Consider the following 84,765-nt stretch of genomic DNA (forward strand, 5'->3'; position numbering starts at 1 on the left):
AGGGTTTGAATCATATAAGGAAATAAAAATATATCCTGTTGACTTTGCAAGATATTTTTATTTAAAAAACATGGTTAAGGCATCCGCTGAAGCTGGATTTTTAGAAAATGCGGTAAAATATTATGAAGAAGCAGCTAAAATAAATCCCAATGATACAGAACTCCATAAGCTTATGGGCCAGGAGTTTTCAGAATATGGTGATTCAGCATGGGATGAAGAATATGAAAAATTATATTATACTCAAGCTGTTAAATACTATGAGAAAGCAAAACATTTGCCTGGTTCATTGATAGGAATTGCTTATTGCCACTATTCCCTCGGTTTACTTGCACGCTATGGGAATCATTTAAGAAAAGCAATGGAATATATTGAACAAGCAGAAACAATGGATCCTTTAACACCTAATACTGCTTACGAAATCTTTAAAAATGTAGTACAGCAGGAGTTAGATAAGCTTGACGGCAATACTCCTGAAATATCGGAAATAAGATCCGGAGATATTAAAGCCAGGTTGAAAAAACTTGAAACAATCTGGACCCCGTCCAAAAGAAGTTTTGAAAGAACATCAAGTAAAAATATCATCGGGGATACTTTTGAAAACCGGACGGATACGATACGGCCGATGATAATTCAAGAAGTGAGCCGGGATATTATTAAAGCACGGGCGGAAGATAGGCATGAATTGGTGTATGTTCTCTCAGCCGGCCAGCGTTTAGACGTAGAGTTTATCTATAAAGCAATAGAATCGCAACTTTCCGAACAAGAACGCTCTAAATGGAGTATCACTATTTTAGTTTTAAATGCGAACGATGTTTCACTGCGTCAAGCAAAAAGAACAATAAACCGGCAAATAATAGATTCAATAAAGCAAAAAAGGCAACCGCTTCAAATAAATACATGTTGTTTACAGATAGATTTTAATAATAAAAACCAAGCAGATAAAATCACAGAATACATTTCCCCGGATGCATTAAATCTCGCCGGTTTAATTGACGGTGTGCTACATAATATTGGCGGGGCTCCAACTAAAAAAGAAGCACTGCATTACTTTAAACTGCTTCATTTATTTGGGCGGGAAGATTCCTGGTTTGAGACCGATCAATATTATACGTTGATAATAGATTTACTACGTAGTGTCGGATACAAATTTACGCGGTTGCGGAATATATATTATAAATCTGAAACAAATGAAAGTGGTGTTAATACTATAGTATCTCAAGGAGAAACAGTCGGTCAGGCAGCGATTCTGCCGAAAAACCTTGGCAAGGTAAACCGTTGGGCGAACGAAGGGAAGAGTGCCTTAGGGATAGCGCTTCGGATAGGTTTTATAGAGTTCATAGATTCATTTAATCCGATTAATGCGATGAATTTCATATATAGCCATAAGAAGAAAGGAGGAGCAATATTTGTAGTGAGTATGGGCATAGGGGCGAGCATATTGACGATGGTAACACTTGGTTTTGCAATGCCTTTAGTAACGATAATGATAGGGTTTTTAGTTGGGGCGTTTGCGAATATAACGACGCATGTGCTATTGGACTTTCATTATATAAACTCGATAGGTTTGGTAGAGAAAGCAAAAGAAGGCGCAGTTGAATTAGATAAGAACGGTAAAGTTCACACCACAGAGTTAAGGGAAGCGATAGATGAATTCGGGGCGGCGAGCGTAGATGAGAACGGGAACGTGCACACGAATGTATATCTGATGGACAAGCTGCCTGATGACCCGGATAAGTGGGGCCTAAAACCTACGATAATGGTAGATGGGGAACGGGTCTGGGCCAGTGTACGGGAAGGGGCGCTGGTCTTGTTTGCAGAAGGTCAGGATTTGAGCCAGGTAGCAGGGACAATAAGCGAGACAGTGAGCCCGAAAGGCAGGTTATCCGGGTCTAAGAGGCTGAGCAGGCAGTTGAAGAGTTTGTTTGGCAAGTTGAATGTGGAGTTAAAGGACAGCGTGTTTAAGCCCGGGATAACGATAGACCATAGTTCAGAAGTATTATATGATGAACAGGGCAAGAAGGTCCTACCCAAAGTATACTATAATGAGCAGGGGAATATGGTAGTACATGTAGAATGGTTTAGGGAAAAACAGGGAGCTATAAACAGCAAATCTATTGCATCCGTGCTTGGAGATATGATGACGATAAGGAATGCGGAGAGTGTAGCGATGCCGCAAAACATATATATAAATCTTAACGGGTTGACAAACAAAAAAGAGCTGATATCTAACCTTGAAGTGTTCAATAAGGCAGGGAACGGGCAGATGATAATAGATGCAAAGATATTTGAGGATTTGGGTTTAAATGAAACACAGATACATGGGATAGCAGTGCTGGCGCGGAAAAACGGGGTGAAGGTATGTGTGGACCTTACCGGGAAGTCGAAGGAGCAGGGGTTTAGCGAGAAAGTGGAGGCAGCTAAGTATATGAAACTGGGGTTTTCGGGGTATGCCTTGAGTGTAGGCAAGGAAATGAGCATACATGACTATATATCTGCAGAAGCTTGGATGAAGGCTGAAGTAATAAGCGGGTATGAGAATTCCGAGCAATTAAAGGCAAAGCTGAGCAGTTCACAAGGTGGGTGCAAGATACTGAACCTGAGCGATTTGGAAGGGTTGTTGAAAGGCGGGGAAAGGTCAATAATAGCCAGGCTAACTATCACTTCGTTAAGTCGAATATCATACGACACTCTTTCTTCTTCGGTGTCTTTGCGAGGAGCGAAGCGACGTGGCAATCTCCAAAACGTCGAGATTGCTTCGCCTCTGGCTCGCAATGACAAACCTCACTTAACGAAGTAGTGCTAGGGGGCACCTAAAAACTCATCAGCCCCTCATTACGGTGATTAACTTCAAGATTACAATTATCCAAATTTATAAATTTATAATTAAGAACTCAACAGTTGAAGAAAGCATATTTAAAAGCGATAACGGAAAAGATGCTGGCGAAAGCGAAGCTGGAAGACCCGGCTCTTGGAGTGGACAGGAAACCGAACGGCCTTGCTGATGCAGAGTTGGAGAAGCTGCTGGGCCAGGCGCTGTTTGAAGAGAAGAAGAGAGGCGGGGTGCCTATAGCAGGACACATTACGAAAGAAGCGTTTGAAGCTCAGTATTTACAGGATGGAATGAATGCCGGGCAGGTGTATCTTGCGCTACGTGTTGAGATGTCGAAGTTATGGGAAAACGGGAAAGGGAGCTCCGAAGCTATAAGTGCGATGATAGACCTGATCCCGTACTTTGGAGAAGCCAGGTTTACCAAAATGACGGAAAAAGAACCTGCTGTCCTGGATGTGAAATCAATAGCCAAACTATTAGGCGCAGCATAAAATTGGGGTCAGACCTCAACTGTTGAGTTCTTAATTATAAATTTATAAATTTGGATAATTGTAATCTTGAAGTTAATCACCGTAATGAGGGGCTGATGAGTTTTTAGGTGCCCCCTAGCACTACTTCGTTAAGTGAGGTTTGTCATTGCGAGCCAGAGGCGAAGCAATCTCGACGTTTTGGAGATTGCCACGTCGCTTCGCTCCTCGCAAAGACACCGAAGAAGAAAGAGTGTCGTATGATATTCGACTTAACGAAGTGATAGTTAGCCTGGCTTACTCTGCTTGATGAGTTCTGCGGCGTGTTTGCGGGTAGTCTGTGTTATTTCTTCTCCGGACACCATTCTTGAGATTTCTTCTAACCGTTCTTTTTCCTGCAAGGGTTTTACAGTAACCATAGTTTGTTTATTTTGTTCGATCTTTTCTACTGAAAAATGTTTGCCTGCAAATGAGGCAATCTGGGGAAGGTGTGTTATACATAATATCTGGTGATGTTTTGAAAGGTCCTTGAGTTTCTTTCCTATAGTCTGCCCCATTGGCCCGCCGATGCCGGCATCTATCTCGTCAAATACAAGGACAGGAACCCTATCTGCTTTGGCAAGGACTGTTTTTAAGGCAAGCATGACCCTTGATGTTTCACCTCCTGAAGCTATGCTCTTAAGGGGTTTCAGGTCTTCTCCGGGGTTTGCGCAAAACATAAACTCTATCCTGTCCCAGCCATTCGATGAAGGTTCAGGTTCTCTTGAAATGCTGATATCAAAACGGGCTTTTTTCATCCCGAGGTCTTGTATTTCTTTTTCAACCTGTGCGCTTAGTTTTTTTGCGGTTATTTTTCTTTTGCCGGTAAGGTCTTCACAGAGTTTTATCAGGCCTTTAAGTTCTTTTTCAAGTTTTTTCTCAAGTTCAAGTTTATTCTGCCCGCTTTGAAGTATAGAAGATAATTCCTGAGAAACCTTGTTCTTATACCCGATTATTTCACTGATGTTTTGGCCGTATTTTTTCTTTAACTTGTCTATCAAATACTGCCTTTCAAGCGTGTCATTTAACTTTTTGGGATCGGATTCAAGGCTTTTGGAAAAATCTTCTATCTCTTTTTCGCATTCCTCAAGCAGGTAGTAGGCGGATTTTACATTTTCCGCTGTCTGTGACAATGACTGGCAAGTATTGTTTATATTTTCCATTATTTTCTGGAGTTTTAATATTCTTTGCATGCAGGAACCTTCGCTATAGTAAAGGATGTCTTTTGCTTCCTGGCTTAAGTTTTGTAGTTTGTCGACATTCTTTAATTTCGGAAGTGTCTGCTCTATCTCTTCTTCTTCGCCCGGATGCAGGTTCGCATCCTCTATTTCTTTTACCTGAAAACTATAAAGGTCTATCAGCCTTTGCTTTTCCTGTTCTGACATAGTCTGAGATTGTGATTGAAGAAGTATTTCCTTGTAAGACTCGTATTTTTTGCTCAAAATACATGCAGTTTCTTCAAGGCCGCCAAAGGTATCTAAAATATTTTGCTGATATACACTTTGGATCAAAGTCTGATGCTCATGCTGGCCATGAATATCCACAAGGAATTTGCCGATGTTATTTAAGGCTGCAAGGCTTATAGGAAGGTCGTTAGCAAATGCCCTGCTTTTTCCGGAAACATCCATTTCACGCCGCAGGATAAGAGATTCATTTTCCTGGCTGTCCATACCTATTTCTTCTAAATAGTTTTTAAGGCCTTTCATTTCTGCGATGTCGAATTCTGCTGTTATCATACAGCTTGAAGCACCCTTTTTTATCATCTGCAAAGACGCCCTATCACCAAGTATCAATCCCAGGGATTCGATAATTATGGATTTCCCTGCCCCTGTTTCACCTGTAAAGATATTCAGCCCTTCCGGAAACTCCAGGTGCAAGTCCGATATCAAAGCATAGTTTTTAATGTGCAGGTTTAATAGCATAGTTTATTCTGAAGTTTTAGTATGAAGCCTGTAATCGTTTGGATCGATACAATTGTCATAAGTGTTCCTATCAATTTTAATCCAATCTGTTTTATTGATACCGCGTTTGTTTTGTGAAGTAGGGCTAATTGGAAAGGCACTTGCGATTTTAACCCATCGGTTTTGTTCGTTTGCTATTGACCGGATTTCATCAGCTACTTCAGATAAATCCTGGTCTTGACTGAAAACAACAACTATATCACATTCGTTTCTATGAACAGCTCTAATTATATCTAATGCAATTCTTACATCAATACCCTTTTCTTGTCCTACTAAAACTGTTTGAGATTTCCCGTCCGGCAATACTACTGTCTGGTTGCGATAACGCAACGTGCGCGTGAATATCTTAGCATATCTCCCCATAGAGGCAAGTTTGGCAACCCAAAATTCATTCCATTTAGGATTGTCCGTATGATCGGGAATTCCGGTATAGAAATTAATTTTACTTATTTGCCAGTTGTTTTGTGTACATATATATTGCGCAAGTTTTAAAATATTATAGTTAGGATAACTATAGCCAAAAGCCTCTTTAACTGCATGAAAAATATTTTGACCATCTACAAAAATAAATGTTCGTTTGATATGGGGTTCAATAATCATAGAATTCTCAAAAAAATAACCCCACCCGAGTCCTTATTCAGAAGTCGAGTGGGGGGCAAATAATAGTGTTAAATTCACTAATAATATAGCAACTTTTATAAAAATTGTCAATGCTTAGCTTAATGGGTAAGTTTAATAACATGTTTAGAAATCCTAATGAATAACTAATAAATATTAATTCGGCTGTTATGTTTTGATATCGCATTTTGCGGTAGCTGTATTGATTTGTTAGGCTATTGTTTGTGAACATATTCAAACTTATCAAGTCCAAGTTCTTTTCTCACATTCTCTCTAACAATTTTCGCAACCCGACGGACAGATTCTGCGTAATCTTTGGTATCTTTGTTTTTGATAGCCAACATAATCTTTTCAAATTCTTCAGTTTCCTCTTTATAGCAATAGAGTTGAAACTTAGTCCAACTTGAGGCTATATCGTTTGAAAATTTCTCGTCTTCTGTACGATTTTCGTTGATTGCAAATATTATCGGTAAGAAAGAGAGAAGAGCATCAAGACGATAGTCCATGCGTTTTTTTAATATTTCGTGGCGGCGATTCAAAAAACTATTCACAAACCAGCTTGCTACTATTATTACAACGGAGAAGATAGTAATCCAATCACGATTTTCCATTTATTTATCCTTTACTTGCTTTATTTATCTATGGATTCCCTATAGTTAATTTCGGGATGACACCATTTTAAGACTAATTAATTATTTGAATGATATAAACAAGTTGCTTATCAAATTTGTAATAAATGGTGTTCCCTATCTACTACATTCTAACTACTATCTACTGATTTTATCCTCTCTCGCCCCACTTCAGCTTGGTTCTTAGAACTTTAAGGTATTTGCTGTTTGGGTTAACTATCAGTTTTAACGGGTTTTTGGCTTCTTTGATAAATATCAGGTCGTTGATGCCTAATTCATAATTTATCTGCCCGTCAATTGATACGATGGATTCGCTTTGTTTGTTCTTTGGGTCCATTGAAAGGTTTATAGTGTATTTGCTAGATATTATAAGAGGTCTTTGCGTTAAGGTATGGGGGCAAATGGGGGTAAGTATGAATAAAGAGAGGTTTGGATGAACTATAGGCCCGTTTGCGGCAAGTGAATAAGCGGTTGAACCGGTAGGTGATGAAACAATAAGCCCGTCTCCGATATAATCGCCTATGAATTCATCGTTTACTTTGGCTGTTATAGTAATAACCCTTGCCTTACTTCCGGAATGTATGATTATATCATTTAGCGCCAGGTGTTTAATGGTTTTTTTCCCGGTTTTTATTGTAATATCAAGCATCATCCTTTTTTGTATTTTGTATGAGCCTTCTACTATAGCAGGAAGGAGTGAGTAGACCTCCCGTGAATCCGTTTCTGCCATAAACCCCAGTGCTCCAAGATTAATCCCCAGTACCGGTATTTTATGAATTGAGAGCATTCTTGATGCCTTAAGCATTGTCCCGTCGCCGCCCAGGGTAAGCGCAAAATCCAGGTTCTTAACATTTTGATTGGAAGAAGAAATAGGAATGACTTTACAGCCCATGTTTTCCAGTGCGCCGGTAAGTTTTTGCAGCTCTTCCTTAGCCTTCTTTTTCTCAGTATTAAAGATAATGCCGACTTTTTTCATAATATCCTCTTTAAGTTAAACTGCGTTTAACTATGATTACGATGATTAAAAATCTGATTATACAGATTAAAGCAAAAGCATTTATGATATTTGTGTAATCTTGACGTTAAATCGTACAATCAACGAGTTATCTTTTTGTAACTTATTACATTATAGCAAAATCCGAAAAAATAATTGAATTAGAGAGCTATTTTTTATAAGTGTCGATCTTGTATGTTTTGTTTTCATAAAATGTAATTCTAATAGCTCCATTATCAGTTGTAGAATAAATCTTTTTATCATTGAATTCATCCGGGTCGTAAAGCGGGTTTTTACCTTTTGAGGCTATAACAACTTCAGGGCTAACGGCAGACATGAATTCCTCGCCCAAGCCTTTCTTGCCGTGTTTGGGAAGCTCAAGCACTGTTGAACTTAAATCCATATCTGATACGGCAAGTTGTTTCTGAATCCTATAGGGCATATCGCTTGTAAAAAGTATTTTGTTGCCGTAATATTCAAACTGCAAGACAAGGGAATTATTCTCTCTGTGTTTTGAAACAGTTTTGGGTGACAGGACAGAAAGTTTGCTTTTGTCCGCTATAAAGCTGTCTCCTTCCGATACTTTGCTAAAGTATATCCTGCGGTCTCTTATAAAGCTCATAATATTTTTAAAATCATCATCCTGATAAATCGCTTCAGATGTAATAATTTGGCTTACCTCAAAATTGTCCGTTATAGCTTCAAGCCCGCCTGTCCTTGGAACTGTAAAATTTGTGATTATTATTTTATCGAGTTTTTTTACTCCCTGGCCCCAGAGATATGGGCATACTATCCTTTGCCCGACGTCAAAATAAGGGTTAAAGCTCCCACCTGTGTCTATGAGCCAGTTCTGGCCGTTTGGGAACCTTATATGTACGGCATCGCCGTAGCCCACGTCTAAGAAAGTTACACTTAACTGCTTTTTTAAACGATAATCATCAATGTAACTTTTACCGAAAGGCAAAATAAGTGCCGGTATCAGCAAGAATGCCATCCCGGGGTATTTTTTCAGCTTAAATATACCCCACACGAATACGTAGTAGCAGGACAAAAACAAAATCGAGGGTGTTGGAACTCTTGCCGTTGCAAATGATACATCTGCAAAATAAACTACCAGCCAATAAAGCAGTTTTACCGTAATATTTATCGCTAATGTAACAATTGGTGTTAAAAAGGACAATAATGAATTGACTAAATAAAATACAATGCCAAGGCTCGTTAATATCCCGCTAAGAGGGACTATCACCAGGTTGCTTATTATCCCTATTACGGATATTTTGTTGAAATATAGTGCGAGGAGCGGGTCAACGAATATTTGGGCGGAAATGGATACAAGAAAAAGTCCCATCAGCCATTTTACCCAGAAATAAGAATTTATAAAAGGCTTAAACAGGATAGGGTATAAATAAACTATGCCAAGCGTAGCTGCAAAGGAGAGCATAAAGCTTGCGGTAAAAAGGGATTGCGGGTCAAAGATGAGTATGGTAAGAGCTGCAAGCGAAAGCGACTGGTATATTCCCGATTCTCTTGCAAGCCCTAAAGAGATAATTATAAAAATAGCCATCACGCTTGCCCGCAGTATAGGCGGGTTTGCTCCTGTTAATAACATATATAAAATTATGAAAGGGATGGTTAAAAATGCCGCGTATCTTTGCCTCAAGCCCAACATCCGAAATAGAGTCAGGAAAATAATTACAACGTATGCAACATTGAGGCCACTTACGACTAAAACGTGTGTCCTCCCAACACAATGCAGGTAAAAAATTATGTATCAGCATGGAGATTACCATTCCTGAGAAGCAGAAGAGGGCTGAAAACAAACCCGGCAAGGACTTCGTTACCTTATATTTTGCCCTTCCCAAAAACCTGTCAGACAGGCTGGAAGGTCATGCCAAAGATCAGAAGACTACTGAATCAGCAGTCTTGAGGAATATGATTGATGAGTATTTTAGCAAAAACAAAGGAAAAAGTCTTGATTACAGCCCATTGAAGAAACTGTCAATCCTTGGCATGAAGACCACTCCACGGACTGTTCGCAGAGACCAGGATAAAATGTTAAGGGATTTTTCACAAAAGACCGGGAGAAATGTCAGCGAGATTGTGAGAAATGCGATTGAAAAATATTAATTTTGGTTGGTAGTCTTGACAAGGCAATTATCGTGTGGTATAATATTAGCAGTCTATCAATGTAAGTGCTAATTAAACGCTTTGATTGTTTCATGGTATGGCGGAACTGGCAGACGCGGCAGCCTATCAAGCTGTTGCACTTTAGTGTGCGTGAGGGTTCAAGTCCCTCTTCCAAAAATTCGCCGTTTTTAGCGGCTTTATTATATGTTATAAAAGGAATAATGAAACCATAATTTTCTATATCTAGACACCTTACCTCTGAAGTCGAGTCGCTATCGCTGTCCTGCACGTAGGATATTATGGCGCTCGATTTTTTTATTTGTAACAAAAGGAGGTGAGAAGGCAATGAGTCAAAAGAAACCAGAAACAAGACTTGAGTTTCGTTCAGCTGTATCCGGGCGTTTTGTCAAAGATACTTATGGTAAACAACACCCTAAAACAACCGAACGTGAAAGAGTCCCACTCCCAGGCAAAGGAAGAAAATAGTTAGTTCTCTATGAGGTGGTCATCTTGCATATAACTATTATTAGTGTTGAAAGGTCGCCACATCCTTTGTAGATCGTACCCTGTGTCCTTATACATTAGGCATGGGGTACGATTATCTAGGGATTGTTTGAAAAGGAGGTTGTAAAAGAGTATAATCAGCCTATGGGGAATCTAGGGGTGGAATACATATTTAATAGAAGACTATGCCGTTTTCCTGGTGTGGTCTTTTTTGTTTGTATGAGATGGAATTGGATAGTTGATACATTATGACTTAAAAAAGACTTAAAAAGTAGAAATCTGCGAAGGTTAATACAATAAAATCTACAAAAAAAGGGGTAATTAGATGAAAAAAATATCATTTTTAATTATTGTTTCTTTGTTATCATTTTTTGCTTGCAATAGAAACATCAATCCAGAAAAGATTCATAGTGATGAGAAAACATCTACTTATACATACAAAGATTCTGGCAAATTAGTAACCGGAACAGTATTATATTACGAAACAGACAAAGAGACAAGAAAAAGATATAAAGACGAAGTAGTAGCTATTAAAAATGGTTTGAGAGTTAGTGTATGTAAATACTTTCCTAATGGCAAAGTTTCAAATGAGTGGTCTTTTAAAGACGGATTAGTTGATGGTGTAGCTAAGGCATATTGGGAGGATGGGAAATTATCAGCTTTAACTGAATGGAAAAATGATGAACTAAATGGCGTGTCAAAATCATATAGACAGAATGGTGAACAAGAAAAAGAAGAAGTTTTTGCGAATGGAGAATTAATACAAGAATATTTGTTCGACGAAAACGGCAATAAAATCATACCACCTATCGAAAAAATAGAGTTGGTTGCCATTGCCACAGGTTTTTATCCCTATTATGGGCAGCTACCATACACTCCTATCGTTATTATGAAATTCAAAAATATTGATAAAATACCTTTTACTGAAAAGATTAAATTTACTGCAACATTCATTTCAAATGGTGAAGAACTGGGAAATGATGTGGAATATTTTGGTGGCGCTGCACCTCTTCAGCCAGGGATTATGAAACAGATTAGTTTGCAATGCAATAGAGGATATAATAACCATGCTGTAGTCCTAGAAGCAAATGTTGAGTGTTTAATATATGCTGACAATAAGAAATATAAATCAATAAAGATCGAAACAAAAGTGCTTAATTCAAGTCTCATACAATAAGTAATGATATTTACACGCTTGTAACTGAAGTTATTCTTAAAGCTTATGAATAAATATAGAACTATAATCATGATGCCTATTGTTTTTGTGTTGATTACAGGATGTGATTCATTTAATCAAGAGATTCGTTTCGCTGAAGAATGGAATGATAATCCTAAAATTATGTTAGAAAATGCGAAACGAACACTTGCACTAAATAGGATTACAAAAATAATTGAGGTTGGGGGTGTAAGTACTGATATGACTGCAATTGAATTTGGAATCATTATCCCTTATCCCAAAGAAACATTGGGCAGAATTAACGTCAATTTTGTTTACATTGACAAAAATAAGAATACAAGGACAACTTTGAGTGACGATGGAACCAGGTACTTTGTTGGGCCTGAGGGTGAATACTTCGATGTCAAAGACCCAGTTTCTGATATTGGATATTTTAGAGTAGTTTTCCCTATATATAATCCTCTCAAGAGAGGTGATTATTATGTGTGTGCAGAATTCAATGGCAAAGTACTATCCGAAGGCAATTTTACTATAAACTAAATTCAGTATTGACATATATACATATAATTTAGGAGAGCATTTTATGGAAATTAAGATAACTGAAATATTAGTAACTATAATAACAGGTATTATTGGGTTACTTATTGGAGTCAAACTCGAACGTAATAAAAGATTGCTAGAAATGAAAAAAGAACTATATACAGCATTCCTTGATATAAACGCAGAATATGTATATCATAAGGAAGACAATCTGCTGAATGAAAAATATACAAAAGTATGCGACAAATTGTGCATTTATGGAGCTAAGGAAGTCTTAGAACTTATATCATTAATTCATGAGAAGAATCATGAAAATACAGAATATCAAAATACAGAAAAAGGAAAACATGAATATGCAAAACTGGTAAATGTTATGCGAAAAGATGTGAATACTTCAGGAGTTGAGACAAGAACAATTTTAAACATTTTGGAATATTTCTCTACTAAAAGCAGTTAAAGCAATAGTTCGCGTCATATTCTATATTATGCCCTAATAGGATAAAACATGAAAAAACTGTTTATATTAATTAGTTTTAGTATTATTTTCTCAATAAATGCTTTTGCCGATATGACCGTCTATTTTATTGACGTTGGTCAAGGAGATTCCGAGTTTATTGTTCTACCAAATAGCAAAACAGTTCTTATTGACGGCGGCCCTTCCAGTTCAAACTCATCTAATTTAGCGACCTTTCTCAATTCAAAAAATATAACCACTATAGATTATATTGTTTTAACACACCCACATGACGATCATCATAAAGGGCTTCAATGGGTATTCGATAATTGCCAGGTAAACAATTTCTATGACACAAAGATGAACAATAGTGGGGCAACTGGTGATGAAACAACACGTGCAAAGGCAGCGAGTGAGCCTGGATGCACTATTGTCTATCCTACAGCTAATGATCTCCTTGTTTGGGATTCAAGCGTAACGGTTAAAGTTTTGTATGCCTGCCCTAATGCAACTTCCAGCTCGGATGGTACTACGATAAATCAAAACTCTATTGTCCTAAAAATGACTTATAATGGTGAATCAATATTATTTGCCGGAGATATAGACACAAATGTTGAGGCGACCCTTGTTTCTACTTATGGCAATAATCTATCTGCTAAGGTGCTCAAAGTTCCTCATCATGGCAGTGCTTATGGCTCAAGTACTGCATTCTTAGATAAGGTGAAGCCTACGCGAGCATATATTGAAGTAGGTGCAAATAATTCCTATGGACATCCAGATTCAGGAACAGTAGGTAGATTACAAACAGCAGGTGCAATTGTGTACAGGACAGATACTGCTGGAACAATGTCATATACAATTAGCTCTACTACCTCTGTTGATATAACAGCTCCAAGTATTCCGTCAGGATTGTCTGCCGTTGTCGTTTCATCTACAGTAATCAATCTCACCTGGACTGCTTCAACTGATAATATAGCTATTGCAGGATACCAAATAAGGCGAGGAGGAATTTTTCTGTCTTCTACAACCAGTATAAGTTATACCGACACAGGACTTTCACCTTCAACTTTGTATAGTTATATAGCTAAAGCCTATGATGGAGCAGGGAACATTAGCACGCAGTCAAACACTGCAACAGCAACTACAAATTCAGCACCTTCTGCAGGTGATACTACTCCCCCGAGTCTACCATCAAATCTTTCGGCTACTGTTATTTCGTCATGTACGATAAATCTTACATGGATAACCTCAACGGACAATGTAGGTGTTGTCGGATATCAGATTTTTAGAAATAATATGTTTATATCTTCAAGCACTGCTACAAGCTATTCAGATATAGGATTAAATTCGTCTACGCTATATTCCTATACTGTTGCTGCATATGATTCTGCCGGGAATCATAGCTCTAAGTCTACGAGTACAAGTGCAACGACAAACAGTGCTCCCACTGCTTCATCTCAAAATGTTGTAAAACCGCCTGATCCAGGGGATTTTGTAGGGTCTCCGCAAATAAACTTTGGAGGAACTTCTTCTATCAAGAAGAAAATAAAGGAATTAAAGAAATACAAAGATGCTCTCAAATAAAATAAAATTAATTTCAGTTTGTTTACTATTATTATTTGTTGCCATTAACCTAAACGCTGAACCTTCTAAAAAGTTTGGAGTAGTGTTAGGCGACCCATGGCTTGGCTTGAGATATGATATAAAAGACAATATTGGAACAGAAATAAGGTATACTCTTGACCCTGAAATTAAGGTGTTATATCTTCGTGGCGATATTAAACTATATAAACGAATATTCTGCGGTTTGGAATATGGGCTAATATCGTTTGACTATGAAGGCATTTCAGGAACTGGCTATACCTTAACTCCAATTTTTATCGGGTATAAGATGCCTATTAATAAAAGAATATCATTCTTGTTTGATTTAGGAATAAGTTATATAAAATTATCCTCTGATGGTGATTCATTGGGGGGATTTGAATTTCCAATAAATGCTTGGATAGCGATTAATTTATTCTAGATATAGGAAGCAAGGTATATAGGACTGATACTGGCGGGACTATGGAATACGTGATACCCTAGAGAATTTAGAAGAGGCAATGTGAGAGAGGAACTTCAGAAATTAATAGATTCGAGTAATTACTCGGATGATTACGATTTATATAGGACTCTTTGGATTGCAAAAAATTTACATAAAGGTAGATTTGAACTTGCGCTCAAACATCAAAAAGATGCAGAAAAAGAAGTGAAAACTGAAGAAGAGTTGTTAGAGTATTGTGATGATATACATTACTATGCTTACCAAGAAAGTCATTTTATTTGGCATTTTTGTCTTTGGCGACTACAAGCTGTTCTTGAAGGTATTATATCTGTAAAATATCTTCAATCAAAAAATGTAATACATGGTCTCACGAATAAATTAAAAACCATGTTGGAAATGGGTTATACAATTGACCCTGTTGATAATAATCAATTATTGGAATGGTCTAAATTAAGGAATCAATTGTCTCATTCTCCACCCTCATCTCATAGTCCAGGTCCGCTAGAGGAAAGCGATTTAGATGAATATTATGCACTTTGCAAAAGGCTATGTGAAAATTGGGATATCCAATTTACTAAAGTCCATAATAAGCGAAAAACATAGTTGGGGGATTCTAAGAACTGTAGTTTAGAACCCATTTGCATAAGCGCCAACTCTTGACCACACTCATAAAGAAGGAAAATATCTGAAAAAAAGTATATTTTGTTTAATGATATTGTGTTTATATTTAGGAATAGCACATGCTTCTGATAAACTATCATTGGAGTACGGCATAGTCTCAAGATATATGTGTCTTTATCAGCCGGTTTTGGTTTCAAACTCCGCTTTATTCCTGCGATCAGATACAAGCTCTTTCAGGGAAAACAACATCTTTAACCAGTTCAGGGTAAAATATAGAATTAGTGAAGATATTTTTATACAAGCAGGCATAATATCGCCTATTCAAATAAGTGATGACATATACACAGGAGATTTTAATTATAGCGTTCTCACATCTCCACAGGTAAATTATAGGCGCACTTATAAAAGAGTACTGTCTACTGACCTAAAAGGCTATCAGTTGTATGTTAAAGATGAGTTGGTGGAAAACGGGTTTTTATACGGCGGGATAAATTATTATGACATTAATTTTAAAGAAGCTGTGTCAAAAAGCCTTTTAAATCTAAATACAAACCAAAACCAGGTAATTTATGATATTAATAATACATATAATATATCAGGGGCAAATATTGTGATGGGGGTTGAATACAGGCAGTATGTTTATAAGGGATTGTATGCAGCCGGAGGACTTGAAATTAATACTGATTTAACAAGAATGTTTGATTTCACTAAATTTACAGGTGTAACATTAGGCGAAACTACAGACGGGTCCGATTTAACAACAGAGGCAGGAAGGGCAGGCATTGCAGCAAGTTTTAATATAAACTTGGTGATTGGCTATGAGTTCTAATTACCCTACGAGAACAGTAAAATGCTTAATATGTGGCAAACGGTTTAAAGGTGTAAATAGTGGCCATTTAATAAGTAAACACGGATATAACAGAGAACATCCAGTAGAAGATTATAAGAACGACTATGGCCTTAGAAAAGCTACTTCTGAATATACACGCGGGCTTATTGGGAAACTCAAAATTGGAAATAAATACTGGGTTGGAAGAAAGCATAAACGATCCACAAAATTAAAATTAAGATTAGTCCACTTAGGGGTTAAAGAAAAAGAAGGAATCGGAAAAATTATCAGTAGGGCAAGGATTGGCAATAAGAACGCATTAGGTTATAAGCATACTAAAGCGTTTAAGAAATGGATTTCTGCATTAAACAAAAAGCTTTGGGCTGAAAACAGGGGAAAATACGGGCAAATAGGGCAAGGTGGGAACAAAAAAGCTTTATTTGTGTCTGAATAATTGATAAGATTAAATTTATGAAAAGAATAGCCATTATTTTGTTAAGTTCTATCATATTAATAGGAAACTTAAATGCAGAAGAGAAAGGAGTTAAGCTTTATCTTATCAAGGACGTAAAACTGCATATTGATACATCCTGGGACGGGGATAGCGGTAAAATGGAAAAAGAGGTACAATCTATCTTAAAGAAAAGCATACCAGAACTAAAAATAAATAAAGACAGCAAATATACGCTTGATATCAATATAAAGCGGGCAAATGAGCTTCAAGGAATATTTGCTTGCCAATTCTTTCTACGGCTAATAGGTTTTGGTTTTGACAAAGACCTCGGTGATAGCCTTTACACGAAAGAATATTGGCAATACTCTTATTTTGGGATGTGTGATAATAAGGGCTGGGACGGCCTTATTAATGATATATTAACTGATGGCATTAAGGATTTGGCTGTTAAACGGTATAGCAGAGAGAAATAGAATAAGATGGAGGTTAAATCATGCCAAATGCAAATGATGCGAAAGACTATTTTAATAGGGGTATTGCATATCACGGCAAAGGAAACTACGATAAAGCAATTAAGATGTTTGAGAAAGCGGTAAGTATCAAACCAGAGTATGTGCCAGCCTATAGCATTATGGGCCTTGCTTATGATAAAAAAGGAAACTACGATAAAACAATTGAGATGTGTAAGAGAGCGGTAAGTATCGATCCAAAGCTTGCAGAAGGCTATAACCTTATGGGTGGAGCATATTACAAAAAAGGAAACTACGATAAAACAATTGAGATGTGTAAGAGAGCGGTAAGTATCAAACCAGACTATGCGGCAGCCTATAGCTTTATGGGTATTGCATATGATGAAAAAGGAAACCCTGACAAAGCAATTAAGATGTTTAAGAAAGCGTTAAGTATCAATCCAAAGGATGCGATAATCTATAAAAGTATGGGCATTGCATATGATAAAAAAGAAAACTACAAAAAAGCAATTAAGATGTTTGAGAAAGCGGTAAGTATCAATCCGGAGTTTGTGGAAGCCTATATCAATATGGGTGCTACATATGTTCACAAAGGAAACTACAAAAAAGCAATTAAGATGTTTGAGAAAGCGGTAAGTATCAAACCAGAGTATGCGGAAGCCTATAGCCTTATGGGGATTGTATATGATGAAAAAGGAAACCCCGACAAAGCAATTAAGATGTATAAGAAAGCTGCCAGACTTGGAAATAAGTTTTCACAAAAATATTTAAAAAAGCAGGGAATAGATTGGTAACTGGATTTAATATCTGTTGCTATTCCCCATTTGAAATTTACACCAGTTAATTGGTATAGCTCTGACAAACATTGATTCATTTGAAAACCATGCTAAAATTTAAAAATGCTAAATCAGCCTATTGGAACCAATACAGTGAAGATGAATCAGACTTCGATAATGAAGTCCGGAAAGGGATATGGTTCCGTTCAGATGGTTTTAACCCTCTCCCAGAAGCCCCAGAGGGGTACTTTTGGAATCGTGATAGTGGCGGTCTTCAATTAGGTGGTCTCCAGACAGGAAAAACAATTACCTACCGATTATGGCATAATAAGTTTGGATATATGCCAGGTTCAGAATAAAGTATAATGGGGTGAATAATGCCAGAAGATAAAAAGGTAGTATCTACAGAAGAAACCCTGATGACTTTAATGTATGTGCAGGAAGCGATTCTTAATATACTGGAACAGAAGGACATAGCAAAGCGTGAAGAGGTAATGAAAGAGGTCAATGAGTTGATGGCAGAGAACGCAAAACTGAATCAATAATAATTTTAAAATGGTTTTGATAAAATAATTATTGTAGTAAAAAGGGGTGTGATATGAAAGATTTTGGCGTGGCTTATTCTATTCATGTAAATAAGTTACTTTCAACACTGACAGTTCATAGGGATATTTGTGAAGATGTTTTAATGGATAAAACTGTTATTGATAAAATCTCTTTTATATTAGGGTCGAAATATGACCAAACATTTAACGACCGTTTATATCATCATGCGCTCTTATGTTTCCCTCTTCAAATTCAATGTCCTTCATACTGTGTGCTCGAAATTGGTTGTGCTGTATCTATTCCTCAATTTAAAAGTCATATAAATAGTCTTGAATTTGATTCCTATGGGGACTATGTTGACGATATAATTTCTGGAAAATGGTTAGCTGCATACCTGCAACTCTCGGGTGAGACTATGCCAGACGGAATTACAGATGAGAATATTAACAAATTCTTTTTTGGGCATTTTTTAGTGGCACTTGAAGAAAATATGATATTTTCAACTATTCTTTGGGTGAATAAACCGACAGGTATTGAACTATTTTCTCGGGAACTTATTTGAATTTAGACTAAAATATACGAAGGAATAAAATGGAAAAACGCCTTCTAAACATTAACGGGGCAAAGAAATTCTTAATAAAATTATGAAATGGCAAAATATATAATAGAAACAAGGCATGGATAGACATGCAAAGGAGAATTAAATATGTCAAACAATGAAATAACAGTTTGGGGAATACATGGCGGTAGAACCGGTGATGCAGATACACTTTTCTTAAAGGATAATTATGTGGGGCTTGGATGGACTGAGATGGGAGATCTTTCAAAACTTGGAGCAGATAGGGAAGCGTTTAAATTAGAAGTGAAAAATAAATATCCTGAAAAAGTTGAAGGGGCAATCCCGAATAATGCCGGGCAATTGTTCAGGTTTGTTCATGAAATGAAGAAAGGGGACATTATAGTCTATCCTTCAAAAAGAGATAGACAGATTCATATTGGAAAAATTACAGGTGATTATAAGTTTGATTCAAAAAAAGAACCAGGCTATCCCCATATACGACCTGTTAAATGGTTGAAAGAAATATCCCGAACTAAATTTTCACAAGGTGCTCTTTATGAAATGGGAGCAGCAATGAGTTTTTTCCAGGTTAAAACTTATGCAGATGAGTTTTTATCAGCTCTTGAAAGGGAAATACAGCCCACCCCAGTTAAAAAAGACATTACTGTAATAGAAGTGTCAAAGAATATTGAAGAAAATACCCGTGATTTCATCATCAAGCAATTGGCACAGGAACTAAAAGGGCATCCTTTATCTGATTTTGTTGCTCATTTGCTTGAAACAATGGGGTACAAGACAAGAATTTCCCCGGAAGGCCCTGACGGCGGTATAGATATTATTGCACATAAAGATGAGCTTGGTTTTGAACCCCCAATAGTTAAGGTTCAGGTAAAAAGCAGTGAGGGAAGCATTGGCGACCCGATTGTTTCAGCCCTTTATGGCAAAGTTGCTAAGGAAGAATACGGTTTGCTTGTAACACTTGGCAAATTCACGAATCAAGCAATAAACTTTGCAAAAAGTAAGAGTAATCTCCGGTTAATTGACGGCGATGAGCTTGTTTCTCTGATACTTGAACATTACGAGCAATTTGATTCTATGTATAAGGGACTTCTGCCACTCAAGAAGGTTTATATTCCAGAGCAGATTGACGAAGTTGAAGAATAATTTATTTATTGACGATTTAATGAATTTACTGTTGTATAATTATGCCAAAAAGATGTAGAATAAACTAATAAATTCAGAAACTATATTTAGAAAAGCTATTAAAGTGCAGGGTATGTCATTTTATATCGGAGGCGAGTTTAAATGTCAAAAATATCCTCTATTAAGAATTATGATGACTGGACTAGGAAAAAAGTAAAAGTTACTGATTTATTTCTCGACCCTGAAAATATTCGTCTTCAAGTAGAGGTAAAATCTTCTCAAGAAGCTTTGATAAATGATCTTTTTTTAAATGAAAGCGCTATGGACGTGCTAGAGAGTATCACTGCTAATGGGTTTTTTCCTGATGAAGTTCCGGTCGTAGTTAAAGAAGATGATAAATACATAGTTTTAGATGGGAATAGAAGAGTTGCTGCTTTAAAGGTATTGTTGCGTCCGGAAATTGTGCCATCCAAAGAAGTTAGTATTAAAAAAATACTTAAAACAACAAACCCCTCTATCAAGGAAGTCGAAGTTGTTGTTGCTCCTGATCGTGATTCTGTTAGGAAGTTGTTAGCGAGCAAACATACACAAAATACACGTAAACCTTGGAGTACACTTAGACAAGCTTATTTTTATAAAGCAGAACTTGAGCGTGATAAAACGATACAGGATTTAAGAAATGATTATCCAACTGTAGATATTAATAAATTTATACGGCTAATCAATATTCATAAAATTGCTAAATCTGTCAAATATGACTCCGATCAGATAACTAAGAAGATTCATAACGAACGCACGTTTCCTTCTTCCACTTTAGAAAGATTATATGATGATAAACAAATTCGGGATTTTCTCGGTTTTGAATTTGGTGGTGACGGCGAAGTAAAGATAAAAATAGACAAAAAAGAATTTGAGAAAGGTTTTAAACAAATTGTTCAGGATATAGTAGAAAAAGCTGTCGATTCACGTATTTTAAACAATGAAAAAAACAGAAAGGCATATCTGGATAGTATCCCTCGTTCAAGTGTCCCTAATCTTGCTAAAGGAAGTAAGGTTTTAACAAGTGCAGATTTTAAAGAAACCCCGCCTCTTTATGGCAAGAAAAGAACAAAGCTAGCTCCTAAAAATATTAAATTCTCTTTACAATTCCCCGCCCTTAGGAGAATGCTTACCGAATTACAAGAAATTGATTATCATAAATTTCCAAACGCTTCACATGATTTGCTTAGGAGTTTCCTAGAATGTGCGCTTAAAGCTTATTTTGAACACTGTGGTAATCCTGTAAAACCATCAAAACAAAGGAATTATGTTTTTTTGAATGATGTGCTTACTGCTTTTAAAAACGAAATGGATGTTGAAAAGAATACTCAATTGTACCAAGTTACCCAAAAGGTTATTACAAATTCAACTATGGCTTCCTATACTGCACAGGCTATGAATGCAACAAACCATAATCCAAGTATTTTTCCCACTGACAAAGAAGTTGAGGATGCCTGGGATACTTTGGAAGTAATATTTCGCTATATACTAGACCCCAAGCCAAAACAAAATGCAAAAAATAACCCATAAAAGAAATCATAAATTCCATTATAGCCCTTTGAGGTATCCGGGAGGTAAGACTTTTTTATTTCCTTTATTTGATAACTTAATAAAAGAGAGTGGATTTGAGAAAGTTACTTATGTAGAGCCGTTTGCCGGTGGATCTGGGGCGGCCCTTGCTCTGCTTTTTTTGGAAAAGGTTGATCAAATTGTGATTAACGACCTTGATAAAGCAATTTACTCATTTTGGAAATCTGCAATTTATGATTCAGAAAAATTTATAATAAAATTATTTTCAATACCCATTACTATTAGAGAATGGAAAAAACAGAAATTAATTTATAAAAACCCGCGGTCTGGACAATTTGAACTTGGGTTTGCAACCTTTTACCTCAATAGGACAAATATATCTGGTATTTTAGATGGTGGTCCAATTGGAGGTATGCATCAAAATGGCAAATGGAAAATAAATGCTAGATTCAATAAAGAGGCATTAGCTGAAAAAATACATCAATTATCTCTATATAAAAATAGAATCTCTGTTTGTAATAAAGATGGTATAGAGTTGATTAAGGAATATTTAGACAAAAAAAATACTTTTATATATCTTGACCCACCATATTTTGAAAAAGGTGCTATGTTGTATTTGAATCATTATAAGGCAGAAGACCATCAGGCACTAGCAGAAATATTAAATAAAAATCCGAAAGCAATTTGGCTACTTACATATGATAATAAAAAAGAGATAAAATCTCTTTATTCGGAAAGAAAGATAGTAAATTATTGCTTAAATTATAATGCATATGAATCTCGTATGGGGAAAGAAATTATGATTTTATCCGACACATTGGCAGTAAGGGTATAGCTCAATGCAGGTTGCGGTAGCATAAGAAAAGATTATAATACCTTAAAATTACATTACTGTGAGGGAAACATGGCAGAAAAAATACCAGGCAAAAATAAAAAAGAAAGCCAAGAATCAGTATTTATGCAGATTATTCAAAGAGGCGTTGATAAAGGGATAATCGTATTATCAGACGATCAATCTAAGGTAACCTACCATTGCTCAAGAGATTATACGACAGGTTTTAAGAATCCCGAAGAAAAAGTTAGGGCTTCCTACTTTGTTGAATTGATTCTGGATTATCAATACCCGAAAGAAAGAATAAATTTTGAAGTTACTGTTCCCAGAAGAACCCCTGAAGACAGGGCAGACATTGTTATTTATGACGATGATGAATTAAAAATACCTTATTTGATTGTTGAGACTAAAAAGGATGGCATAACAGATGCTGAGTTTAAGCAAGCAATAGAACAGGCATTTGGCAATGCAAACAGTTTGAGGGGTAAGTATGCCTCTGTTATTGCAGGAACCACAAGGACAGCATTTGACATTTCAGGATTCAAACCAAGCGAAAGAGAAAAGAATGTTATTTCTGATATTCCAAAGAAATATGGTAAAACTCCCAAATATAGATTCATTAAAGGTGAAACAGACAAAGAACTAAAAACCATCTCAAGAGAAGACTTGATAAGAACGTTAGGAAAAGCTCATGATACGGTATGGCAGGGTGGTAAACTCGCTCCTACCACTGCATTTGACGAAGTTGCAAAGCTGCTTTTCTGTAAATTAAGAGATGAGAAGCTGACCAAAAAGGGTGAAGAGTATAAATTCCAAATAGGGACGCATGAATCAGCCGAAGATATTTATAGGCGCATAGATTCAATATACCAGAAAGCGAAGAAAGAAGATTCAGAAGTATTCAAGGAAGATATCCGTTTAGACCCAAGGGTTGTATATAGTGTTGTTGAACATTTACAGGGGCTTGCCATCAATAAAATTGATTTGGATACAAAAGGCGTAGCCTTTGAAAAATTTATGGAAGATTTTTTCAAGGGTAAGATGGGACAGTTTTTTACTCCTCGTGAAATTATTAAATATTGTGTTAATATGATTTCCCCTGATAGGGGCGACCTTGTTTTGGATCCTTCCTGTGGAAGTGGTGGTTTTCTTCTTAATGCAATGGACAGGGTTAGGAATTATGCAGAAAAGAATTATGATACGCAAGAGGCATACAATTACTGGCATGATTTCGCAAAGGATAATCTTTACGGCATTGAGATAAATGACCAAATTGCCCGAGTATGCAAAATGAACATGATTATTCATGATGACGGCCATACTAATGTAATTAGTACAGATGCCCTTAGTGACTTTGAAGACTTCAAGAAGATTCATGCTAAATTTAAGAAAGACCATTTTGACATAATTCTGACAAATCCGCCATTCGGTGCAATCGTAAAATCAACAGAAAAGGATTATCTTGATAAATATATATTAGGTGAAGACAAACAGAATCAAAAAACAGAAATCTTATTTATCGAAAGGTGTATTAATTTTGTTAAGCCAAAATCCGGTAGGATTGCCATAGTTTTGCCTGATGGTATTCTAACCAATTCTTCTTTACAATATGTGAGAGACTTCATAATGGAACATTGCCAGATTTTGGCTGTTGTCTCTTTGCCTCAATTTGCGTTCTCTCACTTCGGTGCAGGTGTAAAGTCCTCTCTGGTATTCCTTCGCCGCAAAGGAGAGAAAGAGAAAATTGAAAAGTATCCTATTTTCATGGCAATTGCTGACCATATAGGATACGATGCTACAGGCAGACAAGACCCGATTAATGATTTAGATACTATTTATGAAGAATATCAGAAGTTCCTGAAGAATCCTAAGGGGTATAAGTAATGGAATGCTTTACTGTTTTATCGAATGAAATTGAAGGCAGGTTAGACTGCTTTTATTATAATCCTGTATTCATCGAATTAGAGAAGAAAATAAGGAGTAAAACTAAAAAAATTCTTGGCGATTATATTCTCAATATCGCAGGTGGAGCAACTCCTGAAAAGGACGAATCTGATAAATATTATACTGAATCCCCTAATGAAGGGGTGCCATTCATAAGGGTTCAGAATCTTGGTGAAGAAGGATTAAAGTTAGATGATTGTAAGTATATTAAGTGCGAAACTCATAATACAATGTTAAAAAGAAGTCAGGTCAAAGAGTATAACCTACTAACCAAAATTACTGGCGTGGGAAGGATGGCAATATCTTCTATTGCTCCGAAAGGATTTGAAGGTAATATAAATCAACATGTAGTAGTTATGCAAACAAGTGATTATGAGACAAGCAAAGTATTGGCTGCATTTTTAAATTCAGACATTGGTGAGAAGCTTGCTTTCCGTCGTTCAACCGGAGGTACGAGACCCGCTTTAGATTATCAAGCACTAAAGACCATACCGATAATATTTGAACCTAAAATAGTAGAGATTATGCAAAAAGCCTATGTTGAAAAAAAGAGAAAGGAACAAGAAGCTGAAATAATTATTAACTCTCTAAACAACTTTGTTCTTCAGTTACTAAACATTAAAGTTTCGGAAATTAATGATAAATTATGTTTTGTGGTATTTTCAGATGAAATTGTAGGAAAAAGATGTGACCCAAAGAAGTATACTGTAAAACCGACAGGAATCATTCAAGCTATATCAAAAGCGAAATATAACACAAAAGAGTTATCTAGTCTAATACAAGAAACCATATCAGGAGAATGGGGCGAAGATGAAGAAAAGGAAGAACAATTTATTGATTATATCAATTGCAGTGTTCTTAGAAATACGAATTTTGATAACAGATATAATTTAAATCTGCACGATGTAGCTCAAAGACTTTTACCTCAAGAAAAATATATTAAAACAAAACTTATCAAAGGTGATATTCTAGTAGAAAAATCTGGTGGTAGCCCAATTCAGCCTGTTGGCAGGGTGGCGATAATACAAGACTCAAATGAAGGTTATGGTTTTAGTAATTTCTTGCAGTGTGTCAGACTGAATCAAGAAAAGGTGCTTCCCGAATATGTGTTTGCATACTTAAGAGCACTTTATGGATTAGGATATATGGAGTATCTTCAAAACCAGACTACAGGGATTAAAAATTTGATTATGGAAGAATTTTTATCTATTCAAATACCCTTACCGCCTCTATCTGTCCAAAAAGAAATTGCGAAAATAGTATTGACTAGCATTGAGAAAGCAAAACAATTAGAAAAAGAAGCACGGAATATTATAGAAGAGGCAAAAAAAAAGGTTGAAGAAATTATATTAGGGAAAATAGTATGATATCTTTAAAAGGTATTTTTGGTATTTCTTTGGGTGGGTTTCCTTGTATTAGAGGCTATGCTAAACTTGGTGATTTGGCAAAAATATCAAAGGCGAATCCAGGTTTTCAAAGGGAATTGCTTCCCCATCATAAGAAAGATATTGAAATATTTCTAGATAATCAGGAATACCTATTTTTCTCTGAGATTGTTCTCTCGTGCCCCTTATACTACGATTACGGTAAAAAGAATGCAATAAGCGGTCTTAATCCGATAAATAGTATAGGAAATAAGGAAAACTTCAGTTCCAATGTAAATAAGTTAAGTATTAAATTTAAGAAGAATACTGATATTGTTGAACTTACTATTGATGAGACAAAAAACGATTTTCTTTTAAGCAGAGTTGACGGTAACCATAGGTTATCTGCTTCTGATTTGAAGGATTCTTTTAAAGAGTATACTACACCCTTTTGTATAATTCTTTTTTCAGATGACAAATCCGATAAGCGGGATAAAGTGATATTCCATAATATTAACTTTCGCTCAATACCTCTGGAGTTTGAACACAGTCTGAAGATATTCCTAGATGATGTTTCTTTATTCTCGGATGATGAGCTTAAAAAGCCAAGTCTTGGTTGGGCGTACTATTTTGCCAGAAAATTGATGCATGATGACTATCAAAACATATCAGTGCTACACAAGGATGGAAAATACAGGCATATATTAGTAAATGCAGTAAAATTATTATTGGAAAGGGGAGCAATAAAAGAAAATGAAGATGAACTTAGCAAGATAAGAAATGCTCTTAACAGACTCGATACTATTTATTTAAAATATCCTGTAATACACTCAAATTCGGGAATATTCTCAACTATGTTATATTTGCAGATACAAAAAGAGTATCTTATTGAACCTTTTCTTCAATGGGTTACTAATGACCTTGTTTATGATATAAAGGAAATATCTCCAGAGAGTTTATTAGAAATATTCAATAAGAGGATAGAATCGAGAAGCAGGGAAATATTTATTTCAATGGATTTTAATAATAAACATTCAAAGCTTAATTTTAATGTTGTGAGTGATGTCATAGATTCTATAAACCAGAAATATTTCAATAATACTCCTCCTCTGCAATTAAAGAAAATAAAAGTTGACAACCCTAATGACCCTTGCACATTTCGAATAACCGAAGAAATTGTTTGTAAAATAGAAACATGTGGTTTGTTGATAGCCGATCTTACTGGGATGAATTTGAATGTTTACCATGAGTCTGGTTATGCTATGGGCTATATAAAAGGGAAAGGTCTTAGTAATAAGATAATGTTCCTTTTGTACCATGATAAAAAGGATAGAGATGTAGATAAGAAAGTTGCTTTTAATTTAAGAGATTTTTCTCAATTGAGGTTTTCAAATAGGAAATTACTAAAGAGCAAAATAAAAGATAGAATATTGAGGCATTATAATCTCTTATAGTTTTCCGTTCAGATAAATAATAGCACTGCAATAAAAGCATTGTAAATTTGACTTAATTCCCGAAAAATAGTATCTTTACCTCGTAGAGTTCGCATTTCATAAGAAGTGCGAACTTTTTCTTTTTTATGGCATAACTCCCTTATTAGAATACCGTCAATAAATTATAATATTGTCAATTCATCTGCCCGTATCAAATTAAACTACCCTTAAAACACATTTTATCTGTTTATCACTCTCCTTTCCCCTTAAATTTCAACTCCGTCGTAAAACCGGCAAAAGGTTTAAATTGCCGTGTTTTTTCCTATTTCCATGGAGTTCAGAAAACTTATGAAATCTGCACCGGGAAAACCGAAGAAAAAGAGGTTTAACTGGACACTTGACGAAAGCAAGTATCTTTCAACAGAGGAAGTCAAAAAACTCCGGGAAACATGCCTAAAGAGAAGGGATATTGCTGTTATACGGCATGATTATATTCCCGTGAGAGACTGGTTCATGGTCGAGCTTGGCCTTAATGCCGGGCTTCGTGTTGCTGAAATGGCAAATCTCAAAGTTTCTGATCTATTCATAGATGAAAACCAGTCTTCTATATCTACTATCGGCAAGGGAAGCAAGAAAAGAGCTGTCTGGATAAGTAAACGCTTCAAAAGAAGCTGTATATGGTTTTTAGGCTGGAAGCAGAGAATAGGGCAGAGCATAAGCCCTGATTCCTATTTATTGACTGCGCAGGACAGCAAGAGATTGACTACAAGGGCATTGCAGAAGGCATTCAAGCGGTGTATGGCAAAGGCAGGGCTGGCAAGCCATTACTCAATACATTGCCTGCGCCACACTTACGGAAGCCATCTCTATGTCTCAAGCGGTCATGATTTAAGGCTTATCCAGGAACAGCTTGGCCATTCATCTGTAAAGGTAACGGAAGTATATGCAAGTGTAATGGATGTAGATGCAAAAAAAGCAGTTGAGAGGCTATATAAGTAAATATATGCAAAATGATGAAGAAAAATACAATGAGAGTATAGAAAATATCTTATGCAACAAGGAGTTGGAAACCCTGCGGGTAAAATTTATCCTGGTGCTATCGGGGCTAACAAAAATAAAGGAGAACAATACCCGAAGGGCAAACATAAGCCTTATTGAAACAATTTTAGATAAGCTTTACGATATTCTTGTTGCCAAATCTAACAGTTGAATATTTTAATTAAAGGAGGCTATCAGATGACAAAAAAAAATATTGTTTTAAATTTGTTGAGATTTTCTTTATTGTTATATTTTATTAGTTACCCAATAACTGCCCTTGCCGGATGGCAAACAGTGACGATCGATTCAGGAACAAGCAATTGGGGTGGAAACAACTATTCGCTTAAACTCGATTCAAACGGTAATCCGCAAATATCCTATTTTCGCGACGGGTATGTTAAACATGCTAAGTGGAACGGTACAACATGGTCACTCAGTACAATAGACTCAACGGGATACTATGGCTCAAAAATATCTATGGATTTGGATTCGAGTAATAATCCACATATAGTTTACACATACACATCAGGAACAACCGTTTCCTATCTAAAGTATGCCGAATGGACAGGTACTGCGTGGAGCACAAGCACTATAGATTCCCTTGGTTATACAGGTAAAAACGCAAGCATAGAAATTGACGCATCTAGTAACCTGAACGTGATTTACAAAAGGACAGACACAGGTGAAATAAAGTATGCCAAGTGGAGCGGTTCCTCATGGACTATTCAGTCAATTGCAGTTTCAACAACAAGTGCATATATATCGTTTGGTCTGGATAAAAACAATTACCCGAATATATCATATTTTTCTTATCCTAGCGGTGGCTTAAAGAATTTAAAATGGTCAGGGACAAGCTGGATAACGTTGACAGTTGACACAAATACAAGCGCTGGATACTGTGATTCATTAACGGTTGATTCTAACGGTAACCCACATATAGCTTATTATGCATGGCTGGACAAACTAAAATACGCCAAATGGGACAGTACTTCATGGAATACCCAGTTAGTATCATATCCAGGTGGGACAGATGTAAACGATATGGAGATAAAAACTGATTCAGCCAATAATCCTCACATAACCTATGTAAACAGAAATGATAGTAATATATACTACGCGAAATGGACAGGTACTTCATGGGACATTAAGACTATAGGCAGCATGGGAAGCTATGCTGGCGGCTTTGGCGGGCATCCAAGTATAGCGTTAGATTCGTCTAACAATCCACGCATATGCTATATTTATTTCGATACAAACCAATCGCCGATGTACAGCGAAGTAAGGTATGCGAAATATACACCTGATATTTATTATTATATAAAAGGCTATGTCAAAGATATCGGCGGAAACGCGATATCTGGCGTAAATATTGACCTATCAGGTGATAGTGCAGGCAGTTATACCACAACAGCTTCAGGTTACTACGAGTTCCTAAACCTTCTAAAGGCCGGAAACTATACAATAACACCGTCCAAAACCGATTATTCATTCAGTTCAATAAATAATACTTATGCAAATCTTAGTGCAAACCAAGACAACCAGAACTTTACCGGAACTCTTATTACTTATTACATAAAAGGGTATGTTAAAGATACTAATGGTCAAGTCATAAGCGGTGTGACGGTAGCTTTAACCGGTGATAGTTCACAGCAATACATAACCTCAAGTTCAGGCTATTACGAATTTACAGGGCTATTGTCCGGTTCCTATACCGTTACTCCAACAAAGACAAATTACACTTTTTCGCCCGCTTATAATACTTATACGCTCACATCAAACCAGACTAACCAGAGTTTCTCAGGCGACCTTGTGCCGTTAATCTCGGTAAGCGTTTCAAACCTTGATTTTGGCGAGCCCAAGGTAGGCGAATCAAAGACGTTATCGTTTACAATAACCAACACAGGCGGCGGAACTTTAAGCGGGACAATAACCAGCGACAAAGACTGGCTTACAGTTTCCCCTGCAAGTTTTAGCGCAAGCACAACAACAGTGACCGCTGCCGTAAACACATCCGGACTTACAGGTAAAAATTATACAGGTATAATAACTATAACATCAAACGGCGGCAATAAAACAGTAACTGTAAGTGTTACACCTACCTGCGTGATAGTATACCCTAACCCGTATAGGATATCCAAAGGTGCACCGTTAAACTTTTGGGGTACAGGTGTGCCTTTTTGCGAGATAGATATCTATACGCTTACTGGCAATCTTGTCAAAACAATCAGAGAAACAAGCGGCAATGACAAAGTATCTTGGTCTGCTGAAAATGACAGCAACGAAAAAATAGTTCCTGGGATCTATCTTTACAAAACTAAAAATTTTAGGGAAAACAATATCGGCAAATTTACGGTAACAAAATAAAACTGTGTTTCAGTGTAAAAATCGGCATCTTGTTACTGCTGAACAATAAGGAGGCACGATGAAAAATTTTATCTTGATGACACTTATGTTCTTATGTTTATTATCTTTAGTTGAAAAAAATGTATTTGCAGACAGTTCTGGAAGCGTTGGCGGTGAACTGTTGAAACTAGATTTAGGCGAACGTGCAATAGGTATGGGCGGCGCATTTTGCGCTGTTTCGGATAATGTTACCGCCATACACTGGAACCCTGCCGGTTTAGCTCAACTGAATCTAAGAGAAATATCGTTAACTCAATACGATTATGTGTTAGATATGCCTGTCAAATATTTGGGGTTTGCGTATCCTTTAAACAAAAATCACGGTGTTTTAGGTGTACAGTTTGTACAGCTTACTTCTGACGATATTTATAGGGACGATAATGCTTCTTTACTAGGTAAATTTACGGATGAGAAAACTGCTGTTACATTGAGTTACTCGCTTGTTATAAATGATGTGTTGTTATTCGGAATAAATCTGAACACATTATATTCAAGATATGACACATATGAAACAAGCGGCGCGGGTGTTGATATGGGATTGTTGTACAAAACACCGGTCAAAAATCTTAAACTGGGTGTTGTTGTTAAGAATATTGATGCAAGCATAAAGTTTACAGATGATCTGGAAACAATTCCTCTCAACCTGACACTCGGGGCATCTTATGCTTTGCTTGACAAAAAACTGATACTTGCGCTTGATACGGACATCTTTAAAGATGCAGGTTCAAAGTTGCATCTTGGCTGTGAGTACAACTATGCGCCTGTCAAGAAATGGGATATGCAACTCTCTTTACGGGTCGGGTACCAAAACTCACTTAATTCCGGAAACAGTGCTCTGATGTCAGGTGTAAATACCGGGTTTGGTATAAGATACAAGAACTACAGTATTGACTATGTTTCGTTACCATATAATGATTTTGGTACAGTTGCAAGAACATCTTTAAGCGTAAGATTTTAACGTTGGGTACGATAATAACTTTCAAAGGAAGAATATAGCCAGAAGAAAAAGCAGGTATTAGATAATATAAAATAAACACAATCATTTATTTCAGGGGCAACGGTAAGTCTGACCCCCAAAGATGAGCCGTTGCCTCTTTCTTTTTAGTAAAACTTATAAATCAGGCATCTGTGTGATTGTCATAATGGCAGAAGACTTAGAGAATGATAAGTGGGTTGATATTAAAATATCATTAAGTGCCCTTTCTTCGGGTATAATAAAGGCAAAGAAGCAGCTTGAAGAATATTCAAAGGAACTCGGCTGGGAAATAGAAACAGCCAAAAAGGGTGTTGTAGACGTTGATGGTGAACGGTGGTATGAAATTACAGTTGCACCTAAAGGTGGTAAAATAAGCCCGGAGGATTTAAGAGAACGAAGCGATTTAATTAAGGGGTTTGCCGGAGCTATATTGAGAGATACAATCTGCCAGGGTAATGAAGAGAGATGGCAGAAAAATAACATTAACACATGGGGTTTTACGACTATAGATAAGAAACTATGTCTAAACATATCATTTTATACTATACTTTCCATTGTCCTTGATTTAAAGAAAGCGATAAAGCTTGACCATGAAAGCCCTAATCTATTCGAAAAAGCATTTGAAATATCTTTGAAAGAATGGTATCTCGAAAACGTGAAGAAAATCAATGGTCTTTTCGTTTCTGGTGAGGATAAATCTAATGCAGAGCGCTTAACTGTTATTTTAGAAGAAAATGGAATGCCTAAAATTCATTTTGTGAAAAAAGGATTTACACGGAAGCTCGTAGATTTTCTTTTTTGTGACGATTAATATTTTAAATTCATAAATATGTTTCTTTCAGTGCAATATTATAAGTTAAGCGAGTGATTAGGATTTTTACCTTTGTCTGTTATTTAACAAAAATATCATTATTTTTTCGTAAATAGTAGCCTGTCTTTTAGGACAATCCTATTAAAAAGCATATTTTGCAGTATCTATATGCGAAAAGAGGTGACGGCAAATTATGAGTGGGTGGCTGAAAGTGCTAGGCGAAAAGCCATTCTATTGAGTTTTAACAGGCCAATGATTAAATCTGAGATTGAGGAAAAGGTTTCTTCTTTTATTGGTATCAAAGGCAGGGCAAGCGTTAAGCTGAAAGAATTTATTGACAGAGGACTGATAGTATTCTCAAATCAGGCAGTAAGAGAAGGCAGGATTTACAGCTTATCCGAAACCGGCAGGGGAATTGCCCTTGAGGTTGCGGAATCAGGCAATTTTCATTGGCAGTATTCCGAGCCGGTGCTTGACTGGCGATTATATGGCAGTATTGTTTGCGGTAGGCGAAAGAGAAAAATATTGCATGATATAGTAGAGAAAGGGCGCATTACTACGATTTTAAAACACTATCATATAAAAGCTGAACTCTTGCGGGATACCCCCCGTAGTTATAGATACAAAATTCTTAATGACTTCCTGAAATCAGGGGTTGTGCAGAAGATTATTGAAAAAGGAGTGCCTGTATATGTGCCGACTGAGAAGGCCAGGGAGTTATATTCACTTATTTTTGCGAATTAGCTTTGATTCTTCTTTTTTATATTTATCTTGGTTGATTCTATTTTTTCGTTCATTTTTGCCCATTTCTTTTTTAGCTCTATTCCTTTAGCAGGATCGTTCATTCGCACCCCTTGTTTATCTAGTTCTATTAACATAGTCTTAATAAAATCTAAAGAAATGTCCTGAAAATCCTTTAGGTTATTGAACTGGTCAGTTAGGCTATTTACTTTTTCTTCCAATTCAGTCTTTTTATCAGGGGGCAGTTCTTCAGTCTGGTAGATTTGGTTTTTTAAAATCGCTTTCAAGGTTTCTTCATCTAAGTGTTCATAGGCCTGGCTCATGTCCTTAGAGTGACCCATGAAGTCAGCAGCCGTGTCCTTGCTTATCTTACCTTCACGTGCCAGCTTGTATAACATCGTGGCTCTGCTATGTCTCAGGAGATAGTTCCACATATTACGTCCAACCTTATCAGACAGCCCACGCATCCACAAGCTAATAGTAGATTTATCGATTGGTTTGTTTATATCCCCCTTACTATGGAAAACATAAACACCAATAGTTCCAAGCCTTTCTTGTTCTTGTTTTAACAGATGCAAATAGCCAGTAGCTTTCTTTACAAACACAGGCCGAGACCTTTTTGTCTTTGTGGCATAAATATTAACCTCTGAAATGTCTCCATCTATGCTCAGCTTTAAGTCTGCCCACTTCAACAGCCTTGTCTCAATGGTCCTTAGTCCAGCTTCAAATTGAACCAAGAAGAATGTCTTATAGAATAGCCTACTTTCATGTTTTAGAATATTCTCAATATCTATTTCGGTAAGCATATCTGCGGAAGACATCTTATTTTTATTAGCAGGTTTTGAGATTAGCCTGATATCTTCTAAGTTATTGAATCGAGCTGACCAATCCTTAAAATGCCATTTAAGAAAATTTCTTAAGTTTATCTTAATGTTATTGCGCGCATAATCACCCATATAGGAATTGTTAAGCAAAACCAGGAAGTTAATAATGTCATTTAAGGTTAGTTTTGAAAAAGGCTTTTCTGTAACATATCGGATATGTAATACATAGCGCTTGATGTCTGCCAAAGTCTCGGCAGTCATAGAACCATACTTGGCTCTAGCCGTTCTATATTTTAAATACTGGCTAATAATATCCTGCTCTTTCTTAGGTAGGGAATTATAAAAGAATTCAATCGGCGAGCCCCCTTGTCTGCCTTTCTCGAACTTCGGATAATTATTTAGCATATAAGAAGCTATCTATTGAACCTTATAAACGTTTGGAAAAGGCTGTCCATTGTGCTACGCCGGGTAATACTTCCCAAACATTGTTAATGGTTAGGAATTGCCTATAAGACCTTAAGCTTAAGACTTTCATATACAGAATCTATCCTTTAAAAATCTTGTTCATAAAATAATATTATACAGGCATTTTTACAAACGGAGCATTGTCTAATTCATTCATGAATATCTCTGGTTACAGTATTGCATTTTAGTAATAACCCGAATGTTTGTCATACCCGCCGGTATAGTAGTCCTTGTGGGATTCTACTATGTGGTTGAAAGCAAGCTCTATGTCTTTCAATGTATTTCTTATAGACTCAACATTGCTGCTCATTCGTAGTATTGCCTTTTCGCATTTCTTTTCAAGATTTTCGTTTGCCATTTGTTATTTTGTGGTGAATACAGTTTTCTTTATATTCGTTGTCCTAAAACTCGGGCTTGGCAGAGTGGCTACGCATAATTGCCGACGCTGGTGGCTATCACTTTTTTTGTGTTAATTATGCCTGCCTTTTTAAGCTCTTCCTTGATTTTGAGTTCTGTGGCTTCGTTTGTGGCGACAGAAATTACGCAGGTGCAGTTGTGTTTCAGGCACTTCATTACATTGTAAACTGCTCTCCTGGGTTCTGTCTCAATTTCTATGGCAATATTCTCATTCTGTTTTTCTATGATTATATCGGCATTTCCATTTACGGGTTCTTCAATCTTAACCTTGTATCCTTGTTTTGAATAGTATTCGGCTATTTTGTTTTTCCAGTAGCGATGTTCTATGCCTTCGTTTGAGAATTTAGCATCATATCCTGTTTCATTCAGGTGTGCTATTCCCTTGTTTGTGAGCTGTAATGCCTTAATCATTCCTTTTGCAGTTGTTATCTTTCCTGATTCTACCAGACCCTTTTCAATCAGCCTATCCTTTGTCTTGTTTCCTTCCCTTACATTCAATTCAAGCCGGTTGTATCTTTCAATTATGTTAGAAGTCGGCATTTCATACACATCTGCCAGGAATTTATTGTAAACAAGGGGTATTTCAATTTTTTGCGAAACAGGGGGTATAGTATCATGACATGGTGAAATACCCTCAAATTCGCTGAAATTCTTGTTTACAGGGCTGGTAGAGGCGAAATGCCCCTTCATTCTTTCTTTAATTATTTCATCTGTTATTACCCCTTTTTGGATAGGAACCAATGGGAATTTTACATGGCAGGGATCAATCCTGTTTTTTATTTTTAGTATTCCTTCGCCGACTTTCAGCTTATCAAGATAGATTTCCTGCCCGTTTTCAAGGAACAATGATTTCTTTGAAGCGTAAATGTCATCGCCGTGCTGCAAGCCTAAAGTAATCTGTGTGTGGCAGTTGCCGAGAATGTATATAGGCAGAAGGCTTGTATGCTGTGTTATGCTTACCAATCCTTCCCCGAATCCTCTTATCTCTCGATATACGTTTTCCAATGAACTTAAAGATTCCATTTCTATTTTGTTTTTAGGGAAAAGATTATGAATTTCCTCAATGAACAGGACGTGCCTTAATTTATCGCTTTCTCTTTGCGAGAGCCTGTATAAGTGGATCCATCTCAAAATTATTTCAGTAAAGAAAGTTCTCAAGGGTTTTGGCATTTCCTGGTCAAGTTCTATTATGACGGGTTTTTCAAGTAACTCTTCAAGCTTTATAGGATGCCTTACATTAAAGCATACTGCATGAGGCCCGAAGGTGAAGCTCTTTAATACCCTTGCTGTGGACTGCTTCCAGAGCAGCTCTCTTGCGAAAGCATTTGTCTTTTCAAGTTCCTTCAAGCCGTCAAAGAAGTTAGGGTATTTGTCGCCCTGTCCTATGGTAAAACCTGCTTCTTTGAATTTCTTTTCATAAATCTTCATGAAGAAGTCTGCGACTCCCATACCGGCAAGGTGCGATCTTTCAAGGGCTTCTGTTATTATTGCAAGCCATGTTTTCCAATGAACATTTGGCGGCGGCCTGAAAGGGTTCCAGTAAAAAGGCGCTGTCATTCTTCCTACTGTGAATACTTGTACATCCTTTAATTCAGGAAATTTGTCTGAAAGACTTAACAAATTACGGTAGCTTCTTTTCCAGTCAATTACTATAAAGGGGGTTTTGTTCTTTAGCAGGTTAAGGGCGAGAATCATGGCCAGATTTGTCTTACCCTCGCCTGTTATTGAGAATATGCCTATCTGTTTTACAAAGTCCTGCTCATTTAGTCCAACCGGACAGACTTCTTTTCCGTTATACAAGACGTTCCCGATGGGGAATGTTCCCTTTGCAGATTCTTTGTCAGGCGGAACAAGTAGAATGTTTTCCTTTCCAATGTCTGTTTGCAGATGCTTGAAATATAGAACCTGAAATATTTCCTCAAGCTCTTTTCTATCTTTCCAGCCACTCGTGAGGTAAGTTTTCCATAAAATGTCTGCTTTCCAGCCTAGTACGGGCTTGAGCCTCTTGCAAATCTCTTCCGGTGTGAGGTTATTGTTATTCATACCGCACTACTCCCTCAAGGCTGTTTCCTGAAATCAGTTGTTTCTTCCTTGCGTTTGTCTTGTAATCATTCATTGCAAACATCAGGTCTTTTCTTAACTCTGCTATATCGCGCCAGCATGATATTTCCTGCTCTCTTTTATCTTTTTCAGAATCCAGTATGCTTTTTTCGATGTCATTCCTTGCTTTGATAATTACTGGTGAGGTTGTGTCACAGAAAAGGTCTTCAAGCTGGAAGAGCCTGCTTCGCTGTCCTGATATTGAATAATCTATTTTGTTCAGGTTATTGTATTTTATCCCTATTCTTTCCTTTATCTGCGATATGGTGTTAATGACTGAGCTTTTTGCAAAAGCTGTCTTGTCAGCAAACAATAGGTCAATTTCGTCTTTGGAATCCCTGCATGATTGCATTTCCATAAACCTATTCAATAGAGTCAGGTCTTCCTTGTCTGCATATATCGGGATAAAGCCATTATTCTTTTCCTTCTTGCAGTATTCCAAGTCCTTTATGATTTTGTATTCAAGTTTCATCTCTTTTAAGTGGCAATCAGTTCCTTAAAAGCTATGTCCTAATTCACGGGAAGGGGATAACTTCTCTTTTAGGACACTCCTTTTATGTGGCCCTGCCTGCTTATGTCAATGAAAAAGATAGTTGTAGTTGAAAGCAGGATAAGGGATTTGATTGAAGGTGTGAGCCTGTCCTCTGATTTTATCCCTGCCTTGAGTTTAAGGGTTGAAACTTTAGTCAAAGAAGCAAAAAGGAGAGCTGAATCAAATGGAAGAAAGACATTGCAATCAAAAGACCTGTAAATATTGCGGAGAGAAAGTTGAGGGGCTTTTTGAGTCTGTCCGAGTATTTAGGGGTAGTGTGATTGAAACACGGACAATATGTTTTAGCTGTTATTTTCTTGAACGTTGCATATAATAAATCCTGCCTTTTAGGACACGCCTTTTATATTCCAATTACCTAAATATTTTAACTCATTTCAGTAAAAGCACGGGGTTTCATAAGCAAACCCAATGCGTGCTTTTTAGGGCGATTTAATTCGTCGAGTATGTAATTCTTTCGACTTATTCGGAGATATGGAAAATAAACAGGCTGTTTGTCTCAACAAAAATTGACAAAGGAGGCAAACATTTATGAATAGTTTCTCGTGCAGTGGCAAGGTATCAAAAATCAGTGAGCCGATTTTCTTAAATGAAAACACAATGGCTCTGCGTTTTACGGTAATGGCGGTAAATGGGCAGGTGGATTCCCAGGGCAAACCTCGTGCTGATTACGTTCCCTGTATCCTGTTCAATCCGAGTGAGGAGCTACAGGGAGTATTTGCAGGGGATAAAACTGGTTTTGTCGTGGAGTTTTCAGGGAAAGTATCAAGCACCAACCTGCCTAATCCAAATCAAGGAGGAAAGAAAAGCTTCAGAACAGAAGTAATAGTTTACAAGAACACTCTTCTATTGAAGAGCTAAATCAAAGAGCAAACAGCCTGTTTGCAGTAGTTTGTCAGCAAAGCAGTAATAATCGGGGCCTGCCGGTCTAGTAATGCCGGCAGGTCTTTTTTCTATTGGAGGCAGTAATTATGAACGTATTTGAGTATGAAGGGAAAAAGTGCATTTCAATTAATGGCAAAGATTATTTTTTAATCAGGGGATATGCAAAGCATTATGACAAATACATTTTTGTGCAGGTTGCAGGGAATACTCCTTTGCATAAAGAGGATATGCCGACAAAAGATTGGGAAATTGTCAGCAGTAAAGCAGATGATAAAAAGTCATGGATTGCTTATGTCAAAAGCTATTTCAGCTATGACACCGGAAAGGCGACTTCCGTTTTAGCGTTTTTAGGTGCAACAACGGCAGGCTCATATTATGTTGCGCTTAATTTTATCGCAAAGAAGTTCGGCATAGACCTGCCTGCCGATAAAATACACAAACTTGCTGATAAGTATTCAAAAGGAAAGAGCGAACATTTCTGCATAAGCGAGTTTGCGGATAACGGGAATACCGGGCAGAGCATGGTTTTAGTTGAGTTTAACGCAGGATTTGACGAAGAAATGGCTTTTGAAATTCTTAACTTCTCAAAAAAAGGAGATGATAAAAATGAGATTCATTAAGAAAAAGAGCGTTATGGAATGTGTGAAAACAATTTCGGGAAGAAAGAGAATCATATCAAGAAGATTTTATCTATGGCTTGACGCAAGAGTCCAAACGGCAATAGAGGACGTCGTAAAAAGAACGGGCGGTAACAAACGAATAGAAGGATTTTAGGAGGTAATCGTATATGAACGGCGAAGAACGCAACAACATTATTACTCATCTTGAAAACTGCGATACGTTTGACGGTTTTGTGATTAAAGATGAAAAGTGCAGGCAGTATTTTGTGTGTGCCATAACTTTGTTATCAAGGCAGAATGGCAATACATTCCTGCAAAAACTGAGAAGTTTAGGTTGTAAATCCTACAAGCGAAAAATAGAGAATGAGGAGGTGGACAACGATGCAGACAGCAAAACAGATGGACAATGATTTAAAGTCAACTGGCAGGCAGTCAAACAAAAACCTTAGTTTCAGGTTATACGGTAAAAGCAAACATCAGCAGTATTATACTCCGAACGAATTAGCGGACTGTATCTGTAAGATGCTGCTACCGGCGTTTGACGTAGAAAACATAGGATACCTTTCCGTGCTTGATCCGACCTGCGGTTCAGGGAGATTATTACTTCCCTGGAAGAATGTAAAAGCGCAGGTTTTAGGGATTGAACTGGACAAGGAGATAGCAGTAGTAGCAAAACGGCTTATTGGCAAAGAAAACGTAAGAACAGGGGATTTGCTTGATTACGCCTCTTTACTGAACGGGTTTAACCTTGCCGTATCAAACCCGCCTTATGGCATAAGATGGGACGTTAAGGATAAAAGCGTCAGCTTTGAGGCAACGTCTTACGGCGAGTCAATTGAAAGCCAGTCAGCAACAATAGAGATAATCACGCAGGCGCTTGGCTATAACGGGATTCTTGCAGCGATAATCCCTGCAACTACGTTTACAAACGCAAAAGATAGCGGGTTAAGGAAACACTTGTATTCAAACTATGACGTTCTGTTAAAAGCAACTCTGAAGAACGTATTTAAGGCAGAGTACAACATAGACGTTGTTGTTGATTTGGTAATCGCGCAAAAGAGCTATGTCCGTGATGAAAAAGAAAAAGCGGATTACGAAAAGCTTGAGATTGACATAATAAAAGATTTCGGCTGGCAGAATACTCTGATTTCCGCAATGAAAAAGATAATTGAAGATAAGAAAATTGAAGTTATGTCTTCCAAAAGCGGCCACGTTCCGTTCCTGAATATGTTAGAGCCAGTTGAAACTGAAAACAAGGCAAACATAACGTGCAGGGGCATATCAGGAAATGTATCTACAATAGCGTTGCTTAATTTTATCAATAAAACGGTAGAGGATTACAACGTAATTCAGGGAGTGCAGACAGGAATAGTTGATGCCTACCTGTCATCGGCTAACCTTATTAAACGAGGAATAAAGCCTGCAATGGAAATGCTGAAACATCTCGGCTTTAACGCTGAGGCAAAGAAAGAGGATATAGACCGTCTTGAGCGGTTAAAGGAAAAGTATGAGTTTCTTTCAATGCCAATCTATAAGCCAAAGAGCCATCAGTTGCTTGCGTATTTTTATGACAAGGAGTACGAAGCTAAAGAAACAGTAAAAGATAAGGAAAATAGAGTGCTTTTTAAGGAAGGCAAAAAATATCATCTTCACCCAAGCTGGGTAAGGAGAAAAGAATTAGCCAAGTTAGATAACGTGTATGATGAGCAGTCAAAAAAGAACTTTACAATAAAGACAGAGATTGATAGGGGTTATCTTTCAATAAATGTCATAAGCGAGCAGGGTCAGAAAACATTCCGGGAGATAGACCTTGAGGACATAAAGACGTTTATTAAGGTGTTTCCTCTGCCGGATGTTGAGGACGTAAATGACAAATATCCAAAACTTGTTGAAAGTTATAGAAAAAGAATTGAATCGGAGTTTCCGTTTCTTTTTGACTATCAAAAAGAGGATTTAGCAAGGCTGGCTCTGAAGAATTTCGGTTATGTTGGCTATGAGATGGGCGGGGGCAAGACAGTAACATCTGTGTGCTGGGCAAAGTTAAGGAATTATAAGCATGTGCTTATTGTGTGCCAGTCAGGGCTTGTAGATAATTGGCTTAATGAACTGAACAAATTTGGTTTTAAGGTACAAAAGCTTACTACCCACAGCTCTGTTGACAAATTAAAGGAACAGAAGAGAGCAGACCAAAAAACAGGTGAAACTATTTATTACATAACAAGTTATGAGTTTCTGTCTTTGGAATCCGGCAAGAGATACGATCCCTGGGACTGCATAGAGTATGACAAGGACGGCAACATAAGAAGAAAATCTACGGATAATAAATCAGAGAAATGCCCTTTATGCCACAGAAGTTTTTCGGATGCGATAAAGGAATGTCCTAAATGTAAAGAGCATGAAAAATGGACGGGCAATGTATGCCTTAAATGCGGTTATGTTGCATATACCTACACTTCTGAAAGAAAATCATATCCTGCATACAAGCGAATCAGAAAAATGTTTGATGCCGTTATTGTTGATGAAGCGCAGATGGCTAAGACAAAGAATTCGCTTAGAGGCAGAGCGGTAAGGGCATTAAAACCAAAAGGGAAGCTGATATTAACAGGCACTTTGATGAAAGGGTACATAACCGACATTTACTGGAATGTTGGCTGGCTGCTTGGCTTTGGGAATCCCTTGTTTCCGTACAATTACGTTGGCGGCTCAAAATACTTTCTTAATGAGTTCGGAACTTTTGAGTTTGTGACAAAGCAGTTTGAAGATACGTTAAGCGAGGGCAGGGCAAGGTTGATCCCTGAAGTATCAAACTTAAACAGGTTTTGGCGTATTATTGCCTCTTTTGCGGTAAGAAGATTAAAAGATGAGATGATAGAACTGCCGAAAAAGAACAAAAATATACTTCTTTTGCCAATGCACCAGGAACATGCGGACGTTTATAACCAGTTTCAGGAATGGGCAACAAAGACAATAAAAAAAGCAATGAACATGGCAGAAAGAAACGGCGGTGAAGTTAATATGGGCGTTATTTCTTCTGCTTTGTGGAAACTAAGGTTTGCTGCAACTGTTCCTAACGCAAGGGATTATCTTTGTGATGGCAAAGGGCCTGATGCCGTTTTATCAAACGGTAGTTGGAACAAGGTAAATAAAATTGTTGAGCTTGCGGAACAGATTAAGCAGAGAAATGAAAAAGTAATAATTTTTTCAGCTTTAAGACCTATGGTGTCTGCTATATGTAAGAAGTTAAGAGACAAAGGCATTGAGTTCATTCCCATACTATCAAACCATAAAAGCAGCCAGAGGTTTGCAAAGATTGAGGAGTTCAGTGCAAACGGACACACGGCAATTGTAACAGGGCTTAACGTTCTTAACCGGGGATTTACAATAACTGCTGCAAATAACGTGATTATTTCGGACATTGAATATACACCCGAATCTACTTTACAGGCAGAAGACAGAGCGCACAGGACAGGCCAGCAAAAAGAGGTAAACGTTTATTACCTTTTTTCAAAAGGGAGCATAGACGAGCTAATGTTTGAGCTTGTATCAAAGAAACAGGCAGCAATATCAAATGCAATAGATGGCAAAGCTGCCTATTCTAATCTTGCCGAACTTCTTGAGGGCATGAAAGGCAATATTCAGATGGAAGTTGCAAAACGGATAACTGTAAACAAGCCAGTTGAAGCTGAAAAAAATGTCATTCCGGTTGCTCTAACAATAACAACTGATTACAAAGAACCTGCAAATAACTTATGGAATGAACTATACAAGGCACAGTTAGAGATGTTAAAGAATAAAAGGGCAGAGAAACGAAAAAAAGTCCTTGAACATCTTGCACAGCCAACACTATTTGACCAGATGAATAGTTAGTAAATACCCAAAAAACGAAAAGCAAAAGCCTATCGGGAACTAAAACCCTGGTAGGCTTTTTTTACTTAAAAAGGAGGTGATTATTTTGAATGAAGTAAATAAATGGTATGCGACCTTGATGTTATCTGTACACTGTCTTTGCGAGCAAGGATATAATCCCGAACGGATTATTGATATTGCAAAACTGCTTGAGCAGAAAACCGGCATAAAAGCAGATTCAGTAATCAGGGAAATTCAAAGAACAATTGACTTTCATATTGACTATGAAAAGCATGAAATCAAAAACAGAAAATCGCGTGAAAGAGAAGTTAAACAGCAGGAAAAACACGAGCAAAAGTTCAATGAGCTACCCGCAGACATACAGCATATGATGATAATGGAAAACAGCGGAAGCTATCACAAGGCGGTTGATGTTTTGGCGAAAAAAGGCAGGAAATATGCCATGTCTTTTGCTGAAAAGCTGAACAAAAACCATAAGGAGTTTAACCATGTACAGCCCGAAAATCAAAGAGGAATTAATACCGAAGCTCTACAAAATTGCCCGGCAGAAGAACAAGCCCATGACTAAAATTGTCAATGAGATACTTGAAAGAGAGCTTGCCAGGATTGAGGCTGGAATCAAAAAGGAAGGTGATAACCAATGACAAAAACAGCTTGTATTTTCAGGAATGAGACAAACGAAGTCAGGGAAAGTGGGGTAAAAACTGTTTCACTAATTCCAAAAATGAAGGCAGAAAAGCGATTCAGGGATGATGGCATGTGTCCTGAATGCTTTGCGGAAATGGTATTGCGTGAAGGCATAACGACTTGTGATTTATGTGGTTATGTTGAATGCGATTGAAAGGAGTCAAAGGACCTGGGCATGTCTGAAAACTGCCTGTTTCCCTTTTGATAGTTGGATTTTGCATTTGCATTTTCAGGCTTCATTCCCCCTCATTCCTCTATTCCCCATCAACATCAATATCAGTGCAATGTTCAGTAAATCAACCCCCAGCCCGTAGGGCTGTATATATAACGCACGAAGTGCGAATACAAAAGAAATAATGGCGTAGCCATTAAAGTACTTATAAGGCACTTATAACATAGTCCCTCATTGAGCGAACCTCAATGAACGAGTGAAACATCCTGCGAATTAGAGCGGTAGCGAAATGAGAGCTGACTACGGCAATTTAACGGAAGGCTTACGCCTTCCTGTGTATCTTCTCCAAAATCTTACCTAACTTCTTGGAATATTCCTCTTCATTCAAATTAATTCCTTTGGCATTCCTGTAATGCTCAACCTCAAAATCATTAAGCACTATCCTGTCAAAAGGGTCATAGATATTTCGCAATTCCTTCAAGCGTTCATCAAAGAAATACAGCTTGTTTTCTACCCTGACTACTTTAAGCCTTGTTGGCATTGTTGCGCCCATGCGTTCCGCTAAACTTCTTACTCTTTCGGTAAAATACGCTTGGCTTTTACCTTTCTCTATCCATCGCCCAAACTCCATAATCTCGGCTTCGCATTCTGGGCATTCACATGCCTCGTCAAGTTTTACGCTTGGGTGATATTCGCAATGAGTGCCTGCCTCAGTTTCATTATTTTCTACCATTTTATTTTAAACCTCCTTTCATTTTTATTCTTTTCTTTTATAAAAAACCCCCGATTATTGGGGGATAATTCCATTACTCCCCCTATGGATAGAACGGGGGTGGCGGATATGCGGGGGCAGTAAAATAAAGAATAAGCCCAAAAAACTTATATGGCTAGCTGAACGCATTGTGAAGCGCCTTATATGTTTTTAGCATAGAAGCCGTATCATTTTGTCTTAGGAAGGTATCAAAGAAGTTTAGAATATCTGGCTAACATACCATAAGGTTTTATCCTTAAAATATATCAGCGCAGGTATCCGTGTGCAATAAAATCAATGCAACGGAGTTTATATATTTTATTATATGGGGTGCTTAATAGCTACATGCTATTGTTCAATCATGTTTCTTATTCTATAATATGACCAATATAGTCTGCTTTAGGGGAGCATCATGCTCTGGAATGGCACAAATAGAAAATATATATGCGAAATAATAAGGGAAAGTTCTGCCGGAAATGTTGTCTTCCTTGCTGGCGCTGGGGTTTCAATTTTGCCACCCTCTTCTTTGCCTCTTGCTCCCGAATTATCCGGGCTACTTATAAAAAATATCTTTCAAGGTGAAGATAAGATACTATCAAACATACCTTTTATAAGACCCGAGATAATTTTTGAGGCTACTAGAAAAGTGATTGGCGATAGAGTGTTCCGCTTATTTGAGATTTTTAAAAGCGATTTACCAAATGATTGTCACTTGTGCCTATCTGCTTTATGTGCGCCCATATTAACAACAAATTTTGATGAACTGTTTGAAATAGCATTTGAAATAAATGGCTATAGAAAAGAGTATCATTCAGGGTTAAGTTTGAGTTACACAAATGTTGCATCGGGGCAATTCACCACGCTTGTAAAACTTCATGGTATCCTTAATCAACCAGAGACAATTATTGCATTTTTATCAAAAATATATGAGGGTATAGATCCTGAAATATACAAATATTGTTATCAGCTAATCAGGGATAAGATACTTGTAATAATAGGGTACAGTTGCCATGACATGGATGTTTTTGAATTAATAGTTGATTCACAGCCTTCAAAAATAATATGGATAGATATATCTTTCAGGGATCAACATGATTCACTTCGTCAACAATTGATGAAAAGATTTCAAACTCACCAAGTTTTGTGTAATATTGCAGATTTCTCAAAATTATTTCAAAGCACACACAATTATAATAAATCTTTAGACCATGCAAATTCATGGAAAAATTGTTTGGTATCGTTTTATCTATCCCTGACGAAAGAAGAAATTGAGAAAATACGCGGTCATATTATGGCTTCTCTTGGATTCGCGGACTATGCTACTACATTATTGGAAAAGTATTTAATAATCAATGCTCAAATATACTCTATGAGTGAAAAAACTAAAGATTATGAGCATCTCGCAAAAGATTATTTTGAACTTGGGAAATATAAAAAAGAGGCGTATAGACCTTATGAAGAAGTTTCTGATATACTGATGAAAGCATTTCATTTCTACAAAAAAGCTGATAACTGGAAAGGGCAATGCGAAGTACTATGGGAAGTCGGTTTAAAAGCAATTGACAGTTCGGAATGGAAAAGCGCAGAGCGGTATTTCAATGATTTAGCCGTTATAGCTGAACAAAATCATTTCCAGATATACATGACTTTAGCAAAAATAGGCAAGGCATTGCTGCATTATTGGCAGTCTGCAACAGTTGAAGATTTTAAAATAGCGCTGGAAGAATTTGAAAAATCCAGGTCTGTTCTTTCGAAATCAGGAAGATATCGGGACTTGTTAAAAGTATATCGTTTAATCGCATCAGTCAATTTTGTTAGAGCAAAGTATAAGGAAGCGTTAGAAGCTGATATGAAATGTTATGATATAGCAAAAGATATAGGCGACTTAAAGGAACAGGCTAATTGTATTCGAGATATGGCTACATGTCTTAGGAATCTTGGAGAATATAAGAAGCCATTCGTTATGTATCTTGATTCGCTTAAACTTGGATTCATTGCGCCTGATTTTAATAACTATGGCATTACTATAGGAAATGCATCGGAAATGCTTTTGGAGCAAGGTTTTACTCAGACTGCATTGGAAGGTGCCAAGCTATCGGTTTATCTTCTGGAAAAGACAAAAAATGAATTATACAAAATATCCTTTCTTCAAGCCTTGTCTCTTGCTTATACAAGGTGTGGAAATCAAGACGAAGGACTTAGAACTATTGAGAAAAGTATTGCTCTGGCACATAATATGCATGATTATTTCGAAGAGGCAATTGCAAGATACACTAAATCCATAATTCTAGGAGAAAATAAAAGATATTCTGAAATGCTTAATGAATTGAAAAGAACGATGGATTTGGCATCTCGGACAGAAAATAAGGCAATATACTACCTCAGTAATTCTTTGCTTCTATTTAAAGAAAATCATGTTTTCCCAAAATCGTATCAAACAATAAAGGAAAACATACAGGCATTAGATACTATGGGGGCAGAAAATGAAAAGTTAATACTAATTTCAAAAGTGTTTAAGTCATATTTTTTGAACCCATTAAAAAACCCCTTGTTAATATTTTCTTTATTTGAATTTATATCATTGAAAACTGTCAGATGTTTTATCAAAAGAATAGGTTTTGTTATTTGGCTAAAACTCATTGGAGAGAAAAGATTTCACAATTACTTGTCTTCTATTGAAAAGATAGCAGAATAAGACGTTTCAATATAATTCAGATTGGTTGCAATTAGAAAAGGCAAGGAAGGGCAAAAGCCGAGCCCGGAGGCTCGGCCTTCAAAAAGCCCTCACTTCCTACCTCTTGTTAATTCATCAATCATCGCGGAAGCCTCGGATTTACTGATGTTCTCGCTTTCTTTCAGGTAGCCGTGTCGTTTGAGAAACTCCACCTGTTTAAAAGTCGCTGGCTGTGTTGCCTGTGAAGCCCTTGCAACGTTCATTACTGCAACCCTTCTGTCCTTGTTTATCTCTTGGAAGATAGCCAAAGCCACTTCGGTTTTGTTCTCTGCAATCTTATCCAGCTTGCCGTATATGTCAACAAATTCTGTTATGTATTGTTCTTTTTCCATGTTTCTTGTTTACCTCCTTTTAGTTTTATGACAATGACCTCAATACTCCGATTTGAGCAGCAAAACCCCGCCTATGCAGTAGCACTCAAACTCCTTTAAAGGAAAGTCCGTATATTCCAGCTTCTGCTCAACGATTACGGGCAGGTTGCTGTCCTCTTGGCAGGTTGCCACGGCAGTTTTGTCCTTGTTTACCTTCAAACTCCAAAGCTGAAAAGGCACGTCTTCAAGCTTGTGCTGGTAGCTTCCTATAAGGTCAATAAGCCAGTATGCCCCTGTCTTGTCAGCCAGATACTTTATGCCATCTGTAAACTTTAAGCCTGTAAAACTTCGGAAATACTGCTCTGTTCCTGAAAAACCTTTAAGCTCTCTTATCAAATCTTTTTCATTTATTTTATCCATTTTTTATACACCTCTTTGTATATGTGGGCTTATGAAAACCCCATAAGCCCCATAGGGGTGCATAAGAGGTGTGGGCGAGATGCGGGTTTCGGAGAAACAAAAAGGCTTAAAAGCTAAAGGCCGAACGGGAGTGAAACGGACTTCGGAGTCTGAAGGCAGAGCGGGCAAACTGCCAATGCGCAGGCAAACCCGAAGCAGGAAGACCTTTTTATGCCTTTTAGCAATCGAAGCCCGTAAATATTCTAACTGCATAAAGATAAAAGCCCAGTCCTGAGACCGAATGCGAAGAGACGGGCGTGCCGTTGATTACATATCGGCTAATCAACGGGCTATTAAAATGATATAATTGAATAAAATTTATTGGAGGGTATAAATATGCATGAAGCGATTGAAGGTATTCTAAACATAATTCCCCGTGGTTATGTTTTTGACAGTCATTATGTTATTACACAATTGATAAAAAAGGAATCAGATGTATATCTCAATTTTGCAAGTGCTATAAATACAGAAACTAACAGGACTCTTGTGGCTCATGGCCAGATAGGGCAAGAAATTGCAACATTTCAAGGGGTATTGGTTGAAAGCATTGGAAGGGAATGGTCTGAAAACATCCATGGTAATTCAAGCGAGTGCGAAGCTTGGAGAAAACTTATATAAGGGACACTCAATCTCTTGATATTTGGGTGCATTCATATCATTCAAAGTGAATTTAGAAGTGAATTTAGAAAGATTTGATTTTGAAGATATAAAATTGTATTATTAGAGCATGGAAGAACAAAGAAAAACAGTAGTCGAAATAGTGAATGGTAACCCTAAATTCCAGAGTGTTATAAAGGAATATCGAGAAAATAAGTTTCTATTAGAAGGTGTTTATCACCCACTCGCATATTTAATAGATGCAGATAAGATTGAAAGTGCATGGAAAAAAAATAAGTCGAAGATCAACGCTATCGCACAAGGAATGGCCTTATACAATGATTTTTTTACTGAAGCAATGAATTCAGTACTTTTGACCGGCGATTCGAGAGTCTCAAAAGAAACAAGTGGAAAATTAGAGAAATGGAAAGGCGTAGTGGAGAAATTATTTCAAGCCGATTATAAAGAAATTGAAGAAATGAGTAGCAGGCTTGGTCAATATTTGGAATTTATGAATAGAAAGTCACAAGGATTTTGATAACTCCAACTAAAAAATTAAAAAATTGAGAATTATAAAACCGACCTATATTTTCAGCCAGACATACGGCCTGACATTAACCTTTGAATAATACTCATTATTAAGGTTATATCTGCCGTTCATTTCCGTAATGGGCGCAAGCCCGTACTTATCTTCAAAACCCTCAACAATCTTTTCTATTGTTTCCGGCATTAGGTTCAGACCTGTCTTTTTAGCAAGCTTAGTTAACAGTTCTTCTATTGAAAGGTGTTTATTGCCATTGAATGCAGATGGCAGGTAGAAATCGAGGTGGCGGGTTTTTCTGCGATATATGCAATTATAATCGCGGCCTTTTTTGCTGGTTTCCGTAGGGTGTTCTTTTCTGTATTGCTTTTGATACTCAATAGAGTGTTCACGTACATGTTTTTCCATGCGGTATTGAATACCAGAAGAAGTTACTTGATACTTTTTAGCCATCGCAATATATATCTGATGCCTACTTGGTAATAAATTTGATAGTTCATTATAAACGCTTTTAAGTTCGATATTGGAAACATATTTTAGTTTGCATGCCATTTTATTAATTGTTTTTGGGTCGTAAAAAGGGTATTTAAATATTGCGAGCAAATAAATATTTTACAAGAACCTTGACAAATTAATTCCGGCGAGGTATACTATTGCTGTAAGTAGGTCATCTTAATATTTTGATTAGAGCGGTTACACCGCAAGGTAAGAGCCGACTATTCAGTAAACACCTTTTGCAGAGGTTTTTATTGGTTGGTCGGCTTAAATTGTTTATAGGGGTTAATCGTGAGTAAAAAAGAGTCAGATAAAATATCATTTGCCGGGAAATATTATAAGATAAAAATAAAAAGTTTATCTGAGATGAAATCAATTATTGATAAGGAATATTATCCAATACAAGTAGGGAAATATTCGGATTTCGTTAATAAATATGTTAAAAATGGTCAAATCACTTATTCGGGCAGTAAAGATGAGTTAAATTTTACAAGTCCGGAAAATCTTCTTGGTTCACTATTAAGCTTGAATCCAATAATTGCAGCTTCTATGGTAGATGTAATAGAAACTGACAAAAATGACAATGATTCTTTGCATATCATAAAAACGAAGACAGATACTGTTAAGTGTCCGATACAAGAGTGTTCAGATAGGAAAGAATGCTACAAAAAACATGTCATGTCAAAATCCGTCATGGTAATGCACGATCCTGTGTTTTGGGTGGGTAGTTTAGAGAAAAAGATAGAGCCAATATGTCTTAGAAGGTGTATGAATACGGGTAAATTTTATTGGATGCAAACAAAATATGCTACAGATGCGCGTGGAATATATCCATGCAGGGATGCTTCTGATTTTTTTGATGAAAACGACATTGATTTAGAATCTATCAGGAAGGAATATAAGCAAGGCAATACAATTATAGATAAGGCATTTGAAGAAAATAAAATAGAAATTAGCACTTTTAAAAGCATAAACAATAAACAACTTGCGGAAGCTTTTAATGATATATTGCGGTCTTTTGAAATTTGCTTTTTCGACACTGAAACAATTCCTTCACTCGATAAAGGGTTTCGCACTTTATTAAAACAAGTGCGAGCGAGAATAAAAAGGATGTATCGTAATAAGGAGAATACAATCGGCGAGCGTATAAATATGACTAGATCAGGGTATATATTCAAGATAAGAAGAATAAATAAATATTTATTGATTAAATTATTCCCAAATACTTTAAAGAACACTCAAGACAGGGCGGTTAATTGTCCTATATGTGGATGCAATAGATTTGAAAGAGGTTTTAATGAAGAAGATGATAGATATATAGCGGTATGTGAACAATGTTGTCAAATTGTTGAAGAGTTCTTTGATTCATCGAGAGATGAAATACTTCCCATATAATTAAAGCCTACACTGAATAAGTAAGGGGCTAAGTGGTTTCTGGTTTTGTTTTATAAAAAACCAGCCATTTAGCCCCTTTTTTTATGCCAAAACAGGGGGGTGATGATTGTCGGGATTGCAGGGCAAAATATTTCTAAAAGGAGAATGTATCATGAAAATTCAGATTAATAGTGGTAGGCCTTTTCATGTTGTTACAGAACTCAATTTGCCTGATGTTTTTGGATACCAATATTCAGTATCGTTTTTAAAGGAATATTTCTCTAAACAGTTGGGAGTTGCGTTATTGGATGTAGTTTTTTCCGACACAATCAGCGAGATGATAGGGATAAATAATGATGCAATTTCAATGAAGCGAGCCATATTATTGAAACGTGAGAAGAGAGATTCTAAAAAGCGTAAATAAAATGAGGCGATACTGTGCAAAAGCCCAAATGAAGTTGAAATTCAAAAAAGGAGGCTCAAAATGCAAGCAAAAGTGCTGGGAGAATTAAAAGATTTCAAAAACGTCCAAGATTTTCAGGATTATTGCCGTGATCTGATTAAAAAGAAGGAACAAAGACGGATTGAGTTAAAGAACGAAGACAAGACGCTCAAAAAGGAGATTAAAGAGCTGAAAGGAGACATCGGCGACGAAAGCAGGGAAGAGACCACGACGGAAGAAAAATAATATCTGTAAAGGATGGTGCTATGTTCTTAATAGATGATTTGCATAATTTGGTCAAAGAAGCATTGGTTAATCTTGCCAAACCATACGAAACCAACACTGACCTTGAGGCAGTCAGAAAGTATCACGGCAGCAGGGAAGATGACGATTCAAGAAGGGGCCTTGACCGAGATTGTCCCGACAATAGCAAGGTGCGGGGGCATTGGTATGTTGATGAAGATGGTTATATTTCAAAAACCCCTCCTGAATCTCCCAATTCGCAGAAAACGTTTGAAGACTCCCCTGAGTCTGAAAGGCACAGCACGCATGAAGTTCAGTCAGACCTTTCTAATTTCTGTAGCGGGTTTGATGAAGGCGGTCCTTCCAACAGAGAATCTGCCAATGACCCGTCTGATTCATCTGAACAATCGAGTTTGTCAGACTTTAGCGGTGATTGAAAATGCTCAAGGAGGCAGCAGAAATATTAGGCGAGATGAAGTATTTTAAGGATGTGCAAGAATATCAGGGGCAAGTAAGAAAACTCATCAGTGATTTCCTAAGTGAGATTGAAAAGGCTAAAGATACGATTAAGTTGCGTAAGAAACAAATTAAGAATTTGCGGGCAGACATCGGCGGGAAGGAAAAGGAAGAAAAAACGGATTTTCAGGAGAAAGAAAATCTTTAAGGAGTTAACCAATGAATAATAATAGTAACAATAATCCTAACGATTTTTATGAACAGATTTTCGGGACTCCGCAGGCTAACGCTCAGCCTACGACAATTATTAAAAGAAAGCTTGTCAGAAGAAACGGAGTTGACAGTCTGATGTACGAGGTGATACAAAAGCTAACCATGGGGCAAGACGGCAATCCGCAATTGCTTATAGAAGAACGGCACGGGGTTCTCGATGACGGCGCGCCATTCGAAGTTAAAATAGGTTTTACGACCTGTTCACAAGGGCACATCGTGCACCCTGGAAATATAGGATTTTGTCCCCAGTGTGGCCGCAAATATTGCGTGAAGTGCTGGGATTCCGAGTGTAGTGTATGTCATGTTGATTTGCAGTTTCAAAGCTTGGGCGCATTGACAGACGGGCACTCAAAACAACTTCGCTGAAGGAGGCCACTCAATGAATAAAGATACTGTTTTTTATGGTTCTGGTGAATCTGACAATGGGGATGATAATAAGCCTGTAAGGAAAGTTATGAAAAGGGTTGCCGTAAAGAGGAAAGACGGGAAAGAGCTTGTTTTGCATGAGGTGATTGTTACCGCATATACCGGGCCTGACAATACGCCTGACTCTGGGCAGGTCAGTCATTTCGGCACTCTGGATGATAACAGCGTCTATGATGAATCTCTGCCGGTGGTTTCATGCAATAACGGGCATATTGTGCAGGGATTAATTACCTGTCCGAGATGCAGAAAGACAATGTGCAAAACGCCTGGCTGTCATGGGACTAATTGCGTCGGGATTGAATGCCCTTTTTGTGGGAAAACTTTTGAGTGCAAATATGGATAATTTTGACTTCAAGCAAAGAATTCTTCTTAATACTGTAATGAACAGACTCAAGGAAAAGAAAGTGCTTACAGGAGAAGCTCAAGCGCTCTTCCTTAATGCGTCCTTATCTCCGAGTCCTGAGACTTTTACTGCCTTTTTAGGCTGTGCCGGGGAGTTAATACAGAATGCAGGGAAAGTATCGCCTTTTTACAAGCCGGATATTAAGGATAATATTCAGGGAGTAATGAAATTCGGTTTTAGTGAAAACGTCATTCCTGTAGGGATAGACATAGGGCAGTTTCATACCGCAGTTTTCGGCCAGACGCGATCCGGCAAAAGCGTGATGCTTTTTATGATGTTGGCGCAAGCGATGAAGCAAAATAATTCTGTATTCTGGGTATTTGCAAGAGCCAATGATATAAGAAGACTGCTTCATGTCAGCAATGATATTGTTTTCGTTACTTTTGACGGGCAGATCAGATACAATCCGATTCCAAAGGATGAGAACCTTGCCCGCTTTACCGACCCTTTTATACAGGCTACAACCCTGTTTGACGGGACAGACAATTATCTTGCCGAGCAGATTTACAGGCTAAAGATTGAAAAGCCGGAGCCATCATTGTCGGATTTGTACAAGCATATAATGTTTCAGAAGCATTTGACTAACTCACGGCAGGATCAGTACAAGCAGAGTTCCCTTAACAGGCTGGGAGGCATATTGAGAAGCAAGCTCGGGAATTTCCTGAAAGGCGGGAAGGATTGCTTTGAACAGCTTATAAATCATAATGTAGTCTTTGAAATGAATGAGTTAAGATCATGGGAACAGGTGCTTGTGGTTAACCTGCTGATTCTTCATCTTTCAGACTGGAAAAGGAAGCATGCATCAGACTTGCACCATATTATTGTGCTTGAAGATGCCTCAGCAATTTGCAACATCGCATTTGACAGGAATCCGAGAAAGCCAATCCTTGCGGACAGTTTTGACACATTGGCAAAAGATGGTTTTCAGTTTATTGTACTTTCCCAGTCGCCAGGTCAAGTGATGCATTTCCTCCACGCAGAAACCGACTGTAAGATTTGCCTTAAACTTTCGAACATGGATGACGCAATTCTTATGGCACATAAGCTCGGCGTGGAAAAAGAGCATTGGGAAAAATTCTTTTGGCTTCCAGCAAGAACAGGGTTTGTCAGCATGAAGGGGCTTCCGGCATTTCTTTTCAGGATTCCTGAAATACCTCTGATTGATTATTCATGCTTTACTGATGATTGGCTGAAACAGAATAATGCACGGCTTCTAGGTATAACAGAAGATGAAAACGTTGAAATTGAGGATGAAGAAGCAGAAGATGTTAAGGAAGAACTGAAAAAAGATGAGAGAAAGTTGCTGGAAGCAATACATGTGAAGCAGTTTGTTGCTTCTATGGGGATGCTCTCAGAAATAACTGGTTTTGATGTAAGCAAAATCAGTCGTATGTCTAATGTTCTTGCAGAAAGAGGGTACATTTCAATTTGTGACATTCGAATCGGGAAAAGGCCCTTTCGGTATCCTGTACTTTTGGTGCGGGGATATCAAGCGCTTGGAATTGAGGAAGCTGAAAAGCAGGAATGTAAGGGCGGGCCAGATCACCGTATTTGGATATTTTTATTTGAGTCAAAGTTTAAGAAAAAGGGCATTAGCGCAGAGCATGAAAGGTTTTTAGGAGAAGGTCATAGTTCAGACCTTGTTTTGAAGTTATCGGATTATTCCGTAGGGGTTGAGGTTGAGCTTTCTTCCGCTAACACAAAAAACAATCTGGAAAAGGGATTGAGGCTTGGCTTAAACTACATTATTTTCGGGGCAAAGGACAGGAAAACCTTGCGCGAAATTCAGGCAATTATTAACGATTCATCTGAAGAGAATAAAAAGAAATGTTTTGCTTATTCGTTGACTGAGATTTACGAAGCAGAAAATATTATGGATTTGATTAAGCTATGATGAATATTGAGGTGTTACTAAATTCAATAAAAAGCCAAAACTTACCATTTCTATCGCTAGTGTCAATATCGAACAAAAAAATGATGCCCTTACCCTTGAACATCTGCTGGATATCCTTTTGCTTGCCAAAAAAATAGCAGACAAATCCAAAGAAGAATCTGATAAAATACAAAAACAGTTTCTTGACAATTCAAAACTATTGTAATAAGATGTGAAACGCTACAAAAAAATTACAGAAAGGAGGTGATTTTATGCTTGAACCTAATCCGAAACAGAAAGTAAAAGTTGCACTTTATGCGCGTGTTTCAACTGAAGAACAGACAAATAACTATTCTCTGGATGCACAGAAGGACTTGCTTATTAAATATGCCAAAGAGAACAACTTTGTTATTACAGGGGAATACATAGACGGCGGTTATTCAGGAACGAGCGATGACAGGCCGGAATTCCAAAAGATGATGGAAGATGCGAGAGGGGGTAAATTCAATTTGGTGCTGTTTTACAAGTATGATAGGCTTTTTAGGAACAATAGGCATTTGCTGAATACAGTTGAACAGCTTTCTCAATATGGTGTTGCAATAAAATCAATCACAGAGCCTTTTGACACAAGCAACCCTATGGGCAAGTGCATGGTCTCAATTTTGGGTAGTATGGCAGAACTAGAGAGGAATAATTTTTTGGAACGCTCGAAGCAAGGCAAATTAAGAAGGTACAGGGAAGGTTATTATGCCGGGAGCGGAGTTTTTGGCTATGATTATGATAAAGAGACAGATATTCTCACAATAAACACTAATGAGGCAGAAATTGTTAAGCATATTTTCAGTGAATATATTCAGCCGGAGTCTTCCCTATTAAAGGTTGCAAGAAATTTGAGAAAGCAGGGTTTGAAGACAAAGAAAGGGCTTGAGTTTCAGTCTCATTGTATTCATGGTATTCTTTTAAATTCAATGTACACAGGAAAATGGTATGCGAATAGATTAGGCCCTAAAAACAGCCTGAAGCCAAGGGATCTATGGATTGAAGTCAAAGTGCCTGCAATAGTTTCAGAGGAAGAATATAATCTTGCACATAAGCTTCTAAAGGAAAGGCGCATTTATTCCAAAAGAAACGTGAAGTATGATTATCTCTTACAAGGGCTAATTAAATGTGGTGCTTGTGGCTCTAAAATATCAGGCACATCAGACAGCTCATTGCCAACAATGATTAATGGCAGGCAGTACGGGCCTTATTTCAAGCTTTATTACAGGTGTAATCATTACTCAAAAAATCTCTTTGAAAAAAAAATTAGCTGTGATTTGAGATGGATTCAGTCTGAATTGATTGACGGTGCTGTCTGGAATAAGGCTGACATCATTCTAAATAATCCTGAAATTATAAGAAAAGCCGTAGAACGGGAAAGAGAATCAATGCCTGAAAGGGATGTTTTGCAGAAATCTTTGAAGAAGAATGAGGATGCTCTAAAAAGACTTTGCAGGGAAGAAGAAAGGATAATTGAGGCTTACAGGCGCAATATTATCAGTATTGAGCAATTAGACCAGCAGATTAGCGATATAAGGCTGAAGAAGGAGGCTTATAGCCATGAAATTGAAAGAATTGGCCTTCTGCTTGAGGATAAGAAGGAGAATATTGAAAGTGCCATTGATTGTGTCAGCCAGATAAACAAAGGCATTGGAAAGCTCAATCCTGATATAAAGAAACGGGTCTTGAGGCTTCTTGACACAAGTGTTGTGGTGAATACCAACGGAAAGGCAAATCTTACCTTTAGGATTCCGCTATCCCTTCCAGAGTCTTTTCCCCCTATTATGTCGGCAGAACATGCATCACACCCGCATTTACGAATTTGTTCTTCATTTCATAGCTCAGGTTTTCATCACTCCCGACAAGCATTGGTATCAATAAAGATGCTTCCAAGGCGGGGAATTTATCCTTGATAGTTTTAATAATGTTTTTCCTTAAAGAATAGGCAGCTGATTTGTAAAAAGGAGGCTGCTCATAACCTGTTTTCTCGATTGATTTCGCGTAAAAAATAGTATATATACCCTTACGGCCCAGGTATTTTGCGTAATTAAATCCTCCCGGGTTAGTTGTTTGAAACGGTGTTTTAATATCCCCGTTCATTAAAAGGATATCTCCGGGTTCAATATCGTTGATCTGTTTTTCTTTTGGCTTATAATTTATAAGTGTTTTTCCGCCTCTTTTGGCATTATTTAAAGAATAAATATCGAGCACAAACGCTACTTTGCCGTTTCTTTCTTCCGGAGGAAGTATTACTCGCCCCCGTAATAGCTGTTTTTGCTGTCCGGCATAGATAGATATGCCGTCCTTAGAAGGAGGGGAAACAAAAAAACCTTTTAGGTCAAGTATGAGCAAAGTAAAAGCATACAATAAAGTTAAAGTTATTATAGGCCTTTTTGTAATTAATTTATAAATAAATATGAAAGGGTTTAAAGAAACATGAAAGGTAAGTTTGGAACTGTTGTTTTCCATTATACGAAGTTTAAACGGCTTGTTTTGTGCCCTTAAGCAAGACTAAAGCAGTCAGAATAAATAGTACAGAAGCCAGGACAGGCATCCACACAGGAGCTATCCACGGGACGGGGATCAAGAATAGGACATCTAATGTAAATAAAAAAGGCGGCCAACCGATCAATAATTTTAGAAAAATGTAGTAGAAAATATCCCAAACCCCAAAAGGTAGAAGAAAAAAAGCAAGTTTTTCTTTCCATGTGTTTCCGGATATAAATGCTACAGTAAAAAGAATAACCATTGTTGATACTTCCCGGAATATTTCAGTCAAAAGAATGTCTAATGGAATTGGATTTAGAAAAGGTGTTTTTGCAAATATTATGTAGGGGAATGAGAGTTTAAGTGGTATGCTAAAACCGGAAGGGTAAAATAGTTGCCTTAAGTATACTACAACGGATGCTTCAAGATATCCAAAGGCAATACCGAACAATGTTACCAAAAATGTTTTTTTATAATTATCTTTGGATATTTCAAGCATTCAATAAAAAAACTTAGAATTTTTGCGTCGTATCAAGCTTAATCCCGGGGCCCATAGTAGATGAAATAGTGATACTTCTTAAATATTGGCCTTTGGAAGAAGCCGGTTTGGCATGTACGATTGCTTTTATCAAAGTTTTGGCATTCTCTACCAGGTTTTGAGGAGGGAATGAGGCTTTGCCTATCGAGCAATGTATGATCCCGTAGGAATCATTTTTATATTCAACCCGTCCCATCTTAAGCTCTTTGACCGTTCTTTCAAGTTCAAAAGTGACTGTGCCTGATTTAGGGTTTGGCATAAGGCCTTTTGGCCCCAGGACTTTACCCAGTTTGCCCAGGTCTTTCATCATATCCGGAGTAGCGACCAGGAAATCGAAATCGAGCCAGCCTTTTGATATTTTTTCTACCATGTCCTGCGCCCCAACCGCATCTGCTCCTGCAGCCTCTGCTTCTTTTATTTTATCACCGGTGGCTATAACTGCAACCTTGCGGGTCTTGCCTATCCCGAAAGGCAATGCTATAGTTCCCCTGACCAGCTGGTCGCCCTGTTTTGGGTCTATACCAAGACGGAGATGAACCTCGACAGTTTCATCGAATTTTGCCTTTGCTGTTTGTTTACAGAGGTTTATGCCTTCTTCCAAAATGTAGAGTTTTGTTTTATCCACTAATTTTGATGTTTCAACCAGTCGTTTGCTCATTTATCCTCCAAGTGGTTATATTGCGTCCCGCAGTGCGGGACTCCCACAAGTAAATTTATTCTTTTATTACTTCAACACCCATGCTGCGGGCAGTACCTTCGACCATTTTCATCGCTGCTTCTAAAGTCGTTGCATTTAAATCTGGCATTTTCTGTAAGGCGATCTCTTTGACCTGCTCTTTTGTTATTTTTCCGACTTTGTTTTTGTTCGGCTCGCCGGACGCTTTGGCGATACCTGCGGCCTTTTTTACGAGAGCAGGTACGGGTGGCATTTTTGTAATGAATGTAAATGATCTGTCCTCAAAAACAGTTATTACGACCGGTATGGTCATCCCTGCTTCCATGGAAGCGGTTCTTGCATTAAATTGTTTGCAAAAATCCATTATGTTCACGCCTTGCTGTCCTAAAGCCGGGCCCACTGGCGGCGCAGGATTTGCATTTCCTGCAGGAATTTGCAGTTTTACCTGTGTTTTTACTTTTTTCTGTGCCATATTAGGTACTCCTTATTTGAAGATTAAGAAAATTGCAAAATTTAGAAGATTTATAGGTTTTAATTTTTAAAATATTCTAATTTTCAAATTTTTAATTTTTATAGTTTTTCAACTTGAAGGTAATGAAGTTCTACGGGGGTTGGCCGCCCGAAGATCGTCACCATGACTTTTAACTTTCCTTTTTCTTCATTTACTTCTTCAACAATGCCTATAAAATGCTTGAAAGGCCCTTCTATTATCCTTACATTTTCTTCTTTTTCAAATGTGACCAAAGGCCTTGGCTTTAAACCATGAGGTGCTGCGACAATGTCTATGAGGTTCTTTACTTCATCTTCCGGCATCGGAGCAGGTTTTACCCCGCCTAAAAAGCCTGTCACTCCGGCGGTATTTCTTACAAGCCAGTATGTTTCGTTGTTCATTACCATTTCCATGAAAACATAGCCCGGATAGAATTTACGTTTTTTCACGTGTTTTTTATTTCTTTTTATCTCGACTACTTCTTCAGTAGGCACCAATATCTGAGCGATCTGATCTTGGATCCCAAGATTTGCTACGGCTTTATCTAGATTTGATTTTACCCGGTCTTCATGTCCTGAATATGTATGAACTACGAACCACTGACGTTCTGCCATTGTGTACTCCTCTATATTACGGTAAACGGTTGATGGTAGAAGGTAGATGGTAGGTCTTTACCGTCTCCCGTTTACCTTCTACCGTCTCCCTTGTTTTTATAATAACACCGAAAGTATTCTAGCTAGCACAAAATCTGCAAAACCTACAAATACCGCTACGATAACGACTAAAACAATAACTATGATTGTAGATGCTATGGCTTCTTTTCGCGATAACCATGTGACTTTGCGGAGTTCGGCATACGCATCCATAAAAAATTGAATTACTTCCTTAAACCATACATTCATAATTTTCCTCTGCTGCTATTAATAATTTTTTAGTGGAACTCTTCTCCCGCCTTGCGGGATCCCGCTATAGCTGGACTTTGAATAATGTGACATACCACCATCATTAACATTCATGAGCCTTCACATAAGGCTTCGGCTCACACGTCCCCAATTTCATTAATGGGGCTTGCCCTCCGTAGCTTTAGCGAAGGAGGGTAAACGGGAGTGGGAGGACTCGAACCCCCAGTCCCGGTTTTGGAGACCGGTGGTTTACCAATTAACCGACACTCCCTTATGTCGCGCCCCGCCCATGGCGGGACTTACCCGCCTTCGGCGGGATTGTTCCGGCTCGAAATGTAACTTGCTCGCCGGAACGCTCCTAGAGGGAAACTAAGTTTCCCTTCTACGTTCTGCAAAGAAGTAAAAACTTCTTTGCCTCACTGAACCCTTCTAAGTTGTATATAAGAAAGACTCGTAGGTTTACTTTATTTTGTTTCTTTATGTAAAGTATGTTTATCGCAATTAGAGCAATATTTCTTTACTTCAAGCTTCTTTTCTTTTTTCTTCCCAATTGCATAATGATAATTTCTGTTTTTACAGACACCACATGCCAAAATTACTATCGTTCTATCTTTTTTTGCCATTTTTAACACCTTGTCATGGGTCTTGAGTTTTGAGCAGTGTGTTTATTAGACACAAGACTCACGGCTCACGACTCGCATTATTTTTATTCAACTATTTCCGTTACTACACCTGAGCCTACAGTGTGTCCGCCCTCACGTATTGCAAACCTGAGCTGTGTTTCCATAGCTATAGGCGTTATGAGCTCTATATCCATCGCCACGTTGTCTCCGGGCATTACCATCTCTACTCCGGCCGGTAACTGGCATATACCTGTAACGTCCGTTGTCCTGAAATAAAACTGCGGCCTGTAATTCTTGAAAAACGGCGTATGCCTTCCGCCTTCCTCTTTCGTAAGCACATACACCTGGCTTTTGAACTTCTTGTGCGGCTTTATTGTACCGGGCGCTGCTATTACCTGCCCGCGTTCCACCTGTTCCTTATCTATCCCGCGCAGTAACATCCCTATATTGTCTCCTGCCTGTGATTCATCCAGCAGTTTCCTGAACATTTCAAGCCCCGTAGCCACTGATTTCCTGGTCTCCTGTATTCCTATGATCTCTACTGCGTCGCCTACCTTTACTTTGCCGCGTTCCACTCTTCCGGTAGCCACTGTTCCGCGTCCGGTTATCGTGAACACGTCTTCTACGCTCATCAAAAACGGTTTGTCTATAACTCTCTCCGGTAACGGTATAGTATCATCACATGCCTGGATTAGCTTCAGTATCGCGCCTTCGCCTATTTCCGACTTATCTCCCTGCAAGGCCTTTATTGCGCTGCCTCTTATTACGGGTATCTTATCGCCAGCAAACTGGTACTTCGTTAAAAGTTCCCTTACTTCCATCTCCACCAGGTCCAACAGGTCCTTGTCATCTACTGCATCTACCTTGTTCAAAAATACTACTATGTGCGGCACGTTAACCTGCCTGGCTAACAGTATATGTTCCCTCGTCTGCGGCATAGGCCCGTCTACCGCACTTACCACAAGTATCGCTCCGTCCATCTGCGCAGCTCCGGTTATCATGTTCTTTACGTAGTCCGCATGGCCGGGGCAATCTATATGTGCATAATGCCTCTTTTCCGATGAATATTCAACATGGCTTACCGCTATCGTCAAGATCTTCGTGTCGTCCCGCCGGCCCTGCGATTCGCTCGCCTTTGCTACCTGATCATAACTTATATAGCTTGCCAGCCCCTTGCTTTCCAATACCTTTGTTATCGCTGCTGTCAACGTAGTTTTGCCGTGGTCTACGTGTCCGATCGTCCCAATGTTTACATGCGGTTTCGTCCTGTCAAATTTTGCTTTTGCCATACTAAACCTCCAAAGTCAGACTAGAGACTTCAGACTACTGACTACAGACTTTTTAGGTCTGTTGTCTGAAGTCTGTCGTCTGCAGTCTATATTATGTTTTCCTGTCTAATATTTTATCAGCTATCTGTTTTGGAACCTCTTCGTAGTGCGAAGGTTCCATGTTGTAATTTCCTCTGCCTTGAGTCAATGAACGGATAGAAGTAGAATACCCGAACATCTCTGAAAGAGGAACAAGCCCTTTTATATGCTGAACTTTGTTTTTTAATTCCATCCCCTTGATTTTGCCGCGGCGTGAATTCAAATCTCCGATAGCATCCCCCATGTATTCTTCAGGAACTATTATTTCTATTTTCATGATAGGCTCCAGAATCATCGGGTCAGCTCTTTTTGTGCCTTCCTTAAAAGCCATTGATCCTGCTATCTTAAATGCCATTTCAGATGAATCAACTTCATGATACGAACCGTCAAAAAGAGTTACCTTAACATCTACTACAGGATAACCTGCCAATACACCTGAGCTCATAGCTTCTTTTACGCCTTTCTCAACCGCAGGTATGTATTCTCTCGGTATAGAGCCGCCGACTATCTTATTGATAAATTCAAAACCTTTTCCGTGTTCGTTAGGCTCAACTTTCAGCCACACATCTCCGTACTGGCCGCGTCCGCCTGTCTGCCTGATATACTTGCCCTGCACCTCGGCTGATTTCTTTATTGTCTCTCTGTATGCGACCTGGGGCCTTCCTACATTTGCGTCAACGCTGAACTCTCTTTTAAGGCGGTCAACTATAATTTCTAAATGAAGCTCACCCATACCGGAAATAATAGTCTGGCTGGTCTCTTCATCGGTTTTTACACGGAATGTCGGGTCTTCTTCTACAAGCCTGCCTAAAGCAACCCCCAGTTTTTCTTCGTCGGCTTTTGATTTTGGCTCTATAGCCACGAATATGACCGGTTCAGGGAAATGCATTGTTTCAAGCGCTATCGGATGATCCTCATCACAAAGAGTCTCTCCTGTCGTTGTCAACTTGAGCCCAACAGCCGCAGCTATGTCGCCTGCAAAGACCTTTTTTATCTCTTCGCGTTTGTCTGCATGCATATGAAGGATCCTGGATATTCTTTCTTTCTTGCCCTTTCGTGAATTATGTACATAAGAACCGCATTCGAGGGTCCCTGAATAGACTCTGAAATACGTGACTTTACCCACAAACGGGTCGGTCTGTATCTTAAATGCCAGAGCACAGAAAGGGTCGTCATCGCTTGCTTTTCTTGTTATTTCTTTTTCAGTTTCAGGGTCAATGCCAACGATCTCTTTTACTTCAAGAGGGGACGGCAGATAATCGCAGACAGCATCTAACAGCGGTTGTATAGCTATATTCTTAAATGCAGAACCGCAAAGCACCGGGACGAATTTATTTTCAAGAGTACCTTTCCTGATGGATTCTTTTATTGTGGCTACATCTACGGGGTTTCCTTCGACATAATTTTTCATTATACTTTCATTTATATCTGACAGGTGTTCCAGTAATTTATCGTGGTGATGGAGAGCAGACTTCTGATAATCTTCAGGTATAGTATCTGAAACGCTGTATTTTATATCCATGCCTGAACCTTCCCAGATATATGTTTTCATTTCAACCAGATCTATAATACCTTTAAATGTATCCTCTGCCCCGATAGGTATATGTATGGGTAACGGCTGTGAACCAAGCCGTTTCTTTATCTGTTTTATTAACTGGGGATAGTTTGCCCCTGTGCGGTCCATCTTATTCGCAAAAGCAAGCCGCGGAACTCCGTACCTGTCAGCCTGCCGCCACACTGTTTCTGACTGAGGCTCAACTCCGCTGACCGAATCAAATACTACGATAGCTCCGTCAAGGACCCTTAAACTACGTTCAACTTCTGCGGTAAAATCCACATGACCGGGAGTATCAATTATATTTATCTGGCAGTCTTTCCATTCGGCATAAGTTGCTGCAGCGGTAATTGTGATGCCTCTTTCCCGTTCCTGTTCCATCCAGTCCATGGTAGTGGTGCCTTCATGGACCTCACCCATTTTGTAGATACGCCCGGTATAATAAAGTATCCGCTCCGTAGTCGTAGTTTTCCCGGCATCTATATGGGCTATTATGCCTATATTTCTGATTTTATCTAATGTATATTTTCTTATCTCTGTTTCTTTTTCCATTTGTGCTGTTGGCATCCTTTTTACCTCATAGCGGATAGCGTTCAGCATTTAGCGGATAGTAACTTCAAAATCTTGCTTTTCCTATACGCTATGCGCTATACGCTCTACGCTAAAAATTACCATCTATAATGAGCAAAGGCTTTATTTGCCTCTGCCATCTTATGCGTGTCCGCCCTTTTCTTTATCGCCGGGCCTTCATTCCTGCTCGCCTCGATAAGTTCCATAGCGAGTTTTTCTGCCATGGGCTTGCCTTTGCGTTCGCTTGCAAAAGTCGTTAACCAGCGCATCGCAAGAGAAGTTGACCTGATTTTATCCACTTCCATCGGGACCTGGTATGTTGCACCGCCTACCCTGCGGGGCCGTACTTCCAAAAGAGGCCTTACATTTTCCATAGCCCTGTTGAAAACTTCCAGAGGATTTTCTTTTGTCTTTTCCTTGATTATGTCAAAAGCAGTATATATGATCCTTTCAGCTGTATTTTTTTTGCCACAAAAATTGAGCTTATTTATCAGCCTTGCAATCAATAAGGAGTTATATTTATAATCTCCCTGTGTCAACACCCGATGTTCTTTAGGTTTAAGTTTTTTACGCATTTCTACCTCTTTTTCTAGCGTTCAGCGTTCAGCGTATAGCGTATAGGAAAACCAAAATCTTAATTGTTTTGACTTTACTATCCGCTCTACGCTATCCGCTCTACGCTGTTTTATGCTGCCGGTGCTGAAGGCGCTGCACCTGCTTTTGGCTTTTTCGCACCGTATTTTGATCTTCCCTGTTTCCTGCCGTCAACACCCGTGGCATCAAGTTTGCCTCGAAGGATATGGTAACGGACACCGGGAAGGTCTTTTACTCTTCCGCCTCTTATCATTACAATTGAATGCTCCTGCAGGTTGTGGCCTACGCCCGGGATATATGCCGTAACCTCATAGCCTGAAGTAAGTTTTACTCTTGCGACCTTGCGAAGCGCTGAGTTCGGCTTCTTCGGCGTTGTCGTATATACTCTTGTACAAACACCGCGCCTTTGCGGGCATCCTTTTAATGCCGGACACTTTGTCTTTCTTGTGTCCTTTGTCCTTCCGATCTTGATTAATTGATTTATTGTTGGCATATTACCTCACTTCGTTCGGATTGCAAAATGCAAATTAAAATTAATGTTTTTTTTAAACCGTCTTTTGTCTTTATTTTGCATTTTGCACTTTTCAATTTGCAATTTGCATTTTTATTTATCAACAACATTCAGCCCTGTTCCCGCAGGTATAAGGTGCCCTATGGAAACGTTCTCTTTGAGACCTCTTAGATTGTCTATTTGTCCGGTAACTGCTGCTTCAGTCAAGACCCTCGTTGTTTCCTGAAACGACGCAGCTGAAATGAATGAATCACTGGACAAGGATGCTTTTGTAATTCCTAAAAGGACCGGTTGTGCCGCTGGAGCTTTACCGCTGTCTTTCTTGACACCTCTTCTTTCTTTTTCATACCTATACTTCGATATTATCTCTCCGTTCAAGAAAGAGCTGTCCCCGGAAGTTATTATCCTTACATTTGAAAGCATCTGTCTTACTATTATCTCGATATGTTTATCATTTATCGTAACACCTTGAAGCCGGTAAACCTGCTGGATTTCATTAACCAGGTGTTCCTGAACTTCTTTAGGGCCCTGCACCCTTAAAATATCATGCGGGTTAACGGCTCCATCAGATAAAGGCTCACCTACTCCTACCCCGTCTCCTTCATAAACTACGAGATGCCTTCCCGCAGGTATTATATAATCCCTTGTAATCTTTGTGTCCTCATTTGTCACAGTCACCTTAAAACTGCCCCTGGTTGTGGGCTCGCCCAAATGCACAACACCGTCAATTTCAGATATTACAGCCGCATTCTTAGGTTTACGGCCTTCAAATAATTCTGCGACCCTCGGAAGGCCTCCTGTGATGTCCTTCGTCTTGGTAACTTCCTGAGGGATCTTGGCTAAGATATCGCCGGCCATTATCTCGTCTCCGTCGTCAACTACAAGGTTGGTATCAAGAGGCAGAGGGTATGCAACTACCTGCTTACCCTGTTTCTTGATAACGATCCTGGGCCTGAGTTTCTCCGCCGGATGCTCTATGATGACCCTTTCTATCTGGCCCGTTATCTTGGATTTTTCTTTATGTAAAGTAACGCCTTCTTTGACGTCTTTTAGTTCGATCTTTCCTTCAAGTTCGGATATGATCGGTTTTGAATGCGGGTCCCAGGCTGCCAGAAGGTCGCCTTTCTTTGCATCAGAAACGGGCTCATATTTAACCCTGGCTCCGTAAGGAAGCTGAAAACCCTCTTTTTTATTTGTCCCTTTCTCATTAATTATTAACTCAGCATTCCTGCTTACGACTATCAACTGTTTTTCCCTGTTCTTTATTACCTTGAAATTATGGTAGTCGACTTCTCCATCAAATTCCGCATATATTTCTGAACGTTTAACAACTCTTGATGCGGTGCCGCCGATATGGAATGTCCTTAGGGTCAACTGCGTGCCCGGTTCCCCGATCGACTGGGCCGCGATAATGCCTACGGCTTCGCCCTTTTCAACAAGCCGTCCCGTAGCAGGATTTAAACCATAACACTTTGAACAGACGCCCACTTCGGCTTCGCAGGTTAAAACGCTTCTTATGCCTATTCTCTCTATTCCAGTCTGAGCGATCTTCTTAGCCATGTCGGAGGTAATAATTTCTCCTCTCTTCACTATCGTCTCTTCGTGGAGTTCCCCTTCTTTGTTAGTTAAAATACCGACAACGTTATCAAGTGCGACCCGCCCTACTATCCTTTCTTCTATACGTTCTATTACTTCATCGCCGCTCTGTAAAGTACCTACCCTTACGCCGTTTATTGTTTTGCAGTCATCGATCGTAACTACTACGTCGTGGGACACATCGATCAGCCGCCTGGTCAAATAACCGGCATCTGCGGTTTTTAAAGCTGTGTCTGCAAGGCCTTTTCTTCCGCCGTGAGTCGAAATAAAATATTCAAGCACGGTCAAGCCTTCCCTGAAATTTGAAATGACCGGGGATTCAATGATCTCACCGACACCTCCGGTAAGTTTCTTCTGAGGTTTTGCCATAAGCCCGCGCATGCCTGCAAGCTGCCTTACCTGCTGGCGAGACCCTCTGGCGCCTGAATCCGCCATTATGAATATCGAATTAAACCTGTTAGTTCCTTCTTTGTACGGAACGAACTCGTCTTTTTTCATTTCATCGAACATGATATCCGCAACTTTATCCGTAACATGCGTCCAGATATCTATGATTTTGTTATATCTTTCGCTTTCAGTTATCAAGCCCTGTTTGGCCTGCCTTGCGATTTCCTTTATCTGCCCCTGTGCTTCTTTTACAAGTTTCTCTTTTAAGGGAGGGACCTTCATTTCATTGATGGATATAGAAATACCAGCCAAGGTGGCGTATTTAAACCCCACCTTTTTCAATTCATCAAGCAATACGACCGTCCTATAGTGGCCGAGCTCCTTGTAACACCTTTCAACGAGGTTTGCCAGCTCTTTCTTGCCTACTACTTTATTTATATAACCTAATTCTTTAGGCAAATGTTCATTGAACAGGACCCTTCCGACCGTAGTATAGTCTTTCCATTTATTTACGTCTTTCGCTTCATCTTCCTTTAAGTTCGGCTCTCTTATAACATTTATCCCGCCGACTTTTATCCTTGCATGCAGGTCTATTTTCTTGTTCTGGTACGCAGTAATGACTTCTTCCGGGCAGGACAATATCTTGCCGTCTCCGGAAACACCCTGTTTTTCTTTCGTCAAATAGCAGCTGCCAAGCACCATGTCCTGGCTGGGTGTAGCGATAGGCCTCCCTGAAGCAGGCGAAAGTATGTTGTTTGAAGCAAGCATCAAAACCCTTGCCTCAATTTGTGCTTCGGTAGATATCGGGACGTGAACCGCCATCTGGTCACCGTCAAAGTCCGCATTAAAAGCCGCGCAGGTAAGAGGGTGAAGCTGTATGGATTTGCCTTCTATCAAAACCGGTTCAAAAGCCTGTATGCCAAGCCTGTGAAGAGTAGGTGCGCGGTTCAACATTATGGGATGGTTTTTTGTAACTCTTTCCAGAATATTCCATACTCCGGTCGAACCTCTTTCGAGCATCTTTCTTGCCGTCTTTAAAGTCACTTTTTTCTCTTTTATGAGCTCTCTTATAATAAAAGGTTTAAAAAGCTCCAAAGCCATTTCTTTCGGCAGTCCGCACTGATGGAGTTTAAGGTTTGGTCCTACGACAACAACGCTCCTGCCGGAATAATCCACTCTTTTACCGAGTAAATTCTGGCGGAACCTGCCCTGCTTTCCTTTTAAAGTATCAGACAAGGATTTTAATGGCCTGTTTGCTGCGCCGGTTACCGGCCTTGAGCGCGATTCGTTATCTATAAGGGCGTCAACAGCTTCCTGCAGGAGCCTTTTCTCGTTATTTATCATCACAGCCGGTGCTTTCAACTGCTCTATATGGCGCAGGCGGTTATTGCGGTTTATGATGCGGCGATAGAGGTCGTTAAGATCAGATGTCGCGAAACGGCCGCCTTCTAAAGCTACTAAAGGCCTAAGGTCCGGCGGAATTACTGGAAGAACGGTCAAGATCATCCATTCGGGCCTTGTATTCGAGGTTAAAAAGCCTTCTATCAACCTTAACCTTCTTATAAGGCGCGCCCTCTCGGCATCCGACTTTGTTTTCTTTATCTCTTCATGAAGTTTCTTTGTTTCGGACGCAAGGTCAACTTTTTCAAGCAGTTTTCTTATACCGCCAGCTCCGATATCGACTTTCAATTTATCTTTAAACTCCAACCTGTATTTCTGGTATTCTTCTTCGGAAAGGAGCTGTGTCTCTTTTAATACTGACTTACCGTTTGAATCCTTTAACTCTTCCAGAACCAGGTAACGCGTATAATAGATAACGCGCTCAAGGTCAGACATCTTCATATTTAGAATTATGCCTATCCTTGAAGGCGGTTTTCTTAGGAACCAGAGGTGCGCGATAGGCACTGCAAGGTCAAGATGCCCGAACCGCTCACGCCTTACTTTAGATTCAGTGACTTCCACACCGCAGCGGTCACAGACCTGGCCTTTGTGCTTTATATATTTATATTTGCCGCAATGACATTCCCAGTCTTTGGTAGGGCCGAATATCCTGTCGCAGAAAAGGCCGTCTCTCTCGGGCTTGAACGTGCGGTAATTGATGGTTTCTGGTTTTTTTACCTCGCCGTAAGACCAGGCTTTTATCTGCAGCGGGCTTGCGATAGTCAAGCGTATAGCATCAAAATTGGAAAAATCTAATTCATCTATATGTTTCTTTTTTCCTGGAACACTAAAATCAAATTTTGCCATTATTTATATCCTTAGTTATAAGCTGTAAGTTTTAAGCTATAAGAAAATTCAAAATCTTTTTCTTACAACTTACAGCTTATCGCTTATTTCTTAGCTGTTACTTTTTTTTCTTTCTTCTTATCGTCCTTCTCGACTTTCTTTTCGCTCATAAGTTCGACATTGAGCCCCAGAGCACGGAGTTCATGAACCAAAACCTTAAAAGACTCAGGTATCCCGGGCTCAGATATCATTTCGCCCTTTACGATCGCATCATACATTTTTATCCTGCCGTTCACATCATCTGACTTTACGGTCAAAAATTCCTGTAACGTGTAGGCCGCGCCATAACCTTCTATAGCCCAAACTTCCATTTCGCCAAAACGCTGGCCTCCGAACTGTGCTTTGCCGCCTAAAGGCTGCCTGGTTATCAAGGAGTAAGGGCCTGTCGAACGGGCATGTATCTTCTCTTCGACAAGATGCACAAGTTTTAGTATATACATGTAACCTATAGTGACTTTTTCTAAAAAGGGTTCTCCGGTCCTGCCGTCATAAAGCCTTATGCTGCAATCATCGCCCGGGAGATATTCTTCTTCATATTTAAAGAGGAATTTCTCAAGCTCAGGGCCGGTAACTCCTCTGTCAATAAGTTCTTTTCTCTTTTCTTCAACCAGTTTTTTTCTTGCTCTTTGAAGGCATTCTTTTATCTGTTCTTCCTTTGCCCCGTCAAATACCGGGGTTATCATCTGCACATTAAGCACATTTGCCGCCCAGCCAAGCATTGTTTCAAGAAGCTGGCCGACATTCATACGGGAAGGTATAGATAAGGGAGACAGGACACAGTCAACGGGAGTGCCGTCGGGCATCCTTGGCATATCTTCGATAGGAAGAATCCTTGCAACAACTCCTTTATTCCCGTGCCTTCCTGCAAGTTTATCTCCAACCTGCACTTTGTTTTTTGTCGCTATATAAACTTTTACGACTTTATTGACCGCAACCGAAAGCTCATCTCCTTTTTTGATCCTTTCTTTTTCTTTCGCCCTTGCTTCTTTTAGCAGCTCTTCCCTCTTAAGGTAATACGCTTCCAGCTTTTTCTTTTCTTCGCCTTTTGCCTCGGACAGCCTTTCCTTCTTTTCTTTCCTTACCTTATCAAGGGCTGTTTTAAAATCTAACTCTATATCTTCCTGTTTCTTCTTGAGTTCTTTTTCGGTGATCTTTTCGCGCCTTACAAAAGTCCTTATCCCGATCACTTTTCCTGAAACTCCCGGCGGGACACGCAGTGACGCATCCTGAACATCCTCAGCCTTTTTGCCGAAGAGGACTCGCAGTAACCTTTCTTCCGGAGTTGACTGCTGTTCGCCCTTGGGTGCGGTTTTCCCAACCAGGATATCTCCGCGGTTGACCATGGCGCCTATTCTTATAACACCTTCTTCGTCAAGGTTTAAAAGGTCGTCCGCTCCGACATTTGGGATGTCCCTGGTGATCTCTTCCGGCCTTCCTTTTGCCTCGCGCGACTCGGTCTGGAACTCTTTTATATGAATCGATGTGAATGTATCGTCTCTTAAGAGCCTTTCTGAAAGAAGGATGGCGTCTTCAAAATTATATCCGTCCCACGGCATGAAAGCCACCAAGATATTCTTTCCTAGAGCAAGCTGTCCATCAGCTGTGCAGGGCCCGTCAGCTATAACTTCTCTCTTTTTTACTTTCTGGCCCGCCACGACTATAGGCGTCTGGTTGATGCATGTATCCTGGTTTGAACGGGCATATTTTCTTAAGTTGTAAACATCTATACCGGGCTCGCCGTCTTCGCCCCAGATGCATATTTCATCGGCAGAAACACTCAAAACTTCGCCTGCACGCTTTGTCAGGACAACTACGCCTGAATCTTTTGCCACGATATCTTCTATACCTGTTGCAACAAGGGGAGCTTCGGACCATAACAGGGGAACAGCCTGTCTCTGCATGTTTGACCCCATAAGCGCCCTGTTCGCATCATCATGTTCTAAGAACGGTATCAGAGCAGCAGATATTGATATGACCTGCATAGGTGAAATATCCATATAATCGATTTTGCTCGGAGGGACTATAGGGAAGTCGTCGAAATATCTAGCCGAGACAAGGTCGGTCATAAAACGTCCGTTCTTGTCTATAGGGGAATTTGCTTGTGCAACTATATATTCATCCTCCTTGTTAGCGGTCATATATTCGATATTGTCAGTAATTTTTGAATTTTCTACTTTTCTATAAGGGGATTCTATGAGCCCGTATTCGTTTATGCGGGCAAAGGTGGCAAGAGAAGTTATGAGTCCTATATTCGGGCCTTCGGGCGTTTCAATAGGGCATATTCTTCCGTAATGAGTATAATGCACATCCCTTACTTCAAAACCCGCTCTTTTACGGTGAAGCCCGCCCGGCCCTAAAGCGCTTAATCGCCTCTTATGGGTTAACTCGGCTAAGGCATTTGTCTGATCCATGAACTGGGATAACTGCGATGTGCCAAAAAATTTTCTTACTTGGGCAACAAAAGGCGTAATATTTATAAGGCCTCTTGGAGTAATGGTCGAGCGGTCCTGCATGTTCATGTGTTCCCTTACAAGCCGCGTCATCTGAACAAGCCCTATCCTTACCTGATTTTCCAGAAGTTCGCCTACCGAGCGCACCCTTCTGTTCCCAAGATGGTCTATGTCATCAACCTGCACTTTGATTTTCTCTTCGCCGTGCTGAAATTCGCCTATGCCGTTATGTATCATTAAAAGGTATTTTATCGTAGCTATTATATCCTCTTTAGTCAATGTACGTTTATATTCGGAAGGTGTAGAAAAATCAAACTTTTTCATTTTTTCTAAAGTCGAGATGATGTGCCCGAGTTTTTTTGCGATCTTATACCTGCCGACCCTTGAGAGGTCATAACGCCTTGTGGACTTGAACAATAATTCATCCAGAAAACCTTCAGCGCGTTCCTGTATAATGAATTCCTGTGTCTTCAGTATTTTATATATAAGGCTTATGGCTTCTTTTTTTGTTTTTACCGAATCTTTTTTGAGGGTTAAAAGGATGGTCGGGTCTCTATGAACTGATATGGTCTTAATGCCTTTTTTCTTTAAAGCTTCCAGGACTTCGTCTTTAATTTCTTTTCCTGCTTCAAGCATTACTTCGCCCGTAGACTTATCGATGATATCAACTGCACAATAACGCCCGTTCAAAGTCTGGGCACCGAGTTCTTCTAACACTATTTCTTCCGGGTCATGGAATATCTCCAGGATGTCATTGTCTGACTCAAAACCCAGGGCTTTTAAAAATGTAGTTGCAAGGATCTTTCTTTTTCTGTCGATCCTGACATAAAGCAGGTTGTTCTGGTCAAACTCAAATTCCACCCAGGCGCCTCTATAAGGGATCATCCTTGCGAAAAACAAGGGTTTACCGTATGCCGTAACTCTTTTTTCCTCATCTTCCTCAAAAATAACCCCTGGAGAACGGTGTATCTGGCTCACCACTACGCGTTCTGCGCCGTTTATCACGAAACTGGCGTTGTCCGTCATTAAGGGCATATCTCCAAAAAAGACTTCCTGTTCGGCTAATTCCTTTTCTTTTCCGCTTTCCTGTTTCTGGGTAAGCCGCAAAACTACCTTGAGCGGCGCTGAATAAGTAGCATCGCGCACTATTGATTCTTCTATAGAATATTTTGATTCGCCTATGGAGTAGGATACGAACTCCATAGTTAAACTGCCGTCGGAATTTTGTATGGGAAATACATCCTTGAACGCACCTTGCAAGCCGTGGGGTTTTCTTTTTTCGTTCGGTACATCTTTCTGCAAAAACTCCCTAAAGGACTCCTTTTGCATCTGAAGTAACGAAGGTGGTTCAATAGGAGCTATAATCTTGCCGAAATTTTCTTTTTTCATATTGTCTTTTAACCCCTAATATTTTATAAATTTAGGTATTTGCCTAAAATATTTACAAAAGTGCAAAACAGAATTATACTTATTTTTCAATAAAAAGTCAAAGTGACTACATCTGTTTTATTTAACCAACGTCATCCCCGAATGTTTTTATCGGGGATCCATTTTTATTCTCATGAATTCCCGCTTACTAAATGCGGGAATGATTCGCCTTAGGCGAATCACTTTAACTCTACAGTTGCTCCTATATCCGTAAGCTTTTTCTTGAGCTCTTCAGCTTGTGCTTTCGGGACATTTTCCTTAACGGGTTTTGGAGCTCCGTCAACCAAATCCTTTGCTTCTTTTAAGCCCAGGCCTGTGATTTCTCTGACTACTTTAATGACCGGTATCTTGTTAGCTCCGGCACTTGCCAAAACAACCGTGAAATCGGTTTTTTCTTCGGCAACAGCGGCACCTGCCGCTGCACCAACTACCGGCATTGCTGCCATAGCCATAGGAGCAGAAGCTTTGACTCCGAATTTTTCTTCAAGAGCCTTTACCAGCTCTGAAAGTTCCAACACCGACATCGAAGCAATTGATTCGATTAATGCATCTTTTCCATTTCCACTCATTTCATCCTCCGTATTAGCGTATAGCGTTCAGCGTTTAGCGTATAGAAATTCAACGTCTTTGACTTTGTTTTTCCTATCCGCTCTACGCTATCCGCTCTACGCTATAATTATTTATTTTCCTCTTTCTGTTTTTTTATTTGGTCTAACACATTTACTAAATTAAGAATAACTCCGTTTAAAGCATTAACAAGCCCTGAAATAGGCGACTGGATCGTACCGATCACCTGAGCAAGCAAAGCAAGCCTGGAAGGAAGATTAGCCAGAGATTTTATTTGTTCAGGAGTAAGTATCTTATTGCCCAGCATACCTGCTTTTAACTTCAGGTTTTTGTGGTCTTTACTGAAATTAACTAATACTTTTGTTGCCTCTACCGGGTCACCTCTCTCTATTGCTATGGCTGTAGGGCCAATAAATAAATTAGAGAATTCTTCTAACCCCAGGTCTTTTAAGGCTTTCTTGGTCAGAGTATTTTTAACTACTTTATAATCGCATTTAGCCGGCCTTAGCTTATTTCTTAGTTCATTGATTTCAAGCACATTTAGCCCCTGATACTCAGTTAAGACTATTCCGTTATTGTTCTTGAATTTTTCGCCAAGGTCCTTAACTAAAATTTCTTTTTCCTTCCGTGCCATATATATCACGCTCCCTTAAAGACAATGCAAATTTAAAATTGCAAAATTAAAAATTAAGGTTATTTTTTATTAATAAAAGCATTTTTCTTAACTTTTCATTTTGCAATTTGCAATAAATTATCAACAAAAAAATGCTTCTCCCGATAAGAGAAGCAAATAATAAATTATTTATTCTTCTTCTGTCTCGGTAAGACGATAATATTGCAAATTTGCAATTTCTCGATTAAGCTGTTACGCTCTTACTGTCTTTGACTCTGTATATATTTTTGTACTAGAATTCCAGATTCCAGCCGATATTTAAAGCTGTTTGCCCTATAAAAGAGCCTTCCAAAACCAGAGATTCTTTGCTGTACACTTTTATCCTGGTACCTAAAAACAAACCAACATTATCTTTAACGCCGGTCGTTTTTCCCAATGTCGTGTTATCTTGAAGTGTTGAATAAATCCTAAAAACTTTCAAACCGCCGTATGGTTCAAATTTCTTGTACTTCTTGCTCATCAATATCGCTATCTGTATTTCCGTCAAACTCAATGTATCGGATATAAGCACAGGGTTGGCGCCTCCTGCACTGAACGAATCCAATTTATACGAGCTGTAGTTCACTCCAAAATCAAAAGCCAGAGCTGAAGTTACTATAGTATCCGGAAATAGATTTGAATGGATGCCAAATCCTGCTATCCAGCCTAGGTCCCGTCCGGTAAGGTTGTTCTTGACCGTAACCGATGGTATATCAAGGTCATAGGACCCTACACCTATCTTAACCCAGTAATACAGGCTGTCTTGTGGGTTAACTATCAACTTCAAGGCCAGAGAATTGCTTTTTCCTTTACTTTCAAGGTCATTGTTAACATCGCTAAAATAGCTGTTCCCGTTAACTTTTATTTCATCCCTGTTACTTATCCGGAAATTCATTTTTTCTTCCGAATTTGAATAGAACAGGTTAATAGAACCTTTCCCTTTTTCGATCTGAGATGCCGGAAATATTATCTCCGAACCATAAATCAAAGAACAAGTGTTACATAAAAAAAATGAAATAAACAGCAGCCTTATTATTTTCATTTTATCCCCTATTTTCAGTTTTTAGAATGCCTGGCAGCGACCTACTCTCACGAAACCCTGCGGTATCAATACCATCGGCCCTGGCAGTCTTAACTTCCGTGTTCGGAATGGGAACGGGTGTTGCCCTGCCGGAATAACCACCAAGCAATCAAAAAACTGAAATATTATGATACTTCATCAGGGATAAGGTGTAAGGGGTAGGGTGTAAGAAAAGAATCTTACTTACCCCTTGCACCTTTTCACTCATCCCTAATATATTTTATACACAACTTAATAGTGGGTTAAACCTAAGTAATCACTGAGCCACAACTTTCTTTAAATGACATTAAAAAATATGGCCAAGCCAATCGGTCTATTAGTACGGGTTGGCTGCAGATATCGCTATCCTTCCACCTCCCGCCTATCAAACCAGTAGTCTTCTGGAGACCTATTGGGAAACCTAATCTTGGGGTTTGCTTCACTCTTAGATGCTTTCAGAGTTTATCAATACCGAACTTGGCTACCCGGCCATGCCCTTGGCAGGACAACCGGCACACCAGAGGTTCGTCCATCCCGGTCCTCTCGTACTAAGGACAGCTCCCCTCAAGTTTCCTAACGCCCACGGTAGATAGAGACCGTACTGTCTCACGACGTACTGAACCCAGCTCACGTACCCCTTTAATTGGCGAACAGCCAAACCCTTGGGACCTGCTACAGCCCCAGGATGGGATGAGCCGACATCGAGGTGCCAAACTTCATCGTCGATATGGACTCTTGGATGAAATAAGCCTGTTATCCCCGGGGTAGCTTTTATCCGTTGAGCGACGGCAATTCCACACAACACCGCCGGATCACTAGTTCCTGCTTTCACACCTGATCGACTTGTCAGTCTTACAGTCGAGCACCCTTATGCACTTGCGCTCTCGAGGCCATTTCTATTGGCCCTGAAGGTGCCTTTGAACGCCTCCGTTACTTTTTGGGAGGCAACCGCCCCAGTTAAACTGCCCGCCTAACTCTGTCTTTCCAGCCGGTATAGGCATGGAAGTTAGAATCACAAAATCAGAAGGGTGGTATTTCAACGTCCCCTCCATCCCGGCCAAAACCGAGACTTCAAAGGGTCCCACCTATCCTACGCATCAAATTCCGTAAGTCAAAGTTAAGTTACAGTAAAGCTCCACGGGGTCTTTTCGTCTAACCGCGGGAAATCCGCGTCTTCACGGATACCACAATTTCGCCGAGTCTCTCGTTGAGACAGCGCTCTCTTTGTTACGCCATTCGTGCAGGTCGGAACTTACCCGACAAGGAATTTCGCTACCTTAGGACCGTTATAGTTACGGCCGCCGTTTACTGGGGCTTGAGTTCGAGGCTTTGCCTGCCTTGCGGCAGACTAACTTCTCCCCTTGACCTTCCAGCACCGGGCAGGCGTCAGACCCTATACATCATCTTACGATTTAAGCAGAGTCCTGTGTTTTTGTTAAACAGTCACGAGAGCCCATTCACTGCGACTCCGACAAGCCTTGCGGCCATCGGAGTACCCCTTCTTCCGAAGTTACGGGGCAATTTTGCCTAGTTCCTAAACGAGAGTTAACTCGCGCGCCTTAGGATTTTCACCCCACCCACGTGTGTCCGATTACGGTACGGATACTCTTAGCACAGGCCATCAGGTTTTTCTTGGCTCACCATACAGTTAGTTCCCTCGCATTGCTGCGAAGTCCAGCTTCTGCCTTGCGGCAGCTTCTACCTACACTTCCAATCGTAGGATAACCTCCTAATAAGCGTCACTGACGGCATTTAACGCACTAAAAGTAGTTCAGGAATATTAACCTGATATCCATCGGCTACGCCTTTCGGCCTGGCCTTAGGACCGACTGACCCTGAGCAGACGAACTTTACTCAAGGAAACCTTAGGTTTTCGGCGACAAGGATTTTCACCTTGTTTATCGCTACTTATTCCGACATCCTCACTTCCCATCGCTCCAGCACTTCTTCCGATATGCCTTCAATGCGATGGGAACGCTCCTCTACCACTTGAATCCGCCTGAGCAGACTCAAATCCGCGACTTCGGTATCAAGCTTGAGCCCCGGGTATTTTCGGCGCAGAATTACTTGACTAGTGAGCTGTTACGCACTCTTTAAAGGAATGGCTGCTTCTAAGCCAACCTCCTAGCTGTCTGAGTAACTCCACATCCTTTACCACTTAGCTTGAATTTCAGGACCTAAGACGGCGGTCTGGGCTGTTTCCCTTTTGCACGTGAAGCTTATCCCTCACGAACTGACTCCAGTAATGTACAAATGAGCATTCGGAGTTTGGTTAACTTCGGAAGTTGGGTTACAACCCCTACATTATCCAGTGCTCTACCTCTCACTCTTAAATTACCAGGCTAGCCCTAAAGCTATTTCGAGGAGAACCAGCTATCACCAAGTTAGTTTGACCTTTCACCCCTACCCCAAAATCATGCAGAACCTTTTCAACGGTTAAAGCTTCGAGCCTCCCCCCGATTTTACTCGGGGTTCACTCTGTTCTGGGGTGGATCACTTGGCTTCGGGTCTACTAACGGATACTAAACGCCCTATTCGGACTTGCTTTCGCTACGGCTTCCCGCACTGCATTAACAGCGCAGTTAACCTTGCATCCGTTAAGTAACTCGCCGGATCATTCTTCAACAGGCACGCACTCACCCCTTCTTTAGGATTGCTCCTAAAGCATAGGGCTCGTACTGCTTGTAGGCACACAGTTTCAGGTTCTATTTCACTCCCCGCCAGGGGTTCTTTTCGCCTTTCCCTCACGGTACTAGTTCACTATCGGTCCGAGACATGTATTTAGCCTTGGAGAGTGGTCTCCCCAGATTCCCACCGGATTTCACGTGGCCGATGGTACTCAGGATACCGCTTCGAGTCATAAGCATTTTTGTCTACAGGACTATCACCTTCTTTGGTCAGCCGTTCCAGGGCTGTTCAACTAACGCTATGATTGGTAACTCTACTTACGCGGTCCTACAACCCCAGTATGCAAGCACACTGGTTTGGGCTGTTCCGATTTCGCTCGCCACTACTCTCGGAATCTCTTTTGATTTCATTTCCTCCAGGTACTGAGATGTTTCACTTCCCTGGGTTATTTTCTCCTGACATTACATCAGGAGATTTACCCGTTTATCACGGATAAGGGTTTCCCCATTCGGAGATCGCCGGATCAAAGGTTGTTTGCACCTCCCCGACGCTTATCGCAGCTTACCACGTCCTTCTTCAGCAGTCTCGACCAAGGCATCCACTATGCGCCCTTAGTAGCTTGGCCATATTATTTAATGGCACTTACTAAGTACATCTTGTTACATTGGTATTGCTAATTGTGTTTTGTGAAGACTTAAATTTTCCCACTATTAAGTTGTCAAGGATCTTCTACTACTCTATTCCTCTATATATATGTTAAAACTATATATTCATTAATAAATCAGTTCGGAGTTATTAATTAGTAGTTCGTAGTTACTACGAACTCCGCACTATAAACTCTGAACTTGTGTTATTGGTGGAGATAGCGAGATTTGAACTCGCGACCTTCCGGTTGCAAACCGGACGCTCTCCCAGCTGAGCTATATCCCCATTTACTACAGTTATGAGTTCTGAGTCTTGAGTTGTGAGTAAGGACTTTACTCAAAACTCATTACTCATAACTCGATACTGAAGTCAATGGGCTCACGTGGACTTGCACCACGGACCTCACCCTTATCAGGGGTGCGCTCTAACTAACTGAGCTATGAGCCCTCATATATTAGCAAAAGGTCAGCGGTGCTATAATACTGTTATTTATCTGGATATTATTTGCTAAATACCAGTGCTATCGATTTAAAAGAACATTTAAATTACAGCGAAAAATTCTCCAGCCTTTGCTTTTCGATTTTTTATCGGATGTAGCAAAGTTTAATTTTTTATCGAATATTAAATTATTGATTTAAAACAGGAGGTACGTTTGGACTTGACTTTTTGGCTTCCAAGGTAGGCCGTTTACAACGGCCTCCCTCCCTTTATAATCATGCTGTAGAAACTTTTCAAACTTAATTGACTTTGCAGATAAATGCCCCCACCTTCGCCAAGGCTTCGGTGGGCAAGCCCACCAAAAACTTTAGCGAAGGGGGTATAACTTAGAACCGACCTAATCCAATCCCGCGTTAGCGGGAAGGACTACTCCTTAGAAAGGAGGTGATCCAGCCACACGTTCTCGTATGGCTACCTTGTTACGACTTCACCCCAATCATAAACCATAACTTGGGCGCCTGCGTCCCTTGCGGGTTAGCACAGCGACTTCTGTTACAACCTACTTTCGTGGTGTGACGGGCGGTGTGTACAAGGCCCGGGAACGTATTCACCGCAGCCTGCTGATCTGCGATTACTAGCGATTCCGACTTCATGTGGGCGAATTGCAGCCCACAATCTGAACTGGGGCCGGTTTTTTGAGATTTGCTCCCCCTTACGGGTTGGCTGCCCTCTGTACCGGCCATTGTAGTACGTGTGTAGCCCTGGACATAAAGGCCATGATGACTTGACGTCATCCCCACCTTCCTCCGGTTTATCACCGGCAGTTTCCTAAGAGTGCCTATTGCTAGGTAACATAGAATGAGGGTTGCGCTCGTTGCGGGACTTAACCCAACATCTCACGACACGAGCTGACGACAGCCATGCAGCACCTCTACTGGCTCCCTTGCGGGTCATTTCTGTTTCCAGATTTTACAACCAGCTGTTCAAGCCCAGGTAAGGTTCTTCGCGTTGCGTCGAATTAAACCACATACTCCACCGCTTGTGCGGGCCCCCGTCAATTCCTTTGAGTTTCAACCTTGCGGCCGTACTCCCCAGGCGGTTCACTTAATGCGTTAGCGTCGACGCGGAAGGGGTCGATACCTCCCACATCTAGTGAACATCGTTTACAGCTAGGACTACCAGGGTATCTAATCCTGTTTGCTCCCCTAGCTTTCGTGTTTCAGTGTCAGTATTGGGCCAGTGGACCGCTTTCGCCATCGGTGTTCCTCCTGATATCTACGCATTTCACCGCTACACCAGGAATTCCGTCCACCCCTCCCACACTCAAGCCGAATAGTTTCTGTGGACCCATCCCGGTTGAGCCGAGAGATTTCACCACAGACTTATTCAACCACCTACACACGCTTTACGCCTAGTAAATCCGAGTAACGCTTGCCACCTACGTATTACCGCGGCTGCTGGCACGTAGTTAGCCGTGGCTTTTTCTGAGAGTACCGTCAATTTATTCGTTCCCTCTAAAAGAAGTTTACAATCCGAAGACCTTCATCCTTCACGCGGCGTTGCTGGATCAGGCTTTCGCCCATTGTCCAAAATTCCCCACTGCTGCCTCCCGTAGGAGTATGGACCGTGTCGCAGTTCCATTGTGGCCGTACACCCTTTAAGGCCGGCTACCCGTCATAGCCTTGGTGAGCCGTTACCTCACCAACTAGCTGATAGGACGCAGGACCATCAAAAAGTATTATATATTGCTATATAACTTTGACCTCTGTAAGATGTCTTACTGTGGTCTTATGGGGTATTAGCTCGCCTTTCGGCGGGTTATCCCCCTCTCTAAGGTAGGTTTCCCACGTGTTACTCACCCGTCTGCCACTAGACTCTACGGTGTTCTGTAGAATCTCGTTCGACTTGCATGTGTTAAGCACGCCGCCAGCGTTTACTCTGAGCCAGGATCAAACTCTCCATTGATTAAAAAATCGAATGGTGAATTTTCACCAAATTTACACCAAATTGTTTAGCTCTAAATTTTATACCTGATTTCTCAGGGGCATTTATCTGCACATCAATTAAGTTTTCAAAGAACAGTATTACTATTTAAAGGCTACTTATTTTATAAAGCGTAAAAAAACTACGTAGCACTTTGTTTTGTATTTTTGCGAACCAAAATAATAGCAAAGTACAAAAACTTTGTCAAGTACTTGCAAAAAATATTCTAAATTATTAAGTTGAGTAAAACAGGAGGTACAAAGTGAGTAGTGAAAAAACTATCTCTAGGTAGGCTTACTTCCCTCGGGATTTCCCGAGATAAAATAATTTGCCTCCCTCCTTATATATTTTATGTATGTTAATTATAACAAACAATGAAAAAGATGTCAAGGGGGTATAAAAAAATAATTTTAACTATTTTTATTTAAAAAACTTTAAAATTTATACGCTATGGAAGCTGTTACCCTTCTTGCAACCAAAGCATTTCTAACCGGATACTCATTATGTTCTTTATTTAAGATATTAAATCCCGATAATGCCACCTCTGTAGTGTTTTTCCACAGTACAAACGTATATGCGATTCTGGCATTGACTATGCAATAAGGATCAGCCATCCCGCCTACTTCATTTGCGGCTATATTATCCCAGCTTTGCAGAACTACAAAATCAGCATAATCAACATAGCTCGCCTGTAGGTTAGCAGAAATACCGTTTTTAAATTCCGTAGATAATTCAGCGTTGGCTATATTCTTAGGTGTTGCAGTAACATATTCAGGAGGAACATCAGTGCTGTTTCTCTTAGCGTCCATATAGGTGTAATTAACCCTGCCAAAAGCCCATGACGTAAACGGGCATTTTAATTCTATATCTGCACCGCTCTCATCCCCATCGCCAAGATTATAAGCTCTGCCTGAACGGGTTTTCCCGCCTACAGCCGGAGAAAGAGTAACATATCTGAAACCGATAAAATCTTTTACTTGTGTATAAAAAACGTTCGATGCTATATTAATTTTGCCAAGATTTCCTATATACCCGATTTCATATGTGGTTGCTGTTTCTGGTTTTAGCCCTACAGCTCTTACAAAAGTTGTATTATACCCGGAATAATCCGGGCCGAAATACGCTTCAGTAAAATCCGGGTATCTCATAGATGTACCATAAGTTAAACGGAAAGATTGTTCTTTTACCGGCACTATAAAAGCGGCTTTCTGAGAATTAATACTGCCATAATCGGAATGGTTGTCATTGCGATAGCCTAAGTTAAATATTAAATTATTGCTGAATTTATAGGTATTTTCTGCCCAAATACTGTCTAAGTAATTTTTGTATTTGCATGGAGGCAGTAAAACATTTGTATCTATTGTCTGGTCCATATGTCCGGCACCTACAAGTATGGAGTCATTGGATATATCAGTAAAATATTCAAGTTCTGAATTCGTTTTTATGTCATTTGTTAAATAGTGGTAAGGTTTATCAGGCGTGTTAAGTGATTTTTTCATTTTAAGGGTTCTCCACTCAGAGGCTTCAAAATCTCGCTGAAAAACAGATGCTTTTATATGTTTCGATTTAAAAGTGAACCCGGCATCGTAACACGTTTCACTGGGAATATCTCCTATACCAGAAGTCCTTGAAGTTAATTCATCAATACCTGATATATAACCTGCAGTCAAACTCAATGTTGAATTTTCCTTTAGCGAATACTCCATAGATGTATTGAATTTCCACAATTGGTAAGCCACTTCATCCGCATATGGGCCGCAGATGTCCCCCCATTCGCCGAATTCAGTTCTGCCCGCACTTACGCGGTAGTTTAATTTGTCGCTAAAACCAGAATTGCCGAAGCTGTAGCTTCCCAAGAAAGTATTCTTTTCACCTCCAGCCAAAAATAAAGAACTGCCTTTTGTATCTTTTGGATTCTTTGTGATTATATTTATTACCCCTAAAAGTGCACCACTCCCGTATGAAACAGAGCCAGCTCCGCTCATTATTTCTATACGTTCTATCTCGTCTAAATTTATCGGCAATATGTTAAATTTCAACATATCGTAAAAACATAAAGTAAACGGGAAACCGTCTATTAAAAGTTTTATCTTATTCGAAGGTATTTTGCTAAATCCGCGTACGCCGACTTCCATCTGGGCCGGGCTTATATTCATTACATGAATCCCAACTACAGTCCTTAAGGCATCCGGCAGGTTTGTTGCACCGGAACGTTTAATGTCTTCAGCAGTGACAACATGAATTGACGCCGGCACTTCACTGAGTTTTTGTTCTTTTACCCGGGCGGCAGTTGTGACTTTAGTATTAAGGATCTCTTCAAGCGACAAATCGGAGAAATCAGAAAACGAGTCAACAGGTAGAAGAAGGATTGTGCCCAGCAAAAACATTTTAGCCGTTACAATTTTTTTCATTACAGCCTCCTATAAAAAATTTTATTTTTAAACTGCCGACTGCCTTTTTATGACATACCTTTACTTGATTTATTTATATGATTTTACAAGAGTCAAAAAATCTTTTGAGAAATCGCTTCCTTCTTTAACAGCTGATTCATTGTTTAAGATTATAAGAGGTTTTTCATTTTCAAGCATAAGCCCGATAGAAATACCGTTTTTCATTTTTTCATAAGAATCTTGTCCAAAGATAGTAAGCATGCCCGATTTTTTTGCAAACTCTGTTACTTTGACTATATTTTCCGATGTTTCTATATTTAGATACAGTACGCTTATTTTTTTTGCTTTTATAATTTCCGGTTGATTAAATGATTCATAAGATAACAGGCAGAAATTAACTCCGTTGTTAATCAGCTTTTTATCCTTTAATGCTAAAAGTTCAATAAGAAGGTTTTTTGAGCTTTCCACCCATTTGCGATTGTTTTCATAGACTATGCCTATTGTAATGACATTGTCTACGGCATTTCTTGTGATATTCTGGTCATAGTTTAGGATTTTTAATATTAGGGTTGCCTGTATCTTGTAGGGTAAAAAAGTGGCATTCAATACATTGATATGAATTAAACAGAAAAGAAATAAATTTGACAGAAATTTTGTTCTCATTTTTCAAATATTCTGTATTAATTTACTCAAATTATCATGTCTGTCCAAATTGGATAGCAGACTTACTTTTTGGATTTGAAATAACATTTTCTGTCATTCCTGCCCCCGATTAGGACATTCGAGGGTAAACTCCAGCAGGAATCCATATAGACAAAAGTTTTAATCTCCGGATACCCGCTTTCGCGGGTATGACACTTAATTTGTATGTTAAATTTTACTAAATTAATATTTTACTTGTCAAGGAGTATACAAATTATAAATTTTAGGTATGCCCTTCCCCGATTTAGTGGACACACCGAAGGGTTTGGAAGTATAATGAAATAACAGGGGGGTTTTAGGGGGAAGGATTCCCCCTAAGAGCAGCCGACATGGATTTAAAACG

The 84,765-nt window shown here is 39.1% G+C and carries 76 protein-coding genes, 4 tRNA genes, 3 rRNA genes, 1 pseudogene and 1 other annotated feature; of the genes and pseudogenes, 47 read left to right on the plus strand and 37 right to left on the minus strand.

Annotation, left to right across the window (positions count from 1 at the left end; translation table 11 throughout):
- Together LHV68_09695 and LHV68_09700 are read left to right on the plus strand one after the other, a co-directional pair.
- Positions 1–2,797 (plus strand): hypothetical protein (locus LHV68_09695; GenBank protein ID MCB4792148.1); only part of this gene is annotated, 2,797 nt, incomplete at its 5' end.
- 101 nt (positions 2,798–2,898) lie between these two features.
- Entirely contained in the window at positions 2,899–3,321 is a 423-nt protein-coding gene (locus LHV68_09700) for a hypothetical protein (GenBank protein ID MCB4792149.1), read from the plus strand.
- Between the two features lie 263 nt (positions 3,322–3,584).
- Here the strand turns inward: LHV68_09700 and recN are convergent, their stop codons facing one another.
- From recN to LHV68_09725, 5 genes are all read right to left on the minus strand, one after another.
- Positions 3,585–5,258, minus strand: coding sequence for a DNA repair protein RecN (gene recN / locus LHV68_09705; GenBank protein ID MCB4792150.1), 1,674 nt, complete (start codon positions 5,256–5,258; stop codon positions 3,585–3,587).
- A gap of 3 nt (positions 5,259–5,261) precedes the next feature.
- Complete coding sequence (locus tag LHV68_09710) at positions 5,262–5,897, minus strand: NYN domain-containing protein (GenBank protein MCB4792151.1); 636 nt, start codon at positions 5,895–5,897, stop codon at positions 5,262–5,264.
- Between the two features lie 233 nt (positions 5,898–6,130).
- Entirely contained in the window at positions 6,131–6,526 is a 396-nt protein-coding gene (locus tag LHV68_09715) for a hypothetical protein (protein MCB4792152.1), read from the minus strand.
- Between the two features lie 169 nt (positions 6,527–6,695).
- On the minus strand, positions 6,696–7,520 hold the full coding sequence (locus tag LHV68_09720; protein MCB4792153.1) for an NAD(+)/NADH kinase: 825 nt from the start codon (positions 7,518–7,520) through the stop codon (positions 6,696–6,698).
- A gap of 187 nt (positions 7,521–7,707) precedes the next feature.
- Positions 7,708–9,294 carry a DNA internalization-related competence protein ComEC/Rec2 gene (locus LHV68_09725; GenBank protein MCB4792154.1) on the minus strand — a complete coding sequence of 529 codons (1,587 nt, stop codon included), beginning with the start codon at positions 9,292–9,294 and terminating at the stop codon, positions 7,708–7,710.
- A gap of 20 nt (positions 9,295–9,314) precedes the next feature.
- On the opposite strand from LHV68_09725, the gene LHV68_09730 reads away from it, so the two are divergent.
- The 26 genes from LHV68_09730 to LHV68_09855 all read left to right on the plus strand — a co-directional run bounded on the left by LHV68_09730 (position 9,315) and on the right by LHV68_09855 (position 32,896).
- A complete protein-coding gene (locus LHV68_09730; protein MCB4792155.1) occupies positions 9,315–9,665 on the plus strand; it encodes a ribbon-helix-helix domain-containing protein in 351 nt (116 codons plus the stop codon).
- Positions 9,666–9,756: 91 nt separating this feature from the next.
- Positions 9,757–9,842, plus strand: a tRNA-Asp gene (locus tag LHV68_09735).
- Positions 9,843–10,494: 652 nt separating this feature from the next.
- Positions 10,495–11,346 carry a hypothetical protein gene (locus tag LHV68_09740; protein ID MCB4792156.1) on the plus strand — a complete coding sequence of 284 codons (852 nt, stop codon included), beginning with the start codon at positions 10,495–10,497 and terminating at the stop codon, positions 11,344–11,346.
- A gap of 45 nt (positions 11,347–11,391) precedes the next feature.
- Positions 11,392–11,886 (plus strand): hypothetical protein, encoded by a 495-nt coding sequence (locus LHV68_09745; GenBank protein MCB4792157.1) that lies wholly within the window; start codon positions 11,392–11,394, stop codon positions 11,884–11,886.
- A 43-nt stretch (positions 11,887–11,929) separates the two neighbouring features.
- Entirely contained in the window at positions 11,930–12,343 is a 414-nt protein-coding gene (locus LHV68_09750; protein MCB4792158.1) for a hypothetical protein, read from the plus strand.
- Between the two features lie 48 nt (positions 12,344–12,391).
- Positions 12,392–13,924, plus strand: coding sequence for an MBL fold metallo-hydrolase (locus LHV68_09755; GenBank protein ID MCB4792159.1), 1,533 nt, complete (start codon positions 12,392–12,394; stop codon positions 13,922–13,924).
- Entirely contained in the window at positions 13,911–14,363 is a 453-nt protein-coding gene (locus tag LHV68_09760; protein MCB4792160.1) for a hypothetical protein, read from the plus strand. Before LHV68_09755 ends, LHV68_09760 begins: the two co-directional genes overlap by 14 nt.
- 81 nt (positions 14,364–14,444) lie before the next feature.
- On the plus strand, positions 14,445–14,987 hold the full coding sequence (locus tag LHV68_09765; protein ID MCB4792161.1) for a hypothetical protein: 543 nt from the start codon (positions 14,445–14,447) through the stop codon (positions 14,985–14,987).
- A 106-nt stretch (positions 14,988–15,093) separates the two neighbouring features.
- A complete protein-coding gene (locus tag LHV68_09770) occupies positions 15,094–15,834 on the plus strand; it encodes a hypothetical protein (GenBank protein MCB4792162.1) in 741 nt (246 codons plus the stop codon).
- Positions 15,824–16,288 (plus strand): hypothetical protein, encoded by a 465-nt coding sequence (locus LHV68_09775; protein MCB4792163.1) that lies wholly within the window; start codon positions 15,824–15,826, stop codon positions 16,286–16,288. Before LHV68_09770 ends, LHV68_09775 begins: the two co-directional genes overlap by 11 nt.
- A gap of 17 nt (positions 16,289–16,305) precedes the next feature.
- Positions 16,306–16,761 (plus strand): hypothetical protein, encoded by a 456-nt coding sequence (locus LHV68_09780; protein MCB4792164.1) that lies wholly within the window; start codon positions 16,306–16,308, stop codon positions 16,759–16,761.
- Positions 16,762–16,781: 20 nt separating this feature from the next.
- Positions 16,782–17,552 carry a tetratricopeptide repeat protein gene (locus LHV68_09785; GenBank protein MCB4792165.1) on the plus strand — a complete coding sequence of 257 codons (771 nt, stop codon included), beginning with the start codon at positions 16,782–16,784 and terminating at the stop codon, positions 17,550–17,552.
- Positions 17,553–17,911: 359 nt separating this feature from the next.
- Positions 17,912–18,079, plus strand: a complete 168-nt coding sequence (locus LHV68_09790; GenBank protein MCB4792166.1) for a hypothetical protein — start codon at positions 17,912–17,914, stop codon at positions 18,077–18,079.
- Between the two features lie 53 nt (positions 18,080–18,132).
- Positions 18,133–18,642 (plus strand): hypothetical protein, encoded by a 510-nt coding sequence (locus LHV68_09795; GenBank protein ID MCB4792167.1) that lies wholly within the window; start codon positions 18,133–18,135, stop codon positions 18,640–18,642.
- A 144-nt stretch (positions 18,643–18,786) separates the two neighbouring features.
- On the plus strand, positions 18,787–19,803 hold the full coding sequence (locus LHV68_09800) for a restriction endonuclease (GenBank protein ID MCB4792168.1): 1,017 nt from the start codon (positions 18,787–18,789) through the stop codon (positions 19,801–19,803).
- Positions 19,804–19,944: 141 nt separating this feature from the next.
- A complete protein-coding gene (locus tag LHV68_09805; protein ID MCB4792169.1) occupies positions 19,945–21,351 on the plus strand; it encodes a ParB/Srx family N-terminal domain-containing protein in 1,407 nt (468 codons plus the stop codon).
- On the plus strand, positions 21,332–22,186 hold the full coding sequence (locus LHV68_09810; GenBank protein MCB4792170.1) for a DNA adenine methylase: 855 nt from the start codon (positions 21,332–21,334) through the stop codon (positions 22,184–22,186). Before LHV68_09805 ends, LHV68_09810 begins: the two co-directional genes overlap by 20 nt.
- A 69-nt stretch (positions 22,187–22,255) precedes the next feature.
- Complete coding sequence (locus LHV68_09815; GenBank protein ID MCB4792171.1) at positions 22,256–24,067, plus strand: N-6 DNA methylase; 1,812 nt, start codon at positions 22,256–22,258, stop codon at positions 24,065–24,067.
- Positions 24,067–25,494 (plus strand): restriction endonuclease subunit S, encoded by a 1,428-nt coding sequence (locus LHV68_09820; protein ID MCB4792172.1) that lies wholly within the window; start codon positions 24,067–24,069, stop codon positions 25,492–25,494. The genes LHV68_09815 and LHV68_09820 overlap by 1 nt, the downstream gene beginning before the upstream one ends.
- Positions 25,491–26,945 carry a hypothetical protein gene (locus tag LHV68_09825; protein MCB4792173.1) on the plus strand — a complete coding sequence of 485 codons (1,455 nt, stop codon included), beginning with the start codon at positions 25,491–25,493 and terminating at the stop codon, positions 26,943–26,945. Before LHV68_09820 ends, LHV68_09825 begins: the two co-directional genes overlap by 4 nt.
- A 327-nt stretch (positions 26,946–27,272) precedes the next feature.
- Positions 27,273–27,923, plus strand: coding sequence for a tyrosine-type recombinase/integrase (locus tag LHV68_09830; GenBank protein ID MCB4792174.1), 651 nt, complete (start codon positions 27,273–27,275; stop codon positions 27,921–27,923).
- A gap of 4 nt (positions 27,924–27,927) precedes the next feature.
- Positions 27,928–28,134, plus strand: a complete 207-nt coding sequence (locus LHV68_09835) for a hypothetical protein (GenBank protein MCB4792175.1) — start codon at positions 27,928–27,930, stop codon at positions 28,132–28,134.
- A 26-nt stretch (positions 28,135–28,160) separates the two neighbouring features.
- A complete protein-coding gene (locus LHV68_09840; protein MCB4792176.1) occupies positions 28,161–30,326 on the plus strand; it encodes a carboxypeptidase regulatory-like domain-containing protein in 2,166 nt (721 codons plus the stop codon).
- Between the two features lie 58 nt (positions 30,327–30,384).
- Complete coding sequence (locus LHV68_09845) at positions 30,385–31,323, plus strand: PorV/PorQ family protein (GenBank protein ID MCB4792177.1); 939 nt, start codon at positions 30,385–30,387, stop codon at positions 31,321–31,323.
- A gap of 184 nt (positions 31,324–31,507) precedes the next feature.
- Complete coding sequence (locus LHV68_09850; GenBank protein MCB4792178.1) at positions 31,508–32,152, plus strand: hypothetical protein; 645 nt, start codon at positions 31,508–31,510, stop codon at positions 32,150–32,152.
- A 252-nt stretch (positions 32,153–32,404) separates the two neighbouring features.
- A complete protein-coding gene (locus tag LHV68_09855; GenBank protein MCB4792179.1) occupies positions 32,405–32,896 on the plus strand; it encodes a hypothetical protein in 492 nt (163 codons plus the stop codon).
- Here the strand turns inward: LHV68_09855 and LHV68_09860 are convergent.
- The 4 genes from LHV68_09860 to LHV68_09875 all read right to left on the minus strand — a co-directional run bounded on the left by LHV68_09860 (position 32,893) and on the right by LHV68_09875 (position 37,171).
- Positions 32,893–34,122, minus strand: a complete 1,230-nt coding sequence (locus tag LHV68_09860; GenBank protein ID MCB4792180.1) for a site-specific integrase — start codon at positions 34,120–34,122, stop codon at positions 32,893–32,895. The two genes, LHV68_09855 and LHV68_09860, sit on opposite strands and share 4 nt — an antisense overlap.
- Before the next feature lie 244 nt (positions 34,123–34,366).
- Positions 34,367–34,540: a hypothetical protein gene (locus LHV68_09865; GenBank protein MCB4792181.1), complete on the minus strand. Its 174-nt coding sequence runs from the start codon at positions 34,538–34,540 to the stop codon at positions 34,367–34,369.
- Between the two features lie 68 nt (positions 34,541–34,608).
- Positions 34,609–36,642, minus strand: coding sequence for an ATP-binding protein (locus tag LHV68_09870; protein ID MCB4792182.1), 2,034 nt, complete (start codon positions 36,640–36,642; stop codon positions 34,609–34,611).
- Positions 36,635–37,171 (minus strand): hypothetical protein, encoded by a 537-nt coding sequence (locus LHV68_09875; GenBank protein MCB4792183.1) that lies wholly within the window; start codon positions 37,169–37,171, stop codon positions 36,635–36,637. Before LHV68_09875 ends, LHV68_09870 begins: the two co-directional genes overlap by 8 nt.
- Positions 37,172–37,255: 84 nt before the next feature.
- Between LHV68_09875 and LHV68_09880 the strand changes: the two genes are divergently transcribed.
- The 7 genes from LHV68_09880 (at position 37,256) to LHV68_09910 (ending at position 43,462) form a co-directional block, all read left to right on the plus strand.
- Positions 37,256–37,450, plus strand: a complete 195-nt coding sequence (locus LHV68_09880; protein ID MCB4792184.1) for a DUF1931 domain-containing protein — start codon at positions 37,256–37,258, stop codon at positions 37,448–37,450.
- A 330-nt stretch (positions 37,451–37,780) separates the two neighbouring features.
- Entirely contained in the window at positions 37,781–38,110 is a 330-nt protein-coding gene (locus LHV68_09885; GenBank protein ID MCB4792185.1) for a hypothetical protein, read from the plus strand.
- A gap of 110 nt (positions 38,111–38,220) precedes the next feature.
- Positions 38,221–38,754: a hypothetical protein gene (locus LHV68_09890; protein ID MCB4792186.1), complete on the plus strand. Its 534-nt coding sequence runs from the start codon at positions 38,221–38,223 to the stop codon at positions 38,752–38,754.
- A gap of 167 nt (positions 38,755–38,921) precedes the next feature.
- On the plus strand, positions 38,922–39,164 hold the full coding sequence (locus LHV68_09895; GenBank protein ID MCB4792187.1) for a hypothetical protein: 243 nt from the start codon (positions 38,922–38,924) through the stop codon (positions 39,162–39,164).
- On the plus strand, positions 39,136–42,621 hold the full coding sequence (locus tag LHV68_09900) for an N-6 DNA methylase (GenBank protein ID MCB4792188.1): 3,486 nt from the start codon (positions 39,136–39,138) through the stop codon (positions 42,619–42,621). Before LHV68_09895 ends, LHV68_09900 begins: the two co-directional genes overlap by 29 nt.
- An 85-nt stretch (positions 42,622–42,706) precedes the next feature.
- Positions 42,707–43,189, plus strand: a complete 483-nt coding sequence (locus tag LHV68_09905; protein ID MCB4792189.1) for a hypothetical protein — start codon at positions 42,707–42,709, stop codon at positions 43,187–43,189.
- A gap of 72 nt (positions 43,190–43,261) precedes the next feature.
- A complete protein-coding gene (locus LHV68_09910; protein MCB4792190.1) occupies positions 43,262–43,462 on the plus strand; it encodes a hypothetical protein in 201 nt (66 codons plus the stop codon).
- 340 nt (positions 43,463–43,802) lie between these two features.
- On the opposite strand, the gene LHV68_09915 is transcribed toward LHV68_09910, so the two are convergent.
- Positions 43,803–44,213: a hypothetical protein gene (locus LHV68_09915; GenBank protein ID MCB4792191.1), complete on the minus strand. Its 411-nt coding sequence runs from the start codon at positions 44,211–44,213 to the stop codon at positions 43,803–43,805.
- 430 nt (positions 44,214–44,643) lie between these two features.
- On the opposite strand from LHV68_09915, the gene LHV68_09920 reads away from it, so the two are divergent.
- On the plus strand, positions 44,644–46,926 hold the full coding sequence (locus LHV68_09920) for an SIR2 family protein (protein MCB4792192.1): 2,283 nt from the start codon (positions 44,644–44,646) through the stop codon (positions 46,924–46,926).
- An 89-nt stretch (positions 46,927–47,015) separates the two neighbouring features.
- Here the strand turns inward: LHV68_09920 and LHV68_09925 are convergent, their stop codons facing one another.
- Both LHV68_09925 and LHV68_09930 read right to left on the minus strand, forming a co-directional pair.
- Entirely contained in the window at positions 47,016–47,297 is a 282-nt protein-coding gene (locus LHV68_09925) for a hypothetical protein (GenBank protein MCB4792193.1), read from the minus strand.
- Between the two features lie 39 nt (positions 47,298–47,336).
- Positions 47,337–47,696 carry a hypothetical protein gene (locus LHV68_09930; GenBank protein MCB4792194.1) on the minus strand — a complete coding sequence of 120 codons (360 nt, stop codon included), beginning with the start codon at positions 47,694–47,696 and terminating at the stop codon, positions 47,337–47,339.
- A gap of 375 nt (positions 47,697–48,071) precedes the next feature.
- On the opposite strand from LHV68_09930, the gene LHV68_09935 reads away from it, so the two are divergent.
- Together LHV68_09935 and LHV68_09940 are read left to right on the plus strand one after the other, a co-directional pair.
- Positions 48,072–48,353 carry a hypothetical protein gene (locus LHV68_09935; protein MCB4792195.1) on the plus strand — a complete coding sequence of 94 codons (282 nt, stop codon included), beginning with the start codon at positions 48,072–48,074 and terminating at the stop codon, positions 48,351–48,353.
- Positions 48,354–48,462: 109 nt separating this feature from the next.
- Positions 48,463–48,870, plus strand: a complete 408-nt coding sequence (locus LHV68_09940) for a hypothetical protein (protein MCB4792196.1) — start codon at positions 48,463–48,465, stop codon at positions 48,868–48,870.
- Between the two features lie 45 nt (positions 48,871–48,915).
- Here LHV68_09940 and LHV68_09945 read toward each other — a convergent pair whose 3' ends face one another.
- Positions 48,916–49,425, minus strand: coding sequence for a hypothetical protein (locus tag LHV68_09945; protein ID MCB4792197.1), 510 nt, complete (start codon positions 49,423–49,425; stop codon positions 48,916–48,918).
- 234 nt (positions 49,426–49,659) lie between these two features.
- Here LHV68_09945 and LHV68_09950 point away from each other — a divergent pair, with 234 nt between their 5' ends.
- From LHV68_09950 to LHV68_09990, 9 genes are all read left to right on the plus strand, one after another.
- Positions 49,660–50,763 carry a hypothetical protein gene (locus LHV68_09950; protein MCB4792198.1) on the plus strand — a complete coding sequence of 368 codons (1,104 nt, stop codon included), beginning with the start codon at positions 49,660–49,662 and terminating at the stop codon, positions 50,761–50,763.
- 151 nt (positions 50,764–50,914) lie between these two features.
- Positions 50,915–51,166 carry a hypothetical protein gene (locus tag LHV68_09955; GenBank protein ID MCB4792199.1) on the plus strand — a complete coding sequence of 84 codons (252 nt, stop codon included), beginning with the start codon at positions 50,915–50,917 and terminating at the stop codon, positions 51,164–51,166.
- A gap of 60 nt (positions 51,167–51,226) precedes the next feature.
- Positions 51,227–51,430 carry a hypothetical protein gene (locus LHV68_09960; protein ID MCB4792200.1) on the plus strand — a complete coding sequence of 68 codons (204 nt, stop codon included), beginning with the start codon at positions 51,227–51,229 and terminating at the stop codon, positions 51,428–51,430.
- Between the two features lie 20 nt (positions 51,431–51,450).
- Positions 51,451–51,864, plus strand: a complete 414-nt coding sequence (locus LHV68_09965) for a hypothetical protein (protein MCB4792201.1) — start codon at positions 51,451–51,453, stop codon at positions 51,862–51,864.
- 2 nt (positions 51,865–51,866) lie between these two features.
- The gene (locus tag LHV68_09970) at positions 51,867–52,091 is read left to right on the plus strand and encodes a hypothetical protein (GenBank protein ID MCB4792202.1); all 225 of its coding nucleotides are present in this window, start codon (positions 51,867–51,869) and stop codon (positions 52,089–52,091) included.
- A gap of 11 nt (positions 52,092–52,102) precedes the next feature.
- Positions 52,103–52,522, plus strand: coding sequence for a hypothetical protein (locus LHV68_09975; GenBank protein ID MCB4792203.1), 420 nt, complete (start codon positions 52,103–52,105; stop codon positions 52,520–52,522).
- Positions 52,523–52,535: 13 nt separating this feature from the next.
- Positions 52,536–52,925 (plus strand): hypothetical protein, encoded by a 390-nt coding sequence (locus LHV68_09980; protein MCB4792204.1) that lies wholly within the window; start codon positions 52,536–52,538, stop codon positions 52,923–52,925.
- The gene (locus LHV68_09985) at positions 52,918–54,879 is read left to right on the plus strand and encodes a hypothetical protein (GenBank protein ID MCB4792205.1); all 1,962 of its coding nucleotides are present in this window, start codon (positions 52,918–52,920) and stop codon (positions 54,877–54,879) included. Before LHV68_09980 ends, LHV68_09985 begins: the two co-directional genes overlap by 8 nt.
- Positions 54,880–55,130: 251 nt before the next feature.
- Positions 55,131–56,810, plus strand: coding sequence for a recombinase family protein (locus tag LHV68_09990; protein ID MCB4792206.1), 1,680 nt, complete (start codon positions 55,131–55,133; stop codon positions 56,808–56,810).
- Positions 56,811–56,880: 70 nt separating this feature from the next.
- Here LHV68_09990 and LHV68_09995 read toward each other — a convergent pair.
- The 24 genes and pseudogenes from LHV68_09995 to LHV68_10110 form a co-directional block, all read right to left on the minus strand.
- Positions 56,881–57,366 (minus strand): annotated as a pseudogene (locus LHV68_09995) (DUF4131 domain-containing protein).
- Between the two features lie 10 nt (positions 57,367–57,376).
- Positions 57,377–57,883, minus strand: coding sequence for a hypothetical protein (locus LHV68_10000; GenBank protein MCB4792207.1), 507 nt, complete (start codon positions 57,881–57,883; stop codon positions 57,377–57,379).
- Between the two features lie 13 nt (positions 57,884–57,896).
- Positions 57,897–58,580 carry a 50S ribosomal protein L1 gene (gene rplA / locus LHV68_10005; GenBank protein ID MCB4792208.1) on the minus strand — a complete coding sequence of 228 codons (684 nt, stop codon included), beginning with the start codon at positions 58,578–58,580 and terminating at the stop codon, positions 57,897–57,899.
- 55 nt (positions 58,581–58,635) lie between these two features.
- Positions 58,636–59,070 (minus strand): 50S ribosomal protein L11, encoded by a 435-nt coding sequence (gene rplK, locus LHV68_10010; GenBank protein ID MCB4792209.1) that lies wholly within the window; start codon positions 59,068–59,070, stop codon positions 58,636–58,638.
- Positions 59,071–59,168: 98 nt separating this feature from the next.
- The gene (nusG, locus tag LHV68_10015; protein MCB4792210.1) at positions 59,169–59,702 is read right to left on the minus strand and encodes a transcription termination/antitermination protein NusG; all 534 of its coding nucleotides are present in this window, start codon (positions 59,700–59,702) and stop codon (positions 59,169–59,171) included.
- 96 nt (positions 59,703–59,798) lie between these two features.
- Positions 59,799–59,990 carry a preprotein translocase subunit SecE gene (gene secE, locus LHV68_10020; GenBank protein MCB4792211.1) on the minus strand — a complete coding sequence of 64 codons (192 nt, stop codon included), beginning with the start codon at positions 59,988–59,990 and terminating at the stop codon, positions 59,799–59,801.
- A gap of 199 nt (positions 59,991–60,189) precedes the next feature.
- Positions 60,190–60,261, minus strand: a tRNA-Trp gene (locus LHV68_10025).
- A 193-nt stretch (positions 60,262–60,454) separates the two neighbouring features.
- Positions 60,455–60,613 carry a 50S ribosomal protein L33 gene (rpmG, locus tag LHV68_10030; protein ID MCB4792212.1) on the minus strand — a complete coding sequence of 53 codons (159 nt, stop codon included), beginning with the start codon at positions 60,611–60,613 and terminating at the stop codon, positions 60,455–60,457.
- A gap of 83 nt (positions 60,614–60,696) precedes the next feature.
- Positions 60,697–61,902, minus strand: coding sequence for an elongation factor Tu (gene tuf / locus LHV68_10035; GenBank protein ID MCB4792213.1), 1,206 nt, complete (start codon positions 61,900–61,902; stop codon positions 60,697–60,699).
- A 91-nt stretch (positions 61,903–61,993) separates the two neighbouring features.
- A complete protein-coding gene (fusA, locus tag LHV68_10040) occupies positions 61,994–64,102 on the minus strand; it encodes an elongation factor G (GenBank protein MCB4792214.1) in 2,109 nt (702 codons plus the stop codon).
- Positions 64,103–64,203: 101 nt separating this feature from the next.
- Positions 64,204–64,680 (minus strand): 30S ribosomal protein S7, encoded by a 477-nt coding sequence (gene rpsG, locus LHV68_10045; GenBank protein ID MCB4792215.1) that lies wholly within the window; start codon positions 64,678–64,680, stop codon positions 64,204–64,206.
- Positions 64,681–64,790: 110 nt separating this feature from the next.
- Positions 64,791–65,192 (minus strand): 30S ribosomal protein S12, encoded by a 402-nt coding sequence (gene rpsL / locus LHV68_10050; protein MCB4792216.1) that lies wholly within the window; start codon positions 65,190–65,192, stop codon positions 64,791–64,793.
- Positions 65,193–65,303: 111 nt separating this feature from the next.
- Positions 65,304–69,440 carry a DNA-directed RNA polymerase subunit beta' gene (gene rpoC / locus LHV68_10055; protein ID MCB4792217.1) on the minus strand — a complete coding sequence of 1,379 codons (4,137 nt, stop codon included), beginning with the start codon at positions 69,438–69,440 and terminating at the stop codon, positions 65,304–65,306.
- 83 nt (positions 69,441–69,523) lie between these two features.
- Positions 69,524–73,318, minus strand: coding sequence for a DNA-directed RNA polymerase subunit beta (rpoB, locus tag LHV68_10060; protein MCB4792218.1), 3,795 nt, complete (start codon positions 73,316–73,318; stop codon positions 69,524–69,526).
- A 218-nt stretch (positions 73,319–73,536) separates the two neighbouring features.
- A complete protein-coding gene (gene rplL, locus LHV68_10065; GenBank protein MCB4792219.1) occupies positions 73,537–73,926 on the minus strand; it encodes a 50S ribosomal protein L7/L12 in 390 nt (129 codons plus the stop codon).
- A gap of 107 nt (positions 73,927–74,033) precedes the next feature.
- A complete protein-coding gene (gene rplJ, locus LHV68_10070; protein MCB4792220.1) occupies positions 74,034–74,558 on the minus strand; it encodes a 50S ribosomal protein L10 in 525 nt (174 codons plus the stop codon).
- 117 nt (positions 74,559–74,675) lie between these two features.
- Positions 74,676–74,828: a sequence feature (ribosomal protein L10 leader region), on the minus strand.
- Between the two features lies 1 nt (position 74,829).
- On the minus strand, positions 74,830–75,618 hold the full coding sequence (locus tag LHV68_10075) for a hypothetical protein (protein MCB4792221.1): 789 nt from the start codon (positions 75,616–75,618) through the stop codon (positions 74,830–74,832).
- Positions 75,619–75,646: 28 nt separating this feature from the next.
- A 5S ribosomal RNA gene (gene rrf, locus LHV68_10080) occupies positions 75,647–75,763 on the minus strand.
- A 189-nt stretch (positions 75,764–75,952) separates the two neighbouring features.
- A 23S ribosomal RNA gene (locus LHV68_10085) occupies positions 75,953–78,889 on the minus strand.
- 229 nt (positions 78,890–79,118) lie between these two features.
- Positions 79,119–79,194 (minus strand) — tRNA-Ala (locus tag LHV68_10090).
- Positions 79,195–79,282: 88 nt separating this feature from the next.
- Positions 79,283–79,356, minus strand: a tRNA-Ile gene (locus tag LHV68_10095).
- Between the two features lie 428 nt (positions 79,357–79,784).
- Positions 79,785–81,312: ribosomal RNA gene (locus LHV68_10100) — 16S ribosomal RNA — on the minus strand.
- The 16S, 23S and 5S rRNA genes sit together here with 2 tRNA genes alongside, the layout of an rRNA operon.
- 452 nt (positions 81,313–81,764) lie before the next feature.
- Complete coding sequence (locus tag LHV68_10105; GenBank protein MCB4792222.1) at positions 81,765–83,741, minus strand: TonB-dependent receptor; 1,977 nt, start codon at positions 83,739–83,741, stop codon at positions 81,765–81,767.
- 69 nt (positions 83,742–83,810) lie between these two features.
- Positions 83,811–84,383, minus strand: a complete 573-nt coding sequence (locus tag LHV68_10110) for a YfiR/HmsC family protein (protein ID MCB4792223.1) — start codon at positions 84,381–84,383, stop codon at positions 83,811–83,813.
- Positions 84,384–84,765 lie beyond the last annotated feature (382 nt).

This window comes from Candidatus Liberimonas magnetica (assembly GCA_020523885.1).
Classification (GTDB): Bacteria; Elusimicrobiota; Endomicrobiia; order Endomicrobiales; family JAFGIL01; genus Liberimonas; species Liberimonas magnetica.

Coding starts and splice junctions, on each gene's coding strand:
- LHV68_09935 (MCB4792195.1), top strand. CDS start 48,072: ATGCATGAAGCGATTGAAGGTATTCTAAACATAATTCCCCGTGGTTAT.
- LHV68_09925 (MCB4792193.1), bottom strand. CDS start 47,297: ATGGAAAAAGAACAATACATAACAGAATTTGTTGACATATACGGCAAG.
- rplJ (MCB4792220.1), bottom strand. CDS start 74,558: ATGGCACGGAAGGAAAAAGAAATTTTAGTTAAGGACCTTGGCGAAAAA.
- LHV68_09900 (MCB4792188.1), top strand. CDS start 39,136: ATGCAGACAGCAAAACAGATGGACAATGATTTAAAGTCAACTGGCAGG.
- LHV68_09825 (MCB4792173.1), top strand. CDS start 25,491: ATGATATCTTTAAAAGGTATTTTTGGTATTTCTTTGGGTGGGTTTCCT.
- LHV68_09870 (MCB4792182.1), bottom strand. CDS start 36,642: ATGAATAACAATAACCTCACACCGGAAGAGATTTGCAAGAGGCTCAAG.
- LHV68_09865 (MCB4792181.1), bottom strand. CDS start 34,540: ATGGCAAACGAAAATCTTGAAAAGAAATGCGAAAAGGCAATACTACGA.
- LHV68_09785 (MCB4792165.1), top strand. CDS start 16,782: ATGCCAAATGCAAATGATGCGAAAGACTATTTTAATAGGGGTATTGCA.
- LHV68_09855 (MCB4792179.1), top strand. CDS start 32,405: ATGATTAAATCTGAGATTGAGGAAAAGGTTTCTTCTTTTATTGGTATC.
- rpmG (MCB4792212.1), bottom strand. CDS start 60,613: ATGGCAAAAAAAGATAGAACGATAGTAATTTTGGCATGTGGTGTCTGT.
- LHV68_09975 (MCB4792203.1), top strand. CDS start 52,103: ATGAATAATAATAGTAACAATAATCCTAACGATTTTTATGAACAGATT.
- LHV68_09980 (MCB4792204.1), top strand. CDS start 52,536: ATGAATAAAGATACTGTTTTTTATGGTTCTGGTGAATCTGACAATGGG.
- LHV68_09945 (MCB4792197.1), bottom strand. CDS start 49,425: ATGGCATGCAAACTAAAATATGTTTCCAATATCGAACTTAAAAGCGTT.
- LHV68_09915 (MCB4792191.1), bottom strand. CDS start 44,213: ATGGTAGAAAATAATGAAACTGAGGCAGGCACTCATTGCGAATATCAC.
- fusA (MCB4792214.1), bottom strand. CDS start 64,102: ATGCCAACAGCACAAATGGAAAAAGAAACAGAGATAAGAAAATATACA.
- LHV68_09985 (MCB4792205.1), top strand. CDS start 52,918: ATGGATAATTTTGACTTCAAGCAAAGAATTCTTCTTAATACTGTAATG.
- LHV68_09815 (MCB4792171.1), top strand. CDS start 22,256: ATGGCAGAAAAAATACCAGGCAAAAATAAAAAAGAAAGCCAAGAATCA.
- LHV68_09845 (MCB4792177.1), top strand. CDS start 30,385: ATGAAAAATTTTATCTTGATGACACTTATGTTCTTATGTTTATTATCT.
- LHV68_10075 (MCB4792221.1), bottom strand. CDS start 75,618: ATGAAAATAATAAGGCTGCTGTTTATTTCATTTTTTTTATGTAACACT.
- LHV68_10105 (MCB4792222.1), bottom strand. CDS start 83,741: ATGAAAAAAATTGTAACGGCTAAAATGTTTTTGCTGGGCACAATCCTT.
- LHV68_09835 (MCB4792175.1), top strand. CDS start 27,928: ATGCAAAATGATGAAGAAAAATACAATGAGAGTATAGAAAATATCTTA.
- LHV68_09895 (MCB4792187.1), top strand. CDS start 38,922: ATGAACGGCGAAGAACGCAACAACATTATTACTCATCTTGAAAACTGC.
- LHV68_09820 (MCB4792172.1), top strand. CDS start 24,067: ATGGAATGCTTTACTGTTTTATCGAATGAAATTGAAGGCAGGTTAGAC.
- LHV68_09890 (MCB4792186.1), top strand. CDS start 38,221: ATGAACGTATTTGAGTATGAAGGGAAAAAGTGCATTTCAATTAATGGC.
- rpsG (MCB4792215.1), bottom strand. CDS start 64,680: ATGCGTAAAAAACTTAAACCTAAAGAACATCGGGTGTTGACACAGGGA.
- LHV68_09715 (MCB4792152.1), bottom strand. CDS start 6,526: ATGGAAAATCGTGATTGGATTACTATCTTCTCCGTTGTAATAATAGTA.
- LHV68_09730 (MCB4792155.1), top strand. CDS start 9,315: ATGGAGATTACCATTCCTGAGAAGCAGAAGAGGGCTGAAAACAAACCC.
- LHV68_09780 (MCB4792164.1), top strand. CDS start 16,306: ATGAAAAGAATAGCCATTATTTTGTTAAGTTCTATCATATTAATAGGA.
- LHV68_09970 (MCB4792202.1), top strand. CDS start 51,867: ATGCTCAAGGAGGCAGCAGAAATATTAGGCGAGATGAAGTATTTTAAG.
- recN (MCB4792150.1), bottom strand. CDS start 5,258: ATGCTATTAAACCTGCACATTAAAAACTATGCTTTGATATCGGACTTG.
- LHV68_09790 (MCB4792166.1), top strand. CDS start 17,912: ATGCCAGAAGATAAAAAGGTAGTATCTACAGAAGAAACCCTGATGACT.
- LHV68_09750 (MCB4792158.1), top strand. CDS start 11,930: ATGGAAATTAAGATAACTGAAATATTAGTAACTATAATAACAGGTATT.
- LHV68_09755 (MCB4792159.1), top strand. CDS start 12,392: ATGAAAAAACTGTTTATATTAATTAGTTTTAGTATTATTTTCTCAATA.
- LHV68_09805 (MCB4792169.1), top strand. CDS start 19,945: ATGTCAAAAATATCCTCTATTAAGAATTATGATGACTGGACTAGGAAA.
- LHV68_09810 (MCB4792170.1), top strand. CDS start 21,332: ATGCAAAAAATAACCCATAAAAGAAATCATAAATTCCATTATAGCCCT.
- LHV68_09880 (MCB4792184.1), top strand. CDS start 37,256: ATGTGGCCCTGCCTGCTTATGTCAATGAAAAAGATAGTTGTAGTTGAA.
- LHV68_09795 (MCB4792167.1), top strand. CDS start 18,133: ATGAAAGATTTTGGCGTGGCTTATTCTATTCATGTAAATAAGTTACTT.
- LHV68_09960 (MCB4792200.1), top strand. CDS start 51,227: ATGCAAGCAAAAGTGCTGGGAGAATTAAAAGATTTCAAAAACGTCCAA.
- LHV68_09955 (MCB4792199.1), top strand. CDS start 50,915: ATGAAAATTCAGATTAATAGTGGTAGGCCTTTTCATGTTGTTACAGAA.
- LHV68_09930 (MCB4792194.1), bottom strand. CDS start 47,696: ATGGATAAAATAAATGAAAAAGATTTGATAAGAGAGCTTAAAGGTTTT.
- LHV68_10000 (MCB4792207.1), bottom strand. CDS start 57,883: ATGCTTGAAATATCCAAAGATAATTATAAAAAAACATTTTTGGTAACA.
- rplL (MCB4792219.1), bottom strand. CDS start 73,926: ATGAGTGGAAATGGAAAAGATGCATTAATCGAATCAATTGCTTCGATG.
- LHV68_09885 (MCB4792185.1), top strand. CDS start 37,781: ATGAATAGTTTCTCGTGCAGTGGCAAGGTATCAAAAATCAGTGAGCCG.
- tuf (MCB4792213.1), bottom strand. CDS start 61,902: ATGGCAAAAGCAAAATTTGACAGGACGAAACCGCATGTAAACATTGGG.
- LHV68_09720 (MCB4792153.1), bottom strand. CDS start 7,520: ATGAAAAAAGTCGGCATTATCTTTAATACTGAGAAAAAGAAGGCTAAG.
- LHV68_09760 (MCB4792160.1), top strand. CDS start 13,911: ATGCTCTCAAATAAAATAAAATTAATTTCAGTTTGTTTACTATTATTA.
- LHV68_09770 (MCB4792162.1), top strand. CDS start 15,094: ATGATATTGTGTTTATATTTAGGAATAGCACATGCTTCTGATAAACTA.
- rpsL (MCB4792216.1), bottom strand. CDS start 65,192: ATGCCAACAATAAATCAATTAATCAAGATCGGAAGGACAAAGGACACA.
- LHV68_10110 (MCB4792223.1), bottom strand. CDS start 84,383: ATGAGAACAAAATTTCTGTCAAATTTATTTCTTTTCTGTTTAATTCAT.
- LHV68_09920 (MCB4792192.1), top strand. CDS start 44,644: ATGCTCTGGAATGGCACAAATAGAAAATATATATGCGAAATAATAAGG.
- LHV68_09775 (MCB4792163.1), top strand. CDS start 15,824: ATGAGTTCTAATTACCCTACGAGAACAGTAAAATGCTTAATATGTGGC.
- rpoB (MCB4792218.1), bottom strand. CDS start 73,318: ATGAAAAAAGAAAATTTCGGCAAGATTATAGCTCCTATTGAACCACCT.
- LHV68_09710 (MCB4792151.1), bottom strand. CDS start 5,897: ATGATTATTGAACCCCATATCAAACGAACATTTATTTTTGTAGATGGT.
- rplK (MCB4792209.1), bottom strand. CDS start 59,070: ATGGCACAGAAAAAAGTAAAAACACAGGTAAAACTGCAAATTCCTGCA.
- LHV68_09910 (MCB4792190.1), top strand. CDS start 43,262: ATGACAAAAACAGCTTGTATTTTCAGGAATGAGACAAACGAAGTCAGG.
- LHV68_09740 (MCB4792156.1), top strand. CDS start 10,495: ATGAAAAAAATATCATTTTTAATTATTGTTTCTTTGTTATCATTTTTT.
- rplA (MCB4792208.1), bottom strand. CDS start 58,580: ATGAGCAAACGACTGGTTGAAACATCAAAATTAGTGGATAAAACAAAA.
- secE (MCB4792211.1), bottom strand. CDS start 59,990: ATGAATGTATGGTTTAAGGAAGTAATTCAATTTTTTATGGATGCGTAT.
- LHV68_09800 (MCB4792168.1), top strand. CDS start 18,787: ATGTCAAACAATGAAATAACAGTTTGGGGAATACATGGCGGTAGAACC.
- LHV68_09830 (MCB4792174.1), top strand. CDS start 27,273: ATGAAATCTGCACCGGGAAAACCGAAGAAAAAGAGGTTTAACTGGACA.
- rpoC (MCB4792217.1), bottom strand. CDS start 69,440: ATGGCAAAATTTGATTTTAGTGTTCCAGGAAAAAAGAAACATATAGAT.
- LHV68_09965 (MCB4792201.1), top strand. CDS start 51,451: ATGTTCTTAATAGATGATTTGCATAATTTGGTCAAAGAAGCATTGGTT.
- LHV68_09860 (MCB4792180.1), bottom strand. CDS start 34,122: ATGCTAAATAATTATCCGAAGTTCGAGAAAGGCAGACAAGGGGGCTCG.
- LHV68_09850 (MCB4792178.1), top strand. CDS start 31,508: ATGGCAGAAGACTTAGAGAATGATAAGTGGGTTGATATTAAAATATCA.
- LHV68_09875 (MCB4792183.1), bottom strand. CDS start 37,171: ATGAAACTTGAATACAAAATCATAAAGGACTTGGAATACTGCAAGAAG.
- LHV68_09840 (MCB4792176.1), top strand. CDS start 28,161: ATGACAAAAAAAAATATTGTTTTAAATTTGTTGAGATTTTCTTTATTG.
- LHV68_09990 (MCB4792206.1), top strand. CDS start 55,131: ATGCTTGAACCTAATCCGAAACAGAAAGTAAAAGTTGCACTTTATGCG.
- LHV68_09940 (MCB4792196.1), top strand. CDS start 48,463: ATGGAAGAACAAAGAAAAACAGTAGTCGAAATAGTGAATGGTAACCCT.
- nusG (MCB4792210.1), bottom strand. CDS start 59,702: ATGGCAGAACGTCAGTGGTTCGTAGTTCATACATATTCAGGACATGAA.
- LHV68_09745 (MCB4792157.1), top strand. CDS start 11,392: ATGAATAAATATAGAACTATAATCATGATGCCTATTGTTTTTGTGTTG.